The organism is Winogradskyella sp. PE311 (assembly GCF_046545555.1).
Classification (GTDB): domain Bacteria; phylum Bacteroidota; class Bacteroidia; order Flavobacteriales; family Flavobacteriaceae; genus Winogradskyella.
On the sequence record NZ_JBHZTH010000001.1, the window covers coordinates 1,898,380 to 2,013,722 of the forward strand.

General features: G+C 32.1%; 113 protein-coding genes, 1 other RNA gene and 1 pseudogene (2 of these 115 only partly in view). 61 read left to right on the forward strand and 54 right to left on the reverse strand.

The window, feature by feature from the left end:
* Positions 1-555 carry the beginning of a glyceraldehyde-3-phosphate dehydrogenase gene (locus ACFWU4_RS08180; protein ID WP_411126664.1) on the reverse strand. 894 nt of this gene lie to the left of the window's left edge, so only the first 555 of its 1,449 coding nucleotides appear in the window; it begins with the start codon at positions 553-555; its stop codon lies off the left edge, out of view.
* A gap of 136 nt (positions 556-691) precedes the next feature.
* Complete coding sequence (locus ACFWU4_RS08185) at positions 692-2,104, reverse strand: S1C family serine protease (protein ID WP_411126666.1); 1,413 nt, start codon at positions 2,102-2,104, stop codon at positions 692-694.
* 151 nt (positions 2,105-2,255) lie between these two features.
* On the opposite strand from ACFWU4_RS08185, the gene dapF reads away from it, so the two are divergent.
* The 5 genes from dapF (at position 2,256) to ACFWU4_RS08210 (ending at position 6,283) form a co-directional block, all read left to right on the forward strand.
* Positions 2,256-3,035, forward strand: coding sequence for a diaminopimelate epimerase (gene dapF / locus ACFWU4_RS08190; RefSeq protein WP_411126668.1), 780 nt, complete (start codon positions 2,256-2,258; stop codon positions 3,033-3,035).
* Positions 3,029-3,553: a GNAT family N-acetyltransferase gene (locus ACFWU4_RS08195; protein WP_411126670.1), complete on the forward strand. Its 525-nt coding sequence runs from the start codon at positions 3,029-3,031 to the stop codon at positions 3,551-3,553. Before dapF ends, ACFWU4_RS08195 begins: the two co-directional genes overlap by 7 nt.
* Positions 3,554-3,556: 3 nt before the next feature.
* Positions 3,557-4,600 (forward strand): endolytic transglycosylase MltG, encoded by a 1,044-nt coding sequence (gene mltG / locus ACFWU4_RS08200; protein WP_411126672.1) that lies wholly within the window; start codon positions 3,557-3,559, stop codon positions 4,598-4,600.
* Entirely contained in the window at positions 4,601-5,509 is a 909-nt protein-coding gene (locus ACFWU4_RS08205; RefSeq protein ID WP_411126674.1) for a DUF2279 domain-containing protein, read from the forward strand.
* Positions 5,510-5,626: 117 nt separating this feature from the next.
* Positions 5,627-6,283, forward strand: coding sequence for a peptidoglycan-binding protein LysM (locus ACFWU4_RS08210; protein ID WP_411126676.1), 657 nt, complete (start codon positions 5,627-5,629; stop codon positions 6,281-6,283).
* Here the strand turns inward: ACFWU4_RS08210 and ACFWU4_RS08215 are convergent.
* From ACFWU4_RS08215 to dnaA, 4 genes are all read right to left on the reverse strand, one after another.
* Positions 6,280-6,990 carry an SAM-dependent methyltransferase gene (locus ACFWU4_RS08215; RefSeq protein WP_411126678.1) on the reverse strand — a complete coding sequence of 237 codons (711 nt, stop codon included), beginning with the start codon at positions 6,988-6,990 and terminating at the stop codon, positions 6,280-6,282. The two genes, ACFWU4_RS08210 and ACFWU4_RS08215, sit on opposite strands and share 4 nt — an antisense overlap.
* A gap of 5 nt (positions 6,991-6,995) precedes the next feature.
* Positions 6,996-8,402 (reverse strand): PQQ-dependent sugar dehydrogenase, encoded by a 1,407-nt coding sequence (locus tag ACFWU4_RS08220; RefSeq protein WP_411126680.1) that lies wholly within the window; start codon positions 8,400-8,402, stop codon positions 6,996-6,998.
* Between the two features lie 64 nt (positions 8,403-8,466).
* On the reverse strand, positions 8,467-8,931 hold the full coding sequence (locus ACFWU4_RS08225; protein WP_411126682.1) for a low molecular weight protein-tyrosine-phosphatase: 465 nt from the start codon (positions 8,929-8,931) through the stop codon (positions 8,467-8,469).
* Between the two features lie 12 nt (positions 8,932-8,943).
* The gene (gene dnaA, locus ACFWU4_RS08230) at positions 8,944-10,371 is read right to left on the reverse strand and encodes a chromosomal replication initiator protein DnaA (protein WP_411126684.1); all 1,428 of its coding nucleotides are present in this window, start codon (positions 10,369-10,371) and stop codon (positions 8,944-8,946) included.
* 197 nt (positions 10,372-10,568) lie between these two features.
* Between dnaA and ACFWU4_RS08235 the strand changes: the two genes are divergently transcribed.
* Positions 10,569-10,976, forward strand: a complete 408-nt coding sequence (locus ACFWU4_RS08235) for an acyl-CoA thioesterase (RefSeq protein WP_411126686.1) — start codon at positions 10,569-10,571, stop codon at positions 10,974-10,976.
* Here ACFWU4_RS08235 and ACFWU4_RS08240 read toward each other — a convergent pair.
* The 5 genes from ACFWU4_RS08240 to ACFWU4_RS08260 are packed head-to-tail and all read right to left on the reverse strand — an operon-like array spanning position 10,971 to position 14,495.
* The gene (locus ACFWU4_RS08240) at positions 10,971-11,579 is read right to left on the reverse strand and encodes an IMPACT family protein (RefSeq protein ID WP_411126688.1); all 609 of its coding nucleotides are present in this window, start codon (positions 11,577-11,579) and stop codon (positions 10,971-10,973) included. The genes ACFWU4_RS08235 and ACFWU4_RS08240 overlap by 6 nt on opposite strands.
* Positions 11,580-12,431 (reverse strand): EamA family transporter, encoded by an 852-nt coding sequence (locus ACFWU4_RS08245; protein WP_411126690.1) that lies wholly within the window; start codon positions 12,429-12,431, stop codon positions 11,580-11,582.
* The gene (locus ACFWU4_RS08250; RefSeq protein WP_411126692.1) at positions 12,428-13,045 is read right to left on the reverse strand and encodes an HAD-IA family hydrolase; all 618 of its coding nucleotides are present in this window, start codon (positions 13,043-13,045) and stop codon (positions 12,428-12,430) included. Before ACFWU4_RS08250 ends, ACFWU4_RS08245 begins: the two co-directional genes overlap by 4 nt.
* Positions 13,032-14,036 carry a bifunctional diaminohydroxyphosphoribosylaminopyrimidine deaminase/5-amino-6-(5-phosphoribosylamino)uracil reductase RibD gene (gene ribD, locus ACFWU4_RS08255; RefSeq protein WP_411126693.1) on the reverse strand — a complete coding sequence of 335 codons (1,005 nt, stop codon included), beginning with the start codon at positions 14,034-14,036 and terminating at the stop codon, positions 13,032-13,034. Before ribD ends, ACFWU4_RS08250 begins: the two co-directional genes overlap by 14 nt.
* The gene (locus ACFWU4_RS08260) at positions 14,037-14,495 is read right to left on the reverse strand and encodes a hypothetical protein (protein ID WP_411126695.1); all 459 of its coding nucleotides are present in this window, start codon (positions 14,493-14,495) and stop codon (positions 14,037-14,039) included. It lies immediately after the preceding gene.
* A gap of 60 nt (positions 14,496-14,555) precedes the next feature.
* Here ACFWU4_RS08260 and ACFWU4_RS08265 point away from each other — a divergent pair, with 60 nt between their 5' ends.
* The 5 genes from ACFWU4_RS08265 (at position 14,556) to ACFWU4_RS08285 (ending at position 19,421) form a co-directional block, all read left to right on the forward strand.
* Positions 14,556-15,047: a GNAT family N-acetyltransferase gene (locus tag ACFWU4_RS08265; protein WP_411126697.1), complete on the forward strand. Its 492-nt coding sequence runs from the start codon at positions 14,556-14,558 to the stop codon at positions 15,045-15,047.
* 1 nt (position 15,048) lies between these two features.
* On the forward strand, positions 15,049-15,951 hold the full coding sequence (gene prmC, locus ACFWU4_RS08270) for a peptide chain release factor N(5)-glutamine methyltransferase (protein WP_411126699.1): 903 nt from the start codon (positions 15,049-15,051) through the stop codon (positions 15,949-15,951).
* Positions 15,952-16,001: 50 nt separating this feature from the next.
* Positions 16,002-16,583, forward strand: coding sequence for a TIGR00730 family Rossman fold protein (locus tag ACFWU4_RS08275; protein WP_411126701.1), 582 nt, complete (start codon positions 16,002-16,004; stop codon positions 16,581-16,583).
* 1 nt (position 16,584) lies between these two features.
* Entirely contained in the window at positions 16,585-18,579 is a 1,995-nt protein-coding gene (gene ligA / locus ACFWU4_RS08280; protein WP_411126703.1) for an NAD-dependent DNA ligase LigA, read from the forward strand.
* Between the two features lie 98 nt (positions 18,580-18,677).
* Complete coding sequence (locus ACFWU4_RS08285) at positions 18,678-19,421, forward strand: hypothetical protein (protein WP_411126705.1); 744 nt, start codon at positions 18,678-18,680, stop codon at positions 19,419-19,421.
* On the opposite strand, the gene ACFWU4_RS08290 is transcribed toward ACFWU4_RS08285, so the two are convergent.
* Genes ACFWU4_RS08290 through ACFWU4_RS08300 form a run of 3 tightly spaced genes read right to left on the reverse strand, consistent with a single transcriptional unit; the run spans position 19,418 to position 21,550 of the window.
* The gene (locus tag ACFWU4_RS08290; protein WP_411126706.1) at positions 19,418-19,804 is read right to left on the reverse strand and encodes a DoxX family membrane protein; all 387 of its coding nucleotides are present in this window, start codon (positions 19,802-19,804) and stop codon (positions 19,418-19,420) included. The two genes, ACFWU4_RS08285 and ACFWU4_RS08290, sit on opposite strands and share 4 nt — an antisense overlap.
* Positions 19,805-19,861: 57 nt before the next feature.
* Positions 19,862-20,773, reverse strand: a complete 912-nt coding sequence (locus ACFWU4_RS08295) for a bifunctional metallophosphatase/5'-nucleotidase (protein ID WP_411126708.1) — start codon at positions 20,771-20,773, stop codon at positions 19,862-19,864.
* A gap of 15 nt (positions 20,774-20,788) precedes the next feature.
* Positions 20,789-21,550, reverse strand: a complete 762-nt coding sequence (locus tag ACFWU4_RS08300; protein ID WP_411126710.1) for a 5'-nucleotidase C-terminal domain-containing protein — start codon at positions 21,548-21,550, stop codon at positions 20,789-20,791.
* A gap of 71 nt (positions 21,551-21,621) precedes the next feature.
* Here ACFWU4_RS08300 and ACFWU4_RS08305 point away from each other — a divergent pair, with 71 nt between their 5' ends.
* The 17 genes from ACFWU4_RS08305 to ACFWU4_RS08385 all read left to right on the forward strand — a co-directional run bounded on the left by ACFWU4_RS08305 (position 21,622) and on the right by ACFWU4_RS08385 (position 40,892).
* Positions 21,622-22,140: a DUF6913 domain-containing protein gene (locus tag ACFWU4_RS08305; RefSeq protein WP_411126712.1), complete on the forward strand. Its 519-nt coding sequence runs from the start codon at positions 21,622-21,624 to the stop codon at positions 22,138-22,140.
* Complete coding sequence (gene dapA, locus ACFWU4_RS08310) at positions 22,140-23,018, forward strand: 4-hydroxy-tetrahydrodipicolinate synthase (RefSeq protein WP_411126714.1); 879 nt, start codon at positions 22,140-22,142, stop codon at positions 23,016-23,018. Before ACFWU4_RS08305 ends, dapA begins: the two co-directional genes overlap by 1 nt.
* A 115-nt stretch (positions 23,019-23,133) precedes the next feature.
* Entirely contained in the window at positions 23,134-23,934 is an 801-nt protein-coding gene (locus ACFWU4_RS08315; RefSeq protein ID WP_411126716.1) for an outer membrane protein assembly factor BamD, read from the forward strand.
* A 12-nt stretch (positions 23,935-23,946) separates the two neighbouring features.
* On the forward strand, positions 23,947-24,279 hold the full coding sequence (locus tag ACFWU4_RS08320; RefSeq protein WP_411126718.1) for a DNA-directed RNA polymerase subunit omega: 333 nt from the start codon (positions 23,947-23,949) through the stop codon (positions 24,277-24,279).
* A gap of 7 nt (positions 24,280-24,286) precedes the next feature.
* Positions 24,287-25,498 carry a bifunctional phosphopantothenoylcysteine decarboxylase/phosphopantothenate--cysteine ligase CoaBC gene (gene coaBC / locus ACFWU4_RS08325; RefSeq protein WP_411126720.1) on the forward strand — a complete coding sequence of 404 codons (1,212 nt, stop codon included), beginning with the start codon at positions 24,287-24,289 and terminating at the stop codon, positions 25,496-25,498.
* Positions 25,491-26,378: a DUF4835 family protein gene (locus ACFWU4_RS08330; RefSeq protein ID WP_411126722.1), complete on the forward strand. Its 888-nt coding sequence runs from the start codon at positions 25,491-25,493 to the stop codon at positions 26,376-26,378. The genes coaBC and ACFWU4_RS08330 overlap by 8 nt, the downstream gene beginning before the upstream one ends.
* Before the next feature lie 79 nt (positions 26,379-26,457).
* Positions 26,458-28,110: a DNA repair protein RecN gene (gene recN, locus ACFWU4_RS08335; RefSeq protein WP_411126723.1), complete on the forward strand. Its 1,653-nt coding sequence runs from the start codon at positions 26,458-26,460 to the stop codon at positions 28,108-28,110.
* A 51-nt stretch (positions 28,111-28,161) separates the two neighbouring features.
* The gene (locus ACFWU4_RS08340; protein ID WP_411126725.1) at positions 28,162-28,977 is read left to right on the forward strand and encodes an enoyl-ACP reductase; all 816 of its coding nucleotides are present in this window, start codon (positions 28,162-28,164) and stop codon (positions 28,975-28,977) included.
* Between the two features lie 127 nt (positions 28,978-29,104).
* A complete protein-coding gene (locus ACFWU4_RS08345) occupies positions 29,105-30,847 on the forward strand; it encodes an FG-GAP-like repeat-containing protein (protein ID WP_411126727.1) in 1,743 nt (580 codons plus the stop codon).
* A gap of 198 nt (positions 30,848-31,045) precedes the next feature.
* Positions 31,046-33,706 carry a T9SS type A sorting domain-containing protein gene (locus ACFWU4_RS08350; RefSeq protein WP_411126729.1) on the forward strand — a complete coding sequence of 887 codons (2,661 nt, stop codon included), beginning with the start codon at positions 31,046-31,048 and terminating at the stop codon, positions 33,704-33,706.
* Positions 33,707-33,787: 81 nt separating this feature from the next.
* Positions 33,788-35,500, forward strand: coding sequence for an FG-GAP-like repeat-containing protein (locus ACFWU4_RS08355; protein ID WP_411126731.1), 1,713 nt, complete (start codon positions 33,788-33,790; stop codon positions 35,498-35,500).
* Positions 35,501-35,519: 19 nt separating this feature from the next.
* Entirely contained in the window at positions 35,520-36,521 is a 1,002-nt protein-coding gene (locus tag ACFWU4_RS08360) for a glycosyltransferase (RefSeq protein ID WP_411126733.1), read from the forward strand.
* Between the two features lie 6 nt (positions 36,522-36,527).
* On the forward strand, positions 36,528-37,484 hold the full coding sequence (locus tag ACFWU4_RS08365; protein ID WP_411126735.1) for a hypothetical protein: 957 nt from the start codon (positions 36,528-36,530) through the stop codon (positions 37,482-37,484).
* Between the two features lies 1 nt (position 37,485).
* Positions 37,486-38,070: a dephospho-CoA kinase gene (gene coaE / locus ACFWU4_RS08370; RefSeq protein WP_411126737.1), complete on the forward strand. Its 585-nt coding sequence runs from the start codon at positions 37,486-37,488 to the stop codon at positions 38,068-38,070.
* 77 nt (positions 38,071-38,147) lie between these two features.
* Positions 38,148-39,719, forward strand: coding sequence for a sensor histidine kinase (locus tag ACFWU4_RS08375; RefSeq protein ID WP_411126739.1), 1,572 nt, complete (start codon positions 38,148-38,150; stop codon positions 39,717-39,719).
* Between the two features lie 9 nt (positions 39,720-39,728).
* The gene (locus ACFWU4_RS08380; protein ID WP_411126741.1) at positions 39,729-40,442 is read left to right on the forward strand and encodes a response regulator transcription factor; all 714 of its coding nucleotides are present in this window, start codon (positions 39,729-39,731) and stop codon (positions 40,440-40,442) included.
* A gap of 54 nt (positions 40,443-40,496) precedes the next feature.
* Positions 40,497-40,892 (forward strand): VanZ family protein, encoded by a 396-nt coding sequence (locus ACFWU4_RS08385; RefSeq protein WP_411126743.1) that lies wholly within the window; start codon positions 40,497-40,499, stop codon positions 40,890-40,892.
* Between the two features lie 16 nt (positions 40,893-40,908).
* Here ACFWU4_RS08385 and miaA read toward each other — a convergent pair whose 3' ends face one another.
* From miaA to ACFWU4_RS08420, 7 genes are all read right to left on the reverse strand, one after another.
* Entirely contained in the window at positions 40,909-41,811 is a 903-nt protein-coding gene (gene miaA / locus ACFWU4_RS08390; protein ID WP_411126745.1) for a tRNA (adenosine(37)-N6)-dimethylallyltransferase MiaA, read from the reverse strand.
* Positions 41,804-42,679, reverse strand: coding sequence for an ion transporter (locus ACFWU4_RS08395; RefSeq protein ID WP_411126747.1), 876 nt, complete (start codon positions 42,677-42,679; stop codon positions 41,804-41,806). The genes miaA and ACFWU4_RS08395 overlap by 8 nt, the downstream gene beginning before the upstream one ends.
* A gap of 86 nt (positions 42,680-42,765) precedes the next feature.
* The gene (locus tag ACFWU4_RS08400) at positions 42,766-44,133 is read right to left on the reverse strand and encodes an exonuclease domain-containing protein (RefSeq protein WP_411127245.1); all 1,368 of its coding nucleotides are present in this window, start codon (positions 44,131-44,133) and stop codon (positions 42,766-42,768) included.
* A gap of 41 nt (positions 44,134-44,174) precedes the next feature.
* Positions 44,175-44,834, reverse strand: coding sequence for a YggS family pyridoxal phosphate-dependent enzyme (locus ACFWU4_RS08405; protein ID WP_411126749.1), 660 nt, complete (start codon positions 44,832-44,834; stop codon positions 44,175-44,177).
* Positions 44,824-46,062 carry a DUF1015 domain-containing protein gene (locus ACFWU4_RS08410; RefSeq protein WP_411126751.1) on the reverse strand — a complete coding sequence of 413 codons (1,239 nt, stop codon included), beginning with the start codon at positions 46,060-46,062 and terminating at the stop codon, positions 44,824-44,826. Before ACFWU4_RS08410 ends, ACFWU4_RS08405 begins: the two co-directional genes overlap by 11 nt.
* Positions 46,063-46,119: 57 nt before the next feature.
* Positions 46,120-47,010 carry a 3-hydroxybutyryl-CoA dehydrogenase gene (locus ACFWU4_RS08415; protein WP_411126753.1) on the reverse strand — a complete coding sequence of 297 codons (891 nt, stop codon included), beginning with the start codon at positions 47,008-47,010 and terminating at the stop codon, positions 46,120-46,122.
* Between the two features lie 87 nt (positions 47,011-47,097).
* On the reverse strand, positions 47,098-48,057 hold the full coding sequence (locus ACFWU4_RS08420; RefSeq protein WP_411126755.1) for a Gfo/Idh/MocA family protein: 960 nt from the start codon (positions 48,055-48,057) through the stop codon (positions 47,098-47,100).
* 153 nt (positions 48,058-48,210) lie between these two features.
* Here ACFWU4_RS08420 and ACFWU4_RS08425 point away from each other — a divergent pair, with 153 nt between their 5' ends.
* Both ACFWU4_RS08425 and ACFWU4_RS08430 read left to right on the forward strand, forming a co-directional pair.
* Entirely contained in the window at positions 48,211-48,852 is a 642-nt protein-coding gene (locus tag ACFWU4_RS08425; RefSeq protein WP_411126757.1) for a protein-L-isoaspartate(D-aspartate) O-methyltransferase, read from the forward strand.
* 3 nt (positions 48,853-48,855) lie between these two features.
* The gene (locus ACFWU4_RS08430; RefSeq protein WP_411126759.1) at positions 48,856-49,104 is read left to right on the forward strand and encodes a hypothetical protein; all 249 of its coding nucleotides are present in this window, start codon (positions 48,856-48,858) and stop codon (positions 49,102-49,104) included.
* Positions 49,105-49,109: 5 nt separating this feature from the next.
* Here the strand turns inward: ACFWU4_RS08430 and ACFWU4_RS08435 are convergent, their stop codons facing one another.
* From ACFWU4_RS08435 to smpB, 5 genes are all read right to left on the reverse strand, one after another.
* Positions 49,110-50,954: a Xaa-Pro dipeptidyl-peptidase gene (locus tag ACFWU4_RS08435; RefSeq protein WP_411126761.1), complete on the reverse strand. Its 1,845-nt coding sequence runs from the start codon at positions 50,952-50,954 to the stop codon at positions 49,110-49,112.
* Positions 50,955-51,116: 162 nt separating this feature from the next.
* Positions 51,117-51,260 (reverse strand): hypothetical protein, encoded by a 144-nt coding sequence (locus tag ACFWU4_RS08440; protein WP_411126763.1) that lies wholly within the window; start codon positions 51,258-51,260, stop codon positions 51,117-51,119.
* 69 nt (positions 51,261-51,329) lie between these two features.
* Positions 51,330-51,851 (reverse strand): hypothetical protein, encoded by a 522-nt coding sequence (locus ACFWU4_RS08445; protein ID WP_411126765.1) that lies wholly within the window; start codon positions 51,849-51,851, stop codon positions 51,330-51,332.
* Positions 51,852-51,912: 61 nt separating this feature from the next.
* The gene (locus tag ACFWU4_RS08450; protein WP_411126767.1) at positions 51,913-54,372 is read right to left on the reverse strand and encodes a DUF5686 and carboxypeptidase regulatory-like domain-containing protein; all 2,460 of its coding nucleotides are present in this window, start codon (positions 54,370-54,372) and stop codon (positions 51,913-51,915) included.
* 138 nt (positions 54,373-54,510) lie between these two features.
* Positions 54,511-54,969, reverse strand: a complete 459-nt coding sequence (smpB, locus tag ACFWU4_RS08455) for an SsrA-binding protein SmpB (protein WP_411126769.1) — start codon at positions 54,967-54,969, stop codon at positions 54,511-54,513.
* A gap of 106 nt (positions 54,970-55,075) precedes the next feature.
* Here smpB and ACFWU4_RS08460 point away from each other — a divergent pair, with 106 nt between their 5' ends.
* Positions 55,076-55,837 carry a DUF6503 family protein gene (locus ACFWU4_RS08460; RefSeq protein ID WP_411126771.1) on the forward strand — a complete coding sequence of 254 codons (762 nt, stop codon included), beginning with the start codon at positions 55,076-55,078 and terminating at the stop codon, positions 55,835-55,837.
* Positions 55,838-55,885: 48 nt separating this feature from the next.
* Here the strand turns inward: ACFWU4_RS08460 and ACFWU4_RS08465 are convergent, their stop codons facing one another.
* The 10 genes from ACFWU4_RS08465 to clpB all read right to left on the reverse strand — a co-directional run bounded on the left by ACFWU4_RS08465 (position 55,886) and on the right by clpB (position 66,934).
* Positions 55,886-57,166 (reverse strand): carbamoyl-phosphate-synthetase, encoded by a 1,281-nt coding sequence (locus ACFWU4_RS08465; RefSeq protein ID WP_411126773.1) that lies wholly within the window; start codon positions 57,164-57,166, stop codon positions 55,886-55,888.
* 60 nt (positions 57,167-57,226) lie between these two features.
* The gene (locus ACFWU4_RS08470; RefSeq protein ID WP_411126775.1) at positions 57,227-58,459 is read right to left on the reverse strand and encodes a glycosyltransferase family 2 protein; all 1,233 of its coding nucleotides are present in this window, start codon (positions 58,457-58,459) and stop codon (positions 57,227-57,229) included.
* A 4-nt stretch (positions 58,460-58,463) separates the two neighbouring features.
* Complete coding sequence (locus ACFWU4_RS08475) at positions 58,464-59,288, reverse strand: SMP-30/gluconolactonase/LRE family protein (RefSeq protein ID WP_411126777.1); 825 nt, start codon at positions 59,286-59,288, stop codon at positions 58,464-58,466.
* A gap of 4 nt (positions 59,289-59,292) precedes the next feature.
* Complete coding sequence (locus ACFWU4_RS08480; protein WP_411126779.1) at positions 59,293-60,039, reverse strand: SDR family NAD(P)-dependent oxidoreductase; 747 nt, start codon at positions 60,037-60,039, stop codon at positions 59,293-59,295.
* Between the two features lie 213 nt (positions 60,040-60,252).
* Positions 60,253-61,137: a histidine phosphatase family protein gene (locus tag ACFWU4_RS08485; RefSeq protein WP_411126781.1), complete on the reverse strand. Its 885-nt coding sequence runs from the start codon at positions 61,135-61,137 to the stop codon at positions 60,253-60,255.
* Positions 61,138-61,214: 77 nt separating this feature from the next.
* Positions 61,215-61,877, reverse strand: a complete 663-nt coding sequence (gene deoC, locus ACFWU4_RS08490) for a deoxyribose-phosphate aldolase (RefSeq protein ID WP_411126783.1) — start codon at positions 61,875-61,877, stop codon at positions 61,215-61,217.
* A 227-nt stretch (positions 61,878-62,104) separates the two neighbouring features.
* On the reverse strand, positions 62,105-62,587 hold the full coding sequence (locus tag ACFWU4_RS08495; RefSeq protein WP_411126785.1) for an acyl-CoA thioesterase: 483 nt from the start codon (positions 62,585-62,587) through the stop codon (positions 62,105-62,107).
* A 50-nt stretch (positions 62,588-62,637) separates the two neighbouring features.
* Complete coding sequence (locus tag ACFWU4_RS08500; RefSeq protein ID WP_411126787.1) at positions 62,638-63,234, reverse strand: TetR/AcrR family transcriptional regulator; 597 nt, start codon at positions 63,232-63,234, stop codon at positions 62,638-62,640.
* Between the two features lie 67 nt (positions 63,235-63,301).
* Positions 63,302-64,165: a TraB/GumN family protein gene (locus tag ACFWU4_RS08505; protein ID WP_411126789.1), complete on the reverse strand. Its 864-nt coding sequence runs from the start codon at positions 64,163-64,165 to the stop codon at positions 63,302-63,304.
* A gap of 162 nt (positions 64,166-64,327) precedes the next feature.
* A complete protein-coding gene (gene clpB, locus ACFWU4_RS08510) occupies positions 64,328-66,934 on the reverse strand; it encodes an ATP-dependent chaperone ClpB (protein WP_411126791.1) in 2,607 nt (868 codons plus the stop codon).
* A gap of 228 nt (positions 66,935-67,162) precedes the next feature.
* On the opposite strand from clpB, the gene ytxJ reads away from it, so the two are divergent.
* The gene (gene ytxJ, locus ACFWU4_RS08515; protein WP_411126793.1) at positions 67,163-67,549 is read left to right on the forward strand and encodes a bacillithiol system redox-active protein YtxJ; all 387 of its coding nucleotides are present in this window, start codon (positions 67,163-67,165) and stop codon (positions 67,547-67,549) included.
* A gap of 16 nt (positions 67,550-67,565) precedes the next feature.
* Complete coding sequence (locus ACFWU4_RS08520) at positions 67,566-68,483, forward strand: class I SAM-dependent methyltransferase (protein ID WP_411126795.1); 918 nt, start codon at positions 67,566-67,568, stop codon at positions 68,481-68,483.
* A 52-nt stretch (positions 68,484-68,535) separates the two neighbouring features.
* Here the strand turns inward: ACFWU4_RS08520 and ACFWU4_RS08525 are convergent, their stop codons facing one another.
* The 3 genes from ACFWU4_RS08525 to fahA form a co-directional block, all read right to left on the reverse strand.
* On the reverse strand, positions 68,536-69,720 hold the full coding sequence (locus ACFWU4_RS08525; protein WP_411126797.1) for a hypothetical protein: 1,185 nt from the start codon (positions 69,718-69,720) through the stop codon (positions 68,536-68,538).
* 220 nt (positions 69,721-69,940) lie between these two features.
* Positions 69,941-71,122, reverse strand: coding sequence for a hypothetical protein (locus ACFWU4_RS08530; RefSeq protein WP_411126799.1), 1,182 nt, complete (start codon positions 71,120-71,122; stop codon positions 69,941-69,943).
* Positions 71,123-71,228: 106 nt separating this feature from the next.
* The gene (gene fahA, locus ACFWU4_RS08535; protein ID WP_411126801.1) at positions 71,229-72,521 is read right to left on the reverse strand and encodes a fumarylacetoacetase; all 1,293 of its coding nucleotides are present in this window, start codon (positions 72,519-72,521) and stop codon (positions 71,229-71,231) included.
* A 111-nt stretch (positions 72,522-72,632) separates the two neighbouring features.
* On the opposite strand from fahA, the gene glyA reads away from it, so the two are divergent.
* Complete coding sequence (glyA, locus tag ACFWU4_RS08540) at positions 72,633-73,907, forward strand: serine hydroxymethyltransferase (protein WP_411126803.1); 1,275 nt, start codon at positions 72,633-72,635, stop codon at positions 73,905-73,907.
* Positions 73,908-74,196: 289 nt separating this feature from the next.
* Here the strand turns inward: glyA and ACFWU4_RS08545 are convergent, their stop codons facing one another.
* The 5 genes from ACFWU4_RS08545 to ACFWU4_RS08565 all read right to left on the reverse strand — a co-directional run bounded on the left by ACFWU4_RS08545 (position 74,197) and on the right by ACFWU4_RS08565 (position 79,121).
* Complete coding sequence (locus ACFWU4_RS08545) at positions 74,197-75,768, reverse strand: hypothetical protein (protein WP_411126805.1); 1,572 nt, start codon at positions 75,766-75,768, stop codon at positions 74,197-74,199.
* A gap of 82 nt (positions 75,769-75,850) precedes the next feature.
* Positions 75,851-76,615: a carboxypeptidase-like regulatory domain-containing protein gene (locus ACFWU4_RS08550; RefSeq protein WP_411126807.1), complete on the reverse strand. Its 765-nt coding sequence runs from the start codon at positions 76,613-76,615 to the stop codon at positions 75,851-75,853.
* An 81-nt stretch (positions 76,616-76,696) separates the two neighbouring features.
* Positions 76,697-77,086, reverse strand: a complete 390-nt coding sequence (locus ACFWU4_RS08555) for an acyl-CoA thioesterase (RefSeq protein WP_411126809.1) — start codon at positions 77,084-77,086, stop codon at positions 76,697-76,699.
* Between the two features lie 26 nt (positions 77,087-77,112).
* On the reverse strand, positions 77,113-77,982 hold the full coding sequence (locus ACFWU4_RS08560; protein WP_411126811.1) for a carboxypeptidase-like regulatory domain-containing protein: 870 nt from the start codon (positions 77,980-77,982) through the stop codon (positions 77,113-77,115).
* A gap of 89 nt (positions 77,983-78,071) precedes the next feature.
* Positions 78,072-79,121 carry a glutaminyl-peptide cyclotransferase gene (locus ACFWU4_RS08565; protein WP_411126813.1) on the reverse strand — a complete coding sequence of 350 codons (1,050 nt, stop codon included), beginning with the start codon at positions 79,119-79,121 and terminating at the stop codon, positions 78,072-78,074.
* Between the two features lie 64 nt (positions 79,122-79,185).
* Between ACFWU4_RS08565 and ffs the strand changes: the two genes are divergently transcribed.
* The 5 genes from ffs (at position 79,186) to fsa (ending at position 81,761) form a co-directional block, all read left to right on the forward strand.
* Positions 79,186-79,284: signal recognition particle sRNA small type (gene ffs, locus ACFWU4_RS08570), an RNA gene on the forward strand.
* Between the two features lie 58 nt (positions 79,285-79,342).
* Entirely contained in the window at positions 79,343-80,146 is an 804-nt protein-coding gene (locus tag ACFWU4_RS08575) for an SDR family oxidoreductase (RefSeq protein ID WP_411126815.1), read from the forward strand.
* 50 nt (positions 80,147-80,196) lie between these two features.
* Positions 80,197-80,511, forward strand: coding sequence for a hypothetical protein (locus tag ACFWU4_RS08580; RefSeq protein ID WP_411126817.1), 315 nt, complete (start codon positions 80,197-80,199; stop codon positions 80,509-80,511).
* Positions 80,512-80,556: 45 nt separating this feature from the next.
* Entirely contained in the window at positions 80,557-80,955 is a 399-nt protein-coding gene (locus tag ACFWU4_RS08585; RefSeq protein ID WP_411126819.1) for a hypothetical protein, read from the forward strand.
* Positions 80,956-81,107: 152 nt separating this feature from the next.
* Positions 81,108-81,761 (forward strand): fructose-6-phosphate aldolase, encoded by a 654-nt coding sequence (gene fsa, locus ACFWU4_RS08590; protein WP_411126821.1) that lies wholly within the window; start codon positions 81,108-81,110, stop codon positions 81,759-81,761.
* A 30-nt stretch (positions 81,762-81,791) separates the two neighbouring features.
* Here fsa and ACFWU4_RS08595 read toward each other — a convergent pair whose 3' ends face one another.
* Entirely contained in the window at positions 81,792-83,255 is a 1,464-nt protein-coding gene (locus ACFWU4_RS08595; protein WP_411126823.1) for a thioredoxin-like domain-containing protein, read from the reverse strand.
* A 147-nt stretch (positions 83,256-83,402) separates the two neighbouring features.
* Between ACFWU4_RS08595 and ACFWU4_RS08600 the strand changes: the two genes are divergently transcribed.
* Complete coding sequence (locus tag ACFWU4_RS08600) at positions 83,403-85,028, forward strand: ABC-F family ATP-binding cassette domain-containing protein (RefSeq protein WP_411126824.1); 1,626 nt, start codon at positions 83,403-83,405, stop codon at positions 85,026-85,028.
* Here the strand turns inward: ACFWU4_RS08600 and ACFWU4_RS08605 are convergent.
* Complete coding sequence (locus tag ACFWU4_RS08605) at positions 85,025-85,264, reverse strand: putative signal transducing protein (protein ID WP_411126826.1); 240 nt, start codon at positions 85,262-85,264, stop codon at positions 85,025-85,027. The genes ACFWU4_RS08600 and ACFWU4_RS08605 overlap by 4 nt on opposite strands.
* Positions 85,265-85,476: 212 nt before the next feature.
* Here ACFWU4_RS08605 and katG point away from each other — a divergent pair, with 212 nt between their 5' ends.
* Complete coding sequence (gene katG / locus ACFWU4_RS08610; RefSeq protein WP_411126828.1) at positions 85,477-87,702, forward strand: catalase/peroxidase HPI; 2,226 nt, start codon at positions 85,477-85,479, stop codon at positions 87,700-87,702.
* Between the two features lie 81 nt (positions 87,703-87,783).
* Entirely contained in the window at positions 87,784-88,260 is a 477-nt protein-coding gene (locus ACFWU4_RS08615; RefSeq protein WP_411126830.1) for an ankyrin repeat domain-containing protein, read from the forward strand.
* A gap of 3 nt (positions 88,261-88,263) precedes the next feature.
* On the opposite strand, the gene nhaC is transcribed toward ACFWU4_RS08615, so the two are convergent.
* Positions 88,264-89,730, reverse strand: a complete 1,467-nt coding sequence (gene nhaC, locus ACFWU4_RS08620; RefSeq protein ID WP_411126832.1) for a Na+/H+ antiporter NhaC — start codon at positions 89,728-89,730, stop codon at positions 88,264-88,266.
* A gap of 83 nt (positions 89,731-89,813) precedes the next feature.
* Here nhaC and ACFWU4_RS08625 point away from each other — a divergent pair, with 83 nt between their 5' ends.
* Positions 89,814-90,836 carry a metal-dependent hydrolase gene (locus tag ACFWU4_RS08625; RefSeq protein ID WP_411126834.1) on the forward strand — a complete coding sequence of 341 codons (1,023 nt, stop codon included), beginning with the start codon at positions 89,814-89,816 and terminating at the stop codon, positions 90,834-90,836.
* A gap of 77 nt (positions 90,837-90,913) precedes the next feature.
* Here ACFWU4_RS08625 and ACFWU4_RS08630 read toward each other — a convergent pair whose 3' ends face one another.
* Positions 90,914-92,128: an aminotransferase class I/II-fold pyridoxal phosphate-dependent enzyme gene (locus tag ACFWU4_RS08630; RefSeq protein ID WP_411126836.1), complete on the reverse strand. Its 1,215-nt coding sequence runs from the start codon at positions 92,126-92,128 to the stop codon at positions 90,914-90,916.
* Positions 92,129-92,286: 158 nt separating this feature from the next.
* Between ACFWU4_RS08630 and ACFWU4_RS08635 the strand changes: the two are divergent.
* From ACFWU4_RS08635 to lpdA, 4 genes and pseudogenes are all read left to right on the forward strand, one after another.
* Positions 92,287-92,743, forward strand: a pseudogene (locus ACFWU4_RS08635) (Lrp/AsnC family transcriptional regulator).
* 4 nt (positions 92,744-92,747) lie between these two features.
* Positions 92,748-93,374 (forward strand): CPBP family intramembrane glutamic endopeptidase, encoded by a 627-nt coding sequence (locus ACFWU4_RS08640; RefSeq protein ID WP_411126838.1) that lies wholly within the window; start codon positions 92,748-92,750, stop codon positions 93,372-93,374.
* Between the two features lie 80 nt (positions 93,375-93,454).
* On the forward strand, positions 93,455-94,012 hold the full coding sequence (locus ACFWU4_RS08645) for a porin family protein (protein ID WP_411126840.1): 558 nt from the start codon (positions 93,455-93,457) through the stop codon (positions 94,010-94,012).
* Between the two features lie 4 nt (positions 94,013-94,016).
* Positions 94,017-95,417 carry a dihydrolipoyl dehydrogenase gene (gene lpdA / locus ACFWU4_RS08650; RefSeq protein WP_411126842.1) on the forward strand — a complete coding sequence of 467 codons (1,401 nt, stop codon included), beginning with the start codon at positions 94,017-94,019 and terminating at the stop codon, positions 95,415-95,417.
* Between the two features lie 90 nt (positions 95,418-95,507).
* Here lpdA and ACFWU4_RS08655 read toward each other — a convergent pair whose 3' ends face one another.
* From ACFWU4_RS08655 to ACFWU4_RS08665, 3 genes are all read right to left on the reverse strand, one after another.
* On the reverse strand, positions 95,508-96,098 hold the full coding sequence (locus ACFWU4_RS08655) for a hypothetical protein (protein WP_411126844.1): 591 nt from the start codon (positions 96,096-96,098) through the stop codon (positions 95,508-95,510).
* Between the two features lie 65 nt (positions 96,099-96,163).
* Positions 96,164-96,874, reverse strand: coding sequence for a LytR/AlgR family response regulator transcription factor (locus ACFWU4_RS08660; protein ID WP_411126846.1), 711 nt, complete (start codon positions 96,872-96,874; stop codon positions 96,164-96,166).
* A complete protein-coding gene (locus ACFWU4_RS08665) occupies positions 96,867-97,916 on the reverse strand; it encodes a sensor histidine kinase (RefSeq protein WP_411126848.1) in 1,050 nt (349 codons plus the stop codon). Before ACFWU4_RS08665 ends, ACFWU4_RS08660 begins: the two co-directional genes overlap by 8 nt.
* 193 nt (positions 97,917-98,109) lie before the next feature.
* Here ACFWU4_RS08665 and ACFWU4_RS08670 point away from each other — a divergent pair, with 193 nt between their 5' ends.
* From ACFWU4_RS08670 to ACFWU4_RS08700, 7 genes are all read left to right on the forward strand, one after another.
* Entirely contained in the window at positions 98,110-98,508 is a 399-nt protein-coding gene (locus tag ACFWU4_RS08670) for a MotA/TolQ/ExbB proton channel family protein (RefSeq protein WP_411126850.1), read from the forward strand.
* Positions 98,509-98,631: 123 nt separating this feature from the next.
* Complete coding sequence (locus ACFWU4_RS08675; protein WP_411126852.1) at positions 98,632-99,207, forward strand: hypothetical protein; 576 nt, start codon at positions 98,632-98,634, stop codon at positions 99,205-99,207.
* Between the two features lie 77 nt (positions 99,208-99,284).
* On the forward strand, positions 99,285-99,674 hold the full coding sequence (locus ACFWU4_RS08680) for a DUF2721 domain-containing protein (protein ID WP_411126854.1): 390 nt from the start codon (positions 99,285-99,287) through the stop codon (positions 99,672-99,674).
* Between the two features lie 265 nt (positions 99,675-99,939).
* Positions 99,940-100,533, forward strand: a complete 594-nt coding sequence (locus ACFWU4_RS08685; protein ID WP_411126856.1) for an RNA polymerase sigma factor — start codon at positions 99,940-99,942, stop codon at positions 100,531-100,533.
* Positions 100,517-100,690, forward strand: a complete 174-nt coding sequence (locus ACFWU4_RS08690; protein WP_411126858.1) for a hypothetical protein — start codon at positions 100,517-100,519, stop codon at positions 100,688-100,690. The genes ACFWU4_RS08685 and ACFWU4_RS08690 overlap by 17 nt, the downstream gene beginning before the upstream one ends.
* A 33-nt stretch (positions 100,691-100,723) precedes the next feature.
* Complete coding sequence (locus ACFWU4_RS08695; protein ID WP_411126860.1) at positions 100,724-101,551, forward strand: mechanosensitive ion channel family protein; 828 nt, start codon at positions 100,724-100,726, stop codon at positions 101,549-101,551.
* A 135-nt stretch (positions 101,552-101,686) separates the two neighbouring features.
* Complete coding sequence (locus tag ACFWU4_RS08700) at positions 101,687-102,913, forward strand: hypothetical protein (RefSeq protein ID WP_411126862.1); 1,227 nt, start codon at positions 101,687-101,689, stop codon at positions 102,911-102,913.
* Between the two features lie 2 nt (positions 102,914-102,915).
* On the opposite strand, the gene ACFWU4_RS08705 is transcribed toward ACFWU4_RS08700, so the two are convergent.
* Both ACFWU4_RS08705 and ACFWU4_RS08710 read right to left on the reverse strand, forming a co-directional pair.
* Positions 102,916-104,268, reverse strand: a complete 1,353-nt coding sequence (locus tag ACFWU4_RS08705; protein ID WP_411126864.1) for a DEAD/DEAH box helicase — start codon at positions 104,266-104,268, stop codon at positions 102,916-102,918.
* A gap of 40 nt (positions 104,269-104,308) precedes the next feature.
* On the reverse strand, positions 104,309-105,199 hold the full coding sequence (locus ACFWU4_RS08710; RefSeq protein ID WP_411126866.1) for an aldose 1-epimerase family protein: 891 nt from the start codon (positions 105,197-105,199) through the stop codon (positions 104,309-104,311).
* Positions 105,200-105,280: 81 nt separating this feature from the next.
* On the opposite strand from ACFWU4_RS08710, the gene ACFWU4_RS08715 reads away from it, so the two are divergent.
* From ACFWU4_RS08715 to ACFWU4_RS08745, 7 genes are all read left to right on the forward strand, one after another.
* On the forward strand, positions 105,281-106,576 hold the full coding sequence (locus tag ACFWU4_RS08715) for an anthranilate synthase component I family protein (protein ID WP_411126867.1): 1,296 nt from the start codon (positions 105,281-105,283) through the stop codon (positions 106,574-106,576).
* A gap of 170 nt (positions 106,577-106,746) precedes the next feature.
* Positions 106,747-107,361: a hypothetical protein gene (locus ACFWU4_RS08720; protein WP_411126869.1), complete on the forward strand. Its 615-nt coding sequence runs from the start codon at positions 106,747-106,749 to the stop codon at positions 107,359-107,361.
* Between the two features lie 60 nt (positions 107,362-107,421).
* Positions 107,422-108,732 (forward strand): tRNA lysidine(34) synthetase TilS, encoded by a 1,311-nt coding sequence (tilS, locus tag ACFWU4_RS08725; RefSeq protein WP_411126870.1) that lies wholly within the window; start codon positions 107,422-107,424, stop codon positions 108,730-108,732.
* Positions 108,733-108,781: 49 nt separating this feature from the next.
* Entirely contained in the window at positions 108,782-110,404 is a 1,623-nt protein-coding gene (gene ade, locus ACFWU4_RS08730; RefSeq protein ID WP_411126872.1) for an adenine deaminase, read from the forward strand.
* A gap of 65 nt (positions 110,405-110,469) precedes the next feature.
* Positions 110,470-112,362, forward strand: a complete 1,893-nt coding sequence (locus ACFWU4_RS08735; RefSeq protein WP_411126874.1) for a CocE/NonD family hydrolase — start codon at positions 110,470-110,472, stop codon at positions 112,360-112,362.
* A gap of 107 nt (positions 112,363-112,469) precedes the next feature.
* The gene (locus tag ACFWU4_RS08740; RefSeq protein WP_411126876.1) at positions 112,470-113,429 is read left to right on the forward strand and encodes a YheT family hydrolase; all 960 of its coding nucleotides are present in this window, start codon (positions 112,470-112,472) and stop codon (positions 113,427-113,429) included.
* A 28-nt stretch (positions 113,430-113,457) separates the two neighbouring features.
* A complete protein-coding gene (locus ACFWU4_RS08745; RefSeq protein WP_411126878.1) occupies positions 113,458-114,996 on the forward strand; it encodes a YifB family Mg chelatase-like AAA ATPase in 1,539 nt (512 codons plus the stop codon).
* On the opposite strand, the gene ACFWU4_RS08750 is transcribed toward ACFWU4_RS08745, so the two are convergent.
* Positions 114,993-115,343: the end of a tetratricopeptide repeat protein gene (locus ACFWU4_RS08750; RefSeq protein WP_411126880.1), read on the reverse strand. Its footprint extends 1,851 nt past the window's final position; the window shows 351 of its 2,202 coding nt (coding positions 1,852-2,202); its start codon lies beyond the right edge, outside the window; its stop codon occupies positions 114,993-114,995. The genes ACFWU4_RS08745 and ACFWU4_RS08750 overlap by 4 nt on opposite strands.

Sequence of the window (115,343 nt, forward strand, 5' to 3'; positions counted from 1 at the left end):
AGAATCGTTTCTTAATAACGATGCTCTTTTTTCTAAAACCGTTGCGTTAATTTCGCCACGTGTAACAATGGCTCTTAACCGCAATTGATTTCCTTTACCAGTTCGTGTCATTAACTCACGAGCAACTAGTCTTCCAATTCGACCAAAACCATAAAGAACAACATCCTTAGGTTCTATATTTTTAGTTTTTTTAGCCTCACCTAGTTTAGCAGCAACAAAAGCAGTCGCATTTGCATATTTTTGATCTTCTAAATGAAATTCATAAGTAAGTTTACCGATGTCTAATTTTGCTGGTGGTAGATTGAGTGCTTTAATTGCTTGTGCAATTTCAACAGAGTCGAAAATCGAAATTGGTTTCTGAACAAATTCACCTGCATACTCATGCAAGTTTAAAATTTCGCTCACTTTTCTGTCAATTAATTGATTTCTGAATAGTACGAGCTCTATAGAATTATCGTACCATAAATCACTAACAGTTTTAATGAATTCGACCGTTGCTCTGCGACGATCTGCTTGAAACGCTAACTCTTTTTCGTAAGTGTCGTTAAAACCCATTTTATTTTGATTTAGTTATGTTGAATTTGGCGCAAAAATACATATTTCAAACGTTTTCGTAACACTTTTCATCGAAAATAAAAACCCTTCAAAGAATTTATCCTTGAAGGGTTATTTTATTTAATTTAGAGTGACATTATCTAAAGTTATAGACAACTTTTTCACCTTCTTTATTAATCACTTCAATTTGTAGTGCTTTTCTATAATCTAGATTTTTCATGACGCTCATTGCATCATCAACTGAGTAAAGTTTTTTGCCATTAATACTTGTTATTATACTTCCTTCTTCAACCCCGTTTTTTCTCCAATACGATTCGTAATTACTATCACTTAGGCTAGTTATCTTTAAACCATAGTCAATTTTAAATTCTTTTAAATCAGCTAGTGTTGGATTTTTCACAATACCTATTGTAGGAAGTTTAAACATTGTATTCTTTAATAAAGTTACAGGTAAAATTTCTTCATCACCATCTCTTATTAATGTTACTTTTACTATATCATCAGGACTTTTAGTTTTTAAGTATCCAGCCAAATCTGAAAACTTATTAATCTCAACATCGTCGATTTTTTTAATAATATCGCCACTTTTAATACCTGCTTTTTCTGCGCCAGTATCTTCAGTGACGTCACTAACAAAAAAGCCTTCGGTTATGTCTGTTCCTAATTCTTCGGCATATCTGCTATTTAATGCACCACCAACAACACCCAGAATTCCGTTTTGAACATTACCATATTCCATAATATCGTTAACAATTTTACGAGCAATATTACTTGGTACGGCAAATGAATAACCTATATAAGATCCTGTACGAGAAGATATTGCAGTGTTGATACCTATTAAATCACCGTTTGTATTTACTAAAGCACCACCAGAATTTCCTGGGTTAACGGCAGCATCTGTCTGTAGAAACGATTGCGTATTTTGTCCGCTTAAATCTCTAGATTTAGCACTAATTATACCAGCTGTAACGGTAGAGTTTAAGTTAAATGGATTACCAACTGCAAGCACCCATTCGCCAATTTTAGCTTCATCAGAATCTCCAAAAGCCATAAATGGAAGATCTTCTTCAGGCTCAATTTTTAATAAGGCTATATCAGTAGCTTCATCGGTGCCAATAAGTTCTGCTAGATAAGATTTATTGTTATTTAATGTAATGCTTATTTTATCTGCACTTTTAATAACATGGTTATTAGTTACAATATATCCTGTTGGCGAAATAATTACTCCACTACCTGTACCCACTTGAGGTTGTTGAGAGCTACGACCAAAAATATAGTCTTGCATCGTCATACTTTTAGATACATTTGCTGTATTTTTTACGTGGACTACAGCATCTATAGATTTTTCGGCAGCCTCAACAAAATTTGGTGCTATTACGGAGGCATTGTTTAGTGTATTTGTATTATTTGTTGGTACGTAAATTGGTAAATTAGAAATTTGTTCTGTACCCAATTGTTCTTTGTCTTCTTCAACAAAAACTTTATATCCGCTTAAGGCTAAAATACCGCCTAATGCAGAAACAAATACTAGTGTTAAGATCTTCTTCATAATAATTTAGATTTAAGTTTAACTTCAGTAACGAATAAAATTAGATATTTATTGAATTTCTTTTTCAATTTTAACGACTATTTAACTACAACTTTAACTACGTGTTAACACCTAGAATTAATTGCTAATATTCTTATATTTGTCTGTAATTATGACAATGACATTTTATAAATATCAAGGCACAGGTAACGATTTTATTATTGTTGATAATCGTTTGCAATTAATAGACAAAAATGATACCAAAAGAATAGCTGAATTATGTGACCGACGTTTTGGCATTGGTGCAGATGGTTTCATACTTCTAGAGAACGACACATCTTCAGATTTTAAAATGGTTTATTATAATGCCGATGGTAATGAAAGTAGTATGTGTGGTAATGGAGGGCGTTGTATTACGGCCTTTGCTAAATACCTTGATATTATAAAAGATACTGCAATATTTAATGCTATCGATGGACTTCATAATGTGAAAATTGAAAAGGGTATTGTCCATCTCAAAATGCAAAATGTTGATGATGTTGAGACGCATCAAGATCATTTATTTTTAGACACAGGTTCTCCGCATCATGTCCAATTAGTGTCAATTCTATCTAAGTTTGATGTGAAATCAATTGGATCTAAAATTAGATATGACGAACCATACGGTGAAGCTGGTAGTAATATCAATTTTGTGGAAAAAATTTCTGAGAGTAATTTTGCTGTTAGAACTTATGAACGTGGAGTAGAGGATGAGACACTATCTTGCGGTACAGGTGTTACGGCAGTAGCTTTAGCAATGCATTACAGTGGTAAAACAATGGCTAATGAGGTGACATTAGACACGCTTGGAGGAAAGCTTAATGTTTCTTTTGAAAACACTAAAAATGGATATGAAGATATTTGGCTCATTGGTCCTGCGGAGTTAGTATTTAAAGGAGAATTGGAATGGTAAATTTGCAAGGTGATCATATTTATTTAAGGGCTTTAGAGCCCGATGATTTAGAGTTTATTTATGCTATAGAAAATGATACATCACTCTGGGAACTAAGTGATACGCAGACACCATATTCGAGATTTTTAATAAAACAATATTTAGATAACTCCCATCAAGATATTTTTGAAGCAAAACAGCTACGATTAGTTATTTGTAATAAAAATGACAAGAGTATTGGTCTTATTGATGTTTTTGATTTTAATGTAAAGAATAGACGAGCTGGTGTTGGGATTTTAATTCAAAAAGATTCAGACAGGTTTAAAGGTTATGGGAAAGAGGCTTTAGAACTTTTGATTAATTATTGCTTTAAAACACTTCATTTACATCAGGTATATGCTAATATTGGAGAAAAAAATAAAGCAAGTTTAGAGCTTTTTGAGGGTAACGGTTTCAAAAAAATAGGAATAAAAAAGGATTGGAGTTTCGATGGAGAAGGATTTCAAAACGAATATTTACTACAACGTATAAAGGACTAGCTTATGTATATAAAAAAAATTCTTTGGGCAATAGCCCTTATTGGTCTTGTTATCTTTGGGATTATAGCCTACTACATTTATGGTGCTATGTTTCAACCCAATACCGCATTTAGTAACGATACTGCGCATATATATGTGCAATCAAATGCGAATTATGATGATGTAAGGAAGCAGTTAGAGCCGCTTTTAGATGACATTAATTCGTTCGATGCTCTGGCAAGCCAGAAAAAGTATACAAGTAATATAAAGGCAGGCCGTTTTGCTATCTCAAAGGGAATGAATAATAACGACATTATTAATTCTATAAGAAGTAAAAACTTACCAATTAAAATTTCTTTTAATAATCAGAATAGTTTAGCTGATTTAGCAGGAAGAATAAGTACTCAAATTGAAGCAGATAGCGTTGCTTTACATGCTGCCATGACAAACGCAGCGTTTTTAAGAAAAAATAAATTTACGGAGGCTACAGCTTTAGGTATGTACCTTCCTAATAGTTATGAGTTTTTTTGGAACACATCTGCTGAAGGATTTAGAGATAAAATGTTAAAAGAATATAATCGGTTTTGGACAGAGGCTCGCAGAATTAAAGCAAAAAAGTTAAAGCTCACACCAAATGAGGTTATGACTTTGGCTTCTATAGTTTATGAGGAATCTAAACAAAAAGAAGAACAACCAATAGTAGCAGGATTATATTTAAATAGATTGCGAATAGGTATGCCATTGCAAGCGGATCCCACTTTAAAATTTGCAGCTTACCAATTACCAAAGTATAAAAACACTATCATTAGACGTGTTTTGAATATACATATGGAAATAGAATCTCCATACAACACTTATAAAAACTTAGGTTTACCGCCAGGATTAATTGCTATGCCAGATCTTTCTGCTATCAACGCAGTACTAGATTATGAACGTCATAAATACCTTTATATGGTTGCAGACGCAAAGCGCATTGGTTACCACAAGTTTGCTAAAACGCTCGCACAACACAATGCTAATGCGAGATCATATCACAGCTATTTGTCGTCTCAAGGTATTAATCAATAAATGTTGAAGTGCTCTCCTTACTGCGTAGTCTTAGTACTAATTATATCTAATTCAGTTTTTTCGCAATCTAAACTGGACAATTTTTTAAAACCAAGTGATACCTTAAATAAATTTAGAAGAAATACTGTAGTTATTACTGAGGCCTCATTAGCATCACTTACATTATTAGGTCTAGATCAATTATGGTATGTGGATTATCCGCGTTCAAAATTTAAAACCATAGACGATAGTAGTGAATGGCTTCAGATGGATAAAATTGGCCATGTATTTTCATCTTATCAACTTGGACGTATAGGAGCTAGTGCATTAAATTGGGCAGGTGTTGATGCAAAGAATCAATTAATTTATGGATCTACTTTAGGTCTTGGTTTTTTAACCGCAGTAGAAGTTATGGATGGTTTTTCGGAAGAATGGGGGTTTTCTTGGACAGATATGGCGGCTAATGTTGCTGGTACAGGATTGTATGTAGGCCAAGAATTACTTTGGAAAGAGCAACGCATTGTTTTAAAATATTCCTTTCAAAGGACAGAATTTGCCAGAAAACGACCAGATAAGTTAGGTAATGGTTTTACAGAAGAATTTTTAAAAGATTATAACGGCCAAACCTATTGGTTGAGTGCTAACATTAATTCATTTTTAAAAACGGATTATATACCTAATTGGATAAATCTAGCATTCGGTTATGGTGCTGATGGGATGTTAACTGGAGATGCCAACGATCCTTTATTTTTAAATCAAAATAGAACGCGACAATATTACCTAAGTTTAGATATTGATTTAACCCGAATTAAGACAAAATCTCAAGTCTTAAAAACTATATTTGACGTTTTTAACGTGATAAAGATCCCATTTCCAACAATAGAGCTTAGAAGCAATGGTCGTTTAAAGGCCCATTATATCTACTTTTAATAACTTTTAACAAAGCTTAACATCTTGATTATCAATAATTAAATATATGTTGTATATTTGCACGCGAATTTAGTAAAGTTATTTGGGGGAATATTTTACTATAAAAATTTAGCTATTATGAATAAAAATAGTGTTAAGAATTTTTTATTACCCTTTGCAATCTGTTTATTAATTGCTTTAGCATTATACCCAGATTCAACTGTTAATCTCGATCAATATTCTACCGAAGGATTAGAGCTTAACTATCATATTTCAGAAGAATTAGCAATGGCTCCGGAGCCCATTAATATTCAGAAAAACATATTCACACCTCACTTAGGGAAATCTTTTGAAGGTTTTAAAGAAGCACTAGCTTTTAAAGAATCTAGAGGGAATTATTTTACTGTAAATACTTTAGGGTATTTGGGTAAATATCAATTTGGAAAAGAAACTTTAAAAATGATTGGTATTTATTCGCCAAATCAGTTTTTAAAGAATCCTGAATTACAGGAAAAGGCCTTTTTTGCAAATACAAAACGTAATAAATGGGTGTTGAGAAAAGATATTAAGCGTTTCGAAGGGAAAAGTATTGGTGGTGTTAAAGTTACTGAATCTGGTATATTAGCAGCTGCACATTTGGCTGGTCCAGGAAGCGTTAAGAAGTTTTTAAGAAGTTATGGGAGTAGTAATTTCTCTGATGCTTATGGCTCTTCAGTAAAATATTACATGAAAAAGTTTTCTGGGTATGATACATCTATTGTAACTCCTAACAAAAAAGCTAAGGCAACCCCTTAATCTTTTTGGATAATAAATATTGTTGGTCGTTTATGTAAATCTTCTTTATTATGTTTCCACTCTTTTGCTGGTTTGGTTCGTATAAACTCTGAAGGTAGAGTAAGGTCACATGCAATACATACGCGTGTGTTAGGTTGTAATACAGAAGCTAAATCATCTAGCATTTTCATATTCCTGTAAGGTGTTTCAATAAATATTTGCGATTGGTTATGCTCAAAAGATATACGCTCTAATGCCTTAAGCTTAGATTTTCGCTCACCTTTATCTATAGGTAAGTAACCATTAAAGGTAAAGCTCTGACCGTTCATACCCGAACCCATAAGGGCAAGTATAATTGAAGAGGGACCAACAAGAGGAATAACCTTTATCTCCATATGATGAGCGAGTCGAACAATATCTGATCCAGGATCTGCAATTGCAGGGCAACCAGCTTCTGAAAGTAAACCGATAGATTTACCTTCTAAACATGCATTTAAATATGTGTTTCTCTCAGCTTCAGTGGTGTATTTATTCAATACTTTCATAATTAGTTTTGGCTGAGATTTATTTGCGGAAACACGTTTTATAAATCTTCGCGCAGTTTTTTCGTTCTCTACAATATATATATCTATCTGCTCAATTACTTTCTTTATTGAAATAGGTAAAACTTCTAATGGTGGATTATCACCTAGTCGTGTTGGTATTAGATATAGAGAACCTTTGGTCATTTATGTTAATTAACTACTAGTTTTTTTACCGCTTCCTCGCCATTATTAGAGGTAACCTTAATTATATAGATTCCACTTTTTAGATTTGCAGTACTGATGCTTTGAATAGTTTCAGTATTTCTGCTTATAGTTTGTATAACTTTACCTTGAATATCAAAAATGAATATTTCTACAGATCCTAAAGTCTGAAATGAAGAAAAATCTAAATTAACTTCATTTATAGAAGGATTTGGGTAGATAGAAAATGTATTGATATTATTATCATCTAATCCTAAACTATCGTTATCTATAATTTTGTAGATATTTCCACCTAAAGTAGAAAAATAAATTTCTCCATTTACATCTTCACCAAAAGCTACAGGACCACCTAAAGAAAAAGGTTCTATTGTCATATTCCAACTTCCGTTTTCGAATCTTAAATATCCAATATCTTGATTGCATATATCTGAAAAGAAATATAATCCTTCCAAACCTGGATGTTCAGTGCCTCTATATCTATATCCTCCAGTGATAGAACATCCTCCTGTAGTGTTATGAGTGTATTGTGCCACAGGAAAGGTTAGTGTCGTATCTCCGTTACATTCTGAGGCGTTACCGTTATATTCACTATTACCTTCGTAGCATCTCCAGCCATAATTTAGACCAGCTGAGGTAGATGGAGCACTATTAATTTCTTCAATTTCATTTTGACCAACGTCAGCAATCCAAACATCTCCAGTGGTTCTATCAAATGAAAACTTCCATGGGTTTCTTAGACCATATGACCATATTTCATCACTAGCTGAAGCATTGCCGACAAACGGGTTATCAGCAGGAATTGCATAAGGATTCGCAACTGTAGAATTATTAACATCAATTCTTAACAACTTACCTAGTAGATTAGTTAAGTTTTGAGAGTTATTTAGAGGGTCACCACCAGAGCCACCGTCACCAGAGGAAATGTAAAGATAGCCATCGGGTCCAAATTGTAGTTCTCCACCATTGTGATTGCTAAATGGCTGAGCATACTCAAGGATTTTTAATTCTGAATTAGAATCTGCAATTGATGGATTAGTTGCATTTCTAGAAAATCTAGAAATTACGGTATCTCCAGAATTATTAATATAATTAACAAATAAATAACCATTTGAAGCATAATTAGGATGAAATGCCAAACCAAGTAGACCTCTTTCACCACCAGAATCACTTACTATAGCATCAATATCTAGGAAAGGAGTGCTTTGTACAGTACCATTAGCGTTAATGATTTTAATGCGTCCAGTATTTTGTTCGGCTATAAATAAACGATCATCACCAGCATGTTTTATATTCACAGGTCTGTTTAGTCCAGATGCGAATAATTCTGTGTCTAAATCTTGAGCAAAAGAAAATGAAATAAATAATAAAAATAGAAGTGCAACTATATCTTTCATAACAATAAATTTGAGGACGTTCTATTGTAAAAATAAGAAATAATTACCCAACAGTTTAAATGTGTTATAAATGAGTTGCTTTTAGTTTTTTTGAAATTAACTCAGAAGTCTCTTCAATTAAGTTAAAAACCTTTTTAAAATCTTCTAGTTCACCATAATATGGATCAGGTACATTTTTGTTAGTGTTAAACCTATTTTCTTCGAGATATAAATAGACCTTACCAATGTCTTTATTGTGTCTTGCTAGGCTAATTATGTTTGTGTAGTTAGAGTGATCCATAGCATAGATATAGTCAAATTTATCAAAGTCTTCGACCTTAAATTGTCTAGCGTTTTGAGAACTAATATCAATACCTTTTTCTTTAGCAACAATTATTGACCTATAGTCAGGTTTATTTCCAATATGATAAGCTGCAGTACCGGCAGAATCTACAAAAAAATTAATCTCTGGAAGTTTTGATTGCAAGATACCATGAGCTAACGGCGATCGACAAATATTGCCTAAACACACCATTAGAATATTAATCATGAATTTTAAAATTTATAGGGCTAATTTTTTAGCTAAATCTTCAACATATTTTCTGAATTGCTTATCTGTTGAAGATAAATTATCTACCGTCTTACATGCGTGTAAAACAGTCGCATGATCACGTTGACCAATTTGAGAACCAATACTAGCTAATGAGGCTTTAGTATATTTTTTGGCAAAAAACATGGCCAATTGACGCGCTTGTACAATATGACGCTTACGAGTTTTAGACTGTAATGTACTTACATCCATTTGGAAATAATCAGAAACTACTTTTTGTATGTAATCTATTGATACTTCACGTTTTGTATTCTTAACAAACTTTTCTACTATGTCTTTTGCTAGATTTATGGTAATTTCTTTCTTATTAAAAGATGACTGAGCTATTAAAGAAATAATAGCACCTTCTAATTCTCTAACATTTGTTTTGATATGTTTTGCTACATATTCAATAATTTCTTCAGGCATTTCAACACCATCTCGATAAAGTTTATTCTTTAATATTGAAACTCTTGTTTCAAAGTCTGGTGTTTGTAATTCTGCAGACAATCCCCATTTAAAACGCGATAATAAGCGTTGTTCAATATCTTGCATATCTACAGGAGCTTTGTCACTCGTTAAGACAACTTGTTTTCCATTTTGATGTAAATGATTGAAAATATGGAAGAATACGTCTTGTGTACCAGACTTGCCAGACAAGAATTGTACATCATCAATAATAAGAACATCTATGATTTGATAGAAGTGAATAAAATCATTTCTATTATTTTTCTTTACTGAATCTATATATTGTTGTGTAAATTTTTCAGCAGAGATATATAGTACTGTTTTCTCAGGATATTTATCTTTAATATCTACACCTATCGCATGGGCCAAATGTGTTTTACCTAGGCCAACTCCACCGAAAATTAAAAGTGGATTAAATGAGGTGCCGCCAGGTTTATTTGCAACGGCAATACCAGCGTTTCTTGCTAATCTATTTGAATCTCCTTCTAAGAAGTTTTCAAAACTATAACTTGGATTTAATTGAGATTCAATTTTCACATTTCTAATACCAGGAATAATAAAAGGGTTTCTTAACTCTGGACTTTTATTATTAAAAGGAACATCAACATCTTGTGACTTTACAGGTGATCTATTAGAACTTGGTATTTTTTCTGTGAAAGGTTGTTTGTTGCCATAAGTGTTTTCCATCTTAATGACGTAAACCAATTTAGCATCTTCACCTAATTCCTTGGTCAGAGCTACTTTTAAGATCTTTACATAGTGCTCCTCTAGCCATTCGTAGAAAAATTTACTAGGAACTTGGATGCTTAGTGCGTTAGTAGATAGTTTAACAGCAACGATAGGTTCAAACCATGTTTTATAAGCTTGTGGTTGTATATTATCTTTAATAAAAGCTAGACAATTTCCCCAAACAGATTGCGCTGTTACCTCCATACGTTAAGTTAAGTTATTATTGTTAGTTAGTTAGCAAAAGAAAAAAGAATAGTAGTTTCTATTCGTTTTAACAAGACAAATATGTGAACAAAATTCTTAATAAAAAAATCATTTTTTATCGAATTTTAAGAATTTTTTCACCATGTTTAATTCGAAATTAAAATTACAACTTTTTTCTAAAAGCGAACTTTAAATATATGAATTTTAACGAAACTAAAATTAGGGTGAGATATGGTGAGACAGATCAGATGGGTGTGGTTTACCATGCGAATTATGCTGTTTATTTTGAAGTTGGTAGAACTGAATGGTTACGCCAGTACGGCCTGAGTTACAGGGATATGGAAGAAGAAGGGATTATGTTGCCGGTTATTTCGCTATGCGTAAATTACAAAAATTCAGCACGTTACGATGATGTTGTTAAAGTAAAAACTATGCTAAAAAAAATGCCTACTGCATCAATAGAGTTTAATTATGAATTATGGAATGAATCTGATATTTTACTTGCTACTGGTAACACAATTCTTGCATTTATAGACGTCAAAAAAAATAGACCAACTCGCTGTCCGAAATATCTTTTAGATAAACTGCAAGATTACTCGTTATAATTCATTAATTTCTATACCGAAAAATTGATTAAAAAGATCAAAGATTCTAGAACTGTTACCTTTTCTGACAGATATTTCCAACAAACAATTTAACTCTAACGTCTGTTTGTTTATTTCTACCTGATTTTCTTTTAGAATTCTCATTACTTTACTCATATTTTTATATTCAAATTTTAGCTCAAAATCTATATTAATAGTTTTTTCAACTATTTCTGAAGCTGCTAAAGCCAATTGAGCACCTGTTCTATACGCATTAATTAGACCTCCAACACCTAATTTTATACCACCATAATACCTGATGACTACGACTAGGATGTTTGTAACACCAAAAGATTGAATTTGACCGTATATTGGCATGCCGGCTGAATTATTAGGTTCTCCATCATCATTTGCTCTGTAACGGATGTTATCTGTTCCTAGTTGATAAGCATAGCACCAATGTCTTGCAGCATAATGTTCTTTTTTTAAATTTTCTAAATGGGTTTTTATGTCTTCTTCTTCCTTTACATGAAAAGCATAGCCGTAAAACTTACTATTCTTGTCCTTAAATAAATCACCCTTAGAGGTTTTAAGAATTGTTTTGTAAGTATCTTTTGAATCCATTTATGTTAAGGTAACTAGTATTATTGATGTAATAGCTACACTAATTCCTATCCAATTTTTCTTAGAAATAGACTCCTTAAATAATAGTAAGCCTATTAGTGTAGAAAGTGCCACAATAGATACATTATTGATAGTAAAGACAGAAGAACTTTCAAAACTACCTGCACGTAAGGCTTTTAATAAAAAGTACATTGAGCAATAATTAACAAGACCTAGCGCAAAACCGAAAGGGAGACTTTTAAAGTTAAATTGAGATTTTGCTCTTGTATAATTAATACCGATAATTAGCATTCCCAAAAGGCCAGCAATACCGAATATTATGGACAAAAATAAAGGCATATTACCTTCAGGTGCAAAGTGGTTAACACTTGTATCTATAATACCAGATCCTAGAAATAATAAAATAGGTAAGTAAATAGACTTACTCATATCAGAATTTTCCTTTTCTTTTACCGATGTTAAGTAAACAGCAATTAAAGCCAGAATTATACCTGTGATTTTTTGAAACCCTACACCTTCATTATATATGTAAATACCAAATAATATTGGGATTATCACACTCATTTTACTGGCTACAGAGGCAACAGAAAGACCATTTCTCTGTGCTGTTAAAGCCATGACATTAAAAATTGTAATAAATAAAAAGCCGAGTGCTATTGCGGCATAAAACCAATTGGTCTGTATAATTGTTGTGCTATTGATTTTTCCATCATAAAGAAGGTACCCAAAAGTGCATGCTGTGATGTAATTGAAAACAATTGCTTGTAGAGTATTAACCCTATACTTTTTAAAAAGCTTGAAAAGCACAAATATTGCAGTTGAAGAAAGAACACTCAGTAAAAGGTATATCAAAATAAATCTTTTTTGATTGAAAATAAATTAACGACGTCTTCTTTTGTTTCATCAATATTCCAAATAGAAAAGCCTAATTTTTTTGCCATGTCAGTATTATCTTTAGTATCGTCAATAAATAAGCATTCCTTAGCTATAATCTTGTTTTCTCGTAGAACAAATTCAAAAATATCCGCATTAGGTTTTCTTAAATGTATCTGTTGTGACAAATAAAAAACATCAAAATAAGATTTAAACTCCTCATAAAACGGAACTTTCTGTTTTATGAAGTCGATATGCATGTCATTAGTGTTGCTTAATAGTATTAATTGATAGTCTTTGTTTTGAGCTAAGGTTTTAATAAAATCCAAGCGATATTTAGGGAAATCTTTTATAATATAATTCCAAGCTTTGACTACTTCAGCTTTATTTAAATTCGGGAATTTTGATAAATAGAATTGTATAAATTCTGAAGTGGAAATTCTTCCGATTTCATACTGTGTATTCGTATCTATCATTTCACCTTCAAATGTATCTAATCCAAAAAGATCTAATGCATTTTCCATAGCACCAACTTTATCTAAATTGATAAATACATCACCAAAATCGAATATTAATGTTTTAATCTTTGACATAAATACTTAATAGATCATTTTTAATGATTGTTTCCGAAATAAGTTTTCCATTTATTTTTGGTGCTTTTACACCATCCTTAAATTCAATATTACCGGTGAAAATACGAGCCTCATCCCAAAGTTCTTCATTTATAAACGTTTGTAGTGTTTTTGCGCCGCCTTCAATGATGATAGAATTTATATTGTTATCGTAAAATAATTTAGCAATCTGAAATGCTATAGGCTCATTAAAATCTACGTTTTGTTCATTTATAATAAAAGTTTCGACTTCAGTGTTAAAAACATTAAAAGTAAGATTCAATTTTGAAGTTCTATCAATTACAACTCGAGTAGGATTGTTCCCTTTCCAGTCTCTAACTGTTAAACTCGGGTTATCTTCTACAATGGTATTTGTTCCTACTAAAATAGACTGTTCTTCAGCACGCCATTTATGAACTAATTGTCTAGAGTATCTATTTGTTATCCAAACAGGTTTTTGTTCGTCTTTTGTAATAGGTGCGATAAATCCATCTTTAGTTTCTGCCCATTTTAAAATAATATAAGGGCGTTTTTTAGTATAAAATGTAAAAAATCGTTTGTGGTGTATTTTGCATTCTTGCTCTAAAACACCAATGGTTACTTTGCAACCTGCAGCTTTTAATTTGGCAATTCCTTTACCAGCTACTTTAGGATTATCGTCTACACAGCCTATAACAACTTTAGGGATTTTGTGTTTTATAATTAAGTCACTACATGGTGGAGTTTTACCGAGATGACTGCAGGGTTCTAGTGTTACATATAGTGTACTTTTTTGTAAAAGTGATTTGTCTTTAACAGATTTAATGGCATTGACTTCTGCATGATGACCTCCGTAAGTACTCGTAAAACCTTCACCTATAATAGTATCGTTATAAACTAAAATGGCACCAACCATTGGGTTAGGTCTTGTAGCACCTAAACCATTTTTTGCAATCTGTATACAACGTTGTATGTGTGTCTCGTGGATGGTCAATTATAACTTTATTTTAAGGTCTTGAGTATCGTTCACTTTATAAGTAGATGAGTAGCCGAGCACTTTATACTTAATAACTCCTTTATAATGAACTTTTAGATTTTGTGAAATGAGGCTTCCTAATAAACCACCTAAACTTTTTTTGTCTATTATACTATCAGTTGCTACTGCTACTACTAAAGGAATTTTAAAATCTTTTTTAGAAGGTACTTTAAATTCATCTGAAACTATAGTCGCAACTTCTGTCTCGTTAATATAAACTTTCAATTCATCTGTTTTTAATACTCCGCCAACATCATTTGGGTTAATAAATAGAGCATCTGCTTTTAAGGTAATTGACTTTAAATTAGAGTTTATCACTTTAATGTTTTCAAGGCCAAGGAATTCTGGTTGTTCATTATACGTACAGTTGAAAACTAGTGTAAAAAATATCGAAATGAATAGTAATCTCTTCATCATAAAATAGGAATTATAACTATCTTGAAACCGAAATAAATTCAGTATTAAAACAAAATTTAAGTGCGTAAAGATACCATTGTTATTCGAGAAATTGAACTCAAAGACAACGCTAAAATTGCAGAGGCAATTCGTTCAGTTTTAATAGAAATGGGTGTACCAAAAGTTGGTACAGCTTACGAAGATGCCGCATTAGATTGTATGACGGAGACCTATGACCAACCTCGTAAAGCATATTTTGTGGTGCAATACGGTGAGACTGTTTTAGGTGGTGCAGGAATAGCACCATTAGATAACTATGAAGGTAACGTCTGCGAACTTCAGAAGATGTATTTTATGGCAGAAGCCCGAGGTAAAGGTATTGGCAGTGATATGATGTCTAAGTGTTTAGCGTTCGCAAAAGCTTCAGGATTTGATCAATGTTATTTAGAGACTTTGCCCTATATGAAAGATGCAAGAAAGTTGTATGGAAAAGTTGGTTTTAAAAGTTTAGATAAGCCATTGGGTAATACAGGACATTATTCATGTACGGAATGGATGCTTAAAGATTTATAAGGTGTTATTAAAAGAAATTCAAAATATATTTCATAAAGAATTAGATGTTAATTACGGTGAAGATGAAGTTAATAGCCTCTTTTTTATATGTGTAGAGTACTATTTAGATTTACCTCGATTTCAGCTGGCTTTACAACCAGAATTCACAATTAACAAATCAGAAACTGATACTTTTTTTAAGGTATTAGAAGATTTGCATCAACAGAAACCTATACAATATATAATAGGTGAAACTGAATTTTATGGATTAACTTTTAAAGTAAATAAAAATGTTTTAATTCCTAGACCCGAAACAGAAGAGTTGGTAGACTTAATAATTAAAAGTCAAACAGAGCGTGGTCGCAGTGATATTGAAAGCAGCGCTATGAAAATTTTAGATATTGGCTCTGGCTCTGGTTGCATAGCTATTTCACTTGCAAAGCATCTCCCAAATGCAGAGGTTTATGCATTAGATATAAGTAAGGATGCTTTAAAAATTGTAGAACAGAATGCAAAATTAAATAACGTGGATATACATGTTATTGAAGCCGATATTTTAATAGATGTTAATTTTTCTACCTGGGAAGATATTTCTCTACGTCATAAAGGATTTTTATTTGATATCATAGTATCTAATCCACCTTACGTGAGGCATCTAGAAAAAAAGGAAATTAAACCAAACGTTTTAGACAACGAACCGCATCTAGCATTATTTGTAGAGGATAATAACCCACTTCAGTTTTATAAAGCAATTACAGAATTTGCGGTTAATAATTTAAAAAAACACGGCGAACTTTATTTTGAAATTAACCAGTATCTTGGTGAAGAAACAAAGTCTTTATTAACAAAACCCTTTTTTGAAGGTGTTGAATTACTTAAAGATTTAAATGGCAATGATAGAATGTTAAGAGGCATTAAATTATAAATAACTTTATATTAATAGTTTCCTTAAATGGTAAGTAATTAATAAGGCATATGAAAAGTATATCAGTATTTTGTGGCAGTAGTGAAGGTAATGATTCCAAAATTATTTCTGAAGCCTATTCTCTCGGAGCAACTTTGGCAAAACAAAACATCGCTTTAGTTTATGGTGCGGCTAAAATTGGTATTATGGGAAAGGTTGCTCAAGGCGCAATAGATGATGACGGAAAGGTCATTGGTATTATACCTGTCTTTTTAAAAACAAAAGAAATTGTACACAAAGGACTAACAGAATTAATTGTTACCGAAAATATGCATGACCGTAAGATATTAATGTACGAAAAAAGCGATGGGTTTATAATTATACCAGGAGGTTTCGGAACCATGGACGAGTTTTTCGAAATTACAACTTGGGGACAACTGGGCTTGCATACAAAACCAATTGGGATTTTAAATACCAATGGGTACTATGATGCATTGATCGCACAATGTAAAATGATGGTAAAGCGTGGTTTCCTAAAGCAAGAAAATTTAGAAGCTGTAGTTATTGACACAACTATAGATGGATTAATAGAAAAAATGAATAATTATATACCATTACCAGCACCGCAATGGTTAAATAAAGACGGACTTTAGAATGAGTATTGAGCAAAACATAATTGATTTAAGAAACGAACTACGTCGCCACAACTATAACTACTACATTTTAGACAATGCAAGTATTAGTGATTACGAGTTCGATATAAAACTTAAAGAACTTCAGGCTTTAGAAGATGCAAATCCTGAGTTTTTCGATGCTAATTCACCTACACAACGCGTAGGAGGTGCAATAACTAAGAATTTTAAAACAACGGTTCACGATTTTAGAATGTACTCTTTAGACAATTCGTATTCTAAAGAGGATCTACTCGATTGGGAAACCAGAATTAAAAAAATGGTAGATGGCAAAGTGCAATATACTTGCGAATTAAAGTATGATGGAGCTTCCATGAACCTTACTTACGAAAACGGAAAATTACTTAGAGCAGTAACACGCGGCGATGGAGTACAAGGGGACGAAGTTACGGCTAATATTAAGACTATAAATACAGTACCTCTTCAGCTAAAAGGGGATTTTCCAGATCGTTTTGATATAAGAGGAGAAATCATTTTACCAATACAAGGTTTTCTTAAAATGAATGAAGAACGTATTGCAAATGAAGAAGAGCCTTATAGAAATCCAAGAAATACCGCTTCTGGAAGCTTGAAATTACAAGATAGTTCTGAGGTTGCTAAACGACCATTAGAATGTTTGTTGTATAGTATCAAAGGTAATAATCTAAATATATCTACTCAATATGAGGGATTAGAAAAAGCAAGAGCTTGGGGATTTAAAGTCCCAAAAGAAGCTAAATTGGTTAATTCTATTGATGAAGTTTTAGAATATGTAGAATATTGGGATAAAGAACGTCATAATTTACCTTATGAAATAGACGGTGTTGTTGTAAAGGTTAATAGTTTGTTTCAGCAAGATGAATTAGGATTTACAGCTAAAGCACCACGTTGGGCAATGGCTTATAAATTTAAAGCAGAGCAAGTTTCAACAAGACTTAATGAAATTACGTACCAAGTTGGGCGTACAGGGGCAATTACTCCTGTAGCAAACTTAGAACCTGTAGAGTTGGCTGGTACAACTGTAAAACGTGCTTCATTACACAATGCAGATCAGATTGAAAAGTTAGATATTAGAGAAGGTGATGAGGTCTTTGTTGAGAAAGGGGGAGAGATCATTCCAAAAATCATCGCTGTTGATTTAACGAAACGCCCAGAAAATTCTGTTTCTACTAGTTATATACAGTTTTGTCCAGAATGTGAAACTCACCTAGAACGCTTAGACGGTGAGGCTAAACATTATTGTCCCAATTATAATGGCTGTCCACCGCAAGTTGTTGGAAGAATTCAGCATTACATATCTCGAAAGGCTATGGATATTGAAGGTTTGGGAGGGGAAACCGTAGCGCTATTAGTTAAAGAAGGCTTGATTAAAGATTATTCTGATTTGTATGAGTTAACAGTTGAGCAAGTTATTCCGCTCGAGAGAATGGCAAAAAAGAGTGCTGAAAACTTAATAAATGGAGTCGAAGCTTCTAGGCAAATTCCTTTTGAGCGTGTTCTATTTGCATTAGGTATTAGATACGTTGGAGAAACTGTGGCTAAGAAACTTGCAAAGCATTATAAATCTATTGATGCTTTAATGTTTGCTTCGATTTTAGATCTAGTCACTGTTGATGAGATTGGTGAACGTATTGCTGAAAGTGTTGTCGATTTCTTTTCATCTGAACAGAATAGAAAAATTGTTGAACGTTTAAAAACTTTTGGGTTACAATTAGAAATTTCGGCAGATAAACTAGCAAATCAGACTGAAATATTAAAAGGAATGTCAATTGTGGTTTCTGGAGTATTTGAAACGCTTTCTAGAACTGAACTTAAGAAACTTATCGAGGATAATGGTGGAAAAGTGTCTTCATCCATTTCATCTAAAACAACTTATCTCGTTGCTGGAGATAAAATGGGTCCTAGTAAACGCGAAAAGGCAGAGAAATTAAATGTTGAAATTCTATCTGAACAAGACTTTTTAAATTTATTGAAATAAATTCCTACAGAAAAACATGTATTTCATCGATAAAATGCTTTTTTTTATCGTTTAATTGTAAAATTATTATATGTTTGATGTTAATAAGGGATTAATTAATGTTAGTAAATAAATTTTTAAAAGTAGTATTACTTCTACTTGGTGGTATTTTTATTTTGTTTCAGGGTTTTGCACTCGAAGCGGAAGGTGCAATCGTAAGTACTATAATGCTGGTGTTACTCACCATACTTTATCATCGATTCACAGAAAATAAAACTAAATATTTCCTTTGGTTCTTAATTATTTTTACGACGGCCCATTTTTGGAGTCTTTTGTCATGGTATTTGCCCGAAATTCCCGCAAGTAAAATTGATTACCATTATTACGGCGCTAATATACTTTACATTATTTCTTACATTTTCCTGATTGTAAAAGTACTCGTCAACCTTAAGTTTAGAGAGGTATTTGCAGAACTCTCAATACCCATAATAATACTCTTAATTTTGGATGTTTTTTGTGTTGTAGTTGTAACTGATACTGCTGAAGGTGCATTGTCATTTTCGCAATATATACTCGAGTTTATTTATAACAGCGTTATTATGGCTTTATTGTCTTCAGCCTTAATAAATTACATGTACAGAAATGATAATAAATCAATGCAATTTTTAATAGGTTCTATCTGTATCGTATTTTCAGAAATAATTCAACTCGCTTATTACTACATATTATTGGATGATCAAAATTTAGGTTTAATTTACTCTTTCTTTTTAGTTGTAGCTTTTTCATTCTTTTATGCGCAATCACAGTTGCAATTTACAGGACCGATTCCGTCTTATTTAGATGAACAATTAGAAGAAGTCTAAGTTCTTTTGTTTAAAAAAGGTATGTTTTTTCGCTGCGAGTAAAGAATTATTCCACTTAAAACAAAAGTTAGAATAGCTGTGTAAAATAGTACGCCACCATCTTCTTTTACTTCAATACCAAGTTGTGTAAGATGCATCATTATTGCACCACCAATTAGACCTAAAGTTAATGCCGCACCAGCCCATATTGTTTTTGGTATTAATAAAAGAATACCGGCTATAAGTTCTAAAACACCAATACCAATCCTTCCAAAGGGTTCTAAGCCAACAGTTTCAAAAATGTAAACACTGTCGGGATGTGCTGTAAACTTAAAACGAAGTGTTTGTATAAGTATTATCGCAACGATAACACGAAGAGCTAAAATAGTTTTATTAGAATTCATTTTGTTTGGCTTTGTTCTAATGGTTAGACGTAAATGACCAAATTACTTACAAATCAATTAGACGATAATAGTAGTACCTTCAGATTTTGTTTCTTTACCCGCTTCAAAATAAAAGTCAATCTTGCCAAGATATAAACCATATGCACCAACTTGATTTACTAGTACATTTTTCCCAATACTATTCTTTTCTATAGTGGGTTTTGGTAAAAACGTATGAGTGTGCCCTCCTATTATTAAATCTATATCCTTTGTGGCTTTAGCTAAGCTTAAATCGCAAACTCTGTCGGGTTTATTTTTATAATAATACCCAATATGTGATAAGCAAATGACCAAATCACATTGTTCATCTTCTTTTAAAATTCGAGACATGTCTTGTGCAATCTCAATAGGATAGTTGTATACGGTTTCTTTAAACATATTTTTGTCTACCAGTCCGTCTAATTGCACTCCTAGTCCAAAGATTCCGATTTTAATACCATCTTTAATAAAGGTCTTGTAAGGTTTTACATGAGTATCCATTACGGTATTTGAAAAATCGTAGTTGGCAGAAACAAATTCAAATTTGGCATGTGGCAGTTGTGCAAACAATCCATCAATTCCGTTATCAAAATCATGATTTCCAATGGTGGCTAAATCATAATTAAGCATACTCATAAGTTTAAATTCTAGCTCACCTCCATAATAATTAAAATATGGTGTTCCTTGAAAGATATCACCAGCATCTAATAAAAGTGTGTTTGGATTTTCTTTTCTTATCGAATTAACAAGTGTAGCACGTCTAGCTACACCACCTTTATTTGCATTTCTTCCATCTTCTGGTCCAAACGGGTCTATATGGCTATGCACATCATTAGTATGCAGAATAGTTATTTTTTTTGTACTAGAAGAAAAGGATTGTAGTCCTATGCCACTTAAACCTAATAACGCTGTGGCTGCCGTTGATTGTTGTATAAAATTTCTTCTTTTCATTAAAATTATATTTTACTAATTATTTAATTTAATAAAACGATTGTCACGCTTTGGATTAAGTGTGTCTTTCTTTTTAAAATAATCTATAAGTACATTTCTAATCTTATAATCTAACACATATAAACTGTCATTAGGGTGGAAAAAAGTCATTCTGTCTCCACCATTATATAAGTAGTCATTAGTGGCGACGTAATAATATTCATTGTTCTTAATTTCTTTGTTATTTACTGTCACAGATTTTACGGCGTCATTATTGCTTACTGTCAATTGAAACTGCTTAGAAATGGGGTGTGCACGCTTCGCAGCGGCTAAATATTCTGCTAGTTTCTGTACCTGTGTACCTTTTAATTTAACTACGACAACTGAGTTTTCAAACGGCATAACTTCATATGCTGTCCTAGTAGTAATATTACCTTTTGAAATTATAGAACGAATACCGCCATGATTTAGCAGAACAAAATCAATATGTTTACCGGTTCTTTTATTAAAAATTATATCACTTTCACTCTGCACAGCGTCTGCCATTAAATTACCAATGGCTGTATTAAGGTCTCCATCAGATTTAGAATAGGTCTCTATTGCATAAGAAATAACGCTATCAAGATTTTTATTTACGTTTTCGCGATAAGGTCTAATATAGTTTTCTATTGAAGAATCTGAAACTATTTCTTCATTAATATCTAAACGTTTTCCTTCAATTTTAGATAAATGAGTATCATTATTGCATGAAAAAATAATAAGAATAAAGCTTAGCTTAAATATGTGTTTAATAGTCATTGAATAACTTATATCTTGTTAACAAATATTTGTGAGTGCTTTTATTAAATTTGCACAAAGTCGAAAGATAAATGATTTTAAAGGCATTTAAAGGAAAATCAAATCAAAAATATGTAAACAATTTGTTGGCTTTGCGTAAAGCTACGGTAAATACTAATAAAGTAAAGACTGTTGCTGTATTATTAAATGCTAACGAATTTGATGATTTTGAGATGTTTAACCAATTTTTTAAAGAATTGAACCTTACATCTCCTAAGCATAAAATTATTGCATTTACTTACGATGATAAATTTGTTGCTAGCCAATGGGAAACGTATTTTAGCCCAAAAGATTTTGGTTGGAAAGGAAAAATTAACAATGTCGACTTACAATCTTTTATGGACGAAGAATATGATGTTCTTATCGCTTATTATAAAGGTTCTGTATTAGAATTAGATCTAATTACTGCCAGCTCTAAAGCAAATCTTAAGGTTGGATTGAGCAGAACTGATGAACGCCTTTATGATTTAATAATAGACGTTGATCCTAAAGAGACAAAAATTTTTAAAACAGAATTCACAAAATATTTAAACATTTTAAATAAATTATAATGACTCAATTTATAGGCACAGGGGTTGCTTTAATAACACCATTTAATAAAGATTTAAGTATCGATTTTGATGCTTTAGAACGTTTAGTAGAACATAATATTAAGAATGGTACGGAATACTTAGTTATAAGTGGCACTACAGGAGAAAGTGTAACAGTTACACCAAATGAAAAGAAGGAGTTGGTTAAGTTTATTTCAAAGGTTAATAATAAAAGATTACCGTTAGTATTAGGTATTGGAGGTAACAATACTGCAGCAATTATTAATGAAATAGAGGCTACAGATTTTTCTGATATTGATGCAATTTTATCAGTATCTCCATATTACAGTAAACCAACACAAGAAGGCATTTATCAGCATTTTAAAGCTATTGCAGAAGTATCGCCTAAACCAATAATTTTATATAATGTACCGGGAAGAACGGCTTCTAATGTAACGCCAGAGACTACACTGAGACTAGCTAGAGATTTTAACAATATTATAGCAGTAAAAGAAGCTGGTAATAATGTACACCAGTATTTAGAATTATTGAGAAATAAACCAAAAGACTTTCTTGTTCTATCGGGAGATGATGATTTAGCTTTAAGTGTTGCTTTAGCAGGTGGATCTGGTGTTATCTCTGTTATTGGTCAAGCCTTACCTAAAGATTTTTCTGAAATGATTCGTTTAGGGATTAAGGGGAATGCTAAAGAGGCGTATAAGCTGCACTTTAAACTAATGCCAATAACAGGCCTTATATTTTCTGAGAACAATCCAGCTGGTATTAAAGCAGTGTTAAACGAATTAAAAATTTCCGATTGTTATGTCCGTTTACCTTTAGTAGAAGCAACCAATAAGCTTAAAATTGATATTGCGGAAGCATTAAAGGTTTTTGTTTAAAAGTTAAACTTAGTTTAAATTGTATTTATGGCTCAAAACAAGACTTATTTTAGCGCATAATATTTGTTTTTTAAATCCGTTAATAATGCGTACTTTTGCATCCTGTTTAAAATTTATGAAAAAAGGAATTTACATACTATTTATTGCTATTACATTGATTTCTTGCAGTGATTTTCAGAAAACTTTGCGATCTGAAGATTCTGCCGCAAAATTTAAAATGGCTACTGAGTTATATGAAGCTGAAAAATGGAGTAAGTCTTACCGTCTTTTAAATCAGATTTTACAGAAATACAGAGGGAAACCACAGGCAGAAAAGCTCACTTTTATGCATGCAATGTGTTCTTACCAGTTAAAAGACTACTACATTGCTAGTTACCACTTTGATAAGTTTACAGATATCTACCCACAGAGCGAGAAGTTAGAAGAAGCGGCGTTTTTAGCTGCTAAAGGTTTCTATTTTAATTCGCCTGTATATTCTAAGGAGCAAAAAGAAACTATTGAGGCTATTGAGAAATTACAGTTATTTGTAAATTCTTATCCAACGTCACAATTTTTAGGTGAAGCTAATACCCTTGTTAAAGAACTAGATTTTAAGTTAGAAAAGAAAGCCTTCGAAATCGCTAAACAATACGACTTAATTAAAGATTACAAGGCTTCTGTTAAGTCATTTAATAACTTTTTATTAGAGTTTCCAGGAACCAGCTTAAGAAACGAAGCAATGTTTTACAGATTAGATGCTGCTTACAATTTAGCTACGTTGAGTATAGATTCTCTTAAGGAACAGCGCTTAATTGATGCCATAACTTATTATAAAGCATTAAAAAAGTCGTTTCCAAATTCTGAGTATATGGAAGATGCGAATAGAATGAAAGAAGAGTTACAACAACAATTAGATACGTTTATTACAAAAAGTTAATCATTTATAGAGATGGATTTAAAAAAGACCGATGCACCAGTAAGTACAATTACTTACAACAGAAATGAAGTTGATGCTGCTACAGATAATATATACGAAGCAATATCTGTAATTTCAAAACGTGCAGAACAAATTAATACTGATATAAGACGCGAGTTAATAGATAAACTAGAAGAGTTTGCTACATATAACGATAGTCTTGAAGAAATTTTTGAAAACAAGGAGCAAATTGAAGTTTCTAAGTTTTATGAAAAATTACCAAAACCACATGCTTTAGCTGTTAAAGAGTGGTTAGATGATAAAATTTATCATAGAAATACTGAGGATACTCAGCCAGAGCACTAAACCTTAGATGTCTATTTTAAAGGACAAACACATTTTGTTAGGCATTACCGCAGGTATTGCCGCATATAAATCTGCTACTTTAGTACGATTATTTATAAAAGCAGGCGCTAACGTAAAAGTTGTTATGACGCCTGCTTCAAAAGATTTTATTACTCCACTTACGCTTTCAACCCTTTCAAAAAACCCAGTATGTTCTTCATTCATAGATGAAGAAGATGATAGTGGGCTTTGGAATAATCATGTAGATTTAGGCCTTTGGGCTGATTACTTTATTATTGCGCCAGCGACCGCAAATACCATGTCAAAAATGGCAAACGGTGGCTGCGATAATATTCTTTTGGCAACATACCTTTCAGCTAAATGTCCTGTGTATTTTGCTCCTGCAATGGATTTAGATATGTACAAACATGAAACTACAAAGTCGTCCTTTGCAAAATTAACTTCTTATGGAAATAAAATGATTCCTGCAGGTACAGGAGAATTAGCTAGCGGATTAGTTGGTGAAGGACGAATGGCTGAGCCACAAGATATAATTAAATTTGTTGAAAAGGATATTTTAAATCAATTACCTTTAAATGGAAAGCAAATACTTATTACAGCGGGTCCTACTTACGAGGCGTTAGACCCTGTTCGTTTTATAGGAAATCACTCAAGCGGTAAAATGGGTTTTGAGATTGCTAATGCAGCCGCTAATCTAGGTGCAAATGTAGTTTTGGTTACAGGTCCAACGCATCAAAAAAGCACGCACAGCTTAGTAGATGTTAAACCTGTAGTTAGTGCACAGCAAATGTATGACGAGGTTCATAAACACTTTGAATCTTCAAGTATCGCAATACTTTCGGCGGCCGTAGCAGATTATAGGCCAAAAACAATAGCTAATCAGAAAATAAAAAAGAAGGATTCGACGTTTAGTATAGAGTTAGAAAAGACAAAGGATATTTTAAAATCTTTAGGAGAGATTAAAGTTCATCAATTTTTAGTAGGCTTTGCCTTAGAAACTAATAATGAATTAGAACATGCAAAAGGCAAGTTAATTTCTAAAAACTTAGACTTAATTGTTCTTAACTCTTTGCAAGATAAAGGTGCTGGTTTTGGCGTATCGACAAATAAAGTTACATTTATAACATCATCTAATGATATTATAAAACATCAGCTTAAAACTAAGGCAGAAGTTGCTGAAGATTTAATAAAACAGATATTAAAACAATTACATGCGTAACCTATTATTACTTTTTAGCTTATTATTTACATCAGTGGTTCTTTCTCAAGAATTAAACTGTAGCGTTAACGTTATTGCACAGCAAACAGGTAATGATAATAACGTCGTTTTTAAAACCTTAGAGAAACAACTTAATGAGTTTATTAATAATACACAATGGACCGAAAAAGCCTTTGCGCAAGAAGAACGAATTAATTGTAGTATGGTTATTAATGTAACCAACTATGAGAATGACAGGTTTAATGCAACGCTACAAATATCTTCCTCTAGACCAATTTATAATTCTACATATAGCTCTCCAATATATAATTATAATGATAGAGATTTTAATTTTCAGTACATAGAATTTCAGAATTTAGTTTATAACCCTATTCAGTTCGAATCTAATTTAATATCAGTATTAACCTTTCATATTCAAATGATATTAGGTATGGACGCAGATTCTTTTTCACCTAATGGAGGTGATGATTATTTTGCTCAAGCTCAGAGAATTGTTAATTATTCGCAGCAGATCAATGGACAAGGATGGAAATTGGAAGATGGTTTACAGTCTCGTTTTGCGTTAATAGATAATTTATTATCTCCTACATTTAAAGAAATAAGAGCAACAATGTATAACTATCATATTGGTGGGTTGGATCTTATGAGTGAAAGTGCTAAAAAAGGAAAGACTCAGGTAATAGCATCTTTAACAGAGCTACAAAAAATTCATAAAAGAAGACCAAACTCTTATTTGTTACGCGTTTTCTTTGATGCAAAATCTGATGAGTTAATGGATATTCTATCAGGAGGGCCTAGTGTAAATATAACAGATGCTGTAGATATTTTAAATCAAATAGCGCCAATGCACTCACAAAAATGGAGGAAGATTAAGTTTTAATCAATTCTTATAATTTTTTTGTTTGTCATTCTGAATACAATTCATAATCTATATTTTTGTTTAAACTAATCACTGATTTTTGCTAAGAACACTTTACATAAAAAATTATGCCCTTATAGATGAATTAAATGTTCAATTTAATAATGGTTTTACCATTATTACAGGTGAAACGGGTGCTGGTAAATCTATTCTATTAGGTGGCTTATCTTTAGTTTTAGGAAAACGAGCAGATTTGAGTCAAGTAAAAAATACTGACGAAAAATGTATTATAGAAGCTAGTTTTGATATTGCAAACTACAGTTTAAAGACACTTTTTAATTCACTAGACTTAGATTATGATGTGCAAACCATAATTAGGCGAGAAATATTACCTTCCGGAAAATCTAGAGCATTTATTAATGACACACCTGTAACTTTAGATAATTTATCTAAGCTGAGTAATTACCTTATAGATATTCATTCGCAACATCAGACCCAACAATTAACCGAGGACGATTATCAATTTCAGGTTATTGACGCATTAGGTGAAAATAACTTGAATTTAGAGTCCTATAATAAATTATTAGTTGATTATAAATTACTAAAACAATCTTTGGAGGAATTAAAAATATCTAAATCAGAAATGATTAAAGAGTATGATTATAATCTATTTCTTGCAAACGAATTAAGTGAAATCGATTTAGAATCTATTAACCTTCAGGAGCTAGAAGCACAATATGAAGAACTCAATAATATTGAAGTAATCGAAGATAAATTAGGAAGTTCTAGAGCGATTATAAATGCTGAGAATTTAGGTGTTATTGATCAAATTAATAAAGTAAAACAAGAGCTTTTAAAAATATCGGGCTTTGGAAAGTCATATGAGAATTTAACAGAAAGGGTGGTAAGTGCAGGTATAGAGTTAGACGATATTTTATCTGAAATTGATAATCTTGAGGAAAGTTTAACAACTGACCCAGAAGCGCTCAACCTTATTAATAAAAAGCTACAAATTATAAATAACCTATTTCAAAAACATTCGACGTCCAATGTTGAAGACCTCATAGAAATTAAGGTTACACTACAATCTAAAATTTCGAATACAGAAAGTTTAGATAGTACAATAACAGAGCTCGAAAAAGAACTTTCACAATTAGACGAGAAATTAGGTGTAGCAGCGCTAAAAATTACTAAAAAGAGAAAAGAAGCAATCCCTGTTCTTATTTCTAAATTAGAGCGTATGTTGACAGAATTAGGAATGCCAAACGCTAGATTTAATATAGAAATAGAGCCTTTAAACGATTATAATTTAAATGGAAAAGACAATTTAAAGTTTTTGTTTATGGCCAATAAAGGTTCTAATTATAATGAATTAAAAAAATCTGCTTCAGGTGGTGAATTATCAAGAATTATGCTAGCTATAAAAGCAATTCTTGCAGAATACATTCAACTACCTTCGATTATGTTCGATGAAATTGATACAGGAGTATCTGGTGAAATTTCAAATAAAATGGGTGATATTATGAAACAGATGAGCAATAAAATGCAAGTGTTTTCTATAACACATTTACCGCAAATAGCAGCTAAAGGAAATTCACATTTTAAGGTTTATAAAACTGACGTAAATGATATAACACTTACTCAATTAAAACGATTAGACGAGGATGAGCGTATAGTAGAAATTGCGCAGATGTTAGGAGGTATTAATATTACCGAATCTGCAATGGCTCATGCCAAACAATTATTGAATTAATACTATATTTACACAACTATTATAATAACTGACTAACTAAAGATTTACACTATGTATAACTTATTAAAAGGAAAAAAAGGAATCATTTTTGGTGCACTAGACGAAAATTCTATTGCATGGAAAACTGCTATGCGTGTTCATGAAGAAGGAGGAACTTTTGTGTTAACAAATGCACCAGTTGCAATGAGAATGGGGCAGATTAATGAACTTGCCGAGCAAACAGGCTCTCAGATAATTCCTGCGGATGCAACTTCAGAAGAAGATTTACAAAATTTGGTAGAAAAATCGATGGAGATTCTAGGAGGTAAAATAGACTTTGTATTACATTCTATAGGTATGTCTATTAATGTAAGAAAAGGAAAAGCTTATACGGATCAAAATTATGCATGGACACAAAAAGGAACAGACGTTTCGGCAATGTCTTTTCATAAAACGATGCAAACATTATATAAGGCTGATGCTATGAATGAGTGGGGAAGTATTGTGGCATTAACATACATGGCTGCGCAGCGTGTTTTTCCAGATTATAATGATATGGCAGATAACAAAGCTTATCTAGAGAGTATAGCTCGTAGCTTTGGTTATTTTTTCGGTAGAGATAAAAAAGTTAGAGTAAATACTATTTCGCAATCACCGACTCCAACAACAGCAGGTAGCGGAGTTAAAGGTTTTGATGGTTTTATTGCATACGCTGAAAAAATGTCACCTTTAGGAAACGCAACAGCTATGGATTGCGCAAATTATACGGTCACATTATTTAGTGACTTAACAAAACGTGTTACTTTACAGAATTTATATAATGATGGTGGTTTTAGCAACATGGGAGTAAGTGATGCTGTAATGGATACTTTTGTAGATAATCAATAAAATAAATTACTTCGTAATAGTTAAACATCGTCAACCATTTGACGATGTTTTTTTTATTTAGTCGATATTATAAGAGGCTTATTTACCTAGAACTTCAATTGTACTATATTTAAAACCAAAAGGAGTTATGAAAAACTTTTATGTTACTCTAACCACTTGTATATTATTGTGTGCGATATCTTATAGTCAAACTTTGTTTGAAGATGAAGCAGATATATTAGGTCTCACAGACCATACTGGTACAATTGGTAACGGGAGCGGAATTAGTTTTGCTGATTATAACGGTGATGGATGGGATGATATAACTTTGCCATCAGCTGATGGTATACCTTTAAGATTTTATAAAAATTTCGGAGGTTTTTTCGTTGAAGAATTTATTTTGCCACAACCAATTAATTATAGAATACGCAGTGTTACTTGGGTAGACTATGACAACGATGGAGATAGGGATCTTTTTATTTCTAGCGATACATCTAACGGTAATAAGCTATTTAGAAAAAATTCTGGTACTATTTTAGAGGATGTGACGTTATCCGCTGGCTTGCCTCTAGATAATTTATTTACATATGGCGTTTCTTGGGGTGACTATGATAATGATGGTTGCTTAGATTTATATCTATCAAATAGAGATGCAAATACAACTATTATAAATTATTTATTTAAAAATAATTGTGATGGAACTTTCTCAGATGTAACAACTGCATCTGGTCTTGTTACTACACCAGCGTTAACTTTATGTGCTGGTTTCTTTGATTTTAATAACGATGGATGGCAAGATTTGTATGTATCTAACGATAAAAGTTATCCTAATTTCCTTTACAAGAACAATGGTGATGGTACATTCTCAGACATCAGTGATTCATCTGGTACAGGTATTATTGTAGATGCTATGTCTGTTTCTATTGATGATTATGACTCGGATGGTTTTTTTGATATTTACATAACAAATACTCCATCTACCGCAGGTACAACAACTACTGATGGTAGTGTACTTTTTAAAAATAATGGTGATGAAACTTTCACTAACGTTGCTCCGTCGATTGGTGCGGAATTAAATAGCTGGTCATGGGGAGCAAGCTTCTTAGACGCAGAAAATGATGGAGATTTAGATTTGTATGTTAGTTGTTCTTATATTTCTACAGACGGTTTTCCTTCATATGGGTTTTATGAAAATGACAATAATGGATCATTTGTAAGCTCTACTAGTGTAGGCTTTACTAATAACGAATTTAGAAGTTATGGAAGTGCTATTGGAGATGTTGATAATGATGGTAAAGTAGATATTGCAGTGATGAATAACTTAGATACTACACCTAATATTTGGAAAAATAGATCTATAAATTCTAACAATTTTTTAAGTATTGATTTAGAGGGTACTGTTAGCAATATAGATGGAGTCGGTGCTGTTATTGAAATATCTATAAACGGAAATAAGCAGTATAGAAATGTTATGAGTAGTGAGAGCTATATGTCTCAGAATTCATTTAGAGAAATATTTGGAGTAGGTACAGCAAGTGTTATTGACTATATTAAAGTTACATGGCCAAGTGGTATCGTAGATACTTTTACAAACGTAACAACCAATCAGTTAATAACGTTAGTTGAAGGTACGAGTTTGTCTGTAGACTTATTTAATGATTCAGTTAATGTTGCGTATAATAACCCAATACGTGACAATCTCAATATTCAGTCTTCGCATATTATAAATAGCTATAAATTATATGATAGTTTAGGGCATTTAGTTTTAGGAGAAAATTATACTGGTTATAACTTAACCCTTAATTTATTAAATGTTCCTTCAGGTCTATATTTTTGTGATATGCTATTTGAAGGAGGCAGGTCTAAAGTCATTAAGTTGATAAAGGAATAGACTTTTTATGTATAAGTTTTTTCTGCAATAGCATCTTTTTTAATCTCTAATCTAGTCTTTAGATTATAACAATTCTAAATAATCGATAAAGCGTATTTTACCGTCTATATTTTCCATTCAACGATTTGCTATAGTTAGGTGCATAAAATTTAAAGTTTTAACATATTTTTAGGGAATTACTAACTTAAAATAGATTAAATGAAGACAAAATTACTTTTTACAATTTTGGCATTATGTTGTTTCACTATAGGCTTTTCACAAGCTGATTGTGCAAATGCGTTGCCGATTACGCCAGGCACACCTCAAGCAGGTGATACCACAGGTCAAGCAGGAAGCTTTTCAGATTCAAACACAGCGCCTGAAGTAAATCCTTGTAGTACTTTGTATAATGACCTAGAATATTGGTTTTCTTATACGGCTACAGCGAATGGAGAAACTTTAGACATTTCGGTTTCGGATCTTACGACAAACTATTACGGTGTTTTTGTTATCGATAATTGCCCAGATTCAACTCCAACATGTATCGCATCGGATACCAATGGCTTTTCTAGTGCTGACCTTGCAGTCACTACACCAGCTTTAACGGCAGGTACGACATATTATATTGTTATCTCGGATTGGGCTGAAGGTTCAACTACGTTTACAATGAGTAGTACTGTAATAGCAGCACCAACTTGTTTAGATCCAACTATGCTAGCTGCAAACAGCATTACGACATCATCAGCTGAATTGTCTTGGACTGAAGCAGGTTCGGCATCATTATATAATATTGAATTAGTAGATATAACTGCTGGTGATTCAGCTACTGGAGTCGCAACCGATACTGGTGTTGGCAATCCATTTATGCAAATGGGCTTAGTTGATAACAATGATTATCAATATTATGTGCAAGCGGATTGCGGTATGACAGATGGTGTATCAGAGTGGGTAGGTCCTTTTTCATTTTCTACTCCTTGCTCTGTTTTTGTGCCAGATTACACTGAAAGTTTTGATTCAAGTGTAGCTCCTGATTGTTGGGTAGAAGCAGGTTCTGGAAATCCAATGACTGGTCCCGCTGATTTTGGTTCTGGTTTATGGAATCATGATGAGTTTGCAAATATTGGATCAACAAACAATGCTGCTCAAATTAATTTATATACAACAAATAGAGAAGATTGGTTAATTTCACCAACTTTTGATTTATCCGCTGGTGGATATGAATTAGTATACACTGTGGCTGTTACTGATTTTGCTAATTCTAACGTTCCGGAAGGGAGTGGAATGGGTTCTGATGACGAAGTACAAGTATTAATTTCTACAGATAATGGGGCTAATTGGATTAATCTTACAACATATAACCAGTCAAGTTTTCCATCTGAAACTGGAGATGTTGAAACTTTTGATTTAAGTGCTTACACTGGAAATGCACAGTTTGCAATTTGGGCAACTGACGGTACTGTAGATGATTCGGAAGATTATGACTTTTTCTTTGATGAGTTTATAGTAAGAACTCCTTTGGTATGTACTGTTGCTGTAGTAGACTCTTCAACTGTTTCAGATGATTGTGGTAATAGTCAATTTTTTGTTGATGTAGATATAACTACTGTTGGAGATGCAACTCAAATTAATGACGGGACTAATACATATGCTATATCTGGAACAGGTGTATTACAAGTAGGTCCATTTGCTGAGGGAACTACAGTAACTTTAACTGTTGAACATTCTGACGTTGCTTGTAATTTCAGCTTAGGTGATTTCACGTATTTATGTCCACCATCAAATGATGAATGTGATGCAGCAATTGCATTAACAGTTAATCCAGATTTGGATAATGGTACGGTAACTGCTGGTACGACGACTGGCGCAACTGCCTCCTCTCAAACCGATGATGTTTCAGGTACACCAAATACAGATGTTTGGTATTCATTTGTTGCAACTAATGAAGAGCATAGAGTTGAACTTTTAAATGTTGTAAACCAAGGTGGAGGTACCTCTACAAGTACAGATATGGGTATGGGTGTTTATGACAGTACTGCTGGATGTGAAGCATTAGTACTTACTGCAACGAGTGATCCAAATACTTTAAATTTAACAGGACTAACTATAGGTACAACATATGTTGTTAGAGTGTATGGATGGTTTACGTCAATTCAATATAACAATTTTGATATAAGTGTTGGGACGCCACCACCACCACCGCCAGCACCAGCAAATGATGAATGTGACGATGCAGTTGCGTTAACTGTAAATTTAGATTATGATAATACTGTAGTTACAGCAGGTACTACAAATGGTGCCACTGCTTCATCTCAAGCTGATGATGTTTCAGGAACACCTAATACTGATGTTTGGTTCACCTTTCAGGCTATTTATGATGAGCACAGAGTTCAATTATTGAATGTTGTTAACCAAGGTGGAGGAACTTCTACAAGTACAGATATGGGAATGGGTGTTTATGATGCAACAGGCGGATGTGGTGCATTAACTCTCACAGCGACTAGTGATCCTAATACATTAAATTTAACTGGCTTAACACCAGGTACAACTTATGCCGTTAGAGTATATGGTTGGTTCACAAGTGTTCAATATAATAATTTTGATGTTAGTGTTGGGTCTGATCCGGCATTAAGTACAAATGAGTTTGATAATCCTTCAGCTTTCACATACTATCCTAACCCAGTTAAAAATACACTAACATTAAGTGCTCAAAACACAATTGATAATGTTACTATGTATAATATGTTAGGGCAAGAAGTATTAAGAGCGACTCCTAATGCAGTAGACAGTGATTTAGATATGTCATCTTTACAAACAGGTACTTATTTTGTACAAGTGACTATTGCTAATATTACTAAAACAGTTAGAGTAATAAAGCAGTAATATTTTAAACATATAATTACGAAAAAGCCGCTAAAATTAGCGGCTTTTTTTTATATTCATTTATTAAAATTAATTAACTGAATGTTTCATAGAAATTCATTACTACTGCTATTCTATTTCGTTTTTAATACGATCTTATCTGCTCAGATTAGTTTTGAAAATTTAGCGTCCGAAATAGGTGTAGATGTCGTCTGTGGTAATTCTCTTTTTGGGAGCGGTATAACTTTCTATGATTATGATAATGATGGATGGGATGATATTACTATTGCCTCTGCAAATAGCGATCCTGTTCGTTTTATGAAAAACATTAACGGAAATTTTGTGGAGCAAATACTTAATATCCCTGCGAATAATTGGAGAAATAAGCAAACAAATTGGGTTGATATAGATAATGACGGTGACAATGACTTATTGATTACGAGTGATATAAGTAGTATAAAGTTATTTGAAAATCTCGGTAATATGATAATGCAAGATATTACGGTTGCCTCTGGTATGTTAATAGATGTTATGGAGACCTATGGCGCGTCTTGGGGAGATTATAACAAGGATGGGTTTTTAGACGTTTTTGTAAGCAATAGATCTACGACTACACCAAACATATTGTATAAGAATAATGGTGATAAGACATTTACAATAGTAAATAACCAAGCAGGTATATTAAATACAGGTATGTTATCCTTTTGTTCTGCTTTTTTTGATTATAATAACGACGGTCACCAAGATATTTATGTTGCAAATGACAAGCTTCAATATTCCAATACTTTATATAAAAATAATGGTGATGGCACATTTACAGATGTTAGTGTAGAGTCTGGTGCTGGTATTGCGATAGATGCGATGTCAGTAACAATTGACGATTTTGATTATGATGGTTGGATGGACATTTATGTCACTAATGATATTCCGGGTAATGTATTTTTAAAAAATAACGGAGATGGTACATTTACAGATATAGCGCAGTCATCTAATACCACTTTTAACAGTGTAGGTTGGGGCGCAGTTTTTTTAGATGCAGATAATGATAGTGACTTGGACCTTTATGTAAGTGGAGAACATAATGGGTCAGTTCCTGGCTATTTATCTTCCGCATTTTATGAGAATTATAACGACGGAACATTTAATTTAGATAATTCTGTAATACCAAATGACTTAGCAATTAGTTATTCTAACGCTATTGGTGATACAGATAATGATGGATTACCAGAAATCGCAGTTAATAATATAAATCATGACAATATTTTTGTTTGGAAAAATAATACCGTTACATCCAATAATTGGTTAAAAATTAAACTCCAAGGCACGCAGAGTAATAGAAATGGTGTCGGCTCTTTAATAGAAATTTCAATTAACGGTCAGAAGCAGTATCGATATACCCTATGTGGCGAAGGTTATTTATCCCAAAATTCAGCAACAGAATTCTTTGGTTTAGGTAACGAAATGAATGTGGACTATGTAAAAGTAAAATGGCTCAGTGGTATTGAAGATATCATTTATGATATTAATGCTAACCAACTATTAAATATTGTTGAAAGATCAACACTTTCGATAAATGATAATATAAAAAATACTTTTAAAATATTTCCAAATCCGGTATCGAGTGAATTAACAGTTAAAAGCGATAGCTCAATTACTAGAGTACAGTTATATAACATATTTGGACAAAGGATAATCACCCAATTCCCTCAATCTAATGAAGCAGGTATTGATTTAAGTACATTAAATACTGGAGTTTACTTTGTGAATATCTCTTCTAAAACAACTAGCGAAACGGTTAAAATAATAAAGCAATAATAGTATACCTTTGTACTATATGGACGCCATTCGTTTTTCATTTATTATACCTGTTTATAATCGACCAAATGAGATTTCAGAACTTTTAGAAAGTTTTTCAATGCTCCATGGCGATAAATCATACGAAATAGTAATAGTAGAGGATGGGTCTACAGAGACTTCTAAAGCGATTGTAGATTCTTTTGAGTCTCAATTAAATATTTCATATTATTTTAAATCAAATTCTGGGCCAGGTGATTCTAGAAATTTTGGTATGCAAAAAGCAAAAGGTAATTACTTTATTATTTTAGATTCAGATGTTATACTACCAATTTATTATTTAGAAGAAGTTAAGGCTTTTTTAAGCAAAACTTATTACCATTGTTTTGGTGGTCCAGATGCGGCACATGCATCTTTTTCTAATCTTCAAAAAGCCATAAATTTTGCAATGACATCCTTTATTACTACTGGTGGTATTAGAGGAGGAAAACAACAGGTTGAAGATTTTCAGCCAAGAAGTTTTAATATGGGTTTATCTAAGAAAGCATTTTTAGATTCAGGCGGGTTTGGTAAAATACATCCAGGCGAAGATCCGGATTTGTCATTGCGATTACAAAAATTAGGTTATAAAACATCACTTATTAAAGATGCATTTGTTTATCATAAACGTCGTATTTCCTGGTCTAAATTTTATAAACAAGTCCATAAGTTTGGTATGGTAAGACCAATATTAAATCAATGGCATCCCAAATCTAAGAGTTTGGTCTATTGGTTTCCTACTGCTTTTGGATTAGGATTAGTTTTTTCTGCAGTATTATTCGGTTTTAATATAATATGGCCATTGTGTGTATATGGTTTCTATTTTATTTTAGCTTTAATTTTGGCGCTAATATCTAGCAGAAGTGTCGTAGTCGCATTTCAATCTACGATAGCCATATTGATACAATTTTTTGGTTATGGATATGGTTTTTTAAAATCAACCTTTAATTTAGTAGTATTAAAAAAAGATCCTAAAAAAACATTTCCAGATTTATTCTTTTAAGTATCAATGAACTCAAGAAAGAAATTAAATATAAAAGATTATTTAAAAAAAAGAAACGTAAAACGTTTTAGTCTTTTTATTCTTATTGCGTTCGTATTTTTAATTTTTTCAAAATTATCAAATAGCTACAAGCAGACGATTAAATTAAAAGTAGCTATTACAAATATTGAAGATGAAGTAATTTTAGAAAATGATTCGTTAAATGTTATGGATGCCTTTATCGAGGCCAAGGGTTTTACATTAGTACCATTTTTATTCAAAAATTATAAAACTATAGATTTAGATGCACAGACTGATTTAGTTAATAAGTCAAATCATTATGTTTTTGATGTCCAAAAACATAAATATCTTATAGAAGAGCAATTAGGCTCAAGTTATAAAATGCTTTCAATTAAGCCAGATAGTTTAATAGTATCTTACTCTAAAAGAGCATCTAAATATGTTCCGATAGATTTAAATACGGCTATAAGTTTCACTTCTGGATTTGATATTAAAGGTGATTATGTATTAAGTATTGATAGTGTAAAAGTAGTAGGATCGGTAAAGCGAATTGCCGAAATCAGTGCTGTTACCACAGAAGCCTTAATATTACAAGAAGTAAATAAAAATATAGAAGCAGAAATTTATATTACAGGAATTCAAGATATAGAAACTTTTCCAAAATCAATAGAAGTTAGGGCAGAAGTAAAGCGGTTTACCGAGGGTAAAATAGAGGTGCCTATAACATTAGTAAATAAGCCAGCGAATACAATAATTAATTTTTTTCCAAAGACAGTTACAATATCTTATTATGTTGATTTAGATAATTATAGTGAAATTAAAACATCTGATTTTATTATAGAATGTGATTATAATTCTATTAAGGATAATCAAACGTACTTTATTCCTAAAATTATAAAAAAACCAGAATTTGCAAAACGAGTTAGTATGAAGCAGAAACGTGTAGATTTTATTAAATTATAAAATGGTAATAGTAGGTCTTACAGGAGGTATAGGTAGTGGTAAAACCACTATAGGTAAAACATTTAAATCTTTTGGCATACCATTATATATTGCAGATGATGAGGCTAAGGCTTTAATGAATCGTTCTAAAGTTATTAAAAGAAAAATAATAGCCCTATTTGGTGAGTGTTCTTATAAGGAAGGTAAACTCAATAGGCCTTACTTAGCTTCAAAAATTTTTAATGATAAAACGCTTTTAGCTAAAATGAATGCAATCGTTCACCCGAAGGTAGCCGCACATTTTAGGCATTGGTTAGCAAAACAAGAAGCACCATATATAATAAAGGAGGTAGCGATCATTTTTGAAAATAATTTACAATCCCAGTACGATTATATTATTACAGTTGTTGCAGATAAAGAAGTAAGAATTAAAAGAGTTATTAAACGAGATAATGCATCAACGGAGAAAGTAGAGGCTATTATTAAAAATCAGCTTTCAGACAAAGAAAAAATTAAAAAATCAGATTTCGTAATCTTTAACGATGATTTGGATGTTGCTAAGAAACAGGCTAAGGATATTCACAATAGCATTCTGCAAAAACTATAATACTCAACAGGTACCTGTTTTGTTAATGTAAGGTTAAACCTAATTTATTCTAAATGTTAAAATGTTAAATTTGGCTGATGGGTAAAAGATTGTTCATCTTATTGGTGGTATTAATGAGTTTGTCGCTTATTGGTATAATATTTGTTCAATCCTTTTTTATTAATAATAGTTTAGAAAATAGAGAAGACACCTTTAATTTAAGTGTTACTAGAGCGTTAAGTTACGTGTCTAGAGACATAGAAGAATACGAATTAAGAAAGTATATTAATAAAATACAACCGCTTGTTGTAAATAAGCAAAAACCTGATTCGACGACACTTAGAGAATTATATATATCACGAGATGATGATATAAATGATCAAACTATAATTCACCGTAATACGGTGTTAGAAGAGCACTTTAAAGTGCCTTCCTTGTTCTTTGAAATTAATGAAGATAGCATAGACATAAGTAGTTTTACTAACGAACGTGTCACTGAGTATTACAATAATTCTAGCATAGATGGTAGTAATTTATCTAAGCCACACAATAGTATTGTTGAGTTTTCGAGTTTACCTCTAATAGATAAACAGATATATCAATCGTCTTATAAAGCCATTTATAAGGATGTGCCAATGTATAGAAGAGTATCTGTAGAGCAAGTAAAAGCTTTGTTAGAGAGAGAATTACAAAGTGAAGGAGTAAAATTGGATTTCGAATTTGCCATATACGACGATGATTTAGCAACTAAAATCCAGACTTTAAATTTTAATAAAAGTCCAGAGACTACCATAGGAATACCTATTCTAATGGATACCAATAATGAAAATGGATATACATTATTTGTAGATTTTCCTGAAAGGAAAAAATATATTTTTTCTTCCATTTTAAAGATGATGATATTATCTATAATATTTACAGGTATTATTATTCTAGCATTCTCTGGGGCTATTTATCAGCTAATAAAACAACGTCAGATATCGCAGATTAAAACTGATTTTATAAATAATATGACGCATGAATTTAAAACTCCAATAGCTACAATTAATTTGGCTTTAGATTCTATTAGAAACCCAAAAATAATTAACGATCAAGAAAAGGTAAAGCGTTATTTAGGAATGATAAAAGACGAAAATAAACGCATGCATGCTCAGGTAGAAAATGTATTGAGAATTTCTAAACTAGAGAAAAATGAGCTTAATATTAGTAAGGAAAGATTAAAGTTACACGACATAGTGGAGGATGCAATAACACATGTAGAACTTATTGTTGAGGATAGAAAAGGATACGTTACGACACATCTAGATGCTGTTAAATCATCGATTTTAGCAAACGAAACACATTTTACAAATGTTATCGTTAATATATTAGATAATGCTATTAAATATTCTGATAGCATCCCAAAGATAGATGTGTACTCAGAAAATGTAGGAACAAATATTATAGTTAAAATAAGCGACCAAGGCAACGGAATGTCAAAGCAAGTGGCTAAGAAAGTGTTTGAGAAATTTTATAGAGAGCACTCTGGTAACGTGCATAATGTAAAAGGGCATGGGTTAGGTTTAGCTTATGTAAAAAGAATAATAGATGACCATCACGGTCATATATCAGTAGAAAGTGAAAAAGGAAAAGGCAGTACTTTTATTATAAAGATGCCGTTAATATCATAAAAACGAATTATGGAAGAGCAAAACAAGAAAATTCTTTTAGTAGAAGACGATCCAAATTTTGGAACCGTTTTAAAAGATTATTTAATGATGAACGATTACGATGTAGTCCATGCCAAAAATGGGATGGAAGGTTTTGAAAAGTTCAAAAAAGATGATTACGATTTATGTATTTTAGATGTAATGATGCCTTATAAGGATGGTTTTACATTAGCAAAGGAAATTCGTGAAAAAAATACAGATGTTCCAATTATATTTTTAACTGCAAAAGCAATGAAAGAAGATGTGCTTAAGGGTTATAAAGTTGGTGCGGATGATTATCTTAATAAACCTTTTGATAGTGAAGTACTATTAATGAAAATTAAGGCTATTATACAGCGTAAGGCAACTGATTCTGTGGCTGATAGTAAGCAGTTTGAATTTAAAATTGGTCGTTTTGATCTTAATTCTAAGCTTCGTTTCCTAAAATTTGATGGTGAAGACCCTTCTAAACTTTCACCCAAAGAAAACGAGCTTTTAAGGTTGTTAGCATTACATGAAAATGATTTAATGCCGAGAGAATTAGCATTAACTAAAATCTGGAGAGATGATAACTATTTTACATCTCGTAGTATGGACGTTTATATTGCTAAGCTTCGTAAATACTTAAAACCAGATCCTAATGTAGAAATTTTAAATATACATGGTGAAGGATTCCGATTGGTAATTAATAATAAAGAAGGTTAATAATTTATCAAAAAATCCGGCAGTAAAGTCGGATTTTTTTTGCCTATTTATGGAATGTTGAAGTCTAAATCAATACAGTTAATTGCATTACTATTTTTTCTATTTATAGTATGGATTATCTACTCTGCGAATGTTGGTAACCAAACTATTTTCTTTGATTTTGTTAGTGCTATTCCTTTTGGAGATAAATTAGGTCATTTTTTTCTATTTGGAATTTTTACATTGTTTTTAAACCTAGCTTTAGACTTTAAACCAATGAACCTGTTTAAGAAAATACCTTTAGGAACTGTAATAATTAGTATATGTATTATTTTAGAAGAATTAAGTCAAGTCTTTTTTCCTAATCGTACATTAGACGCATTAGATCTAATTGCGGACATCTTAGGAATATTGACGTTTACTTATATCGGTTTTTTATTTGAAAATAAAATCCCTTCTTTTCAAGAATAATAAGTATCTGTCTTGATTAAGATTGAAACTTTATAGAATCTATAACATCGTTAAAATCACGTTTATAATCGAACCAAATAATGGATTTATCTTTTCTAAACCAAGTAAGTTGTCTTTTTGCAAATCGCCTTGTATTTTTCTTAATTTCAGAGACGGCGAAATCTAAATCGTAGTTGCCTTCTAGGTATTGAAAAATTTCTTTGTAACCAACAGTATTTAATGCATTTAAATCTTTATAAGGAAATAAGCTTTTAACCTCTTCTACCAATCCGTTTTCGATCATTATATCCACTCTCTTATTAATTCTATCATAAATAATCGAACGTTCTGCCATTAAACCTATGGATACGGTTTTAAAATTTCTATTCTTTTCTTTATTTGTTAGGAATGACGAGTAAGGTTTGTTTGTACCAATACAAATTTCTAATGCTCTAATTAAGCGTTGCGGATTATCTAGAGCAATGGTTTCATAAGTTTTCTGGTCTAACGCTTTTAATTTTGCTTGCAAGGCTTCTATACCTTTCTTATCAAGGATTTTGTTTAGGTTTTGTCTAATATCTTTATCTATTTCAGGAAAATGGTCTAAGCCTTTTGTAACTGCTTTAACATATAGACCCGAACCACCGACCATTATTGCAAAAGGATTATCCTTATGAAGATCAGTTATTTTGTTAATGGCATCAACCTCAAAATCACCAACATTGTAATTTTCTTGGATAGATTTGTGTTGTATAAAATGATGTTTCGCAGCATGTAACTCATCTTTAGAAGGTACTGCAGTGCCTATATTCATTTCTTTATAAAATTGACGAGAGTCTGCAGATAAAATATCTGCACTAAAGTGTTGCGCGAGTTTTATACTCAAAGCAGTTTTTCCAATAGCAGTTGGTCCAACAATAGAAATAAGTGTATTAGTCATTATGTAATTTAAAACCACATTTATGGCAGAAATCAGCCTTATCTTGATGTTTTTCAGCTAAACAATTTCTGCAGCTTTGAGAATTTGTATGCACATTGTCAATACTGTGACCAAGTTTTTCTTCACCTTCGTTTTTTGCAGCTTTATTTGCACTTCTGGCATATTCGGCAGAGACAATACCCGTAGGTACAGCTATAATCCCATAACCCAAAATCATAATAATTGTTGTAATAAATTGACCTAACGCGGTTTGTGGAGCAATATCTCCAAACCCTACAGTAGTCAATGTTACAATACACCAATATACACTTTTTGGGATATTAGTAAATCCATTTTCTTCTCCTTCTACTAAGTACATGATGGTACCAAAAATCACTGATGATACTAATACAGCGAATAGAAATACTAATATTTTTACTCGACTTGCCACAATTGATTCTTTTAGCTGATTTGAAGCTCCTAAATAGCGGGCTAATTTTAAGATTCTAAATACGCGCAAAAGGCGTAGCGCTCTTAGTGTAACCAATGCTTGTGAACCTACTATAAAAAAGGATAAATATTTTGGTAATGTTGAGAGTAAATCAATCATTCCGTAGAAACTGAAAATATATTTCTTCGGTTTTTTAACTGCAATTATCCTTAAAATATATTCTAATGAAAAAAGTATCGTAACAATCCACTCACCGATATTGAGTAAATCATGATACTTTTCATCGATATGGTTAACACTTTCTAGCATTACCAAGACGATACTTAGAAGGATGAAAAACAATAATAAAACATCAAATAATTTGCCAGCAGGTGTATCTGCTTCGTAAATTAATTCGTGGAGTTTTGCACGCCAACTATGTTTTTCGTCTGTTTCCATTTTTTAAAAATACAAAAACTAATATTATTGTTTTTTTTACACATCATAATTGTGGTAACTAAAAATAAAAGAAAACTATAAATTCATTATTTGGTTAGTTCAATCACTTTTAACCTTCTGTTTCTGCGCATATAACTCTGAATTATGTGTTGCGTATCTTTATTGTTCTCCATTGGTGTAATAAGTGAATCTAAGATTTCTCGGTTGTTTATCTGATGGTAAAGATCAAAAAAACCAATACCTTTAAATATACCATCCTCAACTAGAATCACACTTTTTTCATTAATATCTCTCCCTTTATCTATAAGTACCATGTCTTTGTTTTCGTAAGTATTGCTCTTAATTACTTCTGTTACGCGTTGGTTGTATGTTTCCAAACTTTCCTTATTTATACATGCTCCTTCGCAATTTTCAATTTCATAATTAAAACAGCTCTGTACTCCTTTGTCGATTCCGCAGAGTTTAGGGCAAAGATTATGTATTTCAATCATTTTATTTAAAAAAGAAATACCACCTCTTCTATTTATAAACGTAGTAATTGCTCTTTCTTTAGAGTTTATATGCGAGATTTTTAAGTTTATATAGCCATTATTATCAATAAAACTATATAAACCTTGTGTAAATTTGTTTCGTTTTAAAGCTCTATTAAGAATAGGTTTATTAGCTTTTATTTCCTCACTTTCTTTTAATAAAGCCACAAGTTCACTTCCTGTTTTTTCGTAGGTTACTGTTGCAACCTTAACTTGTATTTTTTTTGATTTTGAATTACTATTTGTAAAGTGCTGAGTAATTCGTTTTCTAATATTATTACTCTTTCCTATATATATAATATTGCCATTAGCATCGTGAATATAATATACACCAGTATCACTTGGCAACTCTTCAATTATGTCTTTAAGATTAGATGCTAATTTCGATTTCTGCTCAACCTTTACTGCATCTTTTATAATTGTTTTATCTGTATCCTTATTTAATAACATTTTAAACAACTTTACAGTCGCCATAGCGTCACCATTGGCTCTATGTCTATCACTTACAGGTATACCAAGGGCACGTGTTAATTTTCCAAGACTATAAGACTCCATGTCTGGTATGAGCTGCTGAGAAAGTTCAACGCTGCATAATGTTTTTCTTTTAAACGGAAAGCCCAGTCTTTTAAATTCTGTTTTTAAAATGCGATAATCAAAAGAAGCATTATGGGCAACAATGATACAATCTTCAGTGATTTCTACTATGCGTTTAGCAACCTCATAGAACTTAGGTGCGTTTCTTAGCATTTTAGAATTGATTCCGGTAAGATTTACTACAAAAGGCTGAATTTCTCGCTCAGGATTAACTAAAGAAATAAATTGATCTGTAACCTTATGCCCATCGAATTGGTAAATTGCAATTTCAGTAATTCCTTCTTCGTTAAATTTACCACCAGTAGTTTCTATGTCGAGTATTGCGTAAATATGATTATATCTTTTGAGTGATTATTAAATTGAGACTAAAATTAAGTATAGTTTCTTTTACCAAATATACTACTTCCTACACGAACCATGGTACTTCCGCATTCTATGGCTAATAAGTAATCACCACTCATTCCCATACTTACTGTAGATAAGTTTGATAGAAGATTTTTTAGAATATCAAAAGTGGATTTTAAAAATTTAAATTCTTTTTCCACTTGTTTCATATCATCAGTAAAAGTCGCCATTCCCATAACACCTGTAATATTAATATGTTTTAACTCTGTAAATGATTCGGATTGTAGCAGAGTAGAAGCTTCATCAGCCGAAATCCCGAACTTGCTATCTTCTTCAGCAATTTTAATTTGAAGCAAACAGTTAATTACTCTATTGTGTTTTTGAGCTTGCTTATTAATTTCTTTTAAGAGTTTTAGACTATCGACACCATGGATTAGATCTACAAACTCAGCCATATATTTTACCTTATTTCTTTGTACATGGCCAATCATGTGCCACTGAATATCTTTTGGCATATTCTCCCATTTCTCTGCCATTTCTTGGATTTTATTTTCTCCAAAAATGCGCTGTCCAGCACTATAAGCTTCCATTAAGTCACTTATAGGTTTTGTTTTTGAAACTGCCACTAGAGTAACACTCTCAGGTAAGGCAGATTTCACGTTTTCTAAATTTTTACTAATACTCATAAATAGTTATCGCGCTTCTTAATTTTGGTAGTATATAAGTACTCTTTGGTGGCATTTTAAGGCCTTCGTCTGCAATTTTTTTCATCTGTTTTACGCTTGCAGGACACATGCCAAAACCAACTTTAAATTTACCATTGTCAACACTAGTTTTTATAGTCACCACTTCATGCTTTCCGTGTACATATTCAATTCTTGTGTCATTTCTTAAATCATTGATGCCCAAGATAGGCTGAAGAATTGTTTTATATAATAATTGTGCATCTAAAGTGTCTAAAGCCGTATTAAATTCATATGACGTTTTTCTTAAATAAAGCGAATAATATTCACCATCTAAGTACATGCTAAAATGATGTGGCTTGGACGGGCTGTAAGGTGCAATTCCTCTATTTTCGATTCTAAAACAAGCATCTAACTTAATGAGAAATTCTTCTTTACTTAATCCATTTAAATCTTTTACAAGTCTACTAAATTCTTCAATTACCAAATCTGATTCTGGTATGAGATAAGACATGAAAAAATTATAAGATTCTGTGCCTATATGATTTGGATTTTTTTGTTTTTCTTCCTTATAAAATAAATAAGAAGAGGCAGACCTATGATGACCATCCGCAATGTAGATGGTATCCATGTTTTCAAATTCTGATTGAATTTCAGTGATTGTTTTTGCATCGTCTATTTTCCAGAGATAATGGGTGTCTCTATAAGTCATAGTAAACTCAAATTCGGCATGCGCTTTTTGAGTTTCTTTAATAATAGTTGCAATAACACCATTATCTGGATATGTTAACAGTACCGGCTCTGCATTAAAACCCACTGTCTTAAGATAAGTTTTAAAGGTCTGCTCACGTTTAGCAATAGTATCTTCGTGTTTTTTAATAATATCTTTTTCGTAATCCTCTGCGCTAGTAGCTGCAATGATGCCGTTAAATTCTTGCCCATGCCTATTGACAATTTTGTAAACATATAACGACGGAGAATTATCTGTTACAAAGACACCATCTTCTTTAAATTCTAGATAGCGGTTTTTTACCAGTTGGTAGCGCTCTTGCCCTGTTACTTCTTGTGCATATTTATATCCAGGATTTACAATATGAAGAAAACTGTACGGGTTATAGTCCATGCGCGATTCTCGCTCATTTATAGTGTAACTTTGATAAGGTCGTGCAGCCACGAGACCAACAATAGCTCTAGTTGGTTTTACTGCTTTAAATGGAATTATTTTTGCCAATTTTTAGATTTTAGACTTTAGATAATAGACGCTAGAATTCTAACGACTAATGACTAACTACTTTATAAACTGTTTAGCGACCTTTTCTGCTTTACGACTTTCAGAATAGTCATAAAAACCTTCACCAGATTTTACACCAAGTTTACCTGCTCTAACCATATTTACTAAAAGTGGGCAAGGTGCATATTTCGGATTTTTAAATCCATCGTACATTACATTTAATATAGAAAGGCAAACATCTAGGCCAATAAAATCTGCTAATTGAAGTGGTCCCATTGGATGCGCCATTCCTAATTTCATAACGGTATCAATTTCAGAAACTCCGGCAACTCCATTATAAAGTGTTTCAATAGATTCATTTATCATTGGCATTAAAATACGATTGGCAACGAAACCCGGATAGTCGTTTACCTCAGTTGGAATTTTACCTAGTTTCTTAGATAATTCCATAATTGTAGTTGTAACGTCATCACTTGTGTCATACCCTCGAATAATTTCAACCAATTTCATAATTGGCACAGGATTCATAAAGTGCATACCAATGACTTTACCTGGTCGTGACGTTACGGCAGCGATTTGGGTTATTGAAATAGAAGATGTATTCGTAGCTAAAATAGTTTGTGCATCACAAATTTCATCTAGTTGTTTAAATATTTTGAGTTTTAAATCCACATTCTCAGTTGCAGCTTCAACTACTAAACTCGCATTTTTAACTCCTTGAGTGATATCTGTAAATGAACTTATATTGTCTAAGGTAGATTGTTTATCTAATTCCGTAATTCGCTCTTTGGCAATCATACGATCTAGATTTTTGGTAATTGTAGCGAGTCCTTTATCTAAAGAATCTTGGCTGATATCTATAAGTTGAACGTTATATCCGGATTGTGCAAAGGTATGGGCAATTCCATTTCCCATAGTACCTGCACCAATTACTGCTATGTTTTTCATTGAAAAATTAATTTTTCATTTCCACGAAAGTGGAAATCTATTTAATATTTATCTTCTTTTTTGATAAGATTCCCGTTCTCACAAGAATTAAAACTGATTAATAATCATATTTGCAACACGCAAAGCTTCTGTGCCATCATGTAAGGTTACAACAGGCTTTGTATCATTATTAATTGCATCAGCAAATGTTTCAAGTTCATCTAGAATGGCATTATTGTTTTCAATCTTTGGATTATCGAAATAGATTTGCTTTTTCACACCTTCTGCGTTTTGCAGTATCATATCAAAATCACCAGGATTTTCTGGAGCATCTTTCATTTTTACCACTTCACATTTCTTTTCTAAGAAGTCAACAGAGATGTACGCATCTTTTTGAAAAAAACGTGTTTTACGCATATTTTTTAAAGAAATACGACTTGCTGTAAGATTAGCAACACAACCATTTTTAAATTCAATACGTGCATTGGCAATATCTGGCGTCTCACTAACAACCGAAACACCACTAGCAGAAACATGTTTAACGGGCGAATTTACAACACTTAGAATAATATCAATATCATGAATCATTAAATCTAATACAACAGGCACATCTGTACCACGAGGATTAAATTCTGCTAAACGATGTGTTTCAATAAACATCGGATTTTCGATTTTATCCTTAATACCAATAAATGCTGGGTTAAAACGCTCTACATGCCCAACTTGTCCTTTAACGCCGTGCTCTGCTACTAAAGTTCTTATAGTTTCAGCTTCTTCAACGGTATTTGTAATAGGTTTTTCAATAAAAATATGTTTTCCTTTTTTGATGGCTTGTTTAGCGCAATCGTAATGAGAAAGGGTAGGAGTTACTATATCAACAACATCGACAGCATCAATTAAAGCATCAATTGTTTTAAAATAAGTATATCCAAATTCTTCAACGACGCGTTTTGCATTTTCAGGATCTGCATCATAGAAGCCTACAAGCTCATATTTATGCGATTGATTGAGTAATCTTAGATGAATCTTACCAAGGTGACCAGCACCAAGTACACCAGCTTTTAGCATATTTTTCAGTTTTTAACAAAAATAGTTGTTTTGACTTGAAAATTTGAAAAAGAAAATATAAAATACTGAGAATTTAATAATATAATAATCTTTAATTCCGTGCTTTGAACTTGTCATACTTTCAATTAATTTTACATGAAACTAAACTAAGATTTGAAAGATACATTTAAGCATCAAGGCATGCGTCAACAACTTGTTGAAACTCTTGTGAAAAAGGATATAAAAAATGATGCTGTTTTAAAAGCTATTGGTAAGATTCCTAGACATCTTTTTATGGATTCTGGCTTTATAGATCACGCCTACCAAGACAAAGCATTTCCTATTGGTGCCGATCAAACAATTTCTCAACCTTATACAGTGGCTTTTCAATCTGAATTATTACAAATCACTCCTGGTGATAAGGTTTTAGAAATTGGAACTGGTAGTGGTTATCAATGTGCAGTATTAGTTGAATTAGGTGCTAAGGTGTATAGTATAGAACGTCAACAGGAGCTGTTTAAGAAAACCTCTAAATTTTTACCGAAAATAGGTTATAGAGCTAAGAAGCTTATTTTTGGTGATGGTTATAAGGGACTGCCTGAAGAGGCTCCTTTTAAAAGTATTATCGTAACTGCAGGTGCACCATTTGTTCCTAAACCTTTATTAAGCCAATTAGAAATTGGTGGCCGCTTAGTTATTCCAGTTGGTGATGGTATTCAAACCATGACGCTTTTTATTAGAAAAGGACCAAAAGAATTTCAAAAACACGAGTTTGGTGAGTTTCGTTTTGTGCCATTACTTGAGGATAAAAATTAACTCATGAAAAAAATGTTTCGTTTTCTTCTAATTGCACTTATCGTTTTTATTTTAAAGTTTTGGATCGGTGTATATGAACACGACGAATTTGGAAGCACTCATATATTTATTAAATATAGACCAGTTTGGAAATCTTATTTTTACTCACCAATAGGAATGAGCGATTCATTGTTAATTCAATTTCCTTCTGAAAAACAAATTGAACAGATTCTTTTTAATGAATTTGTGAGTTCTAAAGGGCTTTCAAAATAAATATATTAATCAGTCAGCTTTTTAAAAGCTTCTTTACCACCAACAATAGGTAATGATAAACTCGTTTTATCTAATTCAATAGTAAGTTCTGTACCCGCTTTTGGATGCAGCGTGTATTCTTTATCACTAGAAAATATCATTAATCCAATCTGTTGACCAGCTTTAATAATCTGATCGTCTGGTTGTAGTTCAAAATTAATAGTATATGAACGTCCTGGAACAAGATCTTCTTCATCTGTTAACGATTTATAATTTTTAGGATCTGCCCAACCACGTGTAATAATATTATCTGTTATTTTTAAACCTGAACCTTCTTGCCATGGCAATGAAACCAGCCATACCGAAAGATTTGCAGCAGGCTTATTACTCGATAATGTAATACTAACTTTAGGTACACCAGAAATGTGTAAATCAGATTTTAATTGTGGTGTTACATAAAGTAATCGGTTATTAGAGTTTTTCGCTTTCGCTAAATCTTTTCCGGAAAAAGAGACATCGTCAATTAATGTTTCTCCTTTTTCTTCTCCTTTTTCAGTAGTTAATCCTCCAGCAGTTTCTCCACCAGAAGTTAAATTTAATATAATGTGTTCTGCATCTGGATTTGGATAATCTAAATAAGGTGTCGGTTTTTGTCTGTCATCATATTCTCTAACTATGAAAGCCTTATTTTCTTCTTTATCTACACCATTGTCAATTCCATGAAGGTATTTGGTAAACCATTTGTTCATCATAGAAGTAGGTGGTGGTCCACCATGTCCATTTTGATGGTAATAAATTTGGTGCGGTAACCCTTTTTCTTTTGCTGCTTTATAAATTCTGTAACTATGCTCTGGCATTACATTCCAATCATTAAATCCGTGCGACATTAGTAAAGCAGCTTTCATATTATCCATTTGGTTTAGATAATCTCGGCTTGCCCACCAATCGTTTAAATCACCAGTTTGTCGGTCCATATTATCCATCATTTCCGTATCTCTAATCACCTTATTATTTCTTGGACGTTTATCTTCAGCGCCACTATGCACAAAATCATAAAGCACATCAATATCTTCACCTAAATAGCCACCTGGTGACCGCACTAAACCATTAGAACGATAATAATGATAATAAGACGTATTAGGCGCTATAGGTATTATAACTTCTAAGCCCTCAACACCTGTTGTTGCAGCTGCTAATGGTAATGTTCCGTTATAAGATGTGCCAGTCATACCCACTTTACCAGTAGACCAAGTAGCTTTTACTTCTTCAGTGCCCTTGCGTTCTGTAAATCCTTTAGCTCTGCCGCATAACCAATCTATGACTGCTTTTGGAGCTAAAGATTCATTTTTACCACCAATAGTTGGCGCTCCGTCTGATAAACCAGTTCCTGGTGAAGATGAGTGTACCACAATATAACCTCTAGGTAACCATTTTTTGATATGTGAATAAGAAATCATTGGTTTAGGTAATGTACGACGTGTAACTTCTGGATGTACACGCTCTTCTGACTTACCACCAAGCTCACGTTTTACATTCCACATAGAGCCAGGTACATCTGCTGCTACGCCAGCAAAATATGGACTTGTTATGTAAATTACAGGTAATTTTAAACCTTCAGTGTCTGTTTGCTTTGGTCTTGTAACTGAAACGTGCATGCGATCTGCGGAACCATCTCCGTCTGAGTCAAATTCTGTTTCTACCCATAAATCGTGACTTATCCAAGTATCAAAACCTCCATTAAAAGCATCTACAATTTGAGCTTCACCATCTTTAAATATTGGTGTGGTTTTTTCAGCGTTTTGCGCACAGCTCATAATTGAGAATGCAAGTGCAATGATAAAAAAAGAATTAGTTTTGAATGCGAGTGTCATATGAGTTAGGTTTCGAATAGTGTTTTGTTAAAAATAAGGACTATTTGTTAGAACTCAAATAGGTTTGTGATAAGTTTGATATATTAATTCGAAGGAATTTGTAACACGTTATCGAATTATCTGATAGTGCTTTTCGTTATTTCTTATCACTGTAAAAAACTATTAATCAGTTAAAACGTCTTTAACTATTGAGTATTCAGCATTCATCCATGCAACATAAATAATAGCAATGGCGATAATCATTATTATTGCCCATTTAAGAACCCAAAAGAAAATATCTATTAATTTTTTACTTATTGATTTCATGCTCTATTGCAGAGTAATAATTTTCATGCTTTATTTTATGTTATAAATAAATACTAGTTACTTTAATAATTAATTCTTAGGTAAATACTCTTCAGGAATTGGATTTGCTTCAGATTCTTGCATCCAATAGATATTAATGATCCACCAGCGTTCACCATCATTCATGAGTTGAATACTGTTGATACCTCTCATAAATGGTTTCCTATCGTCTTTTCTTTTAAAAGAATGATATGTACTAAATACTTGTGTGATGTTGCCAAAGGTTTGGACATTTCTACTTATTTCTACCTCATGAAAGCCATTTTCTAACAACCACTTACCCGATGAATTTATATAATCATCTGGTGTCATATAGCGCGCCATATGTTTTCCTTCTTTGTTTTTGCCAGTAGGAATTAACTTTGCGTCTTTATGAAATAAGTGCTTGAATAAATCCCAATCACGTTCTACACCTGCATCTCCAGAAATTACAGAATATAATGTTTCGATGGTGCTGTCTAATGTGGATACGTTTTTTGTATAGTCTTTTGTTTCTTCTTGAGCATTTAAATTAAATGATATAAATAATAATAGTGTAATAATATTCTTCATAATGATGAATCTTGATTTATTGTTAGATTCCTGCCTGCGCAGGAATGACAAGATTGTAAAGTTAAAAGAATTTCAACCCAAACAAAATCGCATCACTTTGAAATCCACTTTGATACGAGCGAATATAGTCTACACGCAAGAATCTCCATTTTCCCCAACCAATATTATCTACACCAATACTATACTCTTGGTAAGGTTTAAAATCTGGTGTTGCCAATAGATGTGCGCCAACAACTAAGTTAAAATTAAGTTTATTTAATAACGGTATTTTCCCTAATATAAAACCATTAAAATCGTGCTCAGCATGTGCTTCTAAATAGGCGTCATTTGTGCTTCCAGAATAATAATCGAGATTATTAAACACGTTAGTGTAGTTACCTGCAGTGCTCACATGGGTTTGGTTACCATTAAAATGTTGATAATCCATAAAGGCAATATCATCTGCGTTAAAGAACTTACCAGCTCTTAAGTTATATCTAAAACGCCCCTTGTCTGCAATGTTAAATGACTGAAAAATTCTAACTTTAACTTGATCAAAATTATAATCGCTATTAGTGGATCCAAATCCTTTTTCGTAGCTTAAAACTAATGTTGGGTATTTATCGCTACCAACATTAAACTTACTGTCTGGATAGCTTAAATATTCTTGTCCGAAATTAATTTGGGCCGTCACATTTGCTTTTATTATGTTGTGCGTTTCAAACGGTGCGACTCCAAATGCTGTTTCATCTAATGGATTGTTACTTGTATACACATCATTTTCTTCATTTGTAAAAACCTGATCTGTAGTATTAAATAGTGCTTTACGTCTTTCGTAACTTATACCAGAGTAGAGTCTTAAACCGTTAACTAGCTCTTCAGAATAATTAAGTTGAAGGAATGTTCTATCGTAAAGCTTCATATAATTGTCTTCAAAAAACAAAGTACTCACTGTATTAATAAAGGGTGTTATGGGATTTGAAGGATTAAACTGTTCTGTGCGCACACCACCAGAAAGTGTTAAAAAACGTCTATTTGTATTATTAAACTTGTACGTTAATGAGCCTGTTGCACGTAATCTATCGTCTGAAAAGCCATATTGAAAACCAGCATTAGCTCTAAAAAAACGCTTAAAATCATCGTAGTTTTTAGTAAAAAATACATTGGCTCTTGCTGTGTAGCCTTGCACTGTATTAAACTGAACTCCACTAATGGGAATATCATAACCTAGTCGAAAATCTTTATGAGAATTTTGATACGAATAACCTAGAATACTGCCTAGTTTGAATTTATTATTAACGCGATCTATAGAATCTAAATAAGGTTTGGATTCTTTTACAATTTGTATGCTGTCCTTTTTAATATAATCTGTGCGCTCTTCTGAAGTTAAGGGTACTGGCCTAATTGTTTTCCAGAATAAAGAGTCTTTTTTATTGGCTTCACTTTCAAAAGCGACGATTTCTCTGCCAAAATCTTGTCGTGTTAGGCCAGGATTTATATCGTAATTGCTGTAAACTGCGGTAAAGCGACCATCTCCTTTGAAACCTAAAAATTTATATGAAAAATCTAAACTTTGTGAGATTAGTGCCCAAACATTGCTAGTTTCAGAATATGAAAAACTTTGCTTTAATGACAATACATCTGCAGCAGGAATACGCGCTTGTACACCAGTAATATCTAGTTCTACAGCATATATGGTCCATTGGTCTTCAACAATATAAATACTTCCGGAAAAAACAGGATCATTTTCTCGCTTAGGAATCACGTTTATTTTATTAATTAGATTTCCTCTATCGTCATAGAATATACCTTCTAATTTATAACGGTAATAGGTGAACGCATTGTTGGCTATAGGCGACACAATTTCATTACCAAATTCTATGGTGTTCTTATAAAAATTATAATCGACATCACTCGCATTATTGAAACTAAAGCCATTACTGTCTCCACTTACTTTGGAAGCTGTAATTTTTTCTTTGAGCTTATCTGGGTTTAAAAACTGAAGTTTAGATATGGTTTCAGATAGATAGATAATTCCTGTACGTGTTGAGTCTAAGCCATCAATTTCGATGTCTTGTCCCATAAATTTCTTTGGGGCATCTTTAATTCTAATTAATCCTCTTGAGTAAAAATCTGCTTTATAAGAATTTATTTTATCGAGATTCTCTTTACGTTTTGTAATTGCCTGTCTCATTATGGCATTTGCAGGATTGTCTTCTGCGCTCACTACAACTTCACCCAAAGACACCGACTCATCTTCTAGTGTAATATTTATTGTATATGGAAACTTATCTACGGCGATTTTCTTTTTTACCGTTTTGTAACCTATATAAGTATAAATAATAGTATATGTTTTAGATTCAGAAATATTGAGTTCGTAATAACCGTCGTCATTAGTGGTAGTGCCATTATAGGTGTTTTCTATTATGACATTCACAAAGGGTAAAGGTTCGTTTTTAGTGTTTGTAATTGTACCAATAACTTGCGCTGAGGCGATTGAACTAAAAGTAACAAAGAGAATGTAGAGTAAAGATTTATCCATTGAGTTTGATTGATGGTTTATATTTATATAGACGCATTGTTATAACAAATGGTTGCCTGAGGTAATAAGTAAATTATTTAAAACCCTTTTCAAACATAGATTAAAAATAGAGTGGGAGACGTTAGAAGAATCTTAAAGTTATCGAAAATCTTTCTTAATACGATCTAAGTTACGCTTATTATCACGGTCTTTAATCGTTTCGCGTTTATCGTAAAGTTTTTTACCTTTTCCTAATGCAATGATAAGTTTAGCGAAGCCTTTTTCGTTAATATATAAACGTAATGGAATTACGGCATTACCTTTAATATCCATTTCCTTTTTGAGCTTTTTAAGTTCTTTTCGGTTTAAAAGTAATTTACGTTCTGCTTTTGGTTTGTGATTGTAATAGTTGCCAAAGGCGTACTCTTCAACAGTCATGTTTATAACAAAGAGTTCATTTCTATCATTAAATTCACAAAAACTTTCTGCAATAGAAGCCTTGCCAGATCTGATGGATTTTATTTCAGTTCCGGTAAGTACAATTCCAGCCGTATATTTATCTAAGATCTCGTACTGAAATTTTGCTTTTTTATTGAGTATGTTAACCGTTTTTTGCATTTTGTACAAAGGTAGTTTTATTAGTTAAAAGTTAAAAGTTTAATAGACTAAAGTAAACTGCGTAATCTTATTCATAGTTTTACGACTATCGTTTTAATTTTTTTTAATGAAGTATTTTTCAATCTTATTTTTGAGTTTAGTATTAATTGCCTGTAAAACTGAAACTAAAACAAAGGTTTTATCAGCTGATGCTATTATTGATAAATCTATTGCAATTTCTGGTGGTGAAATTTTTAATTCTGAAGTTGTAATCATTAAGTTTAAATTTCGAGATATACAATATAAATCTACTTATACATCTGAAGCTAAAGTTTTATCACGACTAATTGTTAAAGAAAATGATTCTATTATAGATTTTTTAAAGGGAGATTTGTTTCAGCGTTATATTGATGAGAGACCTGTTGAACTTGAAGATTCAATGGTTACTAAGTATTCAGCATCAGTGAATTCAGTGCATTATTTTTCTACATTACCTTTTGGTTTAAATGACAAAGCAGTAAACAAAAAACGGTTTGAATATGAAAAAATAAAAGGAAAAGACTACTACAAAATTAAAGTTACATTTAATAAAGATGGTGGAGGAGAGGATTACGATGATGTTTTTATCTACTGGATTAATAAAACATCGCTTAAACCCGATTATTTGGCCTATTCCTATAATGAAGATGATGGTGTTGGCATGCGTTTTAGAGAAGCATATAACGAACGTTATATAAAAGGTTTACGCTTTGTAGATTATAATAATTACAAGTCTGAGAATAAGGATATAAAGCTTGCTGATTTAGGGAAAGCTTTTAACGATGATACACTAAAACTACTTTCTAAAATAGAACTAGAAAATATAGAAGTAGAATTGATTAAAAAATAAAACCACAGATATAAGTCTGTGGTTTTCATATTTTTATTTTAATAGTTTTTAGTTACTATACTCGTCTTCATTAAATGGTTTTAACCATTCTAAAATCATATCATTACCTCTTGTGTCAGTGACCTTAAGAAGACTTTCAATCTTTTTTATTTTAGCATTGACATTAGCAATAGAGTCGGTAACTAAATAGATTCTAGCATAAACTTGTCTTTCTGTACCTAATAAAACAGGATCTACAGTATCACCAACTTTAAAACGCTCTAAAACAAAATGAATCTCATCGTCTGCTTTAATTTCATCTAAGCCTTCTATAGAATCGATAGTACCATCTTTAAGCAATACCCAAACGGTACATGCTTTTTTACCACCAAAAGTATAATCATTCTTTTCTTCAAAATCTTCGTCACCAAAGACTCCAGTTAAAGCAAAGTTTAAAAGCATTTTTCTATGGTCAAAGCCATGAATGTGTAGCAAGTGAAAATGTGGTGCTTCGCCTTGAAGTCTAAATCCAGGATCGTATGCATATACGATATTATTTTCAACAAAAAACTGCACGTTTAGAATGCCATTTTCAATTTTTAGAGCCTTAAACATCTTGCATAATTTTGGATGCATTTGTTCTATAAACAGCTCGCTATGTTTAGAAGGGTAAACTGCTCCAATACAAACAGGGCTAGCATCGCCTTGTATTTTAGTTGTGACTCTATCTGATATTGCAGAAATGTGAGCCACTCCATCTTTAAAGGTGTAATACGCAGCCATATCATCACAATCCATATAGCGCTCAACAAGAACCACTCCTTTTTTAGAAAAACCAAACGCCGTTTTTACAGACTTTTTGTAATCTTCCTCATCTCTACAGATTTTCATACCGACACCACCACCATTATCCACTGGTTTAACCATAAGAGGGTAACCAAGGTTATGCGGTTTGTCAATATTTTCGACACCTTCAATGTAAATACCTGGAATGTCTAAAATATCGAAATCTAAACAGTATTGTTTAAAACCATCTTTACTACAAAATGCTTCTACGGCTTCAGTTGTAGCATAGCATGGAATGTTTAGAATATCACAAATGTCTTTGTATGGTTTTACCAAAATATCTGCAACTCCTACTAATACGCCATCTGCTCCGCAATCTTTTACAATTTGTGCAACGTTTTCTACTTCGAAAACATCAATATCATAACTTTCTTTTGCATTACGCTTTGCAGGCGAATTTTGGCCCATATCAATTACTATTGTATATAAACCCATTTTATTTGCAACATCTACAACTGCTGCTGTTTCAGGATTTCCGCCGAGTATAACTATTTTTTTAGACATGTCTTTAATGCTATATTATTTAGTTTGTGCGCTCTAAAAGAGCGAATGTTTTATTAAAATTTAATTATTCTGAAAAATGAATTCGTTGTCAAAACCTAAATCATTGATTAGTTTATCTATACGAGCCTCATTAGTATCTATTTTTACGATTTTGTTTTTATCAATACCCATTAGTCCTAACTCATTTTCAATAAGTTTATGAACTGAAGGGTTTATAGTAGCAATAATTAAATAATCGAATTCATCATTAGATACTGCACTTATTGGTTGTACTGAATTTCCTCCAATTTCTAAATCATGAAAATCTACATCGACCCAATTAATAATTTTAAAGAAATCTGTCTTGAGATTCGTGGACAATATATGCTGCCCAAAAGATCCAGAACTATACACAACAACTTTTGAATCTTTTTCTACTTCTAAAAAAGGATTGAAGAAAGATTGTGTGACATCATTATTTATTAATCCACCAGATCTTACTAATATTTGTGAATACAAATAAAACTTTATATGTTGGTCTAAGGTGTTCTTATCAATTACTGGACTTAGTTTAGTCTTTAAAAAATTCATTAAAAGACCTAATCTATAATACTCTATTTTAGGATTTTCAACAGATTTTACAATAGAGTCGTGTCTTTGTCTATAGTAATATAAAGGTACTTTACTAATCACTAAACTTTTTGAGATGGCTAAATATGAATATGTTATAGCGGCATCTTCTCCCATTACGACGTCATTTGGCACATCGTAAAGTACTTTTTTAAGAAGTTCTTTTTTAAATAATTTATTCCAAACGTAAGTGGACATTCCATGCTCGCAAAACTCACCATTATAAATGGCATTCGGTAGAATAGAAGATTTAATGTCGTCTTCATTGTAAATACCAGGATTAGCTGGTTTAATCGTTTCTATCTTACCATTAAATTCTCTAAAGTGACCTGTAACAGCGAGGTCAGCAGAATTAGCTTCAGCTAACTTGTATAAAATATCTAGGTAATATTTATCTACCCAATCATCGCCGTCTACATAAGAGATATACTCACCCAAAGCCGCTTCTAAACCAGCTTTTCTAGCAGATAATAAACCTCCATTTACTTTATGAATAACTTTAACTCTAGAATCTAACTTTGCATAGTCATCACATATTTTTGGACAATTATCTGGACTACCATCATCAACCAAAAGCAATTCAAAGTCTAAAAAAGACTGTTGTAATAGACTTTCTATACACTGTGGTAAATAGTCTTCAATTCTATAAATAGGAACAATTACACTAATTTTAATAGCACTCATAGGTTTAAATGTTCTTTAATTCAACGTAAAACAAACCACTACCATTATTGATACCAGTTGCAGATTCGCTCTTAGCGGTTGTTATATATAAGTTGTTCTGTTTATCAAAACAACACGATGTCACATTGTTGTATGGTAATTTTATTTTATTTATTTCTTTCCCAGTTGAAGGATCCCATTGCGAAACGCACGCTCCTCCCCATTCGGCAATCCATAGCATCCCATTATCGTCTATTGTCATTCCATCTGGACTTCCATTTCCAGTCAATTCTATAACATATGAATCGAATATCATATCACCAGTTTCTATATCGTAGGCATATTTAGCCACTTTTTTAGTTGGTGTATCAATAAAATAAAGCCAATTTTGGTCAGCCGTAAATGCCAGACCGTTAGATATTGTTGTATTCTCAATGATGACTTTATAATTGTCATTATTATATGAATACACTTTGCCAACGTTATCCTTTATTTCTGGATAGCCCATGGTACCTATAATAATGCGTCCGACAGGATCTTTAATACCATCATTGTATCTTACTAAAGGATCTATATCTATTTGAAAAGTAAAAGTAGAACTTAGTGTTTTAAAGTTAACTTCGAAGAAACCGTCTTTTGAAGCCACTAATACTTTTTTGTTATCTAAAATATAAATACAGCTCGTAGGTGAATCTAACTTAATACTCAGTATTTCTTTAGTTGATGGATCATAACAATATACTAAGTTATCAAAAATGGAAACAAAGTATAGGAGGCTATATTCTTTATCAAAAATTGGACCTTCAAAAAGTTCAGCAGTTTGCGAATAATAGATTAAGGATGAGCTCATAATTTTATATATATTCTCCTCCAGTAATTCTCATTATTGAACCTGTAGTCATGGCTGAATCATCTGAAATTAAGTGCATTACAGCTGGTACAGGGTCTGTAGGGTTTAGCATACGTCCCATAGGAATAATACTACCAGCATTGCTTTTTAATTGGTCTTCACTTATACCTTCACTAGCTCTTAATTTAAGTTCTCCTTCAGTACTTGTCCATCCCATTACAACGTAATTAGAGCGAATACCATATTTTGCATAGTGATGCGCAATATGTGTTGATAATGTGTAAAGTGTACTTTTTGTTAATGCATATGCCGTGCGATCTGCCTGGCCATAATCCATATGAGCTGAACCAAAAAATATAATGGAACCTGTTTTAAATTTCATCATGGATTTTAAAACATGTTTTATTAAAAAGTAAGGCGCTTTTAAATTCACATTAAACACTTGATCATATAGGTCTTCTTCCGTATCTACAATAGAAGCTACAGGTGTAATACCTGCATATAAAACAAGTGCATCTATTTTTTGAAACCTTTTAATGGTTTCATTAAAATAGTCTTCAATACCATTAATAGAGTTTAAGTCAATTTTATGAAAGTATAATTTATCCTCAGCTTTTAGAGATTTAATCATTTTGGCACCAAGTTCAGCGTCTCGGCCACAAAATGATACATTGTACCCTTTTTTTAGGCAAGACTTTAGGATTTCTTTTCCGACACCCTTAGTACCACCTAATAACATCACTGTTTTCATAAATCTTTTTGGCTAATTTGGTTAAGTTTATTAAGTCAAAGCTAGCTATTTAATTTTAGATTTTAAATTTTTTATCTGCGTATTGGCACTAAAACCCTATAAAAAGTACATATCTGGTACTTTTATCGATAAACGTTATATACTTATAGATTGTAAGTAGCAACTAATAATAATAGCCTAAATAGTATTAAAATCTAAATCTTTGATTTTGAATCAATCAACTTTTAGCATTGTAGATGTTTTAGAATCTTTCGAAATCGTAACAATGTAAAGATTGGCATTATTGTCCTCTGAAATCATATCATATTTCTTTTCACCTAGTAAACCATTTGTAAACATTGGTGTTGTATTACTATGACCAACTATCAAAACAGTTTTACCCTTAGTAGATTTCATAAACTCTTTGGGGTTTATATTTCTAGGATCGTAAAAAGATACTTCTACATTATTTGCTTTTGCAGTTGGTGCTGCTGTTTCTTTTGTTCTGTGGTAATCTGTAGAGTAAACCATATCAAATTTCACATCTTTAAGAATCGAAGCCCAATTTTCAGCTCTTTTTAATCCTTCTTCTGTTAAATGAGGGTTTCTATTCGTTTTATCTGACTGATCTTTCTCAGCATGTCTTATCAAATAATATGTAGTCGTTTTTTGCTCAACCTTAGCTTCATAAGGACCTTCCCATATTACCTGTTCGATCATCCATTTACCATCGTCTTTAGATAACGTTACATAGTCAATTCCCCAATTAGCTGTGACCTTTGCTGATGCAATATGATTTCCTATGTCTAAAACTTCTACCTTTCTTATTATATTTTCGTCTCTCGTTCTACCTTCTTCCTTCATCTTCGTAACAAACTCCATGGCTTTATTATAGCTCATGTGAGCGTAATACTCATAATTCCCAGATTCTTTGTTTTTCCAGTAGCCAAATTTATTGAGACGCGGCTTTATTGCTAATTTTAATTTAGTAGTATCTCCCTTGTAAAATGCATCAATATAATTATTGAGTGTAGTTTTAATTTGTGTATTATCTGATGTGTCTTGAGCAGAAATTGAAATTGATAGCGAAAGACAAAATGCTAGAATGTAATATTTCATGATGAAACAGATTAGTTAGTATCATCAAATATAATTGAGAAAAAAGTAAGTATTTTGAAAAAGTATGTTAAAAGAATCTAAGAGGTGAGTTTAGATAAAGGCTCATTTACAATTAAAACACTTAATGAAGTGCCAATTCTATCAACACCAACTTCGATATATTTAAGTGCAGTTTCAGCATCTCTAATACCGCCAGAAGCTTTTATTTTCAGTTGATTTTTCACACTTTTCTTCATAATCTTAACCGCTGTTAGTGTTGCACCACTTTTGGAAAATCCGGTAGATGTTTTAACAAAATCTGCCCGAGCGTCAATACAAATTTCACAGGCTTTTACAATTTCATTTTTTGAAAGTTCACTAATTTCAAGTATAACTTTTAATGGAATGAGACCTATTGCACGTTTTACGTCACTAATATCTTTTAAAACAGCTAAGTGATTTTTACTTTTTAGTCGGCCAATATTCATCACCATATCAATTTCTGTAGCTCCTTGTTCAATGGCTTTTTTGGCTTCAAATATTTTAGCTTCGGTAGACATGGCACCTAAAGGAAAACCAACAACAGTACAGACTTTAACATTAGAATGCCCTAGTGCTTGTTTTGCAATGGGTACATAAGAACTATTAACACAAACGGAATAAAATTGGTACTTTAATGCTTCTTCGCAAAGTTGTAGAATATCCGCTTCAGTAGCAGAAGGACTGAGCATTGTGTGATCTATAAATTGATTTAATTCCATTTAATCTTATAAGTAGGTTATAATAATTAGCTATAGCAATTCTCTATTTTATTAGAGGGATTACCAATTAAGAATAAATAATGTCTTAAGCGATGTTGGAATTAAATAGCACGATAAAGTTAAGGATTTATCCGATAAAATGCTTTAAATAGTTAGATTTTAACATGCAGTTCATCGAATATTTTTTTTTACTGATGTAATGATTTGAAAATCAACAAACAGTGTATTCAATATTTTTTACAGCGAAACTGTAAAACACGGTCTTCAAAAATTGTAGCATCAATTGGATTGATTATTTGTTTGAATAAGTTCATTTTATCAATCGGATGATTTTCTCTTTTTTTTGTCTGTAAATTAAAATACACAAAACTAGTCCATATGATTGCCTTTAATTGTGATTTGTTTTCGTTGTACATCCTCATCTCAACCCTTAATTTACTGGTATCATAAAATATGAGTTGAGACTCTATATTTACAGTTTCCATTAAAAGCGCTGGTTTTAAATAAGCAATTTGATTAGCACTTGCGACCCAACTTAAACCTTCTGTTTGAGCAAGTGTGTATATATCCAATTCGTACTGACTAAGAAGCTGATCACCACGATGATTCATAAAGTAATCTGTATATTTTCCATTATTTAAATGATTAAATGGATCACAATCTTGAAATCTAATTTTTGTTTGACTTTCTAATATTTTTGGTAGTGCCATATTATATATGTTATTAATATACCATTCGGTATATTTTAATTTAAATTTTTTTATGCTTTCAATTCATTTTTAATAATAAGATCTATTTGGTCCATGGTGTCTTTTAAATAAAAGTCATCATCCATAGTATAGGTCATGAAAATTGCACCTTGTATCATTGAATCTATGCGTTTTGCATAATCAATAGCATTGATATTACTATGTATTTCGCCAATTTTAATTCCTTTATTAATAGTAGACGCTAAGTCATCTTGTATAATTTGGATAACAACGCGCACTTTTTTTAGAAGCTTAGAATTTTGATTATTTGAATCAACACCAATATTAAGTAAAGGACAACCACCATAGGATTTACTTAAATTATAGTAATTGCGATAAAAGTCAACAACTAAATATATTTTTTCAATTGGAGTTTTGCCTTTTGAAACATACGTTCTAAGTAAATCCATTAACTTTTTTACATTATGCTTAAAAGCAGCAATTGCAAGGTCTTCTTTATTTCTAAAGTTACCATATAATGCACCTTTTGTTAAACCTGTGGCCGAGGTTAAATCACTCATACTTGTTGCTGCATAACCATTTTTACTAAAGATTGGTGCTACAGTTTCTAATATGTACTGTTTTGTATGTTGCGCTTTGGTTAGCATAATATGACTAAAAATAGAAAAAATATACCAAATGGTATATTTTTTCTATATAAAAGTAGTTTTTATTTTATTCAATAACTGCAGTTACAGTATAACCTGCTTGCCTTAAAAGGTTAATCACCCCTTTTTCTCCAGCAAGATGTCCTGCTCCAACACCAAAAAAAGTAGATTGTACTTTTGCAAATTCTCCTATTCTTGGTATCCAATTTTCATTTCTTTTATCTAAAAGCTCATCTTGATGTTCAGATACAGATGTAAAATTTTCATCATTCATCATCTCTATCATAGCAGTTATATCCTCATTTTTATAGACTTCTAACATCTTTGCAAAAGATGCTTTATCATATGCTAAATTGTCTTTTGCGCTGCGCGCTAAATCTTGGGCCTGTGCTTTATATGGGATTTCATCAAAAACCTTAAGCTGGTCTTCAATGGTCTCTAAGCCTTTAATCTCTTCGCCTTGTTCTTTAGCTACTTTCATTAACTCTGCTTCAAAGGATTGCATAGAACAATCTATTAATTTTGGGTAGAGCATGGCCGTTAGAAAGAAAGGCTTTACGTTTTCTAGCATCTTAACAGACATTCCCATATTGTTTTTGAACAAAGAATCAATGGCTATATAGTCAGACTCCGAAACTAAGTCTTTAAGTTTTTTTCCATCCTTCATGTACATACCTTGCATCATTTTACTTTGCATACTTGGATCGTCCATGTCTATTTCTAAAACTATTTGCGAGGTTTCATCTAGCGCTTTCTTAACATCTTCATCTAAAGTTGCATCGCAGGTGATATGTATAGTGCCAAATAAATAAGATGCTTTTTCTAACCCATTACCTTCAATTTTCCAAAGGGTTGAATTTTCTAATTTTTGTGCATTGGTAGTAAAAATCGATAATAGAGCTATTGTAATTACTGAAAGAATATTTTTCATAAAGTGTTTTAATTTTGATTTATAAGTAGCAGAATAGTAGAGTTTGTTACAAAAGGAAAGCAACACATCTTAATACCGATAGCTTTTCGATATTAAATCCGTGTTGCTTTAACCAACCAATCATTATAAAGACTGATTATAAGCTATATTGTTACAGTATGTTTACAATTCTTCAACGACTAAATCATTTTGGTTTCTGAAAACTAGTTTTTCATCAAATTCATCTAACAAGATAATACTGTCTGTTGTGACGCGACCAGCTAAAATTTCTTTACTCAATGCATTTAAAACTTCTTTTTGAATAACGCGTTTTACTGGTCTTGCACCGTACTCTGGATTATAACCTTTGTCTGCTAAATAACTAACAGCTTGGGGTGTAGCATCAAAAGTAATCCCTTGTTGAGCTATCATTTTAGTGATACTCTTTATTTGTAAACTAACTATACTTACAATATTTTCTTTAGATAAAGGTGTAAACATTACAGTGTCATCGATTCTGTTTAAAAACTCTGGTCTTACACTTTGTTTTAATAAACCTAAAACATCAACTTTAGCCGCTTCCATAGCAGAAGGGATATCCTTTGTAGCTGCAAATCGCTCTTGTATAATATGGCTACCTAAGTTTGAGGTCATTATAATAATAGTATTTTTAAAGTCTGCAATGCGACCTTTGTTATCTGTTAAGCGACCTTCATCTAAAACTTGTAATAGAATATTAAAGGTATCTGGATGTGCTTTTTCAATCTCATCTAATAAAACTACAGAATACGGCTTACGTCTAACGGCTTCTGTTAATTGACCACCTTCATCATAACCAACATATCCTGGAGGTGCACCAACTAAACGACTTACGGCATGACGTTCTTGATACTCACTCATATCTATGCGTGTTAGAGCGTTTTCGTCATCAAATAAGTACTCCGCTAGTGCTTTAGCTAATTCTGTTTTACCAACTCCAGTTGTACCCAAAAACAGAAATGTACCTATTGGTTTTTGTGGATTTTGTAAACCAGCTCTAGAGCGCCTTACAGCATCACTTACGGCTTCAATTGCTTCTTCTTGCCCAACAACACGCTTATGCAATTCGTCTTCTAGCTTTAGAAGTTTCTCACGTTCGCTTTGTATCATTTTTGTTACCGGAATTCCTGTCCATTTAGCGACCACATCTGCAATATCCTCATAGGTGACTTCTTCTTTAATTAAAGCAGTCTCTTGCTGTTCGGCAAGTTGTTTTTGAAACGTTTCTAATGACTCAGTCGCTTCTTTTATTTTACCATATCGTAACTCTGCAACTTTACCGTAATTACCTTCACGCTCAGCACGTTCTGCTTCTAATTTATAGTTTTCAATATCTTGCTTTATGGCCTGAACATTCTCAACAACTTCTTTTTCTGATTTCCATTTGGCGTTAAGCTCATTTCGCTCCTCTTTAAGGTTTGCTAATTCAATTTTTAAAGACTTTAGCTTTGTTTCATCTTTCTCTCTTTTAATAGCTTCGTGCTCAATTTCTAACTGCATAATCTTACGATCGAGAACATCTAATTCTTCAGGTTTAGAATTGATTTCCATACGAAGTTTAGACGCAGCTTCATCCATAAGGTCAATGGCCTTATCTGGTAAAAATCTATTGGTAATATATCTGTTAGATAATTCAACAGCCCCAATAATAGCTTCATCTTTTATACGAACCTTATGATGTGTTTCGTATTTTTCTTTAATACCTCTAAGAATAGAAATGGCACTTTCTGTATCTGGTTCATTAACCACTACTTTCTGAAAACGGCGTTCTAAGGCCTTGTCTTTTTCAAAATACTTTTGGTATTCATCTAAGGTTGTTGCACCTATAGCTCTTAATTCGCCTCTTGCTAAAGCAGGTTTTAATATATTTGCAGCATCCATAGCTCCTTGGCCACCACCTGCGCCAACAAGCGTGTGTATTTCGTCTATAAACAAAACGATATCTCCATCGCTTGTAGTTACTTCTTTAATTACGGCCTTTAAGCGCTCTTCAAACTCACCTTTAAATTTTGCACCTGCAATTAATGAGCCCATATCTAATGCAAAAATTTGCTTGTCTTTTAGGTTTTCTGGGACATCTCCGTCAATAATTCGATGCGCTAATCCCTCTGCGATCGCGGTTTTTCCTGTACCTGGTTCTCCAACTAAAATTGGATTGTTCTTAGTACGACGTGATAAGATTTGTAAAATTCTACGAATTTCTTCATCTCTACCAATAACAGGATCTAATTTACCGTCTGCTGCTAATTGGTTTAAATTTTTTGCATATTTATTAAGTGCATTATAGGTTTCTTCTTGACTTTGAGATGTAACTCTATCGCCTTTACGCAGTTCTTCTATAGCTGAATGAAGTCCTTTTTCGGTAACACCTTGATCTTTTAATATTTGAGCGACTTTACTTTTAGATTTTAGAATCGCCACTATTAAATGCTCAATAGATACAAAGTCATCCTTCATTTTATTGGCAATGATTGAAGCTTCGTTTAAAGCTTTGCTAGCTTCTCTTGAAAGCATAAGTTCTCCACCAGAAACTTTTGCAAAACTCTCCATTTCTTTGTCTAATATTTGCTGAAATAGAGCGATGTTTACATTTAGCTTTTTTAGAAGAAATGGTAAAACATTTTCATCAACATTAAACAGGGCTTTAAAAATATGTTCATTTTCTATTTGTTGATGACCAAAGCCTTGGGCAAGTTGTTGTGCTTGCTGAATGGCTTCTTGGGATTTAATTGTATAATTATTAAAATTCATCTTTTATCTTTTTATTATTTCCGTGTATGCAGAAATGTATAGTGTTATATATGTTTTGACTATCTTTATTCAATAATCTTACCAACACAAGCAAGAAGACAAAATGACTGTTTTGCTTAGTGATAACGTGACGTTTCGTCAGTTTGTAAGATTTAAAAGTGTTAACGACTTACATATAGATTAATTGTATAAGTATTCCTTTTTCAAGGGAATGAAAAAAGTTTTTTAATGGGAATTTTTAATAAAATATTTAGTGGTTCATCAGAACCAAAAGAAGAGAAAGTACTTCCTTGGATTGCTCTAATTTCAGTGGATCAACTTAATGTAATTGCAGAAAAATCTAAAGCTAAAACACAACTAATTTTTAAGCATTCTACACGCTGTGGAATTAGTCGAATGGTGATGAATCAGTTTGTTTCAGCTTATGATGTTGATGGTAATGCAGATTTGTATTATTTAGATCTGCTAAATTACAGAGATGTTTCTAATGAAGTGGGTTATAAATTTCAAGTGATGCACCAATCACCACAATTATTAGTATTGAGAAATGGAGTAGTGGTTGCGCATGCCTCTCATGGTGCTATTAATGAGATGGATTTGCTTAAGTTTGTGTGATGAGAAGTAATCATCCATGAAAAAAATAAAGAATAAAGTAAAATCTTTAGTTAATAAACTACCGTACGTAAGAGTTTTATATAACGAGAATAAAAACTTAAAAAAGAATTCTTGCTATTTTCCTGGCCATTTTTATTCACCAATAGTTTCTATTGAAGACATAAAACAAAGAGAAGCAGTAATTTGGGAAAATAAAACTGTTGATGGAATTGTAGGTATTGATTTAAATACAGATAAACAACTGTCTTTAGTAGAGAGCTACAAGGCCTTTTACGACGAATTACCTTTTGAAGCTAGCAAAAAAGAAGGTGTTCGTTATTATTTTGAAAATCCCCATTATTCATATACCGACGCCATATTCTTATATTCTACGATAAGACATTTTAAGCCAAAGCAAATTATCGAAGTAGGATCTGGTTTTACGTCTGCATTGATGTTAGATACCAATGAATTATTTTTTTCTAACTCCATAAAATTAACCTTTATTGAACCCTATACAAAACGTCTTAAGTCACTATTACGAGAAGGTGATGCATCTGCAGTAACTATTATAGAAAAAAAAGTACAAGATGTGCCTAAGGAAAAATTCTTAGAGCTAAATGCTGGTGATGTTCTATTTATAGATAGTACGCATGTTGTAAAGACGGGTAGTGATGTTAGTTATTTGTTTTTAGAGATATTACCTATTTTAAAATCTGGGGTTTTAATCCATATTCATGATGTGTTTTATCCTTTTGAATATCCTAAAGAATGGGTTTATATGGGTAGAAACTGGAATGAAGATTATTTTTTGAAGGCATTTTTATTACATAATAAAGACTTTGAGATTTTACTGTTTTCACACTATCTCGATTTGCATCACAATGCCATATTTAAAGATATGCCTTTATGTTATAAAAATACTGGTGGTAATATCTGGTTGCGTAAAATGTAAAACTTTTTTTAAGTTAAATAAAAAACCTTCCGAATTTCGGAAGGTTTTTCTATTAATTCAAAGTATAAGAATTCATTATTTGTTTTAATTGCTGTTTTATATCTTCCCCAGAATCATAGATCATTTGTTCTTCAGTAGGGAAGGGTACAGCTCTTCTGTCTAAAAAAGGTAGTAAATCGTTTGCTAAGGCTCTACGATCACCTCTTGCGTTGGCGTAAATATGTTCAAAAACAAATTGACTACTAACAGGGAATGCATCAGCTAATTGTTTTGTATTTAGGTTATGGTACTCTACGTTACCAGTGACTTGTACAGTTTTAAATTGCCTGAATTCGTAAAATTCGCAACGTACTGTTTTAAGATTATCAATTTCAATAGTATTCCCAAGACTATCTTTTACCTGGTTACCACTATCGTCTAATAATAATCTTTTGCCATCTTTTATTTGCTTTTCTTTTATAAGCTGACGCTCTTTAACTTGCTCTGGAGATGTATTTATCTGTCTTAAATTAACGCGCATGTTGTAATCATAATTAATATTACTATCTAATGCGTTATGATAAACTGTCCATAAATTATTAATACCGTAAGTACTAAAATTTAATAAATCATTTTCTAAACGTTCTGGAATTACTTTTTCGGTGTCATTGATCATTTCTACTAATACAAAATCTGTACCTTTTATATGCGCTTCTTCTAGCAACACACGGACATCTCTATAGTTAGGATTGATATCCTCTATATCTCTAAATTGATTATAAGCAAACCTGTAATCTTGTTTAGTATTATTTTTTTGATTTAAAATCGCAATAGCATTAGCATAAAGATGCGCTGATGCTTTTTCTTTTGAGGTGATAATTCCATTCGAATAGTCTTCAATTGGAATTGATATTTTTTGACCATCAACATATAATGGTAAAAGCGGTTTTACACGCTCTTGTCTATTCTCTAGCGTCATATAAAGATCATATACTTTAATATGATTTTCAGGGTTATTATCCTTATTTAAATAGTTGATGCTTTCTTTGTCTCGCTGAATGGCTTTAGTATATGCCTCTTGAAGCATAACAATATAATCAGCTTTACGTTTCTTATTTTTATTAGTACGTAATTTACTTATAGCAGTAGTAATAGCTTGGTCGTAGTTACCAGTGCTTACAGATCTTTCAATTTGTTTACTTGTGCTACAAGAAATGATTAGCGCTATGACTAATATGGAAAGTAGAAGTTTTTTCATAGGTTAATAGTTTTGTTAGATTTGGGTTTCAAAACAATTAGGTGATAAAACTACGGATAATATAGATGAAATACTAATAAACACGACGAAATACATTAATCTTTAAGAGTTATACAAGAATACTCTTGTTTATAGGTGATTAAGATGCAGGTAGTATGAGCATATGCGCATAAAAAACCTCTCAATTTAAATATCTTTTAAAATTGAGAGGTTTTAATTACTAACTATTAAGTTTATAGGATTTCAAAATACTTTTAAGTTTTAGTTTCAGGTCTTCTCCTGTATCATACACCATTTGTGTATCAGAAGGAAATCTTACTTGATGTTGTCTTAATAGGTCTTTGTCATCTCTATTTAAAGCTCGTCTATCTCCTCTAAACCTACCAAATACGTTTTCGAATATAAAACCACTATCTATAGTAAAGTTATCTATAATCTGATTTTGTTTAAGGTTTTTGTAAACCACATCTGCAATAACTTGCGCGGATTTAGTTTGTAGTACTTCAACAAATCGTGCTCTTACATTAATAATTTTATCAACTTTAATATCGTTACCCAAACTATCTTTAGCAACGTTACCATCTGCATCTAATGCATATTCCCAGCCGTCTACAATTTGTCTTTCTCTAAGTAATTGGCGTTCGTTAATACGCTCTGGCGAAATATTGATTCTTTTTAATTGTAATTCCATAGAGAAATCATAATCTAATGAATCGTCTGCAACTGCATGATAGGTTGTCCAGAATTGATTAATACCATAGGTATTAAAATCCAGTAATTCTACTTCTAGCTGCTGTGGTAATAATTGATGTGTTTCGTTCTTTACAGAAACATGCACATAATCCATACCTGCTATATGAGATTCTTGCATTAAAGCATTTACATCTTCAAAACCAGGATTAATAATATTTATATAATCAAATAACCTATAAGCTTCTCTTGCACTTAATTTGTCTTCAGTGTCTAAAAGGTCAATACCTTTATCAATTAAATAATTTGATGTTTTATATCTATAATCGACCAAAGCATCGCTATAATCATTAAATGAAAATTGAATATTTCTACCATCAATACTTAAAGGCATAATACGTTTTATTGCATTTTGTCTAGCTTCTAAATCTGCATAGCTTTCGTAAATAGTTTTGAAAAATTCTGAATTACCATCTTTCTTTAAATGGTTAATACGCGCTAAATCTTCTTCTAAAACTTTATGATAGGCATCTGTGAGCATTACAACATAAGCATGCTTGCGCTTTTTGTCTTTGTTGTTCTCTAGCTTTCTTAAAGCTTCTGAAATAGCCTGATCATAGTTGCCATGGCTGATAGCTTGTTCAATTTGTTTTTTGGCACTACAAGATACGAGTACCGAAACAAGGACTGATAATAGTAAAAATCGTTTCATAATCTTGTGTATAAAGGGTTATACCAAGTATAAAATCAATCACTATGCCAAAAAAAGTAAAGCGCTAATAATAAGCGCTTTATAAGTATAGTAATATGTTTTTAGTCTATTTTGACTTCTTAGGGTTAAAAACTGGTAATAATTGCGTTTTTAGTTGTCCAAACCCAATACGAACATCATTATTTTCGCAATAGCCTCGCATTACAACAGTATCGTAATCATTAATAAATTTACGTTCTGTACCATCTTTTAATGTTAATGGTTTTGTGCCTTTCCAGGTTAGCTCTAACATTGAGCCATAAGAATCTTCGGTAGGACCAGAAATGGTTCCGCTACCCATCATATCACCAGAATTAACAGGACACCCGTTAATGGTGTGATGGGCTAATTGCTGAGACATATTCCAATACATGTGTTTAAAGTTTGTTTTACAGATTGTGGTTTCTTTTCCTCCTTTAGGAATTATACCTGCTTCTAAATGAATATCAAAGCTATGCTTTCCTTTTGTCTGTAAATATTCTAGTGGTTTTGGATTTTGTTTCGGACTCTCAACTCTAAAAGGTTCTAAAGCATCGAGTGTTACAATCCATGGTGACATTGATGAGGCAAAGTTTTTGCCCAAGAACGGTCCTAGAGGAACATATTCCCATTTTTGAATATCTCTAGCCGACCAATCATTAAAAACAACTAAACCAAAAATATATTCTTCGGCTTCTGCAACAGGAATTGGTTCGCCTAAATCATTTGCATCTGTTGTTATAAAAGCCATTTCTAGTTCAAAATCCACTAATTTACTTGGTCCAAAGACAGGCTTATCTGCATCTGCTGGCATGGTTTGTCCTTGTGGTCTATGTATAGGAATATGTGTTGTAATTATAGAAGAACTACGACCATGATAGCCTACAGGCATATGCAGCCAATTAGGTAGTAGTGCATTATCTGGATCTCTAAACATAGCGCCAACATTAGTAGCATGTTCTTTACTCGAATAAAAATCTGTATAATCACCAACAAGCACTGGCATTTGCATTTCTATCTCGTCGAGTCTAAAGCAAATCGTTTCTTTATCTTTAGTATTATTTTTTAAGGTATCGTTTTCTGCATCAAAAATTTCAGCAACTCTATTTCTTACTGCTCTCCATGTTTTTCTTCCATCAGCAATAAAATCATTTAATGAATCTTGAAGAAAAATATCATCCGTAAGTGGAATGCCTTCAAAATAACCTAATTGATGTAACGCCCCTAAGTCAATAGCCGTATCACCTATTCGTGTTCCGATAGTAATAATATCTTCTCGAGTTAAAAAAACTCCAAAAGGAATATTCTGAATAGGAAAATCCGAATATTTATTAACGTATAACCAAGAGGTTCTATTTGGATTATTGGCGGATAGTGGCATATTGTAATTGTTGATTAAATGTTCATTAATTTCTACTCAAACCTAAGGAATTTTTGATATTAAAACTAATGTATTCACTATTTTTGTATCGATTTAACAAAGACTTTATATATGCAACGCGACGAACAAATTTTTGAATTAATACAAGCAGAAAAAGAACGCCAACTAGATGGCATAGAGCTTATTGCCTCTGAGAATTTTGTAAGCGACCAAGTAATGGAAGCTACAGGTTCTGTATTGACGAATAAATACGCTGAAGGTTATCCTGGTAAGCGTTATTATGGTGGTTGTGAGGTTGTTGACGAAGTCGAAAACATTGCAATTGAACGTGCAAAGACATTATTTGGAGCTGCATATGCTAACGTGCAACCGCACTCTGGAAGCCAGGCAAACACAGCCGTTTTTCATGCATGTATAAAGCCGGGAGATACTATTCTTGGTTTTGATTTATCGCATGGTGGTCATTTAACACATGGCTCTCCAGTTAATTTTTCTGGCCGATTATATAATCCAACATTTTATGGGGTTAAGAAAGATACAGGACTTATCGATTACGATATGCTAAGTGATGTAGCACAAAAAGAAAAGCCAAAATTAATTATTGCTGGTGCTTCTGCTTACTCTCGCGATATGGATTTTGAAAAATTTAGAGAAGTTGCAGATAGTGTTGGTGCTATTTTATTAGCTGATATATCGCATCCATCTGGCTTAATCGCTAAGGGAATTCTAAGCGATCCTATGCCACATTGCCATGTTGTTACGACAACAACACATAAAACATTAAGAGGCCCAAGAGGTGGTATGATTATGATGGGAGCGAATATAGACAATCCATTTGGTCTTACTTTTAAAAGCGGAAAATTACGTAAAATGTCTGGCCTTTTAGATTCTGGGGTTTTTCCTGGTAATCAAGGTGGTCCTTTAGAGCATGTTATTGCTGCTAAGGCTATTGCTTTTGGTGAATGCTTAACAGATGAGTTTATGCACTATATGTTACAAGTAAAACATAATGCAGATGCTATGGCTAAAGCTTTTGTAGCTAAAGATTATAACTTAATTTCTGGTGGAACCGATAATCATATGATGCTTATAGATTTAAGAAATAAAAGTATTACAGGTAAGGACGCAGAAAATGCTTTAGTAAAAGCTGATATTACTGTAAATAAGAATATGGTGCCGTTTGATACAGAATCTCCTTTTGTAACTTCTGGTATTAGAGTTGGTACACCAGCAATTACCACAAGAGGCTTAAAAGAAACAGATATGTCTTATGTTGTAGATTTAATTGACGAGGTTATTACTAATTACGAAAATGAAACGGTATTAGAAGGTGTTGCTAAAAAGGTGAATGAGTTAATGGGAGGTAGAGCATTATTTAATGCATAAAAGATACATCGTTATATATTAATTAATAGCCTTTCAATTTAGTTTGAAAGGCTTTTTTTTATTTTACGCAACCATAAAAGATTAAGCGTAATTGATACGGCTAGAATAATACCAACAATTAGAAAGAATTCATTAGATATATTTTTAAAGCCAGATCTAAAAAATTTACTAAACGCTGAAATTAAATAGAGTAGTAAAAAAGATACATTAAAAAATAACCAAACAGATTTAAGAATTTCTAGAATAAATTTTGAATAATTAAATCGCTTTTTCAAATCAAACTTCTTTATTAATCATCAAAACTTACACTTTCATAAGCACCAGAATCGGGCTCTGTTGCATTTCTAGCTGCATTTAGTAAGTCAGATCCTGCTGGTAATAATGGTAATGCGATTCCGTTAGCACCAGAGTCAGCACCAATACGCATTAAGTTTTCAAATGGGTCTTCAAATTCTGGGTCTACATTAAAGATGTTATTTTCATAAAATGTAGCATCACTAAACATGTAGTTTGTTGTGCCTTGCAGATCATCATTATCAAATCGTAAAAGACAATTTGTAAATTTATAGTTAAAAATAGGTCCTTGATCTTCTAGTAAGAATTCAGGGTTATCATTGCCATATATGATGCAGTTAGTAAAGTTTGCTTCTACAAGGTCATTAGTAAAAACTGTATTGTTTTCGTCAACGATAAAGTCATTTAACAGTAGAGAAGGAAATTGTCTAAAACTACTATTCCAATAATTAGCAATAGTACAATGTGTAAAATTATACTTACCACCAAATGTACCAGCAAATGAGGATTGACCACAATTATTAATCACTACATTTTCTGCGTTAATTGAGGTAGCACGACCTAAAATTCCGAAAGCACTGGCATTGTAAATTTGAGAATTTGTTATTGCTAATTTATCATTATTTTCATCCTGATTGCCCTCTGATAAAACACCAATTGTTGCGTTTTTTATGGTTGCATAATTAATAGTATTATCCATACTATCATTAAATAACCAAATGGTTCCCCATTGACCAGGTACGTCCGCAAATAATGGCTCTAAACGGTCACCTTCTAAAATAACTTCATTTTCTAACGCATATTGATCTGTGCTTAATTCTCCATTAATATTTAGCGTCCCACCTTGAGTTACTATAATACCAGAATCTCTGTGAAAATTAACACGAGTACCAGCTTCCATGGTTAGTGTTTGTCCATTTCCGACACCAGCATATCCATAAATAACATAAGGTTTTTCATTTGTAAATGTTAACTCATTATTTTCTAAAAAACGGCCTTGCAATGCTGTTTCATCTGGTGTGCCGTCTCCATCTACATCAAATGTTAGTGTTTCTATAATACCTGTTGTAGCATCTCTGTTGGGATAAATAAACACAGCATCTTTTACTAGAGTGACTAAATCTACATCTTGTTGGCTGTTTCCAGAGTCAAAAAGAATACGATCTGTATATAAGAATTGAGTGTCTGAATTTGAAAGTGTTTCAATATCGATAGTTGTTTCTATGAATATAAATAGACTATCGTTTGCTAATAACTCTACATCTTCAAAAAACTTACCTTCTTGTGCGCCTTCTAAGCCAGTAGTGCCATCAACATTCATTCTGTAAAATGAATTCACACCATTTTCTAATTGAATAGTAGGTATAACGATATCATCATCACTTCGATTATAAACTTTTAAGTTATAAGTACTAGAACCAATATTAGTAAAAACGGTGTCTAAATAAACCGTATCTCTAGCAAACTCAAGGTTTCCTGTACTTGGTGAAAATTCAAAATCGTTACGACAAGAACTCCAAAATAGTAAAATTCCGAAACAGCAAAAGAATAGTAATAATCGCTTCATAAGTGAAAATAGAATTATGGCTTAAAAATATAACTTTTGAAGTTAGGATTTATTATGAAGTTGATGAATTATAATGATTAACTCAATCTTTTATTGGCTTTTGTTCGCTATACTCATCAAGTAATTCCAGAAATAATTCACTATTAATAACAAATTGTTCTAATAACTGCATTCGATTTTCATCCTTTAGTAACTCGGAACTTATGCCTTTAGCAGAGCAAAAATCATAATAAAGATGAATACGTTCTTTAGGAATTTTTAAATTTTCAATGGCTAGACGTCTATTAAAAAAACTACTTCTTTTAAATAAAGAATCTATTTGAGTGTAAGTTATAGCTTGGTATTGTGGTGCTTTATATTTTTTACTTTTAAAGAGTTTAGCAACTTGACCAATAAGATAAATAAAATCAACTCCATAATTTTCTCCGGCAGGCTTATATAAATGAGGGTTGCTCTTTATATCAGCTTTTATTAAATTATTTAATTCGCTATTGTATGTTTCTTCTTCAAAAACTGGTTGTTTTGGTTCGGCTTTAACTTCAACTTCGTTTAGTTCATTTACTATTTTTTTGAGTTCAAAAACGAAGGTATCATTTAAATGAAATTGCTTGACTATTTCAATTTTTGGATGATAAAATAGAGATTCAAACGAAAGGGTATCGTTAATTTGGGCCTGAATTTCAAAATTTCCTTCTTCGTCCGTTACTGTTAGACGATTTTGTGTTTTATTAATTACTTTAATATTGGTTAATGTAGATTTAGAATCGTAAACCTTTCCTTTTAATGTTTGACTATTAGTAGCAAAAGACACTAATAAAAGAAGTGAACCTAGAATATATAAACGCATGCTATATTGATTGGTGGTTAAAGAAAAACGTTTTGTCCAAGATGACCTAAAGTCTTTAATAAACTTTAACCTAATAAAATGTTAATCAAATAATATAGCAACTTCTTCAGGGATACGAGTTGGCTTTTTTGTCGACCTATTCATAAAGCACCATTTGGTTTCTGAAGTACAGATTAATTTGTTTGTAGCTATATTGAAAATCTCGACATGACGAATAGAGGTGATACCTTCAGATTTTGAAACAAACGTTTTTAGTTTTAAGAGGTCTCCTAACACAGCTTGCCCTTTATACTCAATGTGATGCGCCAATAAAACCCAAAAAAAATCATTTAAAATAGCTTCAGTGGCATTTTGTAACCAATGTTGTTCTGCAATATCTTGTACCCATTGTACATATCGCACATTGTTTACATGGTTGAGTTGGTCTAAATCCTCTTTAGAAACGGTAGTGGTTTTTTCGAATATTTGCATCAACTAGATTTTGATGCTTAAAGATATTACTTCTTTGAAAAAAGACGCTTTATACCAAAGAAGAATTTGCCAACAGATGTTCTTTCTTGTTCGCCATCTCTTATAGCTTCTCGCTTTGCTAAGCGCTCTTTTTTCCAATTGGCTCTTCGTTTTTTATTTCTTTCTAACCATTTTTCTTTGGCTTTATTAACACTAAAATAACCACCACCAGAAGGAAATCTAGAATGGTCTGGTTGACACCAAACACTTATAATACCGCCTACAACGACTTCATCCAATGTATCATCTAATAGTAAACTTATATTTACCGTTGAAGATCGACCAACTACAATTTTCTTATCAATACACCCAACAAAACTTATTACTAGAATATCTCCAATCTTAGCTTTTATCGAATATTTGCCATCAAAATCAGTTTGCACACCTCTAGATGTCCCTTTAATTATTACTGAAGCACCAGGTAATGGTAAGCCATCATCTGCTGTGGTAACTGTACCAGAAATTGCACGTTCATTTAAAACTGATGTTGCTATTTTTCCTTTGACCTGAGCTGTTTTTAAAGAATCTACCTTTACAGTTCGTGGTTTTCCTTGGGCATGTATGTCTTGGTTGCCAAGGGCAAAGAATGCAAATAAGCCTGATGCCACTAAAGACATATAATTATTTCTATATTTTCTTTGTAAGATTAATTTTCTATTTAGCTGTTGACTTTTAAAGCGCCCACAGAGTTTTCCTTCAGACTCAATAGTTTTAATGATGGATTCATCTGTTTTTTTAGTGAAGTCTATAACGGTTTTATTGCATGCTGCACAATGACGTCCTTGTTCTTTTGGAGTCATATTATTCCAATCTTCATGGCAAGGTTCTGGAATATTAATTGTAATAGCTTTTCTCATGGTTGTTTTGATATTTAAATCAAAGAACCTAAAGCTCAGTATAAATTAAAATGAGGAATGAGTAAACTAGCCTTTTTGTTGAGTAAAGTTTATTGCTGAATTATTTTAACTTCAAAAAGTTTGTCCCAGTTTTTACCAGTAACAAAAATAGTTTTGCGTTCTGGGTGGTAAGCAATACCATTTAAAACATCTAAATCTGTATGTTGCTTAACTAGTTTTCGTAGAGGTTTAAAATCTATAACACCTTCTACACCTCCTGTTTTCGGGTTAATAATCACAACACCGTTACGTTGGTAGATATTTGCATATATTTTACCATCTATCCATTCTAATTCGTTTAAACTAGGAATTTTTCCCTTTTCAGTATACACTTCTATATGCCCATTTTCTGTGAGGTTTTCTGGATCGATAAACCAAATTTTTTCAGTACCATCAGATTTGTAGAGTGTTTTATTATCATTGCAAATTCCCCAACCTTCTTTACTCTTTCCGTAATTAAATGTACTTAGTTTTTCAAAAGAATTTACATCATAGACAAAACCTCTATTTGCTTGCCATGTGAGTTGGTAAATTTTATCGTTTAGTATTGTTAAACCTTCACCAAAATAAGCATCATCCAAGTTTATGTTCTTAAGTACTTCTCCAGTTTTAAAATTTACTTTTCTCAGTTTAGATTCTTTTCGTTGTCCTGTACTTTCAAATAATTCTCCATTATAAAATTCTAGCCCTTGCGTGTAAGAAGTAATGTCATGCGGATAGGTGTTAATAATCTCATAATTGTAAATTTTAGGAATGACATTATTAAATAGTTTTACAGTTTTAGAAAGATTTTCTGTGTTATCATCATAAGTGACCACTGCTGTAATAACCTTTTCACCTAAAGTCGTATTTAAGATAGTGTTGTTCTCTATCGACTCACCATCTAATTTGTAGGTTATATTACCGATATTTAGTTTTTTTGGGTTCTCAATAGATAGACTTAAGGTATCGCCAAGTAATAGTGATTTTCCTTTAATTTTTATATTTAAACCTGTTTGTTTAGATGTATTAGAGTCTTTACAATTAACGAAAACTAGACTTAAACAAAAGAGAATGATATATTTAGATAATTGCATAAAACCTTCTATAATTTTTAGCAAGTTATTAAATAAAATTCAGTTTAAAAATCGTTGTATAAGTTTTAAAAGGTTGTATCTTTGCCACTGGCAAGTCCTACACAACCAGCTCCTGCTTAATCCTCCAGGACGGGAACGTAGCAAAGGTACGCGGTCGTAGCGGTGTGATGTAGGTAGCTTGCCTTTTTTTGTACCCTAAAGTTTCCTTCAAAATTTGTATTTTTCAGCTATAAATCTTTATTGATATGTCTAAAGTGATTTTAATAACAGGTGGTTCTTCTGGAATAGGAAAGTCCGTTGGTGAGTATCTACAATTAAAAGGATATAAAGTTTATGGTACGAGCAGAAATCCTAATAATTATCCAGATAGTAAATTTCCGATAATAGCTTTAGATGTTACGGAGCAGGACACTATTAAATCTTGTGTCCAAACTGTATTGCAAAACGAGTCTCAAATAGATGTTTTGATTAATAATGCAGGTGCAGGTATTACGGGTCCGTTAGAAGAAATTCCTGACGCTGAGATTAAAAGAAATTTTGAAACTAATTTATTTGGTCCAATAAATGTTATAAAGGCTGTGTTGCCAATTATGCGCAAACATAAATCGGGTTTAATTATTAATGTGACATCTATAGCAGGTTATATGGGATTACCATATAGAGGTGTGTATAGTGCGAGTAAAGGTGCGCTAGAGCTTGTAACGGAGTCGTTTAGAATGGAATTGAAAGCGTTTAATATTAATATGACTAATGTTGCACCAGGTGATTTTGCAACAAATATAGCCGCAGGTCGCTATCATGCACCAGTATTAGAGGATTCTCCATATAGAGATAAATATGACTATTCATTAAAAATGATGGATGAGCATGTAGATGAAGGAAATGATCCTAGTCAAATGGCTGAGGCTATTTATAGAATCATTAATGCCAAGCAACCTAAAATTCATTATAAAGTTGGTGCTTTTATGCAGAAGTTTTCTATTGTATTAAAACGCATATTACCAGATACTATTTACGAGAAATTATTAATGAACCACTATAAGCTTTGAAACGCTTTTTTATATTAATTTCTCTTGTATTATTTACATCTTGTTTTTTGATGCCGCTTGGAGCACCGCATTATCACAAGTATGAGTCTGTAGAAGATAATTTTACAGTCGAAGTGTTTTGTACTCCAAAACACAAGACGTATCATTTCTTTTATGATAAAAATATAAATATTAAAGAATGTTCTAAGGTATTTGTTTCTGATAGATGTAGTGCTTTTAGTTTAGAGTCTTTTTTTGATGAACAGAGATATCAAAAATCAATAAATATTAATGATAGAAAGTTCCATAAACTGTTTCCTATCGACACATTAACTATTTATTTTTCCAAATCTGATAAAGTTATAAGTTTACTGCCAGTTCTGTGAATTTTTGGTATACTATTTGAAGTATAATTTTTCAAATTAGCTATTATGAGAACTTATCGATTTATTTCAGTATTACTTTTATTTTTTGTTTTTAATTGTTCAGAACCACTTTGTGTTTTCCCAAAGGAGCCCGAATTAGATAATAAAGAGTTTCCGATAGGAAATACAGAAGAATACTATTACGTTCAACTTAATGGTGAAATAAATAACGAACCACGTGATGATGATTATGATTACTATTTTGATGTAGAAGGATTACCTGAAGGTATGGACTATTTTGTAAATTACAGAACTATTAGTTTAGAAGGTACTCCACTAGAAACAGGAACGTTTGATATTATTATATATTTAGATGTTGATGGTCCTTTTAACAATTTTGATGAAGATCCAGAACGCCTTTGTAATTATAGTACAAGTAAAAGATATACTTTAATTATAGAATAAGCTAGGATCTCAATTATTTGCTTATTTGTTAATATATTCTGATAATTTCATAAAGAAGGAGCAATTGATTAGTTGTAGATTTGCATTAATTATAACACAACAATTCAAACAAAAGATTCCCTATCATAAGGGAAAACTAAAACAAGTTTTTTATGAAATTTTTTATTGACACAGCCAATTTAGATCAGATAAAGGAAGCTCAGGACATGGGTATTTTAGATGGTGTAACTACTAATCCATCTTTAATGGCAAAGGAAGGTATTACTGGTACAGATAATATTATGAAACACTATGTCGATATCTGCAACATTGTTGATGGTGATGTATCTGCGGAGGTAATTGCAACCGACTTTGACGGAATGGTAAGAGAAGGCGAGGCGTTAGCAGAATTGCACGATCAAATAGTTGTTAAGCTGCCAATGATAAAAGATGGTATAAAAGCTTGTAAATATTTTTCGGATAGAGACATTAAAACGAACGTAACATTAGTTTTTTCTCCAGGTCAGGCCTTATTAGCTGCAAAAGCAGGCGCTACATATGTATCGCCATTTATAGGGCGTTTAGATGACATATCTACTGATGGGTTAAATCTTATCGCGGAAATTCGTCATATCTATGATAATTATGCTTTCGAAACAGAAATTTTAGCTGCGTCTGTAAGACATACAATGCATGTTATTGATTGTGCAAAATTAGGAGCTGATGTGATGACTGGTCCACTAAAATCTATAACAGGCTTATTAAAGCACCCTCTTACAGATATCGGTTTAGAAAAATTCTTAGAAGATTATAAAAAAGGAAACTAACATATCCCTAAAGATATCCTAATAGGCATTTTATTGTGAAACGATAAGATGCTTTTTTTGTACCAAATTACTTAATGTTTCAGGAAAATCAGTTTTAAAAATATTAACATTGGGATGTAAAATTGTAGTGTTCTCATTAACTACAATTGCTTTATTAGAATAGTTTACCGCTAATATTCTTCTTGCTTTTTTTGGATTCTTAAATTTAAATTCTTTTTCAGTCGGAAAATTATAATCACTAATTATAGCTTTCCATGTTTCACCATCGTTTCTATTCAAGTTTATAGAGATGAAATCTACCTTAGGAAATTTAGACTTTAACTCTTTTACCTTGTAATGGCTATTTCTGTATTGCATTTTAGAGTTCGAAGACCAGAAATATATTACTGTAGGTTTATCTATTACAGCAGATAATTCGTGCTCTTCGCCATCAAAATTTATTACATCTAAATCTGGTAAAGGATTTCCTTGTCTTAACAACTTTAGAGATGAAACCAGCTCTTTCATTCCTTTTTTATCGCTATCATTTGTGCTTTTCGCCAAATAATAATCTAACATTTCATTAGCATCTGTCTCGGTGTGATTATGACTGACATAATCTCTAGTTTTATACTTTAATAGGTTATTCTTTATGGTTTCATCTGATATTAAACTATCAATTAAATCTAATTTAGATTTGTTGAAATCCATTGCATGTCTATCAAATTTATTATGAAAAGTATGTTTTTCATAGTGAGAATGCGCTGCCATGTTATCTATATGAGAAAACATAAATCTGTTATAAGAATAAAAGTGTCTTAGATGATTTGCATTGTAATCTACAGTTTCTCGGTAAGCATAGAAATCTTCTGGTAAGTCCTTGATATGAATTAATTTATTATTGCCAAAATATGCGAAAGGGTAGATTTCTTTGTTTGCATATGCGTTGTAATTAATATTGGCTTCAATAATAGATTTAAAAAAATCGGATTCATCATTTTGAGCAAGAAAATCATGGAAATTATCTAATTGTATTTTTCGTCTTTCTTCAATAAAAAGGTTAAAAGCTTCTGGTTCTATCTTAGCATACTTTATGAGTTTTTTTTCTTCTTGTTCATTAGATAAATAAGTTCTAATGAGGTAATTATTTTTCTTAGCTCCATTTCCTGTAAATACTAAAGATTCATCAAAATCATAAGTATTAAGTCTAAACATTATACTGTCATTCGGCTCTAATAATACCATTTGGTATTCACCACCATGAGTTATAGAATACAAACCAGACTGAAGATTTGTAAATTTATGTATAAACCTATTGTTCGAATCTAATTTAAAAGAGTCTACAACCTTACCTTCAGTATTGTAAAGTATGACATTTTTATTTTTAGGATTTACTATTTCACCACCAAGATAAGCGAAGTCGCCAGTATTAGCATCGTTTGTTTTGCAACCAAAAGTGATTGAAAGCAAAGCAATAGATAAAGCCACATATCTAGTCAACATAGGGTTTTTCATAAAAGTTAGCATAGCAAATGTATGAGTTGGATTGTTTAAGTCTTGTTAATGCCTCGTTAAATCTTGTTATACGGTCTATTTATTTCGTCTAATGGCTTTAATTTTCTACTTTTGCAAACTCAAAAAATAGCTTAAATTATATAATATATGTTATCAGTCTCTAATTTATCGGTTCAATTTGGTAAACGCGTTCTCTTTGATGAAGTTAATACCACATTTAATAATGGTAATTGTTATGGGATAATAGGTGCCAATGGATCTGGGAAATCAACTTTTCTTAAGATTGTTGCAGGCAAAATGGATCCAACTTCTGGAAGTGTTCATTTAGAAACTGGTAAGCGTATGTCTGTATTAGAACAAAACCATAATAAGCATAATGAGGATACAGTTCTAGAAACGGTATTAAAAGGTAATAAGCCATTATATAAATTAAAGTCAGAAATTGATGCACTTTACGCTGACTATACAGACGCAAATGCAGAGAAAATTGGCGAGCTTCAAGTAGAATTTGAAGAAATGAATGGTTGGAATGCAGATAGTGATGCGGCCGCAATGTTATCTAATTTAGGGATAAAAGAGAATCATCATTATACTTTAATGAAAGATTTAGATGGTAAGCAAAAGGTGCGTGTATTGCTGGCACAAGCGCTTTTTGGGAATCCAGACCTGTTAATAATGGATGAGCCTACAAATGATTTAGATTACGAAACTATTTCTTGGTTAGAGAATTTCTTAGCTAATTATGATAATTGCGTTATAGTCGTCTCACACGATAGACACTTTTTAGATTCTGTTTGTACACATATTTCTGATATTGATTTTGGAAAAATCAACCATTTTTCAGGTAACTATACTTTTTGGTACGAATCTTCCCAATTAGCCGCAAAACAACACGCACAGCAGAATAAAAAAGCTGAAGAGAAAAAGAAAGAGTTGGAAGAATTTATTCGTCGTTTTTCTGCCAATGTTGCTAAATCTAAGCAAGCGACCAGTAGAAAGAAAATGATTGAAAAATTAAATATTGAAGATATTAAAAGGTCTAGTCGTCGTTATCCTGCTATTATTTTTGAACGGGATCGTGAAGCCGGAGATCAAATATTAAATATTGAAGGACTATCTGCAAGTTTAGATGGTGAGGTTTTATTTAATAAGATAGATATTAATTTAAACAAAGGAGATAAAGTTGTAGTCTATTCTAAAGACTCTAGGGCAACTACAGCATTTTATCAAATTGTAAATGGTAAAGAAAACGCTGATTCGGGAAAGGCGTCTTGGGGTGTTACAACCACGCAATCGTATTTACCATTAGACAATAGCGAATACTTTAATAATAAATTATCATTAGTAGATTGGTTACGTCAATGGGCAACAACAGAAGAAGAGCGCGAAGAAGTTTACATTAGAGGTTTTCTTGGTAAAATGATTTTTAGTGGTGAAGAAGCCTTAAAAACGTCTGATGTTTTGTCTGGAGGAGAAAAAGTGCGATGTATGTTAAGTCGCATGATGATGATAAGAGCCAATGTGTTAATGTTAGACGAACCTACAAATCATTTAGATTTAGAAAGTATTACAGCATTTAATAATTCGCTAAAGAATTTTAAAGGAACTGTACTATTAACCACTCACGATCATGAGTTTGCGCAAACCGTTGGTAACAGAATCATAGAGTTAACACCTAACGGCGTTATAGATCGCTACATGACGTTTGATGAGTATATGAGTGACAAGAAAATTAAAGAGCAGCGTGAGAAGATGTATGGTGTTATAGCCTAAATTGCTTCCATCTCACTCTTAACGCGTTCAATAACAACCATAGCTTTCTCTAATTCATCATTATTAACATAAAGTTCTTGATAGCCTTGATTCATTGAAGCGTAACCTGCTAAACGCTGAGATTCCCCTTCGTCTTTTATTATAGGTATAATACCAACATGTATTAACTCGTCTTTAACGCGAGTGACTAAAATAAAATTTCCTGAGTAGACTTTTGTATATTCTGTAGTGCTCATATCTATAGGTCTTAAATTACAATTATAAGTTACAAAATTTGGAGCAAATTTCCTACTCTAAATAAGATATAATATTGGATATTACTATTCAAAAAATCTATACTATAAGTTTTACCTATTAAAATATAATTTAAAAAAATATGGTGTGATTTATAAGAGCGGATTATTTCATAATTTTATGCAAGACAAAAAATAAAATAAAAAGACTAAATATGGATAATAAAAACACAGATTCATTTGAAATTAATAACGGTGACGCAAGTCAATGTCCTTTTTTAAGTGGAACACAAAAATCAAGCGCTGGTGGTGGTGTAAAAAATAGAGACTGGTGGCCAAACGAATTAAAATTAAACATCCTTAGACAACATGCATTGAAGAACGACCCAATGGGTAAGGATTTTGATTATGCTGCTGAGTTTAATAGTGTTGATTACGAAGAATTAAAACAAGATGTTTTAAATCTAATGACAGATTCTCAAGATTGGTGGCCTGCAGATTATGGCCATTATGGTGGATTTATGATTCGTATGGCATGGCATAGTGCAGGAACTTACAGAGTCGGTGATGGTCGCGGAGGCGCTGGTACAGGTAATCAACGTTTTGCGCCAATTAATAGCTGGCCAGACAATGGTAATTTAGATAAAGCACGTTTATTACTATGGCCAATTAAAAAGAAATATGGTAGAAAAGTATCTTGGGCAGATTTAATGATCTTAGCTGGTAACGCAGCTTTAGAATCTATGGGCTTTCCAACATTTGGTTTTGCTGGTGGTAGAGAAGATATATGGGAGCCAGAACAAGATGTATATTGGGGAAGTGAAACAGAATGGGGTGCAAATGAAGATAGATATAAAGGTGATGATTATAATACTCGAGACTTAGAGGATCCTCTTGCAGCAGTAATGATGGGTTGGATATATGTAAACCCAGAAGGACCAGACGGAAACCCAGATCCAATGGGCTCTGCAAAAGATGTTAGAGAAACTTTTGGGCGTATGGCTATGAATGATGAAGAAACTGTGGCGTTAGTTGCTGGTGGACATACGTTTGGTAAAGCACATGGTGCAGCCGATCCAAACCAATATGTTGGTGCTGAACCGCATGGTGCGCCAATTGAAGAGATGAGTATGGGGTGGAAAAACTCATATAAGAGTGGTGTATTAGATGATGTAATTACAAGTGGTATCGAAGGTGCATGGACGCCTAACCCAACACAATGGGATGCAGATTATTTCGATGTATTATTAAATTATGATTGGGAGTTAACTAAAAGCCCTGCAGGTGCGCACCAATGGACACCAACTGCTGCTTCTAAAGCTAAAATGGCTCCAACAGCTGGTGGAAATGGACACCAAGCGTTAATGATGACGACAGCTGATATTGCTTTAAAAACAGATCCATCATATTTAGAAATCTCAAAACGTTTTCACGAAGATCATAAAGCGTTTGAAGATGCATTTGCAAGAGCATGGTTTAAATTAACACATAGAGATATGGGACCAATAGATCGTTACTTAGGTCCTGAAGTACCAAGTGAAGAATTAATATGGCAAGATCCAGTTCCAAAGGTGGATTACACATTAAGTGATTCGGATATTGATAGCTTAAAGAAAATGATTTTAGCTTCTGGTTTAACAGTTTCTGAGCTAGTAAGAACTGCTTGGGCATCAGCATCAACATATAGAGGATCTGATAAACGAGGTGGTGCAAATGGTGCTCGTGTGCGATTAGAACCACAGCGCAGTTGGAAAGTAAATAATCCAGAAGAACTTAATAAAGTATTGAATGTACTAGAAGGTATTCAGAATGAATTTAGTGGATCCGTATCTATTGCAGATTTAATTGTTTTGGCTGGTACTGCTGCGATTGAAGAAGCAGCTAGCAACGCTGGTCATTCAGTTTCTGTGCCATTTAGTCAAGGTAGAGGCGATGCATCACAAGAGCAAACAGATATAGAGCAATTTAATTATTTAAAGCCAGTTGGTGACGGATTTAGAAATTACCAAAATGCGAATCTAGATATTGCTGCTGAAGACTTATTAATAGATAAAGCAAACCTAATGGGCTTATCAATCCCTGAAATGACAGCCTTAGTAGGTGGAATGCGTGTATTAGGAGCAAACTATGACGGTTCTCTTCATGGAGTATTTACTGATAATGTTGGTCACTTAACTAATGACTTCTTTAAAAATTTAGTTGACATGACTTATACATGGAGTGCTACGTCTACCGATGATAAATTATTTGAAGGACGCGATCGTAGAACAGGAGCCGTTAAATTTACAGGTACTAGAGCAGATTTAATTTTTGGATCTAATTCAGAATTGAGAGCTGTAGCTGAAGTTTATGGAGCAAATGATGGAGAAGAACGTTTTGTTAATGACTTTGTAGCCGCTTGGACTAAAGTTATGAATGCAGATCGATTCGATTTAAAATAATAACAGTTGGTTAATAGCAAGTCAACCGAAAAAGGAATGCACGGATAATAGTGCATTCCTTTTTTACTTTAATAAGACATTATGAATGCACAGGAATTATTTTTTAAAACCATTCAAATTGGGAATGTAGAAAATCTAAAGTTACAGTTAGAAAACAATCTACATTTGGTAAATAGCGAAGACCATAGAGGTTTTACACCTTTAATATTCGCAACCTATTTTGATAAAGTGGACATCACAAAAGTTTTAATAGACCATAAGGCTGAAATTGATGCAAAAGACGCTTCAGGTAATACAGCTTTAATAGGTGTTAGTTTTAAAGGTAATCTTAAGCTTGTTAAGCTACTGATGGATAATGGCGCAAATGTGAATGCTCAAAATAACAAAGGTACTACAGCATTAATGTTTGCTACGCAGTATAATCAGGACGCAATTGTAGCTCAACTTTTGGCATATAATGCAGATAGAAACATTACAGATATTGAAGGCAAGTCTGCGGAAGATTATGCAAGAGAAAAGGGGTTTGTTTCTATAGCAAAATTATTGACTGACACATGATAATTAAAGCTTTCCTCGTAGCATTTTAATTTTAATCTTAAAGGCTGCGAATAAAAGTGTTGTGAAAGGACTCAGCCAATTGAAAATTGCATAGAAGAAATACTCACCAACTCCAACACCAAGGACACCACTTTGATAAGCACCACAAGTATTCCAAGGAATAAGTACTGAAGTTACAGTACCAGAATCTTCAAGAGTACGGCTTAAATTTTCGGGCGCCAAACCTTTATCTTCATATGCTTTTTTAAACATTTTGCCAGGAATTACTATTGCTAAATATTGATCTGAGGCTATTGCATTTAAACCAAGACAACTTAATACAGTACTCGCAAATAATCCAAATACAGTAGTTGCTACAGAAAGTAAGGCTTTTGTAATTCTTGCTAAAGCACCAATACCATCCATAATACCACCAAAAACCATAGCGCAAAGAATAAGGAATATAGTCCAAAGCATGCCTTGCATACCACCTGAAGAAAATAAATCATTTAGTTTTTCATTATCAGTAGCTACATCAGTATCAGTTAATATTGAATTAAGAATTGCAGAAAAATTTGAATCGGATAATCCTTTCAGCACTTCAGACTGAAAAATTACAGCAAAAATAGCTGCGAGTATTACACCAGATGCTAAAGCAACTAAAGGCTTCGTTTTTAGTAATATTAAAACAATAACACCAACTGGGACTAAAAAGAGCCAAGGAGTAATATTAAATGTATTATCAATTGATGCTAAAATACTACTAATATCTGCGTCACCTGTTGGGTCTATATTAGCACTTATTATTCCAAAAACAATAAGTGTAATTATAATCGTTGGGACAGTAGTGTAGGCCATATATTTTATATGTGTGAATAAATCGGTGCCAGCCATAGCAGGAGCTAAGTTAGTCGTATCGCTCAGAGGTGACATCTTATCACCAAAATATGCACCAGAAATTACGGCACCAGCAATCATTCCAGGATTAATACCTAAAGCTGTCCCAATTCCAACTAAAGCAATACCTACGGTTGCTGAAGTGGTCCAAGAACTTCCTGTTGCAATAGAAATAACAGCAGCAATAATTACTGAAGCAGGTAAAAATATTTCTGGACTAAGAACTTGAAGTCCATAATAAACCATCGCAGGAATTACTCCACTAATGAGCCAAGTACCAGCAAGTGCACCAACTAAAAATAATATCATTATAGGAACAAAAACACTTTTAATATTTTCCCAAACCTCTTGAACCATTACAATAGGTGAAACTTTATTTAACATACCACCTATAAAAGCAACAAAACCACCCATTAATAAAATGTATTGGTTTGAGTACGCTCCCATCATCTCTCCTTCAAAAGCAAAAATATTAACAGCCAATAATATCATTAAAATGACCACAGGAACCAAAGCTTCGAAAATATTCAGTTCTTTGTTGTCTATTATTTTTTGATCTTCAATTTTTATTTCAGATAAATCGTCGTCTTGCATTTTAGTTAGTTTTGATATGTAATGTTACGATTTTGCAGAGCCATTTGCAAATAGATTTATTCCGTAGCTTTGCATTTATATTTATGGATTCATTAACTCAAATCGTTTTAGGTGCTGCTTGTGGCGAAGCCGTATTAGGTAAGAAAATTGGTAATAAGGCGTTGTTATTTGGCGCTATTGGCGGTACAATTCCTGATTTGGATGTTTTTATAGGGCCACTATTATATGCTAATGAGATAGATGCAATGCTCTTTCATCGCGGTTTTATGCATTCTATTTTGTTTTCAATATTAGGTGCTTTATTGTTTGGTTGGTTAGCTCACAAATTATATAATACGGGAAGACGTCTCCATACAACTTCAAAAAATGATTGGACGAAACTATTTTTCTGGTCTTTGTTTACACATCCTTTACTAGATTGTTTTACGCCTTATGGGACGCAGTTGTTTGCACCATTTTCAAATTATCGTGTCGCTTTTAATAATATCGCCGTTGCGGATCCTTTATACACAACACCATTTTTGATTAGTCTTATTATTTTAATGTTTTATAAAAGACAACGTCAAAAAAGGAAATTATGGTTAAAGATTGGTTTTGGTATTAGCGCATTGTACATGCTATTTACCTTTGGCAATAAGATATATATAGATAATGTGTTCGAATCTTCTTTGACAGAGCATAGTATAGAATATTCTAGATTCAGCACTCAACCTGCAATTTTAAACAACATATTGTGGTATGGTATTGCGGAGACAGAAGAGAGTTATCATGTAGGTTTTTATTCATTATTTGATTCTACAAATCATTTTTCGGATTGGCAAACTATCCCCAAAAAAAGAGATTTGATTAAAAGCGATTATAAAGACCTTCAGGATTTAGCATGGTTTAGTAATGATTATTTTAATGTTGAAAAATTAGATAATGATAATTACGTATATAAAGATTTAAGATATCCCTTAGTTGAGACCAAAGACGGATTTAAAGCTATTTTTAATTTAAAACTTTTCAAAACTCATAACCGTTTGGATATGAAACCTTTTAGACCAGAAATGGATGATTTTAGTTTTACCTTGAAAGCCCTTTGGGAGCGGTTGAAAGGAAGGTAAATATAGTTTCTTTGTCAGCTCGAGCATAGTCGAGAATATTACATGTCGATTACGCTCGATGTGATGTTATCATTAATTTAAGCCAATTCCAATTCAATAATACCCAACTCAATCATACAGGTATTCATCATTTCATAGGTGCGTTCAATGTCTGCATCTAAACCTATTGAAAAACGAATTAAGCCATCACTTAAACCCATTGCTTCTTGCTCATCTTCTGGAATCTCTGACGATGTAGAACTTCCAGGAGCACTAAACAGCGTTTTATAGAATCCTAAACTAACAGCGAGATAACCTAAGTTACGTTCTTGCATTAGTTCCATAAGAGCATTGGCTTTGTCTAATGAACCAACATCTATAGTCATCATTCCACCATAGCCATATTTTTCATTCATCATAGATTTAAATAATTGATGTGATGGATGCGAAGCTAATCCTGGATATACTGTTTTTATGCCCTTGCTTTCAAATTTATTAGCTAAATATGTTGCATTATGGCTGTGTTGTTGCATTCTAATATGTAAAGTTCTTAGGTTCTTTAAAACCGAAGCAGATCTTAAACTATCCATAGTTGAGCCTAATAGCATGGCTGCTCCATCATTTACATTTCTTAGTTGGTCAATCAATTCTTGTTTGCCACAAATAACTCCACCGACAGTATCGGAAGAACCATTTATAAACTTGGTTAGACTATGAATAACGACATCTGCACCCAAGTTGATTGGAGAAATTGATAACGGAGAAAACGTATTGTCAACTACTAATGTTAGATTATGTTTTTTAGCAATTTTAGCTAAACCATTAATATCAGCAACTTCCAATAAAGGGTTACTTACAGACTCGCAAAATAATACTTTAGTGTTTGGAGTAATAGCAGCTTCAACAGTGTCTAGTTTTGTAATATCAACAAAGCTAGTTTTAATACCCATTCTTGGAGTAAAGTTTTTTAGAAAGGCATACGTACCACCATAAATAGTTCTACTACTCACAACATGCTCACCTGCACCACATAACTGAAGCAATACAGCAGTAATGGCTCCCATACCAGAAGCTGTAACTGTTGCAGTTTCTGTGCCTTCCATAGCTGCTAGTGCTTCGCCTAGATATAAATTTGAAGGTGACGAATGCCTAGAGTATAGATAACAACCATCAGCATTGCCTTCAAAAGTATCGAACATGGTTTTTGCAGAAAGGAATGTATAGGTTGATGAATCTGAAATTGATGGGTTTACACCACCAAACTCACCAAAATATTGTAAATCTTGAATATTATTTGCAGGTTTAAATTTCATGATAATGAGTTTATAGATGAGATCAAAGCTCTATAATTTTAGACTAATAATCAATATTAATTATTTTATTTAGAATATTTTTCTAATAAAAATGTTATATTTAGTTTTATTTTCTTTAATACGTGTGATTTGATTATTCATTTAGAAAAAAGGTAAATATGATTTTAGATAAAATTGATAGACAATTGTTGCACTTGCTTCAATCGGATAGTAAACAAACCACTAAAGCATTATCAAACAAATTAAATTTGTCCGTAACTGCTGTTTATGAACGTATAAAAGTTAGAGCATAACGGTATTTTAAAGAAATATGTAGCGCTCATAGAAAAGAAAAAAGTTGATAAGGCCTTTGTAGCATTTTGTCACATAAAATTAATTCAACATTCTCAAGATTATGTGGTTAAGTTTGAGCGCGAAGTGCGTAAATTAGACGAAGTATTAGAATGTTACCATATAAGTGGTGACTATGATTATTTGTTAAAAGTACTAGTTAAGGATATGGAAGCTTTTAGAGAATTTATGGTTAAAAAATTAACGACTATTGACCATATAGGTAGTACACATAGCATGTTTATGATAAATGAAGTAAAGCATACAACAGCAATTACAATATAGAATTATGCAATCATTACAATATAGGCTCACGGAGTTCTTCTTAATTTTTATAATTGTACCAATAAGTTTTGCATTCGATTTTCCTATTTGGATAAAAATGATAATAGGAGTTTTAGGATTTACTTATATCTTATTTATACTCTTAAAAGTTGAAAAGAATAAATTTAAGGTTAATAAAAGCCTCAATTGGAAAACATTTTGGAAGCGAACTATTTTGAAACTAATAGGAATCATAATAATAACTATAATCTACATGTTTATAGTTGATAAAGAGAATCTCTTTATTGTTATTAAAACTAAACCTGCATTATGGGTTATGATTTTATTTATATATTCATTTTTTTCGGTTTATCCACAAGAATTAATTTATAGAACATTCTTTTTTCAGCGCTATAAATCGCTATTTAATAATGAGTCAGTTTTTATTTTAATTAATGCAGCACTATTCTCATTAGCACATATTTTCTTTAAGAATACTCTGGTTATGTTCCTTACATTTATTGGTGGAATTCTGTTTGCCCTCACTTATAAAAAAACAAAATCTACGCTTTTGGTTTCTGTTGAGCATGCTATTTTTGGGTGTTGGTTATTTACAGTAGGTATGGGAGAGATGCTTGGCTTTCCTTCATAACACTTTATGTTAAATTTAGTAGTTTGTCATTCGTAAATCATTAATCAAAATCGTACTTTTGTGGCTCACTTAGAGTTGGCATGAGAAGCATTATTATTCTTTTCTTTTTATTAAGTATTAGCCTTTATGCGCAAAGAAACCCTGTTGGTATTAAAGTGGGTAGTAATCTTTCTAAATTAGTTGGAAATAATACCGATAATTTGACGTTTTCAGTAAGACCTCAATTTGGTTTATTTATGCAAATTCCAATTGACGATTTTGGAGCTTTTCAGCCCGAACTTTTATATACAGGTCATGGTTACAAGCAAGAAGACTTTGGAGGTGAACCTAATGTAGGTTTAAATTACCTAGCCTTAGCTGTATTAACTAAAATATTAATTATTAAAAAGTTTAGTTTAGACGTTGGACCTCAGTTTGGGTTATTACTATCAGCTAATGATAAAGAAGATATTTTGCCCAATATTAAATCAGATTTTTATAACAGAGATTTTGGAGTTAATTTAGGCTTTAGTTACGATCTTCTTAAAAAGATAACAGCATCTTTTAGGTATTATATAGGTCTTACAGATATAACACGACTAAACTCGAAAAATTTTAATAGATCATTTCAAATAGCATTTCAATACAAAATAAATTAATAATATGAATTCATACGACGTAGCAGTAATAGGATCAGGTCCTGGAGGATATGTAGCAGCAATTCGTTGCGCACAATTAGGCATGAAAACTGCAATTATCGAAAAATACTCGACACTTGGTGGCACATGCTTAAACGTAGGTTGTATTCCAAGTAAAGCATTGTTAAGTTCTTCTCATCATTATGAAGAAGCGACAAAACACTTTGAGGAACATGGGATTGAAATTCCAGGTGATATAAAAGTGAATCTAGAAAAAATGATAGCGCGTAAGCAGTCGGTTGTAGATCAAACTACAGGTGGAATCGACTTCTTAATGAAGAAAAATAAGATCGATGTTTATGAAGGTTTAGGATCTTTTAAAGACGCGACACATATAAAAATTGAAGGTAAAGATGCTGGTGAAATTGAAGCAAAAAACACTATTATAGCAACAGGTAGTAAGCCAAGTAACTTACCGTTTATAGAATTAGATAAAGAACGTATTATAACTTCTACAGAAGCTTTAAAGCTAAAAGAGATTCCAAAGCATATGATTGTTATTGGAGGCGGAGTTATTGGTTTAGAACTAGGTCAGGTGTACTACAGATTAGGAGCGCAAGTTACTGTTGTAGAGTATATGGACAGAATCTTGCCTACAATGGATGCAGGTTTATCTAAAGAACTAAATAAAGTTTTTAAGAAAGCAAAGTGCAAAATGATGATGTCTCACAAAGTACAATCTGTTGAGCGCAAAGGAGATGAAGTTATAGTAAAAGCTGAAAACAAAAAAGGCGAAATTGTAGAATTTAAAGGTGATTACTGTTTAGTTTCTGTTGGACGTAAGCCTTATACTGACGGTTTAAATGCTGAAGCTGCCGGAGTAAAGGTTAACGATAGAGGACAAATTGAAGTAAATGATCATTTACAAACATCTACTTCTAATATTTATGCAATAGGTGATGTTATTAAAGGTGCAATGTTAGCGCACAAGGCGGAAGAAGAAGGTGTTTTTGTTGCTGAAACTTTAGCAGGACAAAAGCCACATATCGATTATAATTTAATACCAGGTGTCGTATATACATGGCCAGAAGTTGCTGCTGTGGGTAAAACTGAAGAAGAGTTAAAAGAAACTGGTACAGCATATAAAGTTGGTCAGTTTCCATTTAGAGCATTAGGAAGAGCTAGGGCGAGCGGAGATATTGATGGTTTTGTGAAAATCCTAGCAGATAAAACTACGGATGAGGTTTTAGGGGTACATATGATTGGTGCACGTTGTGCCGATTTAATAGCAGAAGCCGTTACAGCGATGGAGTTTAGGGCGTCTGCGGAAGATATCTCGCGATATTCTCATGCGCATCCAACATTTGCAGAAGCTATTAAGGAGGCGGCTTTAGCTGCTACAGATGATAGAGCTTTGCATGTTTAATTAATAAGATTTAATACTGAACTGGTTTCAGAATAAAAAAAGCGAACTACTAGTTCGCTTTTTTTATTCTATATTGTTTTATTGAAGGAACTAAAGCTCTCTAGTTAAATCAATAATTCTCATCCGCTTAGAGTAATTGTCCTCATTAATATCTCTAACAAAGCAATACGCGCTTATTTCTTCATTATTTACTTTTTTGGACAATTCTTCAACCGTAGATGGGCCAAATTCTTCTGATTCTGAGATATAATAAAACTTATGTTCGTAGATTATATTGCTAACTTTCTTTTTATATTTTTCTTTTAAAAAGGACTGAATATCTTCAACAGAGTTTAAGTCATCTTCATAATTCGTAGTATTAATATAAAGTGCAAATTCTTGTTTGTTTTGGTGGTTAAGTACTAGTATATCGTCATCTTTAAAATAAGCTTTTACTGTAATTAACCCATCTTCGGTTTCTATAGAAAAAACATTTTGAACACTAATACTCCATGTGGTATTTATTACTGTGTTTTTTCTTTCAATTTCTAAAACATTATCATCTCTAAAGGTATAAATCGACTTCTTTTGAGAAATACCATTAACTAATACCCATTGCTGATTTATCAGATGAGTATCGTGATGCTTATCAAAATCAAAGGGTTTTAAGTTAGGTATTGTATTGCGCAGATAATCTGTCATTAAGCGATTTTAGGTAATAGAAAGGACTATTATAACGTTAGATTTGGACTTTTATTTACATAAAGTTAAAATTTTTCTAGACGTTTCAAAACTTCTTTCTTATAACTTCGACTAATTGGTAGCGCTATTCGATTAACTGTAATGTCTTCATTAGTAAATGATTGAATATTCGATAAACGGATGATATAAGACCTATGAATTCTTATAAAGTTTTTTTGCGGCAATTTCGCTTCTATTGCACTTATAGTTTCCCTGGTTACTATGGTCTTATCTTTGAGATGAATTTTAATATAGTCGCTATAACTTTCTACATAAATAATAGAATCAAAATCTACTTTTACCATTCTGCGCTCAGAACGCACAAAAATAAAATCATTAACTAATGATGTTTCTGTGGTTTTCTCATTAGAAGACAATTTAACTTCAAAATATCGATTTACAGCTTGTGCCAAGCGCTCAAAAGAAATGGGTTTCATAACATAATCAACAGCTTGTAAATCAAAACCTTCAACAGCATAATCTCTATAAGCTGTTGTGAAAATAATTTTGACGTCTTTGTTTATGGATTTCGCAAAGGCAATACCAGAGATTTCAGGCATGTTTATATCCAAGAATACCAAATCTATTTTGTTTTGACTTATAGCATTGAAGGCTTCCGCTGCATTTTTGCAAAAGGCAATCACATTTATACGTTCAATTTTTGATAAGTGCAAAGCAATAATGTCTCTTGCCATATTTTCATCATCAACAATAATACAAGAAACAGTTTTAGACATGCTGTAAATTAAGTTTTAGTTGTACACTATAGTTGCTTTCTGATTCTGAAATTATTAAATCATATTGTCCTTTATACAGTAATTTTAAGCGTTTCTCTATATTTTTTAATCCAATACCATGTGGTTTTGAAAGTTGTTTTTCATGAGAATTACTAATTGAAAATTTGATTTTTTCCGAATTGTAAACAAAAGCAATTCTAATAGATAATTTTCCGTTTATAATTTTACCATGCTTAAAACTATTTTCTACAAACGGTAAAAATAACATTGGTGCTACCGAAGGTGTTTCTGTAGAATTTTTAATCTCAAAATTAATATCTAAAGTTTCATTAAATCTTGTTTTTTCTAGACTTATGTAGTCTTTAATATGATTGATTTCATCAGATATTGGAACTAAAGGTTTATCGACTTGATAAAGTAAATAATCTAATAAATTTGATAATTTAAGAATCATATCTGGTGTTTGATCAGATTTCTTTAATGAAAAACCATAAATAGTGTTTAAGGTGTTGAACAAAAAATGTGGATGAATTTGCATCTTCAAATACTTTAACTCTTGCTCCTTTAATTTGAGTTGCGCTTCAAAGATTTTGCCTTCTAGTTCTGCATTTTGTTTAGATTGATTTAAATTCAAAGTTAATAGTTTAAAGGCACTCACAACAATGACCACTAGATAAATACAAGCAATTATAAATAAGGTGTTACGAGTTAAGGATTCAACCTTTGTGAACATAAAGTTGGTTAAAAATGCGATGCCGAAAAACAGCGAAAACATAATACTAAAAACAGACATTATTACAGTGTATAGACTATAAAGACCAAATAAGAAATAGCGCTTTGTAATTAGATAATTAGGAATGAGTTTGTAAATGGATATGTAAGTTGTACCAATTGTAATTGGCATTAAAAACAAGGAGAAATAGAAACTATTGCTATCAATAGTATTGTCTGCACTAAAAATAAGGGTGAAAAAGAACAGAACGGCACACCAAAATAGAAGATGTAATAAAGTTTGTGTTATATATTGTTTTTTTGAATTCAAAATTATTAAATAATTGAACAATAATAGTTTATTTTAAGGTGGTGTTGTCATTTTGTAGACGAATGACCAATTTAGTAATTGTTTTAACAGTGTTGTTAAATCGCTATAGAAATTTGTCATTGGTCGCATTTTAAATTTATTGAGCAAATCTTGTCCTATGTTTGCTCTAAGTTTAACTAAAAAAATATAAATTATGAAAACATTAACCTTATCAATGAATCCTTTTGCACAAAGACTTAACGAAGGTGGAGTAGGAATGTATTTTATTCTAATAGCTTTTTTATTGTCCTTAGTATTTATAGTCTTGGCATTTGTAAAAAAGAAAACAAATCAAACAGCATCTAATAAAATGATTGGCCTGGCTGCCGAGTCTAGTTTAGTAGCTTTGGTCATAGGATGTTTATCTTCAGTTATGGGCATTATTTCATTATTTGATATGCTAGAAGCTATTGGAGAAACTAGACCAGATTTGTTTGCTGCAGGTATTAAAGTGTCTTTATTAACTATAACTTTTGGCTTATTTGCATTTGTAGTGGCTAGAATAGGTATCTTAGCTTACAAATGGTCATTAAAGCCTAATATTGAGGCCTAATCACTTTAAAATTAGAGAAGAGTAAGCCCTAGACAATGCTTATTGCGTAAAAATTCTTGCAATAGATGGTAATTAAAAGGCGATAGAATAATTTAAAGAACTTAAAAATTAGAACATAAAATTATGAAAACTTCGGTGCGTTTAATTTTAATACTACATCTATTATTTGTTTTTTCTTGTGATACAAACGAGTCATCAAACGAATCAGAGAGCGAGCTTATAAACAGAGTCAATGATGTTATGGAGCAAATCGCCGTACAAGGCAATATCAGTGAAGAAGAAAAACAAGCTATAATTAGCTTAGCAAACCTAATCCAAGACGAAAACGATGCCTCAAGCTATGTAAATGTAAAAGAAGCTATTTCCTATGCTGATGTAGAGGTTAAGCCAGTTTACGTAGGCTGTGAAAATGAAATTTCCAAAGATTGTTTTAAGAATAGATTGGCTAGTTTAATTGAAGCAGAATTTGATAAAACTCTTTTTAATAAAACGAAAATAGAAAAAGAAACTACTGTTGAATATTTTTTGCTAATTGATAAAACAGGTAAGGTTACAAATCGAAAAATACGAGAGTCTAATGTTGTTGTTTTAGCAGAACTTGCTCGTGTATTAAAATTAATTCCTATTATGAAGCCAGCTTACCAAAACGGTAAAGCTGTAGAAGTAATGTATAATGGTACATTTACTTATGGTGGTTAACTAAGATATAAAAACCAATAATTAAAAGCGAACCAATTTGGTTCGCTTTTTTTATCTTTAGTCCTAAAATAAATCAATTGGAAGAACTTACACTGACCACACCAGCGCTTTTATTTTCGGCAATATCCTTAATTATGCTAGCGTATACAAATCGGTTTTTGGCTTACGCAGCTATAATAAGAAGTTTAAGAGATCAATATGTTAAAGAAAAAAATGCTTCAATAATTAGGCAAATAAACAATTTAAAACTTCGTGTGAGATTAACACGTTATATGCAAATATCTGGTATTACAAGTTTGTTATTTTGCGTTCTTACTATGTTTTTAATTTATATTGGTTATCAAATCATTGCAGCTTGGGCATTTGGTTTAGGTCTAGTCTTACTTATAATTTCGTTGTTGTTTTTAATTTGGGAAATCCAAATTTCGGCAAAAGCATTGCAACATCATTTAAGTGAAATGGAATAAAAGGTTGAATTTTTTATAAATGTTGAAATCGAATTTATTTTTTAAGTATGTGTTTTTAAGGCAGATTAAAATTTATGTCATTAAGTTTACACTATAAGTAAAATGATATTTATTTCACGCTTAGAAATATAAATTATTAGGATTCTCATTCATTTATTAGAAAGCTAAAAATTTTTCTGATAATTTTATTTTTTATTTGTGACTTAACTATTTTTTTAGTGTCTTAAACAATAACTAACCGTACTAAAACGAACTAAGACTAAAATTGACAACAAAAGCTGTTCATACCCTTTCCGATGAAATGCTTGTAGAAGCTATCGTTAAAACCAACGACACAATGATGTTTGAGGTTTTATATGATAGATATGCATCTATGGTTTACAATAAATGTTATGGTTTTGCAAACGGTGTGGATGAGGCTAAGGATTTAACTCAAGATGTCTTTTTAAGAGTCTTTGTTAAATTAGGTAGCTTTAAAGGAAAGTCTAAATTTTCTACATGGTTATATTCATTTACGTATAATCATTGTGTAAATTATGTGACTCGAAACACAGCTAAGAAGATTGAAAAAAAGTCTGTAAGTTCAGAACATGTTGATATTCAGAACATAGGTGAAGACGTGGATTCTACTCGCGAGTTTCAGAATATGAGAGTAGAGCAGTTAAAGAAGGTAATGGAGTTGATTTCGCCAGAAGAAAAAATGATATTATTATTAAAGTATCAAGATAACTTGTCCATAAAAGAGTTGTCAGAGGCTTTAGATATTGGAGAAAGCGCAGTAAAAATGCGTTTAAAAAGAGCAAAAGAAAAACTTGTACTTAAGTACAATAATTATACGAAAGATGGAGAATCCATTTAAGCACATAAATCAACCTTTAAAAGAAGTTCCAAAAGAGCTTAAAGGTAAAGTCATGCATGATATTGCTATGGCTAAATTATTGATGGATTTGGCTGAGTTATTTTCGTATAACTTAAGTCACATTATTGATAGTGTGAGTAGTAAAAGAAAAAAATAATACTTAATATCCCTAACATTAAAAAAAATAAGTATGGAAAAAGTGAGTGAATTCTCAGATGTGGCAATGAAATCTTTAACTAATATTTGGTTAGAAATCACTAATATATTCCCAAATATAATTGGTGCACTTATAGTGTTAATTATAGGATGGATAATTACAAAGATAATTGTAAAACTTATCAAGAAAGTATTAAAATTAGCTAAAGCGAATAAGCTAGATGAGAAGATTAACGAAATTGAAATTATAGAAGGTAAAAAGCTAAACTTCGATACGATAAAAGTTGTTTCTAAAGTTGTAAAGTATTTAATGTACATTATACTATTAGTTACAGCATCTGATATCATGGGATTAGATATCATCACCAAGCAAATAAGTGACTTAATTTCTTACTTACCAAAATTATTTGCTGCACTAGTTGTTTTTATAGTTGGTCTGTTATTCGCAAATTTTGTAAAGAATGGATTAAAATCACTTTTTGAATCAATGGATTTGTCTGGTGGTAAAATGATTAGCCAAGTTGTCTTTTTCTTAATGCTAACATTTATTTCAATAACATCATTAAACCAAGCTGGTATTGATACGGAGATAATTACCAATAATATAAATATGATAATTGCGGCTTTTTTATTGGCATTCGCAATTGCATTTGGGTTTGGAGCTAAAGAGGTTGTAGGTAAATTACTAAAGACATTTTATGCAAGAAAAACTTATGAGATTGGTCAAAGTATTGTGTTTCAAGGTGAAACTTATTCGGTAGAAGCTGTTGAGAATATTTCAATAGTATTAAAAAATTCAAAAGGTAAATTAATCGTTCCAATAAACGATTTAGTAGAAAATCAAGTACAAATGCAGGATTAACTATAAGGTTAGGGTTATAGATTTTATCTTGTTATAAAATGCGATCCTGCTGTACTTGACCTATAAAGAAAGCCTCTTCTATTGAAGAGGTTTTTTTATTTAAAAACTTTTATTTTTATAGCTTAAATGATAATGATGAAATTCCTAACACTAGCTCTTTTAGTTGGCCTTCTTAATATAAATTCACTCGCGTCTCAAGAGAAATTGGTTCCTATTAGACAGAATGAAAGATTCGGCTTATCGACTCTAAATAAAGAGGTTAAGGTGAAACCGGTTTATGATAAAATAAATTTTGGAAATAGTCCAAATTACTTTGTAGCATTTAAAAAAGATGACGGTAATACATTTAAATCTTCCTTATTCCATCTCGATAAAGTTATACTAAAAGATAAACCTTATTTTGATTATGGAATTTACGATGATGTAATCATAGCCGCAGATACAACGACAAAAAAGACCGTAAAGTATCATAATTCATTTTATAACGAAAAAATGCATCTCTACACAAAAGATGGAGTTTTGCTAACTGAAGAATATTATGCATTTATATCTGTATTTGAAGAAGCCAGTAAGATAAAGCCAACTTCTGAACTTATTTTATTTTTTAGAGATTTAGATGATAAGTATAGTATTAAAATCTATGATACTAAAAAGAAAAAATTAGTGAGAACCCTTTTAGATAAAACTGATGAGATTGATTTTGTAAGCGATGACCAATTGTCTTGGGCTCTTGAGTCTATGAGGCTTACTTATACTAAAGAAGATGTCTTTGGCAGTATGGAAGTAAAACTTCTAGATCGTCAATTTAAAATTATATCAGATCAGAAAAGCACAATAGACAAAAAGCCTAAAAAAAGAAACTATTATTTAGATGACGAAAATATTGAAGTACCCAATGAATTAGAAAAACCTATTAAATCAAGGTCCATACCAAAATATGACTCAATTTCAAAAAGTCTTAAGGAAGCCGGTATTGTTAAGAATCATAAAAATTTTATAGAAACAGATTACTTATATTTTGAAGCAAATTGGTATAATAAAAACAACTATGACCTTGGTTATAAAAATGGTAAAGTAGGGTTAATAGACACTAAAAAAGGTGAATATATTTTGCCAACCATTTATGATAATATTTATAAAGTAAATTATTTTTTGGCGTTTGTTATAGAAAAAGATAATAAATACGGCTTATTTTTTCCGTATACAAACGAAATTATTAAGCCAATTTTTGATGATTTTCCTGTTGTGGTTAGAAAAACTTCCAGAAACTTAGGATATGATTTAATTGCACTTTTTGATGTGAAAACTCAAAAACTAAAATATTATGCCACTTTCGATGGTATTAAGTTTTTAGTAGAATAGCGCTATTTCTTTTTATTTCTTCGGTTATAGTTTTTATCGCCTCTAGTCTTTGGCTTTTTATATTTTTTAGCGATTTCTCGTCTGTAAGATCCACCTAAGTTTTCTTTTTGGTTCTTTTCTTTCTTTTCATGAAAAGCAGGGCCTGGAGCATCTTCGTCTCTCCTCTTTATAGGATTATAACGTTCTTTAATAACATTACGTTCTTCTTCTATAAGTTCTTTAGAGATTTCTACAAATTCTGGGATATCTAGAGTTTTAATAGACATATCCATTAATTCTTCAATTCGTCGTCTAGCACCTTGTTCCTTTTCGGTGGAAAATAAAAGTGACTGTCCTTCCTTTTCAGCACGACCTGTTCTACCAATTCTGTGCATATAATTTTCGGGATAATCTGGTGTGTCAAAATTGATTACGTGCGTTATACCTTCAATATCTAAACCTCTAGCCATAACGTCCGTAGCTACTAATAAACGATGTTCGCCAGCTCTAAATTGTTCTATACTTCGTAACCTGTAATTTTGTGTTTTATTAGAATGGATAACACAACTTTGGCTTGGAAATAAATCTTCGAGCTTATCAAAAAGACGGTCTGCCATACGTTTATAAGCAACAAAAATTAAAACTTTAGAAAAGTCCTCTTTATTTTTAAGTATACTTTCTAGTAGATTTACCTTGGTATAAAAATTAGGCACATTATATCGCGTTTGTTCGATATTATCTAATGGCGTACCAGAAATTGCAATTTGTACCTTTTTAGGATTAATAAAGAAATCTGTAATTAAATCATCAACATCTTTAGTCATCGTAGCCGAAAACATAATGTTTTGTCTACGTTCAGGTAAAATGTCAAAAATATTAAGAAGTTGATGTCTAAAACCGAGATCTAGCATTACATCGACTTCATCTATAACAAGTTTTTGAATGGATTTTAATTGTAAAACCCGACTAACTGCTAAATCATATAATCTACCTGGAGTTGCTACAATGATATCTTGTCCTTGAGCAACTGCTTGTTTTTGGGTATTTATGTTAGTGCCTCCATAGACACCTAATACACGATTATTAATATATTTTGAGAGCTTTTCTATTTCATCTACAACTTGCACAACCAGCTCGCGCGTAGGAACTAACACTAAAACTCTAGGGTTATCTTGTTTAGAATAACTTAAGTTGCGCAGAATAGGCAACATATAGGCAAATGTTTTACCCGTTCCTGTCTGTGCTATACCAACAACATCTTTACCCGAAGCAACAATACTAAATGATTCAGATTGAATTGGAGTAGGATTTTCAAAACCTAAATCTTCAATTGCATTATATAATGGCGTGTTTAATTTTAAATCTTGAAAAGTCAAAGCATCATATTTAGCTGCAAAGCTACTATTATTAATTTATTTAAGCTAAGTGACTATGTTCTATTTCAATAGTGTATGCTGCGTTAAAGGTAGAGTTAGCCTTAAGACTAATTATGCCTTCCTTTTCTTCAATCTTTTGATTTGTCGTTTCAGAGTCAGCAATTCCAAGCCACGGTTCTATACAGACATAAGGCGCATTGGGTTTTGCCCAAATCCCTAAGAATTTAAAATCTTTAAAAGCTACCGACAAAATTGGCCCTTTTTTCTTGTGTTTTAAAGTGACTTTACGGGAGTTAATTTGTTTAAAAATAAGAGCGTCTTCATTAAATAAATCTCCGCGAAGTTGAATTAAATTTCCATTATCAAAAACGGATTTAGTTTTATATGTTACTAACCCAGAATTCATGTTTAGTAAATATGATTCACTAGTTTCAGGTTTTTCAAATTCTAAAACGTAGTCGGTGTAAGCTTCGTTCTCATATAATGGACAATTAAAAGCAGGATGTCCACCTAACGAAAAGAGCATTGTCTTTGTATCTAGGTTAGTGATTTTATGGTTAATGACAAGTTTATTTTTAATAAGCTTATAAGTGATATCTAGTTGAAATTTAAAAGGATACATTTTATAAAAATGGCTATTAGACTTTAGAGAAAAAACTATTTCATTTTCGCTTAGTTGTTTAGTTGTAAAATCATCACTCTTTCTAATAAACCCATGTTTGGTCATTGTATAAAGTTGGTTGTTATAGTAATAACTATCATTTTTCATACTTCCAATAACAGGAAATAAGTTTGGTGCGTGGCTTCCCCAAACATCTGGGTTAGCTTGCCAGATAAATTCGGTATTATTTTTTACAGACGTAATACTGCTAAGTTCAGCGCCTTTAGACTTTACATTAATTTTGAGTAAATCGTTTTGTAAGCTATTCATCTCGTCTTTTGTTTTTAGAAATATACAAATTTGCAATTATAAAAAGTATTCTCATTATTTTTACAATCATAAAAGTTGTAATTGAGAACAAACAAACCTTTTAAGCCTAAATCTATAAACACCTTTAAGCAAAATCTTTTGCAATGGTCTCAGCAGTTTGATGATATTGTTTGGTTAGATTCTAACAATCACAGAACTCAATACAGCAGTTATGATGCGATATTGGCCGTAGATGCATTTACATCAATTAAAACAGATTACGTAGAGGCTTTTAAGCGTTTAGAAGACTATCAACGTTCAACTAAAGATTGGATATTTGGTTATTTAACATACGATTTAAAAAATACTACTGAAGCTTTAAAGTCAGATAATTTAGATAATTTAAACTTCCCTGATTTGTATTTTTTTCAACCGAAAAAGTTGTTTTTAATTAAAGATGATTCCGTTGAAATCAAGTATTTATCTATGGTCGATGATGAAATAGATAAAGACTTAAAGGCAATAAATTCTTTTAGTAATACTAACCCAGTTGAGAAACCATGCAAGCCTATTAAAATAAAACTTAGGATACATAAGGATGATTATTTTAAAAAAGTCAACAAAATGTTATCTCATATTCAACGAGGTGATATTTATGAGGCTAATTTTTGTCAAGAATTTTATGCAGAGGGTAGTGTTATTAACCCAATTGAAAGCTTTAATAAGCTGAATACAATTTCTAAACCACCGTTTGCAACATATCTAAAACAAGGCGACAGGTATTTATTGTCAGCTTCTCCAGAGCGTTACATTAAGAAGGAAGGACAAAAGATTATTTCTCAACCTATTAAAGGAACCGCTAAACGCTTACAGAATATAGATGATGATAAATTGCTGGCTGATAATTTAGTGAAAGACGAAAAGGAAAGAAGTGAAAATATTATGATCGTTGATTTGGTAAGAAATGATTTATCTCAAACTGCAGAAAATGGCAGCGTTAGAGTAGAAGAATTGTGTAAGGTCTATTCATTTTTGCAAGTGCATCAAATGATATCGACGGTTACATCTAGAGTTTCAGAAACGATGTCACCTGTAGAGATTTTAAAAACAACCTTTCCTATGGGAAGTATGACAGGTGCACCAAAAATTTCAGCAATGAATATCATTGAAGATTTAGAAGAAACGAAGCGTGGATTATATTCTGGTTCAGTCGGTTATTTTAAACCAGATGGCGATTTCGATTTTAATGTTATCATAAGAAGTATACTCTACAACCAATCAAAACAATATGTCTCATATTCGGTAGGTAGTGCTATTACCGCGAAAAGTGAGCCATTAAGAGAATATGAAGAATGCTTAATTAAAGCCAAAGCTATGCGAGAGGTTTTAGAAAAGTAGATACATCAGATTCGTGAAATTTAAAAACTCTATTTCCAGACAAAATAAAGTTCAACTTTTTGGCCTTATATCTTTCCGAAAAAATTAAACTTATCAGATGCTTCAAAAATTTTCATCAATTTCTTACGCAACCCTTTGGCACATTTAATATCTAAAAAATAAAAAGAATAATGAAAAAGTATTTTAGATTTTTAATCCTCTCGCCATGTTTAATGGCTGTTTTATGTGAAGAAGATACAGTTGTATGTGGATTTTCCGACCCAGAACCTTACACATTGAATGTAGAAAATACGTCAGAAATATATGCTGAGAATGAGATCATATGGTTAAATGCAGAAGTAACTTCTATGCTTTTTGATGAGTGCGATGAGACGGAAGAATTAGTACTTATAACTGATGCAACAGAGTTTAGAGGAGGCTTCTTTTTGCTAAAACTGAATGATGGACTTACAGGTTTAAATGCAGAGTTCATTGAGGATTTTACAGTTGACTATAGTTTAGGCGAACCCCTTTTAATAGGTAATTGTTTAGAGTCAGTTTCGTCTTTACCAGTACTCTCAGATGATAACCTTACCTATAATTATAGATTGGGAATAACAATTAATAGTCCAGGCGATTATTGTATTGTTAATACATTTAATAATAATTTTAATGCTGTAGAAGGCAACAATGCAGCGATATTTGATGCCTATGATACGTTAGATAATAAAATTAAATTTAACGTTTGCGGTGATATTTATACGCGGACAGGTACAGAAGGACATTATTTTTTTAGAGTTCAATAAAAATCATATTTAATATAGGTTTCGTTGTATCATCAACCTTAATTTCAATAACTTTGGTTTGTGCTTACAGCGTTTAGTCTTCATATTAAAAATCGATTACCATTTCTAAAAGAAAAGAGGTTACTTATTGCCGTTTCTGGTGGAGTAGATAGTGTAGTTTTATCCTGTCTCTGTAAAAAATTAGATTTTAACTTCGCCTTGGCGCATTGTAACTTTAATCTTAGGGCTGAAGAAAGTAATAAAGACGAAAATTTTATACTAAAATTAGGAGATCAATTAGGTGCAGAAGTTTTTGTTCAAAATTTTGATACACAAGGGTATGCAGATGTTAACAAACTTTCAATCCAAATGGCAGCTCGAGAGTTGCGATACCACTGGTTTGCTGAGCTAGCAGATCGATTACACTTTGATTACATCCTTACTGCCCATCACGCTGATGATAATCTCGAAACCTTTTTAATTAATTTAACGAGAGGAACAGGGTTAAATGGTTTAACAGGAATTCCTCTTGTTAATAATAATGTTATTAGACCTTTGCTAAATTATTCAAGGGAAACAATAATTAAGTATGCTTTAGATAATAATATTCTTTGGCGAGAAGATAGATCCAATGAATCACGTAAATATTTAAGAAATAAATTACGTCATGACGTTGTTCCTATTTTAAAAGAAATCAATCCAAACTTATTAGAGAGTTTTCAAAATACTATCGATAACCTTAATGATACAGCAGATATTGTAGATGAAAGCTTAAATGCAGTAGCCAAAAGAGCAATTACTAAGATTGATGATAATGGTATTACTTATAAAATTTCAGAATTCAAAAAAGTAAATAACCCAAAAGCCTATTTATTTGAAATGTTTAAGGCTTATGGTTTTACAGAATGGAACGACGTTTTAGATTTACTAGGTGCCGAGTCTGGTAAACAAGTTTTGTCTAAAACACATCGTTTAATAAAACATAGAGAATTTCTTATTTTGACTGAGTTTCCAGATGGAAGACATAAAGTTATAAAAATAAAAGAATCTAGTGTAATAAGTTATTTTCCATCAGGAGGATTACATTTTAAAAATGTAGATCATATCAAAGATAAAAATGACTCTAAAATTTACTTAGATAAAGGAAAGCTTAAATATCCTTTAGAATTAAGACAATGGAAAGAAGGTGATTATTTCTACCCATTAGGAATGAAAGGCAAAAAGAAAATCAGTAAATACCTTAAAGACGAAAAACTATCTTTAGTTGAAAAAGAAAATACTTGGGTATTAACCTCTGAAGGTAATATCATCTGGGTAATAGGAAAAAGAGCAGACGAACGCTATAAAGTTACAGAAGCAACTAGCAGTATTTTAAAAATAGAACTTAAATAAAGTGGGTTCTGTCACTTCGAGTACAGTCGAGAAGTCCCACACCAAACATATGGTATTAAAAGGAAACATAGTAGACATATTAAACCGTAAAATTTTCAAAGGAGAAATCACCATAGAAAACGGTAAGATTAAATCTATAGAAGAAAAATACTGCTCAGAAAACCATTTCATACTACCTGGTTTTATAGATGCACATATACACATAGAAAGTTCGATGTTAGTACCTTCTGAATTTGCTAAAATAGCTGTTAAGCATGGCACAGTTGCAACAGTTTCAGACCCTCACGAAATCGCTAATGTATTAGGTGTTAAAGGAGTTGAGTTTATGATTGAAAACGGGAAGCAAACACCCTTTAAATTCAATTTTGGGGCTCCAAGTTGCGTGCCTGCTACTAGTTACGAATCTGCAGGTGCTATTTTAGATTCTGATGCTATTGAAACATTAATGGCAAATCCAGATATTAAATATTTAGCTGAACTAATGAATTATCCTGGCGTTATTTATGATGATGCAGAAGTCTTAAAAAAGATTGAATGGGCGAAACACTATAACAAACCCATTGATGGACACGCACCAGGTTTACGAGGTGACGATTTAACCAAATATATTTCAGCCGGAATTTCCACTGATCACGAATGTTTCACCTATGAAGAAGGGCTAGAAAAGCTTAAAAAAGGCATGAAAGTCATCATTAGAGAAGGAAGTGCTGCTAAAAATTTTGAAGCTTTAATAAATTTATTAGATGAACATTATAACAATATGATGTTTTGTAGTGACGATAAACATCCTGATGATTTATTGCTAGGTCATATTAATCAATTATGTAGCAGAGCAGTAGCAAAAGGTATAGATATTTTTAAAGTGCTTCAAACGGCATGCATTAATCCTGTAAAGCATTATAATTTAGACGTTGGCTTATTAAAAGTTGATGATTTTGCGGATTGTATAATAGTAGAAGATTTAAAAGACTTTAAAACGCTTCAAACGTATATTAACGGAGAATTAGTTTATGATAAAGGTGTTTCAAAAATCGAGCATGTAGAATTTAAAAATCTAAATAATTTCAACGCAGATAAAAAGCAAGTTTCAGATTTTAGATATGAATCTCAAGCATCAAAAATTAGAGTCATCGAATGTTTAGATGGTGAGTTAGTAACTAATGAAATTATTGAAAACACTACAATTAAAGACGGAAATTTAGTTTCAAATACCAAAACAGATGTTTTAAAAATGGTCGTCGTTAATCGCTACGAAAATCAAAAACCAACTATAGGTTTCATTAAAAACTTTGGACTTAAAGAAGGAGCAATAGCATCTTCCGTTGGTCACGATTCTCATAATATTATTGCCATTGGTGTATCTGATGAAGCTATAGGCAGCGCTGTAAATCTTCTAATTGACAATGAAGGAGGGATTTGCGCTATCAGTGATTCTGAGGAAAAAGTTGTTGCACTTCCTGTTGCAGGTATAATGAGTGATCAAAGTGCTGAAATTACAGGAAAACAATATTCCGATTTAGATAAAATGGCGAAACATTTAGGGAGTAAACTTCATGCGCCTTATATGAGTTTGTCTTTTATGGCACTACTTGTTATACCATCACTAAAATTGAGTGACAAAGGCCTGTTCAATGGTAAAGATTTTAAATTTACTTCGCTAGAAGTCTCTTAACATTTCATTCGTACTTTTATTTAAAGAATAGGTTATCTTTAAGCTTTTCAAAATCCAACCACATTATGACAAAGAATTTTTTCCTTATTGCATGCATTGTTTTTTCATTTTTAAGCTGTAAAGAAAACGTACATCAAGCAACTGAAACACAAGAAACAGCAGCTGTAAATAATACCTATGCCAAAGATAACTACACCAAAAAAGAGGTGATGATAGAAATGCGCGACGGTATTAAATTGCATACAACTATTTATACACCAAAGGATACATCTAAAAAGTATCCAATGCTTTTAAAGCGAACTCCTTACAGTTGCAGACCCTATGGCGAGGATGCCTTCCCAACGAAAGTAGGTCCGAATAAATATATGATGGAAGAAGGTAATATTATGGTCTACCAGGATGTAAGAGGACGATGGAATAGTGAAGGGGTTTACGATAATATGCGCGCATATATTCCGAATAAAACGGGAACACAATTTGACGAGGCCAGCGATACGTATGATACCATAGAATGGTTGGTAAATAATGTAGAACATAACAATGGTAATGTTGGAACCTACGGAATTTCATATCCAGGATTTTACGCAACATATTCGCTCTTAGATTCGCATCCAGCACTTAAAGCAGTGTCACCACAGGCATGTATTGGAGATTTCTTTTTTGATGATTTTATACATAATGGTGCTTTTCTCTTAAGTTATTGGAGAGCAACTTCTGTATTTGGTTATATGAAAGATAAGCCAACACAAAAAGCTTGGTATGAGTTCCCAGATATTGGTACAGAAGATCAACATCAATTCTTTTTAGATCATATGCCACTCAGTAAGCTCAATACTTTCTATGGTGAAGACAATGTGTTTATGGAGCAGATAAAAGAACACGTCACTTATGACGAGTTTTGGCAGAGCAGAGGGATTATTCAACATTTAAAAGATATAAAACCTGCAACCATGATTGTTGGCGGTCTATTTGATGCTGAAGATTTATACGGTCCTTTTAACACTTATAAGAGTATCGAAGAAAATAGTACGAATTACAATACGGTTGTATTTGGACCTTGGAGTCATGGTGATTGGGCAAGAACAAAAGAAAGACAAGTAGTAGGGAATATCCATTTTGGAGATAATTTATCCGATAATTTTCAAAAAAATATAGAGACAAAATTCTTTAATCATTTCTTGAAAGGTGAAGCCAATGGCGAAACAGGTTTAGCAGAAGCACAAATGTTTAATACAGGTACAAAAGAATGGCAATCTTTTGAATCTTGGCCGCCAGAAAATGCAACTAAAGAAAGTTACTTTATGCAGCCTTATGAGCGTTTAACACAACAGGCCAATCGCATGATAGCGACCTCAGATTTTGTAAGTGATCCTAAAAAGCCTGTACCTTATACCGAAGATATTAAGGTTGGGTTTACACCAAGAAAATTTATGACAGATGATCAACGTTTTGCATCGAGACGACCAGATGTTTTAACTTTTGAGACTGAAATTTTAGAAAACGATGTAACACTCGCAGGTGATATCTTAGCAAAACTTAATGTATCGACTACAGGTACAGCAGCAGATTGGATTGTAAAAGTTATTGACGTTTATCCTGCAGATACAAAACCAGTCGAAGGAACTGATGATGTGCAAGACCATTTAAAACTAAGCAACTATCATTTAATGGTTAGAAGCGAAACCTTAAGAGGACGTTTTAGAAATAGCATGTCTCAACCAGAGCCTTTTGTGCCAAATGAAAAAACTGCAGTTAACTTAAAATTACAAGATGTGTTTCACACCTTTAAGAAAGGACATAAAATCCAAGTGCAGGTACAGAGTACGTTTTTTCCTTATATAGATGCGAATCCTCAGACCTATGTAGATAATATTTTTGAAGCAAAGGAGTCAGATTTTAAAACGCAAACACATAAGGTTTATAATGATTCTTCTATTGAATTTACAGTAATTAAATAATAAGCTGTTCTATCGAGCGTAGTCGAGATATCAAAACTAATGAAAGTATTAGGTCTCGACTGCGCTCGACCAGACAGTTAACCGTCACAAATAATTAATATTACATAGTGCCTATTCTAGAATCTACCTATAAACCACCATTTTGGGCTAAAACTAGTTTTGTTTCAACAGTATATTCTGGTTTAATTAGACGTGTACCTGGCGTAGTACAAACCAGAGAACGTTTAACGTTGCCAGACAGTGATTTTTTAGATTTAGATTGGAGTAATGCTAAAGAAAAGTCTAATAAAGTCATTATTCTATTGCACGGTTTAGAAGGTAATGCGCAGCGACCATACATTACAGGTACTGCAAAATTATTTAATGACAACGGAATTGATGCTTGTGCTGTAAACTTTAGAGGATGTAGTGGAGAAACCAATCTGTTATATCGTAGTTACCATTCTGGTGCCACGGAAGATCTAGATGCTGTTGTAAAGCATATAGTCTCTAAAGGTTATTACAACGAAATTTATATTAAAGGTATAAGTCTTGGTGCAAATATGGCTTTAAAGTACGTTGGTGAAGACAACGAATTGCCAAAAGAATTAAAAGCTATAATTGCTATTTCTGCACCTTGCGATTTAAAAGGATCTTGTGATGAGTTATTGAGTTTAAAGAATAGACATTATGCGATTCGGTTTTTACAACATTTAAAGGATAAGTTGAAGCCAAAGTTAATTCAATTTCCAAACAAAATATCTCAAACAAATTATAGCACTATCAAAACTTTAAAAGATTTTGATGATGTCTATACTTCTAAAGCCCACGGATTTAAAGATGCTTTAGATTATTATGAAAAAGCCAGTTCTTTACAGTTTTTACCGAATATTAAAGTACCATCGTTAATTATTAATGCCTTAAATGATTCGTTTATTTCTTCAAGTTGTTATCCTGTTAAAGAAGCAAAGCAAAACCCTAATTTGTATTTAGAAATGCCCAATTATGGAGCGCATGTTGGTTTTATTAGTAAGAATAATAAGTATTACAATGAAGAACGGGCTTTGGATTTTGTAACTGAACTTTAATTTGTAGATTTAAGCAAACAAATTTTCCATGCTCAAAAAAGTTTTCGCCAGTGCCGTTTTTGGTGTAGAAGCTTCAACAATAACTGTTGAGGTTAATGTAGATAAAGGTGTTGGGTATCACTTAGTGGGTTTGCCAGATAATGCTATCAAAGAGAGTAATTATCGTATTGCGGCTGCACTTCAGAATAACGGTTACCGTATTCCAGGTAAAAAGATTACTATAAACATGGCACCTGCTGATTTGCGTAAAGAAGGCTCAGCATACGATTTAACTTTAGCTATCGGAATATTGGCAGCATCTAGCCAAATAAAAGCAGAAAACTTAGAAGATTATCTTATTATGGGTGAGTTATCCTTAGATGGAAGCTTACAGCCTTTTAAAGGTGCGTTACCAATTGCGGTAAAAGCAAGAGAAGAAGGTTTTAAAGGTATAATTTTACCAATACAGAATGCAAAAGAAGCTGCTATTGTAGATGATTTAAAAGTCTTTGGTGTGGAAAGTATTATGCAAGTTATCAATCATTTTGATAAAGGGGAGACTCTAGAGCAAACGATTATAAATACGCGAGAAGAATTTTATAAAAATCTCGACTTCCCTGAGTTTGATTTTGCTGATGTAAAAGGACAAGAAAGTATAAAGCGATGTATGGAGATTGCAGCAGCAGGAGGTCATAATATTATTCTTATAGGTCCACCAGGTTCTGGTAAAACTATGCTGGCAAAACGACTGCCTTCTATACTTCCGCCAATGACACTTCATGAAGCTTTGGAAACTACTAAAATACATTCTGTAGTTGGCAGAGTAAAAGCGCACGCAGGATTGATGGCTCAGAGACCGTTTAGGAGTCCACATCACACTATTTCAAATGTTGCTCTTGTAGGTGGAGGAAGTTACCCACAACCAGGTGAAATTTCATTATCGCATAATGGAGTTTTGTTTTTAGACGAATTACCAGAATTTAAGCGCGAAGTTTTAGAAGTAATGCGTCAGCCACTTGAAGATAGAGAAGTCACAATCTCAAGAGCAAAATTTACGGTAACGTATCCATCGTCATTTATGTTGGTGGCAAGTATGAATCCGAGTCCGAGTGGATATTTTAACGATCCAGATTCGCCAATAACATCATCACCAGCTGAAATGCAGCGTTATATGGGTAAAATTTCAGGGCCTTTATTAGATCGTATAGATATCCATATAGAAGTGACACCTGTGCCTTTTGAAAAACTTTCGGATGAACGCAATGGAGAATCTTCAGTAGATATTAGAAAGCGTGTTACTAAAGCAAGAGAAAACCAAACCGAGCGCTTTAAGGACTTAGAAAATATCCATTACAACGCACAGATGAATACCAAGCAAATACGGAAATATTGTAAATTAGAGGAAGCTTCTATGCTACTGTTAAAATCTGCTATGGAACGCTTAAATTTATCGGCCAGAGCTTATGATAGAATTTTAAAAGTATCTAGAACTATTGCAGATTTAGAAGGTTCAAAAGATGTCTTAGGTGTACATATTAGTGAGGCGATTCAATATCGAAGTTTAGATCGTGAGGGTTGGTTAGGCTAATCATCTTTCAAAAAATAATTTTTCACAGTTTCATTATCTACAAATTCCCATTTAAAAGGTAATTCCCCACTTGTAATGTAACTATAGGCTTTAGATGCCATTTTCCCTGAAGAGTCCATTGTAAATTCCATCATAGTTCCTAATCTGGTTAAATCCATATAAAGATTTTCAGAAATAGGTAGTAATTCCACTTTTACTAAATCACTATTTTCCCCTTTTCGTTTGTAATAGAACTTTCCGTCTTCTATCCAAAACTTTCTTGGACCATAGTCGCCAGAGAAATTCTTATTTTGAAGCAATATGACATCTGAGGTGTTATCTTGCTTGTATTGAATATGCTTTGATAA

What these genes read in the sequence shown, in the direction of transcription:
- ACFWU4_RS08185 (WP_411126666.1), bottom strand. Translation starts at nt 2,104, where the DNA reads ATGAAGAAGATCTTAACACTAGTATTTGTTTCTGCATTAGGCGGTATT.
- dapF (WP_411126668.1), top strand. Translation starts at nt 2,256, where the DNA reads ATGACAATGACATTTTATAAATATCAAGGCACAGGTAACGATTTTATT.
- ACFWU4_RS08195 (WP_411126670.1), top strand. Translation starts at nt 3,029, where the DNA reads ATGGTAAATTTGCAAGGTGATCATATTTATTTAAGGGCTTTAGAGCCC.
- mltG (WP_411126672.1), top strand. Translation starts at nt 3,557, where the DNA reads ATGTATATAAAAAAAATTCTTTGGGCAATAGCCCTTATTGGTCTTGTT.
- ACFWU4_RS08205 (WP_411126674.1), top strand. Translation starts at nt 4,601, where the DNA reads ATGTTGAAGTGCTCTCCTTACTGCGTAGTCTTAGTACTAATTATATCT.
- ACFWU4_RS08210 (WP_411126676.1), top strand. Translation starts at nt 5,627, where the DNA reads ATGAATAAAAATAGTGTTAAGAATTTTTTATTACCCTTTGCAATCTGT.
- ACFWU4_RS08215 (WP_411126678.1), bottom strand. Translation starts at nt 6,990, where the DNA reads ATGACCAAAGGTTCTCTATATCTAATACCAACACGACTAGGTGATAAT.
- ACFWU4_RS08220 (WP_411126680.1), bottom strand. Translation starts at nt 8,402, where the DNA reads ATGAAAGATATAGTTGCACTTCTATTTTTATTATTTATTTCATTTTCT.
- ACFWU4_RS08225 (WP_411126682.1), bottom strand. Translation starts at nt 8,931, where the DNA reads ATGATTAATATTCTAATGGTGTGTTTAGGCAATATTTGTCGATCGCCG.
- dnaA (WP_411126684.1), bottom strand. Translation starts at nt 10,371, where the DNA reads ATGGAGGTAACAGCGCAATCTGTTTGGGGAAATTGTCTAGCTTTTATT.
- ACFWU4_RS08235 (WP_411126686.1), top strand. Translation starts at nt 10,569, where the DNA reads ATGAATTTTAACGAAACTAAAATTAGGGTGAGATATGGTGAGACAGAT.
- ACFWU4_RS08240 (WP_411126688.1), bottom strand. Translation starts at nt 11,579, where the DNA reads ATGGATTCAAAAGATACTTACAAAACAATTCTTAAAACCTCTAAGGGT.
- ACFWU4_RS08250 (WP_411126692.1), bottom strand. Translation starts at nt 13,045, where the DNA reads ATGTCAAAGATTAAAACATTAATATTCGATTTTGGTGATGTATTTATC.
- ACFWU4_RS08260 (WP_411126695.1), bottom strand. Translation starts at nt 14,495, where the DNA reads ATGATGAAGAGATTACTATTCATTTCGATATTTTTTACACTAGTTTTC.
- ACFWU4_RS08275 (WP_411126701.1), top strand. Translation starts at nt 16,002, where the DNA reads ATGAAAAGTATATCAGTATTTTGTGGCAGTAGTGAAGGTAATGATTCC.
- ligA (WP_411126703.1), top strand. Translation starts at nt 16,585, where the DNA reads ATGAGTATTGAGCAAAACATAATTGATTTAAGAAACGAACTACGTCGC.
- ACFWU4_RS08285 (WP_411126705.1), top strand. Translation starts at nt 18,678, where the DNA reads ATGTTAGTAAATAAATTTTTAAAAGTAGTATTACTTCTACTTGGTGGT.
- ACFWU4_RS08290 (WP_411126706.1), bottom strand. Translation starts at nt 19,804, where the DNA reads ATGAATTCTAATAAAACTATTTTAGCTCTTCGTGTTATCGTTGCGATA.
- ACFWU4_RS08295 (WP_411126708.1), bottom strand. Translation starts at nt 20,773, where the DNA reads ATGAAAAGAAGAAATTTTATACAACAATCAACGGCAGCCACAGCGTTA.
- ACFWU4_RS08300 (WP_411126710.1), bottom strand. Translation starts at nt 21,550, where the DNA reads ATGACTATTAAACACATATTTAAGCTAAGCTTTATTCTTATTATTTTT.
- ACFWU4_RS08305 (WP_411126712.1), top strand. Translation starts at nt 21,622, where the DNA reads ATGATTTTAAAGGCATTTAAAGGAAAATCAAATCAAAAATATGTAAAC.
- dapA (WP_411126714.1), top strand. Translation starts at nt 22,140, where the DNA reads ATGACTCAATTTATAGGCACAGGGGTTGCTTTAATAACACCATTTAAT.
- ACFWU4_RS08315 (WP_411126716.1), top strand. Translation starts at nt 23,134, where the DNA reads ATGAAAAAAGGAATTTACATACTATTTATTGCTATTACATTGATTTCT.
- ACFWU4_RS08320 (WP_411126718.1), top strand. Translation starts at nt 23,947, where the DNA reads ATGGATTTAAAAAAGACCGATGCACCAGTAAGTACAATTACTTACAAC.
- coaBC (WP_411126720.1), top strand. Translation starts at nt 24,287, where the DNA reads ATGTCTATTTTAAAGGACAAACACATTTTGTTAGGCATTACCGCAGGT.
- ACFWU4_RS08330 (WP_411126722.1), top strand. Translation starts at nt 25,491, where the DNA reads ATGCGTAACCTATTATTACTTTTTAGCTTATTATTTACATCAGTGGTT.
- ACFWU4_RS08340 (WP_411126725.1), top strand. Translation starts at nt 28,162, where the DNA reads ATGTATAACTTATTAAAAGGAAAAAAAGGAATCATTTTTGGTGCACTA.
- ACFWU4_RS08345 (WP_411126727.1), top strand. Translation starts at nt 29,105, where the DNA reads ATGAAAAACTTTTATGTTACTCTAACCACTTGTATATTATTGTGTGCG.
- ACFWU4_RS08350 (WP_411126729.1), top strand. Translation starts at nt 31,046, where the DNA reads ATGAAGACAAAATTACTTTTTACAATTTTGGCATTATGTTGTTTCACT.
- ACFWU4_RS08355 (WP_411126731.1), top strand. Translation starts at nt 33,788, where the DNA reads ATGTTTCATAGAAATTCATTACTACTGCTATTCTATTTCGTTTTTAAT.
- ACFWU4_RS08360 (WP_411126733.1), top strand. Translation starts at nt 35,520, where the DNA reads ATGGACGCCATTCGTTTTTCATTTATTATACCTGTTTATAATCGACCA.
- ACFWU4_RS08365 (WP_411126735.1), top strand. Translation starts at nt 36,528, where the DNA reads ATGAACTCAAGAAAGAAATTAAATATAAAAGATTATTTAAAAAAAAGA.
- coaE (WP_411126737.1), top strand. Translation starts at nt 37,486, where the DNA reads ATGGTAATAGTAGGTCTTACAGGAGGTATAGGTAGTGGTAAAACCACT.
- ACFWU4_RS08375 (WP_411126739.1), top strand. Translation starts at nt 38,148, where the DNA reads ATGGGTAAAAGATTGTTCATCTTATTGGTGGTATTAATGAGTTTGTCG.
- ACFWU4_RS08380 (WP_411126741.1), top strand. Translation starts at nt 39,729, where the DNA reads ATGGAAGAGCAAAACAAGAAAATTCTTTTAGTAGAAGACGATCCAAAT.
- ACFWU4_RS08385 (WP_411126743.1), top strand. Translation starts at nt 40,497, where the DNA reads ATGTTGAAGTCTAAATCAATACAGTTAATTGCATTACTATTTTTTCTA.
- miaA (WP_411126745.1), bottom strand. Translation starts at nt 41,811, where the DNA reads ATGACTAATACACTTATTTCTATTGTTGGACCAACTGCTATTGGAAAA.
- ACFWU4_RS08395 (WP_411126747.1), bottom strand. Translation starts at nt 42,679, where the DNA reads ATGGAAACAGACGAAAAACATAGTTGGCGTGCAAAACTCCACGAATTA.
- ACFWU4_RS08405 (WP_411126749.1), bottom strand. Translation starts at nt 44,834, where the DNA reads ATGAGTATTAGTAAAAATTTAGAAAACGTGAAATCTGCCTTACCTGAG.
- ACFWU4_RS08415 (WP_411126753.1), bottom strand. Translation starts at nt 47,010, where the DNA reads ATGAAAAACATAGCAGTAATTGGTGCAGGTACTATGGGAAATGGAATT.
- ACFWU4_RS08420 (WP_411126755.1), bottom strand. Translation starts at nt 48,057, where the DNA reads ATGCTAAAAGCTGGTGTACTTGGTGCTGGTCACCTTGGTAAGATTCAT.
- ACFWU4_RS08430 (WP_411126759.1), top strand. Translation starts at nt 48,856, where the DNA reads ATGAAAAAAATGTTTCGTTTTCTTCTAATTGCACTTATCGTTTTTATT.
- ACFWU4_RS08435 (WP_411126761.1), bottom strand. Translation starts at nt 50,954, where the DNA reads ATGACACTCGCATTCAAAACTAATTCTTTTTTTATCATTGCACTTGCA.
- ACFWU4_RS08440 (WP_411126763.1), bottom strand. Translation starts at nt 51,260, where the DNA reads ATGAAATCAATAAGTAAAAAATTAATAGATATTTTCTTTTGGGTTCTT.
- ACFWU4_RS08445 (WP_411126765.1), bottom strand. Translation starts at nt 51,851, where the DNA reads ATGAAGAATATTATTACACTATTATTATTTATATCATTTAATTTAAAT.
- ACFWU4_RS08450 (WP_411126767.1), bottom strand. Translation starts at nt 54,372, where the DNA reads ATGGATAAATCTTTACTCTACATTCTCTTTGTTACTTTTAGTTCAATC.
- smpB (WP_411126769.1), bottom strand. Translation starts at nt 54,969, where the DNA reads ATGCAAAAAACGGTTAACATACTCAATAAAAAAGCAAAATTTCAGTAC.
- ACFWU4_RS08460 (WP_411126771.1), top strand. Translation starts at nt 55,076, where the DNA reads ATGAAGTATTTTTCAATCTTATTTTTGAGTTTAGTATTAATTGCCTGT.
- ACFWU4_RS08465 (WP_411126773.1), bottom strand. Translation starts at nt 57,166, where the DNA reads ATGTCTAAAAAAATAGTTATACTCGGCGGAAATCCTGAAACAGCAGCA.
- ACFWU4_RS08470 (WP_411126775.1), bottom strand. Translation starts at nt 58,459, where the DNA reads ATGAGTGCTATTAAAATTAGTGTAATTGTTCCTATTTATAGAATTGAA.
- ACFWU4_RS08475 (WP_411126777.1), bottom strand. Translation starts at nt 59,288, where the DNA reads ATGAGCTCATCCTTAATCTATTATTCGCAAACTGCTGAACTTTTTGAA.
- ACFWU4_RS08480 (WP_411126779.1), bottom strand. Translation starts at nt 60,039, where the DNA reads ATGAAAACAGTGATGTTATTAGGTGGTACTAAGGGTGTCGGAAAAGAA.
- ACFWU4_RS08485 (WP_411126781.1), bottom strand. Translation starts at nt 61,137, where the DNA reads ATGAAATATTACATTCTAGCATTTTGTCTTTCGCTATCAATTTCAATT.
- deoC (WP_411126783.1), bottom strand. Translation starts at nt 61,877, where the DNA reads ATGGAATTAAATCAATTTATAGATCACACAATGCTCAGTCCTTCTGCT.
- ACFWU4_RS08495 (WP_411126785.1), bottom strand. Translation starts at nt 62,587, where the DNA reads ATGGCACTACCAAAAATATTAGAAAGTCAAACAAAAATTAGATTTCAA.
- ACFWU4_RS08500 (WP_411126787.1), bottom strand. Translation starts at nt 63,234, where the DNA reads ATGCTAACCAAAGCGCAACATACAAAACAGTACATATTAGAAACTGTA.
- ACFWU4_RS08505 (WP_411126789.1), bottom strand. Translation starts at nt 64,165, where the DNA reads ATGAAAAATATTCTTTCAGTAATTACAATAGCTCTATTATCGATTTTT.
- clpB (WP_411126791.1), bottom strand. Translation starts at nt 66,934, where the DNA reads ATGAATTTTAATAATTATACAATTAAATCCCAAGAAGCCATTCAGCAA.
- ytxJ (WP_411126793.1), top strand. Translation starts at nt 67,163, where the DNA reads ATGGGAATTTTTAATAAAATATTTAGTGGTTCATCAGAACCAAAAGAA.
- ACFWU4_RS08520 (WP_411126795.1), top strand. Translation starts at nt 67,566, where the DNA reads ATGAAAAAAATAAAGAATAAAGTAAAATCTTTAGTTAATAAACTACCG.
- ACFWU4_RS08525 (WP_411126797.1), bottom strand. Translation starts at nt 69,720, where the DNA reads ATGAAAAAACTTCTACTTTCCATATTAGTCATAGCGCTAATCATTTCT.
- ACFWU4_RS08530 (WP_411126799.1), bottom strand. Translation starts at nt 71,122, where the DNA reads ATGAAACGATTTTTACTATTATCAGTCCTTGTTTCGGTACTCGTATCT.
- fahA (WP_411126801.1), bottom strand. Translation starts at nt 72,521, where the DNA reads ATGCCACTATCCGCCAATAATCCAAATAGAACCTCTTGGTTATACGTT.
- glyA (WP_411126803.1), top strand. Translation starts at nt 72,633, where the DNA reads ATGCAACGCGACGAACAAATTTTTGAATTAATACAAGCAGAAAAAGAA.
- ACFWU4_RS08545 (WP_411126805.1), bottom strand. Translation starts at nt 75,768, where the DNA reads ATGAAGCGATTATTACTATTCTTTTGCTGTTTCGGAATTTTACTATTT.
- ACFWU4_RS08550 (WP_411126807.1), bottom strand. Translation starts at nt 76,615, where the DNA reads ATGCGTTTATATATTCTAGGTTCACTTCTTTTATTAGTGTCTTTTGCT.
- ACFWU4_RS08555 (WP_411126809.1), bottom strand. Translation starts at nt 77,086, where the DNA reads ATGCAAATATTCGAAAAAACCACTACCGTTTCTAAAGAGGATTTAGAC.
- ACFWU4_RS08560 (WP_411126811.1), bottom strand. Translation starts at nt 77,982, where the DNA reads ATGAGAAAAGCTATTACAATTAATATTCCAGAACCTTGCCATGAAGAT.
- ACFWU4_RS08575 (WP_411126815.1), top strand. Translation starts at nt 79,343, where the DNA reads ATGTCTAAAGTGATTTTAATAACAGGTGGTTCTTCTGGAATAGGAAAG.
- ACFWU4_RS08580 (WP_411126817.1), top strand. Translation starts at nt 80,197, where the DNA reads ATGCCGCTTGGAGCACCGCATTATCACAAGTATGAGTCTGTAGAAGAT.
- ACFWU4_RS08585 (WP_411126819.1), top strand. Translation starts at nt 80,557, where the DNA reads ATGAGAACTTATCGATTTATTTCAGTATTACTTTTATTTTTTGTTTTT.
- fsa (WP_411126821.1), top strand. Translation starts at nt 81,108, where the DNA reads ATGAAATTTTTTATTGACACAGCCAATTTAGATCAGATAAAGGAAGCT.
- ACFWU4_RS08595 (WP_411126823.1), bottom strand. Translation starts at nt 83,255, where the DNA reads ATGAAAAACCCTATGTTGACTAGATATGTGGCTTTATCTATTGCTTTG.
- ACFWU4_RS08600 (WP_411126824.1), top strand. Translation starts at nt 83,403, where the DNA reads ATGTTATCAGTCTCTAATTTATCGGTTCAATTTGGTAAACGCGTTCTC.
- ACFWU4_RS08605 (WP_411126826.1), bottom strand. Translation starts at nt 85,264, where the DNA reads ATGAGCACTACAGAATATACAAAAGTCTACTCAGGAAATTTTATTTTA.
- katG (WP_411126828.1), top strand. Translation starts at nt 85,477, where the DNA reads ATGGATAATAAAAACACAGATTCATTTGAAATTAATAACGGTGACGCA.
- ACFWU4_RS08615 (WP_411126830.1), top strand. Translation starts at nt 87,784, where the DNA reads ATGAATGCACAGGAATTATTTTTTAAAACCATTCAAATTGGGAATGTA.
- nhaC (WP_411126832.1), bottom strand. Translation starts at nt 89,730, where the DNA reads ATGCAAGACGACGATTTATCTGAAATAAAAATTGAAGATCAAAAAATA.
- ACFWU4_RS08625 (WP_411126834.1), top strand. Translation starts at nt 89,814, where the DNA reads ATGGATTCATTAACTCAAATCGTTTTAGGTGCTGCTTGTGGCGAAGCC.
- ACFWU4_RS08630 (WP_411126836.1), bottom strand. Translation starts at nt 92,128, where the DNA reads ATGAAATTTAAACCTGCAAATAATATTCAAGATTTACAATATTTTGGT.
- ACFWU4_RS08640 (WP_411126838.1), top strand. Translation starts at nt 92,748, where the DNA reads ATGCAATCATTACAATATAGGCTCACGGAGTTCTTCTTAATTTTTATA.
- ACFWU4_RS08645 (WP_411126840.1), top strand. Translation starts at nt 93,455, where the DNA reads ATGAGAAGCATTATTATTCTTTTCTTTTTATTAAGTATTAGCCTTTAT.
- lpdA (WP_411126842.1), top strand. Translation starts at nt 94,017, where the DNA reads ATGAATTCATACGACGTAGCAGTAATAGGATCAGGTCCTGGAGGATAT.
- ACFWU4_RS08655 (WP_411126844.1), bottom strand. Translation starts at nt 96,098, where the DNA reads ATGACAGATTATCTGCGCAATACAATACCTAACTTAAAACCCTTTGAT.
- ACFWU4_RS08660 (WP_411126846.1), bottom strand. Translation starts at nt 96,874, where the DNA reads ATGTCTAAAACTGTTTCTTGTATTATTGTTGATGATGAAAATATGGCA.
- ACFWU4_RS08670 (WP_411126850.1), top strand. Translation starts at nt 98,110, where the DNA reads ATGAAAACATTAACCTTATCAATGAATCCTTTTGCACAAAGACTTAAC.
- ACFWU4_RS08675 (WP_411126852.1), top strand. Translation starts at nt 98,632, where the DNA reads ATGAAAACTTCGGTGCGTTTAATTTTAATACTACATCTATTATTTGTT.
- ACFWU4_RS08690 (WP_411126858.1), top strand. Translation starts at nt 100,517, where the DNA reads ATGGAGAATCCATTTAAGCACATAAATCAACCTTTAAAAGAAGTTCCA.
- ACFWU4_RS08695 (WP_411126860.1), top strand. Translation starts at nt 100,724, where the DNA reads ATGGAAAAAGTGAGTGAATTCTCAGATGTGGCAATGAAATCTTTAACT.
- ACFWU4_RS08700 (WP_411126862.1), top strand. Translation starts at nt 101,687, where the DNA reads ATGAAATTCCTAACACTAGCTCTTTTAGTTGGCCTTCTTAATATAAAT.
- ACFWU4_RS08710 (WP_411126866.1), bottom strand. Translation starts at nt 105,199, where the DNA reads ATGAATAGCTTACAAAACGATTTACTCAAAATTAATGTAAAGTCTAAA.
- ACFWU4_RS08720 (WP_411126869.1), top strand. Translation starts at nt 106,747, where the DNA reads ATGAAAAAGTATTTTAGATTTTTAATCCTCTCGCCATGTTTAATGGCT.
- ade (WP_411126872.1), top strand. Translation starts at nt 108,782, where the DNA reads ATGGTATTAAAAGGAAACATAGTAGACATATTAAACCGTAAAATTTTC.
- ACFWU4_RS08735 (WP_411126874.1), top strand. Translation starts at nt 110,470, where the DNA reads ATGACAAAGAATTTTTTCCTTATTGCATGCATTGTTTTTTCATTTTTA.
- ACFWU4_RS08745 (WP_411126878.1), top strand. Translation starts at nt 113,458, where the DNA reads ATGCTCAAAAAAGTTTTCGCCAGTGCCGTTTTTGGTGTAGAAGCTTCA.